General features: G+C 70.3%; 100 protein-coding genes, 2 tRNA genes and 2 pseudogenes (1 of these 104 only partly in view). 41 read left to right on the top strand and 63 right to left on the bottom strand.

Annotation, left to right across the window (positions count from 1 at the left end; genetic code table 11):
• Positions 1-114 precede the first annotated feature (114 nt).
• Positions 115-963 carry an RNA polymerase sigma factor SigF gene (locus NMK44_RS08075; protein ID WP_254740164.1) on the bottom strand — a complete coding sequence of 283 codons (849 nt, stop codon included), beginning with the start codon at positions 961-963 and terminating at the stop codon, positions 115-117.
• A gap of 186 nt (positions 964-1,149) precedes the next feature.
• Positions 1,150-4,557: an AfsR/SARP family transcriptional regulator gene (locus tag NMK44_RS08085; RefSeq protein ID WP_302887921.1), complete on the bottom strand. Its 3,408-nt coding sequence runs from the start codon at positions 4,555-4,557 to the stop codon at positions 1,150-1,152.
• A gap of 214 nt (positions 4,558-4,771) precedes the next feature.
• On the opposite strand from NMK44_RS08085, the gene NMK44_RS08090 reads away from it, so the two are divergent.
• The 10 genes from NMK44_RS08090 to NMK44_RS08135 all read left to right on the top strand — a co-directional run bounded on the left by NMK44_RS08090 (position 4,772) and on the right by NMK44_RS08135 (position 17,914).
• Positions 4,772-5,104: a hypothetical protein gene (locus NMK44_RS08090; RefSeq protein ID WP_254739873.1), complete on the top strand. Its 333-nt coding sequence runs from the start codon at positions 4,772-4,774 to the stop codon at positions 5,102-5,104.
• Positions 5,105-5,154: 50 nt separating this feature from the next.
• Positions 5,155-5,466 (top strand): pore-forming ESAT-6 family protein, encoded by a 312-nt coding sequence (locus NMK44_RS08095; RefSeq protein ID WP_254739875.1) that lies wholly within the window; start codon positions 5,155-5,157, stop codon positions 5,464-5,466.
• Between the two features lie 60 nt (positions 5,467-5,526).
• On the top strand, positions 5,527-5,922 hold the full coding sequence (locus tag NMK44_RS08100; RefSeq protein WP_254739877.1) for a DUF6507 family protein: 396 nt from the start codon (positions 5,527-5,529) through the stop codon (positions 5,920-5,922).
• Positions 5,919-8,558, top strand: a complete 2,640-nt coding sequence (locus NMK44_RS08105) for a hypothetical protein (protein WP_254739879.1) — start codon at positions 5,919-5,921, stop codon at positions 8,556-8,558. The genes NMK44_RS08100 and NMK44_RS08105 overlap by 4 nt, the downstream gene beginning before the upstream one ends.
• The gene (locus tag NMK44_RS08110) at positions 8,555-9,325 is read left to right on the top strand and encodes a hypothetical protein (protein WP_254739881.1); all 771 of its coding nucleotides are present in this window, start codon (positions 8,555-8,557) and stop codon (positions 9,323-9,325) included. The genes NMK44_RS08105 and NMK44_RS08110 overlap by 4 nt, the downstream gene beginning before the upstream one ends.
• Before the next feature lie 145 nt (positions 9,326-9,470).
• Positions 9,471-9,797: a hypothetical protein gene (locus NMK44_RS08115; protein ID WP_254739883.1), complete on the top strand. Its 327-nt coding sequence runs from the start codon at positions 9,471-9,473 to the stop codon at positions 9,795-9,797.
• A gap of 52 nt (positions 9,798-9,849) precedes the next feature.
• Positions 9,850-11,205, top strand: coding sequence for a type VII secretion integral membrane protein EccD (eccD, locus tag NMK44_RS08120; protein WP_254739885.1), 1,356 nt, complete (start codon positions 9,850-9,852; stop codon positions 11,203-11,205).
• 50 nt (positions 11,206-11,255) lie between these two features.
• Positions 11,256-12,419 carry a MinD/ParA family ATP-binding protein gene (locus NMK44_RS08125; protein ID WP_254739887.1) on the top strand — a complete coding sequence of 388 codons (1,164 nt, stop codon included), beginning with the start codon at positions 11,256-11,258 and terminating at the stop codon, positions 12,417-12,419.
• A gap of 17 nt (positions 12,420-12,436) precedes the next feature.
• Positions 12,437-16,411: a type VII secretion protein EccCa gene (gene eccCa / locus NMK44_RS08130; RefSeq protein WP_254739889.1), complete on the top strand. Its 3,975-nt coding sequence runs from the start codon at positions 12,437-12,439 to the stop codon at positions 16,409-16,411.
• Between the two features lie 84 nt (positions 16,412-16,495).
• Entirely contained in the window at positions 16,496-17,914 is a 1,419-nt protein-coding gene (locus tag NMK44_RS08135; protein ID WP_254739891.1) for a DUF6177 family protein, read from the top strand.
• A gap of 112 nt (positions 17,915-18,026) precedes the next feature.
• Here NMK44_RS08135 and NMK44_RS08140 read toward each other — a convergent pair.
• The 11 genes from NMK44_RS08140 to bldG form a co-directional block, all read right to left on the bottom strand.
• Positions 18,027-18,100: transfer RNA gene (locus NMK44_RS08140), tRNA-Thr, on the bottom strand.
• Positions 18,101-18,207: 107 nt separating this feature from the next.
• Positions 18,208-19,743, bottom strand: coding sequence for an alpha/beta hydrolase (locus NMK44_RS08145; RefSeq protein WP_254739893.1), 1,536 nt, complete (start codon positions 19,741-19,743; stop codon positions 18,208-18,210).
• A gap of 205 nt (positions 19,744-19,948) precedes the next feature.
• Positions 19,949-21,172: a DNA polymerase III subunit delta' gene (locus tag NMK44_RS08150; protein WP_254739895.1), complete on the bottom strand. Its 1,224-nt coding sequence runs from the start codon at positions 21,170-21,172 to the stop codon at positions 19,949-19,951.
• 179 nt (positions 21,173-21,351) lie between these two features.
• Positions 21,352-24,567, bottom strand: a complete 3,216-nt coding sequence (tmk, locus tag NMK44_RS08155) for a dTMP kinase (RefSeq protein WP_254739896.1) — start codon at positions 24,565-24,567, stop codon at positions 21,352-21,354.
• Positions 24,568-24,657: 90 nt separating this feature from the next.
• A complete protein-coding gene (topA, locus tag NMK44_RS08160; protein WP_254739898.1) occupies positions 24,658-27,516 on the bottom strand; it encodes a type I DNA topoisomerase in 2,859 nt (952 codons plus the stop codon).
• Between the two features lie 211 nt (positions 27,517-27,727).
• On the bottom strand, positions 27,728-27,925 hold the full coding sequence (locus NMK44_RS08165; RefSeq protein ID WP_254739900.1) for a hypothetical protein: 198 nt from the start codon (positions 27,923-27,925) through the stop codon (positions 27,728-27,730).
• A gap of 360 nt (positions 27,926-28,285) precedes the next feature.
• Positions 28,286-29,908 carry a DUF7059 domain-containing protein gene (locus NMK44_RS08170; protein ID WP_254739902.1) on the bottom strand — a complete coding sequence of 541 codons (1,623 nt, stop codon included), beginning with the start codon at positions 29,906-29,908 and terminating at the stop codon, positions 28,286-28,288.
• A gap of 189 nt (positions 29,909-30,097) precedes the next feature.
• Positions 30,098-30,676, bottom strand: a complete 579-nt coding sequence (locus NMK44_RS08175; RefSeq protein WP_254739904.1) for a small secreted protein — start codon at positions 30,674-30,676, stop codon at positions 30,098-30,100.
• 239 nt (positions 30,677-30,915) lie between these two features.
• Positions 30,916-33,372 carry a sodium-translocating pyrophosphatase gene (locus tag NMK44_RS08180; protein WP_254739906.1) on the bottom strand — a complete coding sequence of 819 codons (2,457 nt, stop codon included), beginning with the start codon at positions 33,370-33,372 and terminating at the stop codon, positions 30,916-30,918.
• 1,134 nt (positions 33,373-34,506) lie between these two features.
• Positions 34,507-34,938, bottom strand: coding sequence for an ATP-binding protein (locus NMK44_RS08185; RefSeq protein WP_254739908.1), 432 nt, complete (start codon positions 34,936-34,938; stop codon positions 34,507-34,509).
• Positions 34,939-35,029: 91 nt separating this feature from the next.
• On the bottom strand, positions 35,030-35,371 hold the full coding sequence (bldG, locus tag NMK44_RS08190; RefSeq protein ID WP_009716787.1) for an anti-sigma factor antagonist BldG: 342 nt from the start codon (positions 35,369-35,371) through the stop codon (positions 35,030-35,032).
• Between the two features lie 54 nt (positions 35,372-35,425).
• On the opposite strand from bldG, the gene NMK44_RS08195 reads away from it, so the two are divergent.
• The gene (locus NMK44_RS08195; RefSeq protein WP_254739910.1) at positions 35,426-37,879 is read left to right on the top strand and encodes a DEAD/DEAH box helicase; all 2,454 of its coding nucleotides are present in this window, start codon (positions 35,426-35,428) and stop codon (positions 37,877-37,879) included.
• Between the two features lie 141 nt (positions 37,880-38,020).
• Here NMK44_RS08195 and NMK44_RS08200 read toward each other — a convergent pair.
• From NMK44_RS08200 to ssd, 7 genes and pseudogenes are all read right to left on the bottom strand, one after another.
• Positions 38,021-38,287 (bottom strand): annotated as a pseudogene (locus tag NMK44_RS08200) (Rv3654c family TadE-like protein); the annotation flags it as partial.
• Positions 38,284-38,757 (bottom strand): TadE family type IV pilus minor pilin, encoded by a 474-nt coding sequence (locus tag NMK44_RS08205; RefSeq protein ID WP_254739912.1) that lies wholly within the window; start codon positions 38,755-38,757, stop codon positions 38,284-38,286. The pseudogene NMK44_RS08200 and the gene NMK44_RS08205, both read right to left, overlap by 4 nt.
• Entirely contained in the window at positions 38,744-38,941 is a 198-nt protein-coding gene (locus NMK44_RS08210) for a DUF4244 domain-containing protein (RefSeq protein WP_254739914.1), read from the bottom strand. The genes NMK44_RS08205 and NMK44_RS08210 overlap by 14 nt, the downstream gene beginning before the upstream one ends.
• Before the next feature lie 200 nt (positions 38,942-39,141).
• Positions 39,142-39,957 (bottom strand): type II secretion system F family protein, encoded by an 816-nt coding sequence (locus NMK44_RS08215; protein WP_254739916.1) that lies wholly within the window; start codon positions 39,955-39,957, stop codon positions 39,142-39,144.
• On the bottom strand, positions 39,954-40,883 hold the full coding sequence (locus tag NMK44_RS08220; protein ID WP_254739918.1) for a type II secretion system F family protein: 930 nt from the start codon (positions 40,881-40,883) through the stop codon (positions 39,954-39,956). The genes NMK44_RS08215 and NMK44_RS08220 overlap by 4 nt, the downstream gene beginning before the upstream one ends.
• On the bottom strand, positions 40,880-42,046 hold the full coding sequence (locus tag NMK44_RS08225; protein WP_254739920.1) for a TadA family conjugal transfer-associated ATPase: 1,167 nt from the start codon (positions 42,044-42,046) through the stop codon (positions 40,880-40,882). Before NMK44_RS08225 ends, NMK44_RS08220 begins: the two co-directional genes overlap by 4 nt.
• Complete coding sequence (gene ssd / locus NMK44_RS08230; RefSeq protein WP_254739922.1) at positions 42,043-43,152, bottom strand: septum site-determining protein Ssd; 1,110 nt, start codon at positions 43,150-43,152, stop codon at positions 42,043-42,045. The genes NMK44_RS08225 and ssd overlap by 4 nt, the downstream gene beginning before the upstream one ends.
• A 456-nt stretch (positions 43,153-43,608) precedes the next feature.
• Here ssd and NMK44_RS08235 point away from each other — a divergent pair, with 456 nt between their 5' ends.
• A complete protein-coding gene (locus NMK44_RS08235) occupies positions 43,609-44,445 on the top strand; it encodes an HAD family hydrolase (protein WP_254739924.1) in 837 nt (278 codons plus the stop codon).
• Positions 44,446-44,876: 431 nt separating this feature from the next.
• On the opposite strand, the gene NMK44_RS08240 is transcribed toward NMK44_RS08235, so the two are convergent.
• Positions 44,877-45,695 carry a Fic family protein gene (locus tag NMK44_RS08240; protein ID WP_254739926.1) on the bottom strand — a complete coding sequence of 273 codons (819 nt, stop codon included), beginning with the start codon at positions 45,693-45,695 and terminating at the stop codon, positions 44,877-44,879.
• A gap of 102 nt (positions 45,696-45,797) precedes the next feature.
• On the opposite strand from NMK44_RS08240, the gene NMK44_RS08245 reads away from it, so the two are divergent.
• A complete protein-coding gene (locus NMK44_RS08245) occupies positions 45,798-46,799 on the top strand; it encodes an ATP-binding protein (protein WP_254739928.1) in 1,002 nt (333 codons plus the stop codon).
• On the opposite strand, the gene NMK44_RS08250 is transcribed toward NMK44_RS08245, so the two are convergent.
• Positions 46,780-48,555, bottom strand: a complete 1,776-nt coding sequence (locus NMK44_RS08250) for a hypothetical protein (RefSeq protein WP_374215249.1) — start codon at positions 48,553-48,555, stop codon at positions 46,780-46,782. The genes NMK44_RS08245 and NMK44_RS08250 overlap by 20 nt on opposite strands.
• A gap of 570 nt (positions 48,556-49,125) precedes the next feature.
• Between NMK44_RS08250 and NMK44_RS08255 the strand changes: the two are divergent.
• From NMK44_RS08255 to NMK44_RS08280, 6 genes and pseudogenes are all read left to right on the top strand, one after another.
• Positions 49,126-50,238: pseudogene (locus NMK44_RS08255) on the top strand (carbonic anhydrase); the annotation flags it as partial.
• A gap of 116 nt (positions 50,239-50,354) precedes the next feature.
• A complete protein-coding gene (gene acs, locus NMK44_RS08260) occupies positions 50,355-52,316 on the top strand; it encodes an acetate--CoA ligase (RefSeq protein WP_254739930.1) in 1,962 nt (653 codons plus the stop codon).
• A 199-nt stretch (positions 52,317-52,515) separates the two neighbouring features.
• The gene (nhaA, locus tag NMK44_RS08265) at positions 52,516-53,907 is read left to right on the top strand and encodes a Na+/H+ antiporter NhaA (RefSeq protein WP_254739932.1); all 1,392 of its coding nucleotides are present in this window, start codon (positions 52,516-52,518) and stop codon (positions 53,905-53,907) included.
• Between the two features lie 105 nt (positions 53,908-54,012).
• Positions 54,013-54,504 (top strand): phage holin family protein, encoded by a 492-nt coding sequence (locus NMK44_RS08270; RefSeq protein ID WP_254739934.1) that lies wholly within the window; start codon positions 54,013-54,015, stop codon positions 54,502-54,504.
• A complete protein-coding gene (locus tag NMK44_RS08275; protein WP_254739936.1) occupies positions 54,501-55,427 on the top strand; it encodes an alpha/beta fold hydrolase in 927 nt (308 codons plus the stop codon). Before NMK44_RS08270 ends, NMK44_RS08275 begins: the two co-directional genes overlap by 4 nt.
• Positions 55,428-55,613: 186 nt before the next feature.
• The gene (locus tag NMK44_RS08280; RefSeq protein ID WP_254739938.1) at positions 55,614-55,817 is read left to right on the top strand and encodes a hypothetical protein; all 204 of its coding nucleotides are present in this window, start codon (positions 55,614-55,616) and stop codon (positions 55,815-55,817) included.
• Positions 55,818-55,949: 132 nt separating this feature from the next.
• Here the strand turns inward: NMK44_RS08280 and NMK44_RS08285 are convergent, their stop codons facing one another.
• The 3 genes from NMK44_RS08285 to nth are packed head-to-tail and all read right to left on the bottom strand — an operon-like array spanning position 55,950 to position 58,795.
• Entirely contained in the window at positions 55,950-57,149 is a 1,200-nt protein-coding gene (locus tag NMK44_RS08285; RefSeq protein ID WP_254739940.1) for a MarP family serine protease, read from the bottom strand.
• A 12-nt stretch (positions 57,150-57,161) separates the two neighbouring features.
• Positions 57,162-57,845: an NUDIX hydrolase gene (locus NMK44_RS08290; protein ID WP_254739942.1), complete on the bottom strand. Its 684-nt coding sequence runs from the start codon at positions 57,843-57,845 to the stop codon at positions 57,162-57,164.
• Complete coding sequence (nth, locus tag NMK44_RS08295) at positions 57,842-58,795, bottom strand: endonuclease III (RefSeq protein WP_254739944.1); 954 nt, start codon at positions 58,793-58,795, stop codon at positions 57,842-57,844. Before nth ends, NMK44_RS08290 begins: the two co-directional genes overlap by 4 nt.
• 249 nt (positions 58,796-59,044) lie before the next feature.
• Between nth and NMK44_RS08300 the strand changes: the two genes are divergently transcribed.
• Complete coding sequence (locus tag NMK44_RS08300; RefSeq protein WP_014061749.1) at positions 59,045-59,719, top strand: Crp/Fnr family transcriptional regulator; 675 nt, start codon at positions 59,045-59,047, stop codon at positions 59,717-59,719.
• A 351-nt stretch (positions 59,720-60,070) separates the two neighbouring features.
• Here NMK44_RS08300 and NMK44_RS08305 read toward each other — a convergent pair whose 3' ends face one another.
• The 4 genes from NMK44_RS08305 to sp36 all read right to left on the bottom strand — a co-directional run bounded on the left by NMK44_RS08305 (position 60,071) and on the right by sp36 (position 62,917).
• Positions 60,071-60,901 (bottom strand): MBL fold metallo-hydrolase, encoded by an 831-nt coding sequence (locus NMK44_RS08305; RefSeq protein ID WP_254739946.1) that lies wholly within the window; start codon positions 60,899-60,901, stop codon positions 60,071-60,073.
• Entirely contained in the window at positions 60,898-61,986 is a 1,089-nt protein-coding gene (locus NMK44_RS08310; protein ID WP_254739948.1) for an NUDIX hydrolase, read from the bottom strand. Before NMK44_RS08310 ends, NMK44_RS08305 begins: the two co-directional genes overlap by 4 nt.
• Positions 61,987-62,297: 311 nt before the next feature.
• A complete protein-coding gene (locus tag NMK44_RS08315; RefSeq protein WP_254739950.1) occupies positions 62,298-62,762 on the bottom strand; it encodes a RidA family protein in 465 nt (154 codons plus the stop codon).
• The gene (sp36, locus tag NMK44_RS08320; protein WP_020129281.1) at positions 62,759-62,917 is read right to left on the bottom strand and encodes a Sp36 family protein; all 159 of its coding nucleotides are present in this window, start codon (positions 62,915-62,917) and stop codon (positions 62,759-62,761) included. Before sp36 ends, NMK44_RS08315 begins: the two co-directional genes overlap by 4 nt.
• Before the next feature lie 72 nt (positions 62,918-62,989).
• On the opposite strand from sp36, the gene bagA reads away from it, so the two are divergent.
• Positions 62,990-63,967 (top strand): ATPase BagA, encoded by a 978-nt coding sequence (gene bagA / locus NMK44_RS08325; protein WP_254739952.1) that lies wholly within the window; start codon positions 62,990-62,992, stop codon positions 63,965-63,967.
• Positions 63,968-64,049: 82 nt separating this feature from the next.
• Positions 64,050-65,423: an ATPase BagB gene (gene bagB, locus NMK44_RS08330; RefSeq protein ID WP_254739954.1), complete on the top strand. Its 1,374-nt coding sequence runs from the start codon at positions 64,050-64,052 to the stop codon at positions 65,421-65,423.
• Between the two features lie 530 nt (positions 65,424-65,953).
• Here bagB and NMK44_RS08335 read toward each other — a convergent pair.
• Positions 65,954-66,289 (bottom strand): WhiB family transcriptional regulator, encoded by a 336-nt coding sequence (locus NMK44_RS08335; protein WP_030829787.1) that lies wholly within the window; start codon positions 66,287-66,289, stop codon positions 65,954-65,956.
• 385 nt (positions 66,290-66,674) lie between these two features.
• On the opposite strand from NMK44_RS08335, the gene NMK44_RS08340 reads away from it, so the two are divergent.
• Positions 66,675-68,909: a transglycosylase domain-containing protein gene (locus NMK44_RS08340; RefSeq protein ID WP_254739956.1), complete on the top strand. Its 2,235-nt coding sequence runs from the start codon at positions 66,675-66,677 to the stop codon at positions 68,907-68,909.
• A 133-nt stretch (positions 68,910-69,042) separates the two neighbouring features.
• On the opposite strand, the gene NMK44_RS08345 is transcribed toward NMK44_RS08340, so the two are convergent.
• Positions 69,043-69,510 (bottom strand): GatB/YqeY domain-containing protein, encoded by a 468-nt coding sequence (locus NMK44_RS08345; protein WP_254739958.1) that lies wholly within the window; start codon positions 69,508-69,510, stop codon positions 69,043-69,045.
• Positions 69,511-69,587: 77 nt separating this feature from the next.
• Here NMK44_RS08345 and NMK44_RS08350 point away from each other — a divergent pair, with 77 nt between their 5' ends.
• Together NMK44_RS08350 and NMK44_RS08355 are read left to right on the top strand one after the other, a co-directional pair.
• Entirely contained in the window at positions 69,588-70,517 is a 930-nt protein-coding gene (locus NMK44_RS08350) for a metallophosphoesterase (RefSeq protein WP_254739960.1), read from the top strand.
• 88 nt (positions 70,518-70,605) lie between these two features.
• Positions 70,606-70,679: transfer RNA gene (locus tag NMK44_RS08355), tRNA-Pro, on the top strand.
• Between the two features lie 77 nt (positions 70,680-70,756).
• Here NMK44_RS08355 and NMK44_RS08360 read toward each other — a convergent pair.
• The 12 genes from NMK44_RS08360 to NMK44_RS08415 all read right to left on the bottom strand — a co-directional run bounded on the left by NMK44_RS08360 (position 70,757) and on the right by NMK44_RS08415 (position 79,914).
• Positions 70,757-71,923 (bottom strand): site-specific integrase, encoded by a 1,167-nt coding sequence (locus NMK44_RS08360; RefSeq protein WP_254739962.1) that lies wholly within the window; start codon positions 71,921-71,923, stop codon positions 70,757-70,759.
• Complete coding sequence (locus NMK44_RS08365) at positions 71,920-72,129, bottom strand: helix-turn-helix domain-containing protein (RefSeq protein WP_254739964.1); 210 nt, start codon at positions 72,127-72,129, stop codon at positions 71,920-71,922. Before NMK44_RS08365 ends, NMK44_RS08360 begins: the two co-directional genes overlap by 4 nt.
• A 238-nt stretch (positions 72,130-72,367) precedes the next feature.
• Positions 72,368-74,173 carry a DnaB-like helicase N-terminal domain-containing protein gene (locus NMK44_RS08370; RefSeq protein ID WP_254739966.1) on the bottom strand — a complete coding sequence of 602 codons (1,806 nt, stop codon included), beginning with the start codon at positions 74,171-74,173 and terminating at the stop codon, positions 72,368-72,370.
• Positions 74,174-74,265: 92 nt separating this feature from the next.
• Positions 74,266-75,039 (bottom strand): DUF6292 family protein, encoded by a 774-nt coding sequence (locus NMK44_RS08375; protein ID WP_254739968.1) that lies wholly within the window; start codon positions 75,037-75,039, stop codon positions 74,266-74,268.
• Between the two features lie 16 nt (positions 75,040-75,055).
• Positions 75,056-75,310, bottom strand: coding sequence for a hypothetical protein (locus NMK44_RS08380; protein ID WP_254739970.1), 255 nt, complete (start codon positions 75,308-75,310; stop codon positions 75,056-75,058).
• Positions 75,307-75,507 carry a hypothetical protein gene (locus NMK44_RS08385; protein ID WP_254739972.1) on the bottom strand — a complete coding sequence of 67 codons (201 nt, stop codon included), beginning with the start codon at positions 75,505-75,507 and terminating at the stop codon, positions 75,307-75,309. Before NMK44_RS08385 ends, NMK44_RS08380 begins: the two co-directional genes overlap by 4 nt.
• A 20-nt stretch (positions 75,508-75,527) precedes the next feature.
• Complete coding sequence (locus NMK44_RS08390) at positions 75,528-75,716, bottom strand: hypothetical protein (protein WP_254739974.1); 189 nt, start codon at positions 75,714-75,716, stop codon at positions 75,528-75,530.
• 22 nt (positions 75,717-75,738) lie between these two features.
• A complete protein-coding gene (locus NMK44_RS08395; protein ID WP_254739976.1) occupies positions 75,739-75,990 on the bottom strand; it encodes a hypothetical protein in 252 nt (83 codons plus the stop codon).
• Positions 75,991-76,130: 140 nt separating this feature from the next.
• Positions 76,131-78,110 (bottom strand): cell division protein FtsK, encoded by a 1,980-nt coding sequence (locus tag NMK44_RS08400; protein WP_254739978.1) that lies wholly within the window; start codon positions 78,108-78,110, stop codon positions 76,131-76,133.
• Between the two features lie 232 nt (positions 78,111-78,342).
• Entirely contained in the window at positions 78,343-79,200 is an 858-nt protein-coding gene (locus tag NMK44_RS08405; protein WP_254739980.1) for a DUF2637 domain-containing protein, read from the bottom strand.
• Positions 79,197-79,451 carry a hypothetical protein gene (locus NMK44_RS08410; RefSeq protein ID WP_254739982.1) on the bottom strand — a complete coding sequence of 85 codons (255 nt, stop codon included), beginning with the start codon at positions 79,449-79,451 and terminating at the stop codon, positions 79,197-79,199. Before NMK44_RS08410 ends, NMK44_RS08405 begins: the two co-directional genes overlap by 4 nt.
• 94 nt (positions 79,452-79,545) lie before the next feature.
• On the bottom strand, positions 79,546-79,914 hold the full coding sequence (locus tag NMK44_RS08415) for a hypothetical protein (protein ID WP_254739984.1): 369 nt from the start codon (positions 79,912-79,914) through the stop codon (positions 79,546-79,548).
• A gap of 200 nt (positions 79,915-80,114) precedes the next feature.
• Between NMK44_RS08415 and NMK44_RS08420 the strand changes: the two genes are divergently transcribed.
• From NMK44_RS08420 to NMK44_RS08430, 3 genes are all read left to right on the top strand, one after another.
• The gene (locus NMK44_RS08420) at positions 80,115-80,900 is read left to right on the top strand and encodes a GntR family transcriptional regulator (protein ID WP_254739986.1); all 786 of its coding nucleotides are present in this window, start codon (positions 80,115-80,117) and stop codon (positions 80,898-80,900) included.
• 2 nt (positions 80,901-80,902) lie between these two features.
• A complete protein-coding gene (locus NMK44_RS08425; protein WP_254739988.1) occupies positions 80,903-81,661 on the top strand; it encodes a glycosyltransferase in 759 nt (252 codons plus the stop codon).
• 569 nt (positions 81,662-82,230) lie between these two features.
• Entirely contained in the window at positions 82,231-83,640 is a 1,410-nt protein-coding gene (locus tag NMK44_RS08430; protein ID WP_254739990.1) for a NucA/NucB deoxyribonuclease domain-containing protein, read from the top strand.
• A 663-nt stretch (positions 83,641-84,303) separates the two neighbouring features.
• Here NMK44_RS08430 and NMK44_RS08435 read toward each other — a convergent pair.
• Together NMK44_RS08435 and NMK44_RS08440 are read right to left on the bottom strand one after the other, a co-directional pair.
• On the bottom strand, positions 84,304-84,795 hold the full coding sequence (locus tag NMK44_RS08435; RefSeq protein WP_254739994.1) for a hypothetical protein: 492 nt from the start codon (positions 84,793-84,795) through the stop codon (positions 84,304-84,306).
• 139 nt (positions 84,796-84,934) lie between these two features.
• On the bottom strand, positions 84,935-85,693 hold the full coding sequence (locus NMK44_RS08440) for a GntR family transcriptional regulator (protein ID WP_254739996.1): 759 nt from the start codon (positions 85,691-85,693) through the stop codon (positions 84,935-84,937).
• 720 nt (positions 85,694-86,413) lie between these two features.
• Between NMK44_RS08440 and NMK44_RS08445 the strand changes: the two genes are divergently transcribed.
• From NMK44_RS08445 to NMK44_RS08460, 4 genes are all read left to right on the top strand, one after another.
• Positions 86,414-86,734, top strand: a complete 321-nt coding sequence (locus NMK44_RS08445) for a hypothetical protein (RefSeq protein ID WP_254739998.1) — start codon at positions 86,414-86,416, stop codon at positions 86,732-86,734.
• Positions 86,735-86,789: 55 nt separating this feature from the next.
• Positions 86,790-87,050: a hypothetical protein gene (locus NMK44_RS08450; RefSeq protein ID WP_254740000.1), complete on the top strand. Its 261-nt coding sequence runs from the start codon at positions 86,790-86,792 to the stop codon at positions 87,048-87,050.
• A 6-nt stretch (positions 87,051-87,056) separates the two neighbouring features.
• Positions 87,057-87,803 (top strand): GntR family transcriptional regulator, encoded by a 747-nt coding sequence (locus NMK44_RS42410; protein ID WP_254740002.1) that lies wholly within the window; start codon positions 87,057-87,059, stop codon positions 87,801-87,803.
• A 770-nt stretch (positions 87,804-88,573) separates the two neighbouring features.
• Positions 88,574-89,620 (top strand): DNA cytosine methyltransferase, encoded by a 1,047-nt coding sequence (locus NMK44_RS08460; RefSeq protein WP_254740004.1) that lies wholly within the window; start codon positions 88,574-88,576, stop codon positions 89,618-89,620.
• On the opposite strand, the gene NMK44_RS08465 is transcribed toward NMK44_RS08460, so the two are convergent.
• Positions 89,594-90,265: a hypothetical protein gene (locus NMK44_RS08465; protein ID WP_254740006.1), complete on the bottom strand. Its 672-nt coding sequence runs from the start codon at positions 90,263-90,265 to the stop codon at positions 89,594-89,596. The two genes, NMK44_RS08460 and NMK44_RS08465, sit on opposite strands and share 27 nt — an antisense overlap.
• A 331-nt stretch (positions 90,266-90,596) precedes the next feature.
• Here NMK44_RS08465 and NMK44_RS08470 point away from each other — a divergent pair, with 331 nt between their 5' ends.
• Entirely contained in the window at positions 90,597-91,019 is a 423-nt protein-coding gene (locus NMK44_RS08470) for a helix-turn-helix domain-containing protein (RefSeq protein WP_254740008.1), read from the top strand.
• Positions 91,020-91,031: 12 nt separating this feature from the next.
• Here the strand turns inward: NMK44_RS08470 and NMK44_RS08475 are convergent, their stop codons facing one another.
• Together NMK44_RS08475 and NMK44_RS08480 are read right to left on the bottom strand one after the other, a co-directional pair.
• Positions 91,032-91,433, bottom strand: coding sequence for a hypothetical protein (locus NMK44_RS08475; RefSeq protein WP_254740010.1), 402 nt, complete (start codon positions 91,431-91,433; stop codon positions 91,032-91,034).
• A gap of 994 nt (positions 91,434-92,427) precedes the next feature.
• Positions 92,428-92,841 carry a hypothetical protein gene (locus tag NMK44_RS08480; RefSeq protein WP_254740012.1) on the bottom strand — a complete coding sequence of 138 codons (414 nt, stop codon included), beginning with the start codon at positions 92,839-92,841 and terminating at the stop codon, positions 92,428-92,430.
• A gap of 264 nt (positions 92,842-93,105) precedes the next feature.
• On the opposite strand from NMK44_RS08480, the gene NMK44_RS08485 reads away from it, so the two are divergent.
• The gene (locus tag NMK44_RS08485) at positions 93,106-93,471 is read left to right on the top strand and encodes a hypothetical protein (protein ID WP_254740014.1); all 366 of its coding nucleotides are present in this window, start codon (positions 93,106-93,108) and stop codon (positions 93,469-93,471) included.
• An 11-nt stretch (positions 93,472-93,482) separates the two neighbouring features.
• Here the strand turns inward: NMK44_RS08485 and NMK44_RS08490 are convergent, their stop codons facing one another.
• The 3 genes from NMK44_RS08490 to NMK44_RS08500 form a co-directional block, all read right to left on the bottom strand.
• Positions 93,483-93,887 carry a pyrophosphohydrolase domain-containing protein gene (locus NMK44_RS08490; protein WP_254740016.1) on the bottom strand — a complete coding sequence of 135 codons (405 nt, stop codon included), beginning with the start codon at positions 93,885-93,887 and terminating at the stop codon, positions 93,483-93,485.
• An 83-nt stretch (positions 93,888-93,970) separates the two neighbouring features.
• Complete coding sequence (locus NMK44_RS08495; RefSeq protein WP_254740018.1) at positions 93,971-95,233, bottom strand: cation:proton antiporter; 1,263 nt, start codon at positions 95,231-95,233, stop codon at positions 93,971-93,973.
• Between the two features lie 3 nt (positions 95,234-95,236).
• Positions 95,237-95,707, bottom strand: coding sequence for a cation:proton antiporter regulatory subunit (locus NMK44_RS08500; protein WP_254740020.1), 471 nt, complete (start codon positions 95,705-95,707; stop codon positions 95,237-95,239).
• 283 nt (positions 95,708-95,990) lie between these two features.
• Here NMK44_RS08500 and NMK44_RS08505 point away from each other — a divergent pair, with 283 nt between their 5' ends.
• The 3 genes from NMK44_RS08505 to NMK44_RS08515 all read left to right on the top strand — a co-directional run bounded on the left by NMK44_RS08505 (position 95,991) and on the right by NMK44_RS08515 (position 97,625).
• Entirely contained in the window at positions 95,991-96,413 is a 423-nt protein-coding gene (locus NMK44_RS08505; protein ID WP_254740022.1) for a hypothetical protein, read from the top strand.
• 297 nt (positions 96,414-96,710) lie between these two features.
• Positions 96,711-97,133 carry a TOBE domain-containing protein gene (locus tag NMK44_RS08510; RefSeq protein WP_254740024.1) on the top strand — a complete coding sequence of 141 codons (423 nt, stop codon included), beginning with the start codon at positions 96,711-96,713 and terminating at the stop codon, positions 97,131-97,133.
• Between the two features lie 66 nt (positions 97,134-97,199).
• Positions 97,200-97,625 (top strand): DnaJ family domain-containing protein, encoded by a 426-nt coding sequence (locus NMK44_RS08515; protein WP_254740026.1) that lies wholly within the window; start codon positions 97,200-97,202, stop codon positions 97,623-97,625.
• A 39-nt stretch (positions 97,626-97,664) separates the two neighbouring features.
• Here the strand turns inward: NMK44_RS08515 and NMK44_RS08520 are convergent, their stop codons facing one another.
• Positions 97,665-98,051 carry a VOC family protein gene (locus tag NMK44_RS08520; protein WP_254740028.1) on the bottom strand — a complete coding sequence of 129 codons (387 nt, stop codon included), beginning with the start codon at positions 98,049-98,051 and terminating at the stop codon, positions 97,665-97,667.
• 282 nt (positions 98,052-98,333) lie between these two features.
• On the opposite strand from NMK44_RS08520, the gene NMK44_RS08525 reads away from it, so the two are divergent.
• Both NMK44_RS08525 and NMK44_RS08530 read left to right on the top strand, forming a co-directional pair.
• On the top strand, positions 98,334-99,311 hold the full coding sequence (locus NMK44_RS08525; protein WP_254740030.1) for an ATP-binding cassette domain-containing protein: 978 nt from the start codon (positions 98,334-98,336) through the stop codon (positions 99,309-99,311).
• The gene (locus tag NMK44_RS08530) at positions 99,308-100,207 is read left to right on the top strand and encodes an ABC transporter permease (protein WP_254740032.1); all 900 of its coding nucleotides are present in this window, start codon (positions 99,308-99,310) and stop codon (positions 100,205-100,207) included. Before NMK44_RS08525 ends, NMK44_RS08530 begins: the two co-directional genes overlap by 4 nt.
• Before the next feature lie 46 nt (positions 100,208-100,253).
• Here NMK44_RS08530 and NMK44_RS08535 read toward each other — a convergent pair whose 3' ends face one another.
• Positions 100,254-101,000, bottom strand: coding sequence for a VOC family protein (locus tag NMK44_RS08535; RefSeq protein ID WP_254740034.1), 747 nt, complete (start codon positions 100,998-101,000; stop codon positions 100,254-100,256).
• A gap of 295 nt (positions 101,001-101,295) precedes the next feature.
• Between NMK44_RS08535 and NMK44_RS08540 the strand changes: the two genes are divergently transcribed.
• Positions 101,296-102,573, top strand: a complete 1,278-nt coding sequence (locus tag NMK44_RS08540) for a cytochrome P450 (RefSeq protein ID WP_254740036.1) — start codon at positions 101,296-101,298, stop codon at positions 102,571-102,573.
• A gap of 82 nt (positions 102,574-102,655) precedes the next feature.
• On the opposite strand, the gene NMK44_RS08545 is transcribed toward NMK44_RS08540, so the two are convergent.
• On the bottom strand, positions 102,656-103,030 hold the full coding sequence (locus NMK44_RS08545; protein ID WP_254740038.1) for a nuclear transport factor 2 family protein: 375 nt from the start codon (positions 103,028-103,030) through the stop codon (positions 102,656-102,658).
• A gap of 97 nt (positions 103,031-103,127) precedes the next feature.
• Between NMK44_RS08545 and NMK44_RS08550 the strand changes: the two genes are divergently transcribed.
• On the top strand, positions 103,128-105,044 hold the full coding sequence (locus NMK44_RS08550) for a S9 family peptidase (RefSeq protein ID WP_254740040.1): 1,917 nt from the start codon (positions 103,128-103,130) through the stop codon (positions 105,042-105,044).
• Here NMK44_RS08550 and NMK44_RS08555 read toward each other — a convergent pair.
• The 9 genes from NMK44_RS08555 to NMK44_RS08595 form a co-directional block, all read right to left on the bottom strand.
• Positions 104,962-105,807: an SURF1 family protein gene (locus tag NMK44_RS08555; protein WP_254740042.1), complete on the bottom strand. Its 846-nt coding sequence runs from the start codon at positions 105,805-105,807 to the stop codon at positions 104,962-104,964. The two genes, NMK44_RS08550 and NMK44_RS08555, sit on opposite strands and share 83 nt — an antisense overlap.
• A gap of 71 nt (positions 105,808-105,878) precedes the next feature.
• Entirely contained in the window at positions 105,879-107,129 is a 1,251-nt protein-coding gene (locus NMK44_RS08560; protein ID WP_254740044.1) for a hypothetical protein, read from the bottom strand.
• The gene (locus NMK44_RS08565) at positions 107,126-107,701 is read right to left on the bottom strand and encodes a SigE family RNA polymerase sigma factor (protein WP_254740046.1); all 576 of its coding nucleotides are present in this window, start codon (positions 107,699-107,701) and stop codon (positions 107,126-107,128) included. The genes NMK44_RS08560 and NMK44_RS08565 overlap by 4 nt, the downstream gene beginning before the upstream one ends.
• A gap of 457 nt (positions 107,702-108,158) precedes the next feature.
• A complete protein-coding gene (locus tag NMK44_RS08570; protein WP_254740048.1) occupies positions 108,159-109,238 on the bottom strand; it encodes an aspartate-semialdehyde dehydrogenase in 1,080 nt (359 codons plus the stop codon).
• Complete coding sequence (locus tag NMK44_RS08575; protein WP_254740050.1) at positions 109,235-110,512, bottom strand: aspartate kinase; 1,278 nt, start codon at positions 110,510-110,512, stop codon at positions 109,235-109,237. The genes NMK44_RS08570 and NMK44_RS08575 overlap by 4 nt, the downstream gene beginning before the upstream one ends.
• A gap of 377 nt (positions 110,513-110,889) precedes the next feature.
• Positions 110,890-111,558, bottom strand: a complete 669-nt coding sequence (locus tag NMK44_RS08580; protein WP_254740052.1) for a DUF5063 domain-containing protein — start codon at positions 111,556-111,558, stop codon at positions 110,890-110,892.
• Positions 111,551-112,150: a recombination mediator RecR gene (gene recR / locus NMK44_RS08585; RefSeq protein WP_254740054.1), complete on the bottom strand. Its 600-nt coding sequence runs from the start codon at positions 112,148-112,150 to the stop codon at positions 111,551-111,553. Before recR ends, NMK44_RS08580 begins: the two co-directional genes overlap by 8 nt.
• A 199-nt stretch (positions 112,151-112,349) precedes the next feature.
• On the bottom strand, positions 112,350-112,685 hold the full coding sequence (locus NMK44_RS08590; protein WP_254740056.1) for a YbaB/EbfC family nucleoid-associated protein: 336 nt from the start codon (positions 112,683-112,685) through the stop codon (positions 112,350-112,352).
• A gap of 422 nt (positions 112,686-113,107) precedes the next feature.
• On the bottom strand, positions 113,108-115,033 hold the 3' portion of the coding sequence (locus tag NMK44_RS08595) for a DNA polymerase III subunit gamma and tau (protein WP_308358446.1). 468 nt of this gene lie beyond the right edge of the window; 1,926 of the gene's 2,394 nt are visible here — the last part of the coding sequence; the start codon falls outside the window, past its right edge — the gene reads right to left on this strand; it ends in the stop codon at positions 113,108-113,110.

A 115,033-nucleotide genomic window follows, 5' to 3' on the forward strand; every position in this document is an offset into this window, starting at 1 on the left:
CCCCGGCCGGGCGCCCCCCCCGCCCCGCCGGGGGCCCCCGCCGGCATCCCCGGCCGGGCCCCCACGACATTCCCACCACACAACCGACAGTGGCTTCGGTGCCGCTCCTGGCGGCTATTCGGCGAGCATCCCGCGGCGCAGTCGGGTGAGCGCCTTGGTGAGCAGACGGGACACATGCATCTGGGAGACACCGAGCTCGGCGCCGATCTCCGACTGGGTCATCTCGTCCCCGAACCGCATCTGGAGGATCCGCCGGTCCCGCTCCCCGAGCTGCTCCACCAGCGGCTTCAGGGCGTGCAGATTCTCGACGACCTCCATGGCGGGATCGAGTTCGCCGATGCGGTCGGCGAAGGTGGTCACCCGGGTGGTGCCGTTCTCGTGGTCGGCCGGGGCGTCCAGCGAGGTGGTCAGATAGCCGTTGCTGGCCACCAGACCGTCGAGGATCTCCTCTTCACTGAGCTTCAGATGCTCGGCCAGCTCGGCGGTGGTCGGCGACCGGTCCAGCCGCTGGAAGAGCTCCTCGTTCGCCTTGGCCAGGTCGATCCGCAGCTCCTGGAGACGGCGCGGCACATGGACCGCCCAGCTGGTGTCCCGGAAGAAGCGCTTGATCTCCCCCACGATGTAGGGGACCGCGAAGGTGGTGAACTCCACCTCGCGCGTCAGGTCGAACCGGTCGATCGCCTTGATCAGGCCGATCGTGCCGACCTGGACGACGTCCTCCATCTCCACCGAGCGGTTGCGGAACCGCCGGGCGGCATATCGGACCAACGACAGATTCAGCTCAATAAGGGTGTTCCGCACATATTGGTATTCGTGCGTCCCCTCTTCGAGCTCCGTCAGCCGATCCAGGAACGTTTTGGTCAGCGCCCTGGCGTCCTTCGGCGCGACCTTCGACGGGTCCGTCACCGAGGGAAGACCAGTGAGCTCAACTCCACTGTCCTGCTCAGCTTCGGCTGCCGTCATGTCTGACGAGACCACGGGTGCCGTGCCGTTCACGTCGCACTCCCTGTATCGGCTGCATGCATAGGCTGATTGAAGACGCGTGTACCCACCCTCTACACCTTCATTCCTAAAAATCTCAGAGACTCGCCGGACCGGTGCGGATCCCCGCCGCCCGGCCCGCCCCGGACGGGCCGGGCTGACAGGCCGTCAGCGCGGAGAGTCCTCCACCGCCCTGGCGGCCCGCGGACACGGCAGCCCGATGGCCTCGAACAGCTCCCGCGCGGACCGCCGCGCCGCCTCGGCGTCCCCGGTCTCGTCCGCGCGGTCGTACGCGTCCCCGAGGGCGAGCAGGGCACGGGCCCGAGTCAGCCGCTGGCCGCTCTCCTCCGCCAGCAGCAGCGCCCGCCGCGCCTCGGCCAGCGCCCCCGCCGCGTCACCGAGTCCGAGCAGGACCCGCGCCAGGACCACCCGGGCCTGGCCGAGCGACGCCCGGTGTCCCTCATCCCCCAGGGCGACCGCGGTGCGGGCGTGGTGCGCGGCCGCCTCCGGCCGCTCCGCGCGGCGGTGCGCCTCGGCCGCCGCGACATGGACGTCCACCAGCCCGGTGCGATGGCCGGTGCGGCCGACGAGGTACAGCGCCAGCTCCGCGTGCCGGACCGCCTCCTCCGTACGCCCCAGACACGCCTCGGCGTACGCGAGCCCCGAGAGGGCGTCGACCTGGCCGCTGGTGTTCTCGGCCGCCCGGGTCATCAGCAGCGCCTCGATATGCGCGCCGATCGCGTCCTCATAGGCGCCCCGGTCGCTGTGCAGCCGGCCGAGCGCCTCATGGGCCATCGCTTCCGCACAGCGGAAGCCGCCCTTCATCGCACCGATCCGGGCGCGCTCCAACAGGGCCGCCGCGGTGTCGAAGCGGGCCCGCTTCAACTGGACGCGCGCCAGAGCCACCAGCGCTATCGACTCCAGGTTGACGTTCCCAGTCGCCGCGGTCAGCGGCAGGGCGCGGGTCAGACACTCCTCGGCCGCGTCCGGCTCCCCGAGCGCCAGCAGCGCCGACGCCTCGTCGACCAGCCCCACCGACTCCCCGCGCCGGTCGCCCCGCTCCCGGTCGATCGCGAGCGAGGCGCGGTGCCGGAGCAGGGCCGTGGCGGGCTCGCCGAGCTGCCGGAGCGTGACGCCCACGCCGCGCAGCGCGTGTGCCTCCCCGGTCCGCCAGTCCGCCGACCGGGCCAGGGCCTCCGCCTGTTCGTAGTGGTGCCTGGCCTCCTCCAGCCGCCCCATCCGCCAGCAGGCGTGTCCCAGCGACAGCTCCATGGCGGCCTGGCCCGGCGCGTTGTGGTGGGCGCGGGCGGCGCCGAGGGCCAGTTCGGCCAGCCGCACCCACTCCGTGAGCGGCCTGCCGTGGTGCAGCAGATCGGTCAGGGCGTCCATCAGAAGCCAGGCCATACACGGCGGCCCATTCTCCGCCGCATGGGCGACGGCCGCCGCGATGTCGTCCCACACGGTGTCCACCCAGGTCAGCGCCTCCGAGGGGCTGTCGAAGGTCTCCGCGACCACTCCGGTGGACACCTGTTCGTACGGCAGCGAGAGCTCATGGAGCCCGTTGGCCCGGGCCGCGTTCCCCACCGAGCGCAGGTAGTACTCAAACAGCCGCATGACCGCCGCATGGCGGTCCTCCGCACCGTCCTCCTCCGCCGAACGCTCGACCGCGAACTCCGTCAGCAGGTCATGGCAGACGAACCGGTGCGCGGCGGTCTCGTGGACGAGGTGCACCCGGGCGATGGCGTCCAGCAGGTCCCGGGCCACCCGGCGCGGGACGTCCGCCAGGGTCGCGGCGACGGCCGTGGTCAGCCCGCCGCTCGGCGCCAGCCCCAGCAGCCGGAACATCCGCCGCGCCGCGGGCGCCAGCGCCCGGTAGGTGAGCGCGAACGCGGCCCGGACCGCCGCGTGCTCGTCCCCGGGGATGGACAGCCGGTCCAGCCGTCCGCGTTCGGTCAGCTCCCTGACGTAGTCGCCCACGGTGTGGTGCGGCTGGTCGGCGAGTTGTGCCCCCGCCACCGTCAGGGCGAGCGGCAGCCGGCCGCACAGCTCCACCAGCCCGGCCGCGGCCTCGGGCTCGGCCCGCAGCCGCGCCTCCCCGACCCGCTGGGCGACCAGCTCCAGGGCCTCCTGGTTCCCCAGCGAGTCCAGCGAGAGCCGGCTCGCCCCGTTCACCGCCACCAGCCCCGGGAGCCGGTCCCGGCTGGTCATCACCACCAGACAGCCCGGATCACCCGGCAGCAGCGGGCGCACCTGGTCGGGACAGGCCACATCGTCCAGCACCACCAGGGCCCGGCGGCCCGCCAGCAGCGAGCGGTAGAGCTGGATCTGCGCGTCCAACTGGTGCGGGATGTGCTCGGGCGCCCGCCCCAGCGCGCCCAGCAGCAGCGGCAGCGCCTCCCCGGGCGACATCGGCTCGCTCCGGTCGAACCCCCGCAGATCCAGATGGAGCTGACCGCCGGGAAACCGGTCGGCCGCCCGCTGCGCCCAGTGCACGGCCAGCGACGACTTCCCCGTCCCGGCCGGACCGACGACCAGCACCACCCGGCTGGGCTCCGCGCTCAGCCGATCCAGCGCGTCCAGTTCGCGCGTCCGGCCGATGAACCGCCCGGTGCTGGGCGGGAGCTGCCGCGGCACCGGCAGCGGTACCTCCGGCGGGGGCGTCGCGGACACCGCGGAGGTGATGTCCCGGACGGCACCCTCGGCGCGCCGAGCCCCCTCAACACGGACCGCGCCCTCCGCCCGGACCGCGCCCTCGGCCGGCACCCCGCTCCCGGTCCGGCGCTCCACCGGCGCCGCTCCCGCGGCCATCTCGCCGCGGAGGATCCGCTGGTGCACCTCCCGCAGCGCCTCTCCGGGCTCCACGCCGAGCTCGCCGACGAGCTGTCCGCGGAAGCTCCGGTACGCCTCCAGCGCCTCCGCCCGACGGCCGCTGTGGTGCAGCGCCCGCATCAACTGGGCGCGCGGGTGCTCCCGCTGCGGCTCCTCCGCGATCAGTCCGTTCAGATCGGCGATGACCTCCTGGTACCGCCCCAGCGCCAGCTTCGCCTCGGCCTGCCCCTCGAGGGCGTCCAGCCGCTGTCCGGCCAGCCGCCGCGCCTCCGCGGAGACCAGGGGCCCGCCCCGCACATCGGCGAGCGGACCGCCGCGCCACAGCGCGAGGCCGTCCCGGTACGAGGCCACCGCCTCCGTGAAGTCCCCGCGCCCGGCCGCCCGCTTCGCCCGGTCCACCGACTCCGTGAACTCCTGTGTGTCCAGCGCACCCGGTTCGACCCGCACCAGATAGCCGGGGCTCCGGGTGATCACGACCTCCGCCCCGGCCGGTCCGCACGCCCGCCGCAACTCCGCCACCAGCGCCCGTACCCGGGCGTCCGCCGAGGCGGGCGGCTCCTCACCCCAGATCCCGTCCTTGAGGCGCTCCACCGACACCGGCCGGTCGGCCTGGACCAGCAGCAGGGACAGCAGCGTGCGTTGCTTCCCGGTCAGCCCGACGGGTCGGCCGCGCACCACCAGTTCGACGGGCCCGAGCAGGCGGAACCGCACCCCGCACTCCGGCACGCTCCGGGCACCTCCTGCCATCCGACCCATCCGTCCCGTTCCGACACCCTAGGGCGCACCCACCACCGGGCCACAGGGCCGGACCCCGGCCGGATGCGACACACCTGCTCCTGAGAGGTTCGACACACCTGTCACGCCTGTGTCACAGCCTGTTGTTTCTCCATTGCGACGATTTCCCGTAGTTGGAAGGATGGCACTGGAAACGACCTTCTTATAGATCGGCAAGGGGAGTCGGATGAAGTTCGACATGGGGGCCCAGACGCTGTCGACCCTTCAGTCGAAGTCGCGCGGGTCGAGTGACGATCTCGGAGCGTTGATTCGTCAACTGGTCCTGGCGGCCGAGCCGTTGGAAGGAAAGTTCAACGGCTCGGGCAAGGCGGCCTTCGACTCGTTCAAGGCGCGTTCGGACGAGATCTCGCAGTCCCTGCACAGCGCGCTGTCCTCGATCCTGGGCGGCCAGTCGGGGATGGACTCGGCCTTCGGCACGGGTGACCAGGAGCAGGGTGACAACGCGCGGACGCAGATGGGCGCGGCCAATTTCGACGCGGCCCGTTTCTCCGGCCGCTGATCCGCGGCACCGACCGCGATTCCTACGAGCTCAACGGGGAGTGAGCATTCATGGCTGCCGGCAATGACCGCCGCTCGTACGACACGGGCGCGTCCGCGGACGCGCAGGGCAACATCCAGGCGGTGATCGCACGCCTGGAAGAGGTGATCACCGCGCGCGACGCCCAGGTGAAGGCGGCGATGGCCGACTTCAGGGCGGATGGCGTGGCGGATGAGTACCACGGCAAGGAGCTGCGCTGGACACGGTCCTCGCAGGAGGTCAAGAACATCATCCAGCTACTGAAGACGACGCTGGAGAAGAACGACGGCACCGCGCAGCACACGCTGTCGCGCGCGAAGGCCGCGGTCGACAACATCGGCTGACCGCGGCCATCGGCCGAGCCGCCCGACCGTGGGCGGCGCTGACGTGTCCTGGGGGGACTCATGACGGGCTGGGATCTGAAGCCACAGGGTATTTCCGGCGTGCTGAAGACGACGGGCGAGTTCGCCGCGAAGATCGAGAAGCATGCGAAGTCGTACGGGACGCATCTGCAGTCGGCCGCGGAGCACGCGGGCACCATCAGTGCCGATGGCGGCGGCGGCGAAGGGGGCGAGAAGGCCAAGGGGGGTCTGGTCGCCCTGGCCCTCTCCCAGTTCTCCTCCCATGCCACTCCCGATCTGAAGTTCATGGCCGCGCGGGCGGGCAAGTCGCTCAAGGGCGCCATGAACGCCACGACGGAGTACCTCAACGGTGATCTTCAGATGGCCGCGCAGGTCCAGCACAAGGCCCTGCGCGACCCCGATCTGGACCCGAAGAAGCCGGGGATACAGACCAAATGATCAAGCCTGAGGAGATCCCGCAGTACACCGGCGATCTCGAGCTCCTCGAAAAAGCCTGCAGTGGGCTGAAGAAGGACGCGGGCCATATCCGTTCCGTCGGTGCCGATGTCCACACCCATTTCCAGGGGCTGTCCGCCTATTACAAGGCGCCCGAGGCCGAGCAGCTCTTCGCGACGACGAAGCCGGTCAAGGAGCGTGCCCACGACTTCGCCGAGGATCTGGGGAAGGTCTCCACGGCCCTGTCCGAGTACGCCACCGAGATCCGTCCGCTGGTGAAGAAGCTGGATGACCTCAAGGCCACTGCCACCACGTTCGTGGCCGACCACAAGGACGACGACGACTGGCAGTACGACGAGGACAAGGTCGACGAGCACAACGAGCTGCGCGACGAGATCACCCGGACCGTCGCCGCGTTCTGGGCCGCCGAGCGCACCTGCCACAACAAGATCACCGCGCTGTTCAACGGCGACCAGATGGTCGCCGGGGACGGCTCGGACCGCAAGAACCAGTACGGGTTCAACGCGGACGACATGGAGAAGGCCAAGCTCCCCTGGGGTGACCCGGTCGAGGAGAAGCACCACGCCTGGGAGATCGGCCACTGGGTCAAGTCCTTCGTATGGGACGGCCTGATCGTCGACGGTGTATGGGGCACCCTCAAGGGTCTTGGCACCCTCGTCGGCTTCGGCGGCTGGGACGCCATGGGCCAGGCGTGGAAGGGACTGGCCCAGCTCGCCACGGGGCTTGCGATCACCTCCATCCCCGGCGCGGGCACCCTCTTCTGGGCCCTCCCCGACGACAAGCTCCCCTCCTGGCTGCGGGATTCCCGTACGGCCATGAAGGAGACGGGCAAGGCGCTGGTCGCCTGGGACGAATGGGGCAAGAACCCCGGCCGCGCGGCCGGAGCGGTCACCTTCAACGTCGTCACCACCGTCTTCACCGGCGGCGCGGGCGGCGCGGCTTCGGGGGCGGGCAAGGCGGGCGCCGTCGCCAAGACCCTCGCAGCCGCCGGCAAGGCGGGCAGGGTCATCGACCCGATGACCTACATCACCAAGGGCGCGGGCGCGGGTCTGTCGAAGATCGGCGACATCGCCAAGGGGCTGAAGGGGATCGAGTCCATCGACATCCCCAAACTGCCCGACGGCACGGTCCACATCCCCGAGGGCTCCTACCTCACCCCCGACGGCAAGGTCCACCTGCCCGACGGTTCCGGTACGCCCATCCCGGACGACGCGGTCAAGATCCCCAAGGACAGCGTCGCCCTGCCCGACGGCGGCCTCCTGCCCCCGGGCAGCGTCAAACTCCCGGGCGAGGGCGCCCCGCGCTTCATGGACACCGACGGCAACATCTACAAGTCCGACGGCTCCCTCGCCCACGACGCCGCGCACGCCCCCACCGACATCGTGGACCGCCCCGCCGCGGGCTCCGACGTCCCACGGGTCGACTCCCCCACCCGCCAACCCGACCTCGTCGCCGCCGGCGCCCGCCCCCTCGACAACGCGACCCACGTCAACCTGGGCAGCGGCCTCGACGACCTCGGCCGCACCGGCGACAACCTCCCGGGCGGCCGTGTCGGTGACGACGTCCCCGGGGGCCACGCCGGCGACAACCTCCCCGGCGGCAGGGCGGGCGACAACCTGCCGGGCGGCCATGTCGGCGACAACCTCCCAGGAGGCCACGCCCACGACCACGGCCCGGGCCCGTCGGCCAGCCACGAACCGCCGTCCGGCGGCCACAGCGACGGGCCGAACAACGGTGGCCACCACGACGCGGCCGCTGCAGGAGGCGATGCACACGGCGTGGGCGACGCGACGCCCCCGCTCGGTAGAGAACTCGACTCAGCCGCCGACCGTCTTGACGCAACGGGGGACGGCGTCGGGGATCTCGGACATGACGTCGGGGATGTGGCTCACGATGCCGGACATGCGGCTCACGATGCCGGACATGCGGCTGATGACGCCGGGGACCTCGGTGACAACTTGGTCGATGACGCTGGTGAAGGAGACGTCCCGTACATCCACGACTCCAACGGCAGTTGGAGCGGCGCTGGCTGGGTAGAGCAGCCCTCGGAGTACGCGGGGAGGGTGTATGAGTCCCTTCGAGCTACGCCCAACCACGTCGACGTGCCTCAGATGGCGAAGCACACCGGCATCGACGAGTCCGTGATCCGCGAGGTGAAGACCCACATGATCCGGACGCAACACGATGTGGCGGTCCGCCCCGGAGTGTGGAAGCGCGGCCTCTTCACCCCGAGGGACGACATTGCGGCCCTGTGGGACGGTGCACGCAAGGGGACCCTGGACGCAGACCAGGTCATGGAATTCAAGCACCTCATGACCCACGAGTACGTAGAGAGTCATCTGATGAAGCGGGGCTTGCCGTATGTGCACGACCAGACTGGTCTGTGGCGCGTGGCGTCCGACGGGACCTTCGAGGGGAGGAGATCGCCCAAGAGTCTGAGCGCGGCGGGCGCACACGACCTGGCGCCAAATCCGGCTAGGGGCGGCTTCGGGATGGGGTGGCAGAAGCTCGGCCTCAAGCACCCGAGTACAGTACTAGCTGACGATTTGTCCAATATCGATGGTTTCGTAAACGATATTGTCAAGGAGCTGAAAGCGAAGGGGTTGGACCTGAAGTGACCGGTGATCACTCATGCGTAACGCTGGAGCGGCTGCGCGCCATCGACTGGAGCGACGATTCCGCAGCGTTTGATCACGCGAACTCCCGTGCGCTACTGATGCGTGAGTATTTGCGTCGCACCGCCCTGTGGGCTCAAGCCTACGACGTCGAGGACACATGGCCGTTTTTCGACGTCGCGGAGCACGTTGCACCCCAGGTCCAGCTCGCACCCGAACTCACTGCCGAATTGGACGAAGTCCTCACCGGGGTGATGCCGTCCTCGCTGAAGCGGATGTGTCGCGCAGCCGTGCGGTGGGCGGTGGTCCGGCAGTCGGGCATTGACTTGCCCAAGGGACTGCCCGATGAGCCGTATGAGCCACTGCTGCTCATGTGTGAACGCGGCGGAGGGTACTTCGTCGAGGAGTTCGTGGACCTCAACGGGGCCATGATCCAGCTCGGGAGCGTTGAGCGAAATCTCGCTGCCACTCCCTTTATCGCGCTTGCTCACACGACCCTCGACGCCCTGGATGCCGAGGGCGAGATCACGTACTACGCGAAGGTCAGCGACGACTATCCACGTGTCAGCCCGCTTGGTGTTGTCCGGCGCCGGATCGACGACACCGAAACATATGACGAAGCCTTCACTGCCGACCTTCGCTGGGAGCCAACGGAATACCTCCGGCTACGTGACCTTGGACGTGAGAACATCGAGCACGTTGTGATCACGGAGGCCGAGGCTGCTGCGTTTATTGAATCAACTACGAAGAGGGGGGGTACCCTCGAGTAAGCTGTCGCCTGATGTCGCCATGGTGACTTCACTTGCCCTTGGCTAAACGTGATCGCCAGCATCAGGCACACTGCCCCGGTCTGTACGGCCCGCGCACGATGGCTTACGTTGCACAGAGGCAGTGAGGAGAGGAATCCCCAGACCAGTGGCACGGGATTACGACAGCCAGCTCCTGGAGTCGGTCGCGGTGCGCCGCCGAAGGATGCGGGACGCGCTGTTGTTCGGGGCTCTGCGGGTGCGGCGTACGGCGGATGAGCGGATCGGGAAGATGTTCGCCGGAATCGCGATCGCCGCCGTCCTGTGCGCGGGGTGTGTCGGGTGGTCGTTTCTCCAGCACACCCTGCAGAAACAGAAGGACGAGCAGGAGAAGCGGCAGCGCCAGGAACAGCAGTACCAGCAGCCGCCCCGGACATCACACCCGAAGAATTCAGAGAAGTCCGAGAAGTCCGAGAAAACCGACAAGAGTTCATGATGACGGACACCCGGTTCCATGCCCTCGACGTCGCGACGATAGGTTCCCTTCAGTGGTGAACACAGCATCGACTTCCCGGGCGCGGCTCAGCAGGGTGACGCTGATCGGCGAGCGCCGCCGGGCGGATATCGTGCTGCCCTCGGACGCTCCGATCGGGCAGTTGCTGCCGGACATCCTCCAGTTGCTGGACGACCGGGCCGCGGCGCGGCCGATGACACGGCAGTTGATCACCGCGGACGGTTCCGCGCTCCCGCATGACGCCACGCTCTCCTCGGCGGAGGTCACGGACGGAGCCGTCCTGCGGCTGGTGCGGGCGCATACGGCGCCGCCCGCGCCCGTGGTGCACGATGTCACCGATCTCGTCGCGGACGACCTCGACCTCCGGACCTGGCGCTGGCGTCCGGCCGCGCGCCGGATCAGCGCGGGGGTGGGGACCGTGGTGTTCGCGGTGCTCGCCGGACTGCTCGCCCGCCGCGAGATCGCGCTCGACGCGCTCGCGGGGGCTCTCGCCGTCATCGCGCTCGTCCTCGCCGCGGCCGGTGCGGCCGCGGCCACCGCCGGGCGGGGCAACCGCGGGCTCGCCACGGCGCTGTTGCTCACCTCCGGCGGACTCGGCGTCCTCGCCGCGTGGACCGCCGCCGACGCCCACGACTGGTCGGGGACCACCCGGCTCGCCGCCGTCGCGGGCGCGGGCGTCGTGACGCTGGCGCTGCTCGGCCGTTTCTCACCGCTGGGCCGTGGCGGCCTCGTCGGAGCCGGGGCCACCGCCGCGCTCGCCGTCGTGTGGCAGGCCGTCGCCGCCGTGCAGGACGACACGGCCCGGCTCGGCGCCGTGATGGCGGTGTTCTCCGTGGTGCTGCTCGGACTGCTGCCCCGGCTCGCGCTGATGGCCTCCGGCCTCACCGCGCTCGACGACCGCCGCTCCGCCGGAGCGTCCGTCAGCCGCCACCAGGTGGGCAACGCGCTCGCGGCCACCCACCGCGGTCTCGCCCTCGCGACGATGGTCACCGCGTCCTCCGCGACGGCCGGTGGCTGGCTGCTGACCCTGGCCGACGAGCCGACCGTGTGGACGGTGGCGCTCTCCTCCGTGGTGGCCCTGGTGCTGCTCTCCCGGGCGCGCGCCTTCCCGCTGGTCGCCGAGGTGGTCACGCTGTTCGCCGCCGCCGCGGTCCTCGTCGTACGTCTGGTGGTCGTGTGGCTGGACCACACCGGCGGCGCGGGACCGCTCGCGGTGCTGGCCGCGGCAGCCGTGCTGCCGCTGCTGGCCCTGGCGGTGCAGCCGCCCGAGCACGTACGGGTCCGGCTGCGGCGGGTGGCCGATCTGACCGAATCCATCGGGGTCGTGGGGCTCTTCCCGCTCGCCGTCGGTGTGTTCGGCGTCTACGGACAGCTCCTCAACAAGTTCTGAGTCGACGCGCAGCCCTCCGGGCGGGGTGGCAGGTGGGAAAGAGGGCCTACATGGCGAACGCGGACAACTGGCAGGGCGATCTGCTCCGATCCCTGCGTGCCGACGGCGGCGGCAACAGCGATGGCGGCAACAGCGATGGCCCTCCTGGGACGGAGGCCCCCGCGGGCAATCTCACCGGGAGCCCCGCGGACACCCCCGTCGAGGCCCCGCCCCCGAACCCGGCACCACCGCACGCGCCCCCGCAAACCCCGCCCCACCCGGCACCGCCCCACCCGGCCCCCTCTCCCCCGCGCACCCCCGACTCCCGCCCCGTGGCCGACCCCTCCCTCGCCGCCGCCACCCACCGGCCGCGCCACGGCGAGCACATCGCCGCGCGCACCGCGCGCACCCTGCGCCGTACCGTCTCCTCCTCGGCCGCGCGCGAGGTCGCCGCGACCACCGCCACCGCCGAGACCCTCCAGCAGCCGGTGACCACCGGCCGCCAGATCGCCGTCACCTCCATCCGGGGCGGCGCCGGGAAGTCGACCGTGGCCGCGCTGCTGGGCATGGCCTACGCGCACTACCGGCAGGACCCGGTCCTCCTCGTCGAGGCCGATCCGGCGCTCGGTTCGCTGCCGTCGCGGCTCGGCGCCGAGTCGGTGCGCTGGACCACCGGCGACCTGGCCGGGATCGTCGAACCGCAGATGTCCCTGCTCGACGTCACCGGATACCTCGTCCAACTCCCCGGCAACGCCTGGCTGCTCCCCGGCAGCCAGGGCCAGATCGGCGCGATGCTGGACACCGCGGCGTACGAGCGGGTCATGGTCTCGCTGCGCCGCTACTTCGGCGTGACCGTCGTCGATTGCGAGACGCTGCCCGCCGAGGTCGCCCGTGTCGCGCTGTCCGCATCCCAGGCCCGGGTGCTGACCGCGCCCGCCACCCTGGAGGGCCTCACCAGCACCCGCGCGGTGCTCGAGTGGATGCGGGGGCTGCCCCGCCACATGATCACCGGGACCGTCGTCGCGCTCACCGAACTCGTCCCGCACTCCGGTATCGACCTCGACAAGGCGGCCGGACGGCTCGCCGACACCGGGGCGACCGTCCGGGTGCTGCCCTACGACCGGCACCTGGCGGCCGGCGGCCCGATCCGCACCGACCGTCTCGCCCACGCGACCAGGGAAGCCGCCGCCCTCCTCGCCGCGGACGCCTTCCGGCTCTCCCAGCAGCGCCGCTGACCCGAGGACGGACGCCGATGAGTACCCGACTGATCCACCGCCCGGCCCGGACCACCCGCCCGCCGGCCCCGTCCGAGGCCCGCACCATCGAGGCCCCGCCCAACCTCCCCGAGGGGAAGTCGGGCAACGTCGCGATGTCGCTGCTGCCCGTGGCCGGTGTGCTGTCGTCCGTGGTGATGATGACGGTCGTCCGCAACAGCCAGTTCGCCGGACTCGGCGCGATCATCGTCGTGGTCACGATCATCGGCTCACTCGCGCTCCTCTTCTCGCAGCGCGGCAAGGCCCAGCGCACCCGCCGCACCCAGCGCGAGGCGTATCTGACCTATCTGGAGGACCTCCGCGAGGAACTGGCCGGTGAGGAACGCGAACGCAGGGAGCGCGCCGATGTGCTCAACCCGCCGCCGGACGCGCTGTACGACATCGTGCGCGACCCGGCCCGGCTGTGGGAGCGCCGCCGTCTCGACGGTGACTTCCTGCGCGTGCGCGTGGGCACCGGTGAGATGCCGGTGCGCGACCTCACCCTCGGCCAGCAGGGCTCGTCCGTCCTCACCCCGCCCGACCGCTTCATGCTCAACGAGGCGTCGGCGCTCATGGCCCGCTTCCGCACCGGTACCGAACTCCCGCTCACCGTACCGCTGGACCGGGTCGGCAACATCAGCGTCGTCGGTCCGCGCGAGGACTGCCTGCGCCTCGTGCGCGCGCTGCTCGTACAGACCGCCGCCACCCACGCGCCGGATGACGCGGCCATGGCGCTCGCCGTGCCCGGTGAGCGGATGGCCGACTGGGAATGGGCGAAGTGGCTGCCGCATCTGCTCGACACCGAGCAGTTCGACGGCCCCGTCGCCGCCCGCCGTATCGCCCCCTCACCGCCGCAGCTCGCCCGGCAGATCGGACCCGAGCTGCGCCGCCGCGCCGGTTACGCGGCCGAGGTGCGGCGGGGGCTGTCCGGTGCGGACGCGCTGGCCATGACCTCGCGCCTGGTGGTGGTGGCCGACGGGCACGGCGCGGACGCCGTGGACCTGCCGCGCCCCGACGACGCCGTGGCTCTGCGGGAGATGGGCGTCACCGTGCTCCATCTGCTGGAGCGGCGGGTCCAGGAGCCGGGGCAGGTCAGTGTGCGGATCACGGTCGACGGCGACCAGGTCGTCATCGAGGATCTGCGCGAGCGGGAGCCGATCAGCGCCCACGGCACGGTGGACGAGGTGGGCATCCCGTTCGCCGAGGGGCTCGCCCGCATGATCGCGCCGCTGCGGCTGTCCGCGGAATCGCTCGTCGACGCCCCGCTGTCCGGCCCCGTCGACTTCGCCGAACTGCTCGGGATCGACGACGTGGCCCGGCTGGACGTGGACCGGCTGTGGGCGGCGCGCGGTGAACGCGCCTTCCTGCGCGTGTCGATCGGCATCAGCGACTCCCGGGAACCGGTCCTGCTCGACCTCAAGGAGTCCTCCGAACTGGGCATGGGTCCGCACGGACTGTGCGTGGGCGCGACCGGCTCCGGCAAGTCGGAGCTGCTGCGCACCCTCGTGCTCGCCCTGGTCGCCACCCATCCCCCCGAGGATCTCGCACTGGTCCTCGTCGACTACAAGGGCGGCGCGACCTTCGCCCCGTTCGCCGGACTGCCGCATGTCGCGGGCGTCATCACCAACCTGGAGAACCAGGCCGGGCTGGTCGAGCGCGTCCACGCCTCGCTCGCGGGCGAGGTCAAGCGGCGCCAGCAGGTCCTCAAGGACGCGGGCAACGTGGCCGACATCGGTGACTACGCGGCACTGCGCGCCACCAAGCGGCCCGATCTCGATCCGCTGCCGCACCTCTTCGTGGTCATCGACGAGTTCGGCGAACTGCTCACCGCCAAGCCCGACTTCATCGATCTGTTCCTGTCCATCGGCCGGATCGGCCGCTCCATCGGGGTCCATCTGCTGCTGTCCAGCCAGCGCATCGAGAGCGGGAAGCTCAAGGGCCTGGACACCTATCTCTCCTACCGTCTCGGGCTGCGCACCTTCTCCGCCGACGAGTCCCGTACGGTCCTGGACACCACCGACGCCTTCCACCTCCCACCGCTGCCCGGCTTCGGTTTCCTCAAAGTGGACACCAGCCACTACGAACGCTTCAAGGCGAGTTATGTCTCCGGGGGCTACCGCGGTCCGGTGCGGCGCGACGAGGAGGAGCAGTCCGGACCGCTCGCGCTGGAGTACCCGGCGTACAACACCCTGGCCGGACCGGAGGATCCCGGCGGGCGGGAACCGGCGACCCGGCGCCGGGAGACCGGGCCGACCGAGCTGGGTGTGATGGTGGCCCAACTCGCCGACGCCGCCGCCCCGGTGCGCCGTATCTGGCTCCCCCCGCTGCCCGGCGCCATCGCGCTGGACACGGTCGCGGGGCCGCTGGAGGTCGGTGCGCGCGGTACGCAGCTCGCGGGGCGCGGCGGCCCGTTGCGGATCCCGCTGGGACTGCTCGACGATCCGACCAAGCAGTGGCAGGGCCGGTGGTACCTGGACCTCACGGTGGCGGGCGGCCACGCCGCCGTCATCGGCGGTCCGCAGTCCGGCAAGACGACGCTACTGCGCACACTCGCCCTCTCGCTCGCGCTGACCCACACCCCGCAGGAGGCCGGCGTCTACGCGCTCGACCTGGTGGGCGGAGGGCTCCAGGCACTCTCCGGACTGCCGCACGTCGGCGGGGTCGCCGGGCGCGCCGACCGCGAACGCGCCGGGCGCACCGTCGAAGAGGTGCGGACCATGCTGGAGATCCGCGAGGAGCTCTTCCGGCGGCACGGCATCGACTCCGTCGAGCAGTTGCGCACCCTGCACGCGGCCGGTCAGCTGCCCGAACTGGCCTCCGCCGAGATCGTGTTGATGATCGACGGCTTCGGGGCGCTGCGCGACGACTTCGAGGAGCTGGACGACGCGGTCGTCGACATCCTCAAGCGGGGCGGCGGTTACGGGATCCACGTCGTGGCGGCCATGCTGCGCTGGAACGACGTCCGGATCGCCACCCAGTCCACCTTCGGCACCCGCATCGAGCTGCGGCTGAACGATCCGAGCGAGTCCAGCATCGACCGGAAGCTGGCGCAGACGCTGGCGCCCGACGAACCCGGCCGCGTGCTCACCGACGGCAAGCTCTTCGCGCAGGTGGCGCTGGCCCGCACCGACGGGCTCGCCGACACCGCCGACCTGGGCGCCGTCCTGGAGCGCACCGCCCGCTCGGTGCGCGCCACCTGGAGCGGTGAGGTGGCCCAGCCGGTGCGGGTGCTGCCGCACGTCCTGGAACCGCGGCTGCTGCCGGGCCTGGCCGCCGAGCCCACGCGCGTGCCCATCGGCCTGGACCAGTCGGCGCTGGCGCCCGTGACCCTCGACCTCTTCGCGCACGATCAGCACCTCCTGGTGCTGGGCGACAGCGAATGCGGCAAGACCAATCTCCTCAAGACCATCGCGCACGGTCTCATCGAGCGCCACGGCGAGGACGACCTGGTGTTCGCGGTGATGGACCCGCGGCGCGGGCTGCGCGGCGCCATCCCGGAGGAGTTCCGCGGCGGGTACGCGTACAACGCACGGATGTGCGGAGGGCTGGCCGCGGGAATCGCCGGCGAGCTGGAGAAGCGGCTCCCCGACGACACCGCGGACACCGGGGACCTGGAGCCCGGCAGTTGGGGCAGCGGTCCGCGGATCGTGGTCCTGGTCGACGACTACGACGTGCTGACCACGGCGGGGCAGGCGCCGCTCGCGCCGTTCCTGCCGTACGTCCCGTCCGCGGTCGACATCGGCCTCCACTTCGTCCTGACCCGCCGGGTCGCGGGCGCCTCGCGCGGAATGTACGAACCGCTGGTGCTGGGCCTGCGCGAATCGGGCGCCTCGGCGCTCGTCATGGCGGGCGACCGGAGCGAGGGGCAGCTGTTCCCTGGGGTGTACGCCGCGCAGCGGCCCGCGGGGCGCGGCGTGCTGATCCAGCGGGGGCGGCCGGACCGGCTGATCCAGACGGTGCACACCGACGGCTGACACCACACCCGCGGTGCCTCTGGCGCCCCACGCGCCCTGGGCGTCACGGATATTCACGACCGAGGAAGGACCGGACAGGACCCCATGACCAAGGACGTCATCACCCTGACGCAGCAGATGCCCGCCCCGCTGAGCGTGCTCGCGGGGCTGCTCTCCGGAGGCCCCGACAAGCTGGTCGGGACGACGGGCGAGGACGCCGTCGTCCAGCTCTGCGACCCGCAGGGGCGTCCCCTGGTCTCCGTGGAGTCACCGGTGCTCGTCCAGGTGGCGGGAGAGGCCGAGCGGCTGCTCGGGGCCACCGCACCCCCGGTGCCGTTCTGGTGGACCGAGGCACGCGCCACCACCGGGGTCGAGGAGGCCGAACGGCTCGCGGGCACCTTCGCCGCCCGGCTCGCGTCCCTGTCCGGCGGTTCGGTCTGGCCGCCGGAGGCCGCCGGTTCCCTGGCCGTGGTGGCGTCGGATGAGGTGGGCGTGGCACCGGCGCCCGCGGCGGCACAGCCCGCGGTCGACGTGCTCACCGACAAGGTCGCCGTCGTCATCCAGGACCGGCCGGTGATCGCGATGACGGCCTGGCTCTCGGACGCGCTGCGCGCCACCGCCCGCGCCGAACTCGGCCTCCAGATCGTCACCCCGCCCGGGGCCCGGCTCTCCCCCGCGGTCCGCACCAGCCTCGGCGGGTGGCCCTCGCGCTGGGTCGTCCAGGACGAGAAGGAGGGCTACTACGACGGGCTCTCCGGTGCCGTACTGCGCTGGCAGAACGGCCTGTTCGCCCCGGTCGCCCCGGAGGACGCCACCCCCGAGGACCCGGACACCCCGGTGGCCGACGCCTACCGGGCGTTCGCCGACACCGGCGAGCGCCAGCTCGCCGTCACCTTCCGCACCGTCCACCCCGCCGACGACCGTCTGGTCCTGGGCGGTGCCCTGGAGTCGGTCTGGCGCGAACTGACCGGGGAACCCCCGGCGGGCTGGGGCACCGCGGAACCGGCCAACCTCCCGTGGTCCGTACGCCAGTTGACGGACCTCGCCCACGACCGGGCGCCCGAACCCACCTGGCTCGTGGTCGTCGGCAGCCCCGACCGCCCGGCTCTGGCCACGGTCCGCGTCAGCCGTACGACGGGGGGCGTGGAGGAGGACGTCACACTCGCCTTCGGCTACGGGCCCGATGAGGAGCCCCCGCTGGAGGCCCTCCCCCGGGTCGCGGAGATCCTGGCAACCCGTCACCACCTCCAGTCGATGCTGCTCCAGCTCCGCAAGGCGCGCCGGGACCTGATGGTCCCGCCACGCTTCGAAGGCCCCGGCGTCCCGCTGGCGTTCGTACTCGGACCGGAAGAGGTCCGCGAGCTGCCGGCCGACCGCGCCCGCCGCACCCCCCTCGCCGACCCCCCGCTCCCCCTCGGCCCGGCATCCCGCCCCGCCCTCTACTACCCGCTCCCGGGCGATCCGGGCGACCTGTCGGGCTGGCAGGACTTCGAACGCCTCATGCGCCATCTGAAAGGCGCGTAAGGACGGCGGGCGCGGGGGCCGCCATAGGGCCCCCGCGCCGCGGGCGGACCAGGGGGAATATCGAGATACGCAAAAGCCCAGGTCACCGATGAGGTGACCTGGGCTTCAGATGAGCCGCCTAAGGGAATCGAACCCTTGACCTACGCATTACGAGTGCGTCGCTCTGGCCGACTGAGCTAAGGCGGCATGCTGCGTGGCCAGACTGGCATCAGCAGCGCGGCCAAGTCTACACAGTTTCGAGGGGTGCTCCGTACGGGGCCGGGTGGGGGCCCCGCAAGGGGCGTTCGGGCTGGTCAGCGGCAGCGCTTCTGGGGGGCGGGAGGGCGGCCGGAGACGAGGTAGGTGTTGATCGCGTCGTCGATGCAGCGGCTGCCGCGGCCGTAGGCGGTGTGGCCGTCGCCCTCGTAGGTGAGCAGGGTGGCGGAGGAGAGCTGGCGGGCCAGTGAGCGGGCCCAGGCGTAGGGAGTGGCCGGGTCACGGGTGGTGCCGACGACCAGGATGGGGGCCGCCCCCTTGGCGTCGAGGACCTGGGGGCGGCCGGTCGCGGGGACGGGCCAGTAGGCGCAGTTCAGGGCGGACCAGGCCAGGGCGCGACCGAAGGCGGGGGACGCTTTCTCGAAGGCGTCGAGGGACTTCTCGACCTCCGCCGGGGTGCGGAACGCGGCGGGCAGATCAAGGCAGTTGACGGCGGGGTTGGCGTACATGAGGTTGGCGTAGGAGCCGTCGGTGTCGCGCTCGTAGTAGAGGTCGGCGAGGTTCAGCAGACCGCCGCCCTCACCGCGCAGGGCGGCGCGGAGTGCGGTGCGCAGCTGGGGCCAGGAGCTTTCGTCGTACATCGCGGCCATCACGCCGGTGGTGGCCAGGGACTCGCCCAGGCGGCGGGAGCCGCCGGTGGACACGGGGTGGGAGTCAAGGCGGGTGAAGAAGGCGCCGAGGCGGTCTCGGGCGTCCGCGACCGAGCGGGTGCCGAGGGGGCAGCGCTCGCGCCGGACGCAGTCCTCGGCGAAGGCGGTGAAGGCGGTCTCGAACCCGGCGGTCTGGTCGAGGTTCATCCGCCGGGAGGGGAGCGAGGGGTCGAGGGCGCCGTCGAGGACGAGACGGCCGACGCGGGAGGGGAAGAGATCGGCGTAGGTGGCGCCGAGGAATGTGCCGTAGGAGGCGCCCACGTAGGTCAGGCGCCGGTCGCCGAGGGCCGCGCGCAGCAGGTCCATGTCGCGGGCCGCCTCGACCGTGGAGACATGGGCGAGGATCTTGCCGGAGCGGTCGGCGCAGCCGCGGGCGAACTTCTTGTAGGCGGCGACCAGTCGGCTGGTCTCGGCGGGCGCGTCGGGCGTCTGGTCGGTCTGGGTGTAGGCGTCCATCTGCCGGTCGCTCAGACAGCGGACGGGCTCGCTGCCGGCGACGCCGCGCGGATCCATCGCCACCATGTCGTACCGGTCGCGCACCCGCTGCGGATAGCCGATCGCGGCGTAGCTCTGGAGATAGCCGATGGCGGAGCCGCCGGGACCGCCCGGGTTGACCAGCAGCGAGCCCAGCCGCTCCGCGGAGCCGGTGGCCTTCTTGCGGGAGACCGCCAGCTTCAGATCGTGGCCCCGGCCCGGCCGGGCGTAGTCCAGCGGGGCTCTGAGCGTGGCGCATTCGAAGCCCGCGCCACCGCAGGTGCGCCATCGCAGGTCCTGTTCGTAATACGGCTTGAGGGCGGCCGGGACGCTGGGCGGCGGCTGGGCGGCGGCGCTCGACGACGGACCGGAGGAACAGCCGGAGAACAGCAGGGCAGCGGCTGCGAACGCGGTGCCGAGTGTGCGGAGCGTGCGGCGGCTGATGTCCATCGGCTGGTCCCTCGGTTCGCGGTCGCGGACACGGGGATCACGGGCGGCCGTCACCGAGCGCGTCGCGCCCGGGCCGGACCGGGAGGCCCCTCACGGAGCGTATCCATTTGACTACGCTCCATGCGCGCGGCGTCGAACCCGTACGAGTGACACGACCGCGGACGTCCGCACGGCCGCAGATGTCCACACGGCGTCCGGACGCGGCTCAGCCCGCGCGCAGCGCCATGGTCATCGCCTCGACCGCCAGCAGCGGCGCCACATTGCGGTCCAGGGCCTGACGGCACGCGGTGACCGCCTCGATGCGGCGCAGCGTCCGCTCCGGCTTCGAACCCGACGCGACCCTCTCCAGCGCGTCCCGCACATCGGTGTTGGCCAGCGCGACCTGGGAGCCCAACTGGAGCGCCAGCACATCCCGGTAGAAGCCGATGAGATCGGTCAGCGCCTGGTCGAGGCTGTCGCGCTGGGTACGGGTGGCCCGGCGCTTCTGGCGGTCCTGGAGATCCTTCATGGCCCCGGCCGTACCGCGCGGCAGCCGTCCGCCCGTACCGGCGGCGGCGCCCAGGGCGGCGCGCAGCTCCTCGGTCTCCTTGGTGTCGACCTCCTCGGCGACCTGCTTGGCGTCCTCGGCCGCGGCGTCGATCAGCTCCTGCGCCGCCTTGAGGCAGGCGCCCACGTCGTCCACGCGCAGCGGCAGCCGCAGGACCGCGGCGCGGCGGGTGCGGGCCCGCTCGTCGGTGGCCAGGCGGTGGGCGCGGTCGATATGACCCTGGGTCGCGCGGGCGGCGGAGGCGGCCCGCTCGGGGTCGATGCCGTCACGGCGGACGAGGACGTCGGCGACGGCGTCCACCGGAGGTGTGCGGAGGGTCAGCAGACGGCAGCGGGAGCGGATCGTGGGCAGCACATCCTCCAGCGAGGGCGCGCACAGCAGCCACACGGTGCGTGGCGCGGGCTCCTCGATCGCCTTGAGCAGCACATTGCCCGCGCCCTCGGTGAGCCGGTCGGCGTCCTCCAGGACGATCACCTGCCACCGGCCGCCCGCGGGCGAAAGCTGGGCCCGCCGGACCAGTTCGCGGGTCTCCTTGACGCCGATGGTGAGCTGATCCGTGCGCACCACCTCCACATCGGCATGGGTGCCGACCAGGGCGGTGTGGCAGCCGTCGCAGAATCCGCAGCCCGGCTCGCCGCCCAGCGCCCGGTCGGGACCGACGCACTGGAGCGCGGCGGCGAAGGCGCGCGCGGCGGTGGCCCGGCCGGAGCCGGGCGGGCCGGTGAACAGCCAGGCGTGGGTCATCCTCGACGCCCCGCCCGGCCCGGCGGCCGCGTCAGCGTGCCCCGCCGCCGCGGTGACCAGGGCGTCCGCGTCCCGCGCGGCAGCCGAGAGCTGGACCGCCACCCGGTCCTGCCCGACCAGGTCGTCCCACACCGCCATGGCTGCCTCCGCCCCTCGTGCTCAACGCATCCCACTGACCGCATCCCATTGTGGGCCACCCCTCGGACACCCGGATCCACGGCCGGGCAGGAACGCGGGAGGCCCGCGGGGCGGCCGGAGCCGCGCCACGGGCCTCCCGACAGGGCTTCCCGCCCCGCCGTCCGGCGGTCCGGCCGCCGTCAGCGGCGGCGCCTGCCGTCCTCGTCGTCGTGCGGGCCGAGCAGTTCGTCGGCCAGCGTCGGCAGATCGTCCAGCGGGGTCTCCTCCGCCCACTCCGGGCGGCGGCGCTTGCGGCGCGAAGCCGAGGAGGCGTCCTGGTCCTCCGACGGGGCGTGGCTCTCGCCGTGGCCCTGTCCGTACTGCGGCATCTCGCGGGTGCGCTCGTTCCCGTGGGTCTGCCCGTCCTCGTCGCGGAACATCCACGGCGGGACCCGGTCCGCCGGATCGGCGGACCGCTCGTCCCCTACGGACGGCAGCACGGCCGTCTCATCGGCCGCGCCCGACGGCTCCGGCGCGCCGGACGCCTTCGGCAGGACGGTCGTCTCGTCGGCGTCCGGGCCCTGCTGCGGGCGGACCGGCGGCAGCACCGCCGTCTCGTCCGCGTCCCGGGCCGGGGCACCGTGGCCGGTGACCGCGGTCCGCGGGTCCACGCGCGGCGTCTGGACGGTCTCGGTCGAGTCCGGTCCGGCCGCGGACTCCGCGGCGCCCGGCGCGTCATCGCCGCCGTCGCGCTCCGGGCGGGCCGGGGGCGCGGGCGGGACCGGCGGTGCGGCCGGAGTCTGGGTCTCCACGGTCGGCGCGTCGGCCGGGGCGGCGCTCGCGGCGTCCGCCGCCATCCGGGCCTGCTCCGCCCGGAGCAGCGCCTCCTCCGCCTTGCGCTGCTCCTCGCGGCGGCGGGCCTCCGTCTCGGCCCGCTGCTGGGCCTCCGCCTCGGCCTGGGCGCGGCGGCGCTCCTCCTCGGCGGCCCGGGCACGGTCCTCGGCCTCGATGCGCTTGCGGTCCTCCTCGGCCCGCCGGCGCGCGTCCTCGGCACGCTTGCGAGCCGCCTCCGCCTGCCGTTCGGCCTCGCGCTGCCGCGCCTCCTCCAGCTCGCGGCGCTTGCGCTCCTCCTCCTCGGCGCGCGCCTTGGCCAGCGCCTCCTGGCGCTCGCGCTCCAGCCGCTCCTCCTCCGCCTTGCGGGCGGCCTCTTCCTCGGCCTTGCGGCGGGCCTCCTCCTCGGCGGCCTTGCGCGCCTCCTCCTGGGCCTTCACCTCCGCCTCGGACAGCGGCAGCATCTGGTCCAGCCGGTGGCGCACCACGGAGGTGACCGCCTCGGGCTGCTGCCCGGCGTCCACCACGAGGTAGCGGGCGGGGTCGGCGGCGGCCAGGGCCAGGAAGCCGGACCGCACCCGCTGGTGGAACTCGGCAGGCTCGGACTCCAGCCGGTCCGGGGCCTCGGTGAAGCGCTCGCGCGCGGTCTCCGGCGAGACGTCCAGCAGCACCGTCAGATGCGGCACCAGACCGTCGGTCGCCCACCGCGAGATCCGGGCGATCTCGGTCGCGGAGAGGTCGCGGCCCGCGCCCTGGTAGGCGACGGACGAGTCGATGTAGCGGTCGGAGATGACGACCGCGCCGCGCTCCAGGGCCGGACGGACCACCGAGTCGACGTGTTCCGCGCGGTCCGCCGCGTACAGCAGCGCCTCCGCGCGGTGGGAGATCCCGGCGGACGAGACGTCGAGCAGGATCGAGCGGAGCCGCTTGCCGATGGCGGTCGCGCCCGGCTCACGGGTGACCACGACCTCGTGGCCCTTGGCCCTGACCCACTCGGCCAGCGCCTCCACCTGCGTGGACTTACCCGCTCCGTCACCGCCCTCGACGGCGATGAAGAAGCCGGTGGCGGCCGGGGCCTCGGCCTGGCTCCTGCCGCGCAGCGCGTCCCGCAGATCGCGCCGCAGCGGAACGCCCTGCCGGTCGTCGGTGCGGCCGAGGACGAGCGCGGCGACGGGCAGCAGCAGCGCGCCGACGAGCATCAGGGTGAACGCCGCGCCGCCGTGGGCGAAGACCCACTCGCCCTCGCCGAGCCGGTGCGGCCCGATGACGGCGGCGAGCAGCGGGGCGATGACCGCGCCGAGTCCGACGAAGACGCGGACCACCGCGTGCAGGTGCTCGGTCATCCGGGGGCGGCGGGCCTCCTCGGACTCCTGGTCCAGGAGGGCGTGGCCGGTGTACGCGGCGACCCCGGCCGCCAGTCCGGCGATCAGCGTGATCATCAGGACCGTGGTGGCGTCGTGCACCAGGCCCGCGGCGAGCAGCGCCAGTCCGGTCAGCGCGATCGACAGCGCCAGCAGCCGGCGCCGGGAGAGCCCCGGGAGGACGTGCGGCGCCCAGCGGATGCCGAGCGCGGGACCACCGCTGAGGACCAGGACGAGCAGCGAGTAGCCGACCGGGCCGCCGCCGAGGTCGACCGCCTGGAGCGCGGCGACGCCGACGGCCGCGGCGATCGCGGCCGCCACTCCGGCGCAGGACAGCACCAGCAGCGGCACGGCGCCGGTGCGGCCCTTGTCGGCGCCGCTGCCGGACGCGGCACGCGGACGGCGCAGCCCCTCGAGGGGCGAGCGGGTGCGCGGCGTCTGTGCGGCGGGCAGCTCGACGAAGTAGAGGATCGAGATGGACGCGGCGAAGAGTCCGGCGCCGACGTACGAGCCCAGCGCGGCCTGGTGGTCGTGGAACCACTCCACGCCGGTGCCCAGCAGCCGTCCGAAGAGCGTGACGACGAGCAGTCCGGCCGCGGCCAGCGGCAGCGTCAGGAAGGTGGTGCGCAGTGAGAGCCTGCGCAGCGCGTCGAGGTGGTCGGGCAGCGGACGCACGGCCGCGCCCTCGGCGGGCGGCGCCGGGAGCAGCGCGGGGGCCGCGTCGTCCTTGGCGACGGTCCACAAGCGTTCGGCGACGCCCACGACGAAGCCGGTGACGAGCAGCCAGGCGATGGCGTCGCCCGGCGTCCACTCGATCCACAGCGGCGCGATGAGCAGCAGGACCAGCCGCACCCCATCCGCACCGATCATGGTCCAGCGGCGGTCCAACGGGCCGGCGGGCGCGAGCAGCGAGGAGACGGGGCCGAGCAGGACCGCGCCGAAGAGCACGGTCGCCAGCATCCGCACGCCCAGGATCGCGGCGACGGCCAGGGCCGCGCCGCGGTAGCCGCCGCCGAAGGAGCCCGCCGAGACGGACGCCTGCAGCGACAGCAGGACGAGCACCAGCACGGCGAGCGCGTCTCCGGCGCCGCCGACGAGTTGCGCACTCCACAGCCGCCGCAGCGGCGGATAGCGCAGCAGTGCCCGTACGGCACGCTCGCGGGAGTCCGCGGCCAGTGCGCCGGATGTGGTGGGGGTCACGTCCGTTGGCTGCTCTCGCGTCATCCCGCCAGCCTATCCGGATCGCGTAAAGCCACGCGCCCCCGCCCGAACAAACGGGCGGGGGCGCGTGGCTTGCGGCGAAATGAGCCGGGACTATTCGGCGTTGGCCGCCGAGTTCTTGGCCGCCGTGGTCTTCTTCGCGGCGGTCTTCTTGGCCGTGGTCGTGGTCTTCTTCGCGGCCGTCTTCTTGGCGGCGGTCTTCTTCGCCGTCGTCTTCTTGGCCGCCGTGGTCTTCTTCGCGGCCGTCTTCTTCGCCGTCGTCTTCTTGGCGGTCTTCTTCGCCGGGCCCTTGGCGCGCTTCTCCGCGAGCAGCTCGAAGCCGCGCTCGGGCGTGATGGTCTCGACGTCGTCGTCGCGGCGCAGCGTCGCGTTGGTCTCGCCGTCGGTGACGTACGGGCCGAACCGGCCGTCCTTCACCACCACCGGCTTCTCGCTGACCGGGTCGGTGCCCAGCTCCTTCAGCGGCGGCTTGGCGGCGGCCCGGCCGCGCTGCTTGGGCTGGGCGTAGATCGCCAGCGCCTCGTCGAGGGTGATGTTGAAGATCTGGTCCTCGGTCTCGAGCGACCGCGAGTCCGTGCCCTTCTTCAGGTACGGGCCGTAGCGGCCGTTCTGCGCGGTGATCTCGGTGCCCTCGGGGTCGGCGCCGACCACGCGCGGCAGCGACATCAGCTTGAGCGCGTCCGCCAGGGTGACGGTGTCCAGGGCCATCGATTTGAAGAGCGACGCGGTACGCGGCTTGACCGCGTTCTTGCCGGTCTTCGGGGTGTCCTCGGGCAGCACCTCGGTGACGTACGGGCCGTAGCGGCCGTCCTTGGCCACGATCATGCGGCCGGTCTCCGGGTCGGGACCCAGTTCGAAGTCACCGCTCGGCTTGGCGAGCAGTTCCTCGGCGAACGCCACGGTCAGCTCGTCCGGCGGCAGGTCGTCGGGGACGTCCGCGCGGTGGCCGGTCTGGCCCTCGGTCTCGGAGGGCCGCTCCACGTAGGGGCCGTAGCGGCCGACGCGCAGCACGATGCCCTCGCCGACCGGGAACGAGGAGACCTCGCGGGCGTCGATCGCGCCCAGGTCGGTGACCAGCTCCTTGAGGCCGCCGAGGTGGTCGCCGTCGCCGTTCCCGGCTTCGGCGGCGGCACCCGCGCGGCCTTCGGCGGTCTCGCCGAAGTAGAAGCGCTTGAGCCACGGCACGGCCTGGGCCTCACCGCGGGCGATGCGGTCGAGGTCGTCCTCCATCTTGGCGGTGAAGTCGTAGTCGACCAGCCGGCCGAAGTGCTTCTCCAGCAGGTTGACCACGGCGAAGCTCAGGAAGGACGGCACCAGCGCGGTGCCCTTCTTGAAGACGTAGCCGCGGTCGAGGATCGTGCCGATGATCGACGCGTAGGTCGAGGGGCGGCCGATCTCGCGCTCTTCGAGCTCCTTGACCAGCGACGCCTCGGTGTAGCGGGCCGGGGGCTTGGTGGCGTGGCCGTCGGCGGTGATCTCCTCGGCGGCGAGCCGGTCGCCCTCGGCGACCTGCGGCAGCCGCCGCTCGCGGTCGTCAAGCTCGGCGTTCGGGTCGTCCGCGCCCTCCACATAGGCCTTCATGAAGCCGTGGAAGGTGATCGTCTTGCCGGAGGCGGAGAATTCCGCGTCCCGGCCGTCGCTCGCCCGCCCGCCGATCTTGACGGTGACGGACTGGCCGACCGCGTCCTTCATCTGGGAGGCGACGGTCCGCTTCCAGATCAGCTCGTAGAGCCGGAACTGGTCGCCGGACAGACCGGTCTCCGCCGGAGTGCGGAAGCGGTCCCCCGAGGGACGGATGGCCTCGTGCGCCTCCTGGGCGTTCTTGACCTTGCCCGCGTAGGAGCGCGGCTTGTCCGGCAGGTAGTCCGCCCCGTAGAGCTGGGTGACCTGCGCCCGCGCCGCCGCCACCGCCGTGTCCGACAGGGTGGTGGAGTCGGTACGCATATAGGTGATGAAGCCGTTCTCGTACAGCTTCTGCGCCACCTGCATGGTGGCCTTCGCACCGAAGCCCAGCTTCCGGCTGGCCTCCTGCTGGAGGGTGGTGGTGCGGAACGGGGCGTACGGCGAGCGGCGGTACGGCTTGGACTCGACGGACCGCACCGTGAAGGCGGTGTCGGCGAGGGCCGCGGCCAGGGAGCGCGCGTTCTCCTCGTCCAGGTGGAGGACGTTCGAGCCGTCCTTGAGCTGCCCGGTCGAGGTGAAGTCGCGGCCCTGGGCGACCCGGCGGCCGTCGACGGTGCTCAGGCGGGCGCCGAAGGTGCCCGGATCGGTGGCGTCACCGGTGCGGCCGGTGGCGAAAGTGCCGGTCAGGTCCCAGTACTCGGCGGAGCGGAAGGCGATGCGCTCGCGCTCGCGCTCGACGACGAGGCGGGTGGCCACGGACTGCACACGGCCCGCGGACAGACCACGCATGACCTTCTTCCACAGGACCGGCGAGACCTCGTAGCCGTAGAGGCGGTCGAGGATCCGGCGGGTCTCCTGGGCGTCGACCAGGCGCTGGTTCAGCTCGCGCGGATTGGCCACGGCCTCGCGGATCGCGTCCTTGGTGATCTCGTGGAAGACCATCCGGCGGACCGGGACCTTGGGCTTGAGGACCTCCTGGAGGTGCCATGCGATGGCCTCGCCCTCGCGGTCCTCATCGGTGGCGAGGAAGAGCTCGTCGGATTCGGCGAGCAGCTCCTTGAGCTTCTTGACCTGGCTCTTCTTATCCGCGTTGACGACATAGACCGGCTGGAAGTCATGGTCGACGTCCACACCGAGCCGCCGGACCTCGCCGGTGTACTTGTCGGGGACCTCGGCCGCGCCGTTCGGCAGGTCCCGGATGTGCCCGACGCTGGCCTCGACCACGTATCCCGGGCCGAGATAGCCCTTGATCGTCTTCGCCTTGGCGGGCGACTCGACGATGACGAGTCGGCGGCCGCCCTGCGCGGTCTCGCTGGTGGTCGGGGACAACTTCGCTCTTCTCTCCGGTCGACGCCTCGGTGAACGGGCACTGCAGCGCGGGTAACGCGTACACGGTCACCTCTTCGGTGACGCTGCGGAGTGTGACGGTACCTCCCGCCCCCGTGTCAAACGGAAAAAGCCCGCAACGCCACTCGAACGGTAACCCGACAAGCGTCCTGTCTGCCGCCCGGACCGGCACAAGCCACCGCGGAAGGCCCTGTCAGGCGTAACCCAGGCACCAGATCCCGCCGCCGAGCGCGGCGATGCCGAAGAGAAGGGAGAGCGCCGTGGAAGCGACAGGGCTCACACCGTGCGCGACCGGCTGTCGCAGCCGCATTCGCGCCACCACCCACAGCAGCAGCGCGGCGCCGAACAACACGAATGCCGTTCCGGCGAAGATCGCAGGTCCGCTCTCCATGGGCGGATCGTGGCACGCGCGGAAGGCGTCCACGCGAACCCCGGGTGAACAGCGCGCGACCGGCCTTTTCGGCCATGTTCAGCGGCCTCCGCCGGGGCATTCGCACGGAGTGTTCCGCTCCGGGCCCGGCGGGCCGGCGGGACGGTCCGGGGGCGCCGTGGGGACGGGCCCCGGCGGTCACCCATCGCGGTACATCCCGTACAGGCCGTACACCGGGGGCCGTCCGGGTGTCCCGTACGCCCCGGCCCGGCAGGTTCCTGCCAGACGGGGCGGGGGTGCGCGGTGGGCGCCCCGGCGCACGCCCCGCCCGGGCGCGCCCCCGGGGCGCCTCCGGCGGGCCCGCCGGGCCGTACGCCCCGGTCAGACCGCCGGCTCCCCGGCGCCCGCGCCGCCGGTGCCGTCCGCGGAGCCACCGGGGCCGTCGGTGTCCTCGGGCCCGACCGGCTCCAGGAAGCCCTGTCCGACCAGGAGCCGGATGGACTCCGGGGTGCGGTCACGCAGCACCACCGGGTCCTCCCCGAGCAGCTGGGCGATGGCGTCCAGGATCCGGCCCGCGCTGAGCGTGCCGTCGCAGACCCCGGCGAAACCCGCGCCGACCGTGTCGACCTTCGTGGCCCGCCGCATCCCGCGGTTCTGCCGCAGCACCACGTGCTCCGGGTCCTCCGCCCCGGGCAGTCCCACCTGCTCCTGGACCACCTCGTCCGCCAGCCGGAAGCGACCGGCCAGCAGCGCGGCGTCGTCGGTCGCGCGCAGGAAGTCCTGCCGGGCGAAGTGGGCGGCGACCGCATCGCCGAGCGGCTGCTCGACCGGGTGCGGCCACTCCTCCACGGTCACCGACGGCCGGTCGGCGCCGGATTTGCGCAGAGTGATCCAGCCGAAGCCGACGCCCTTGGTGCCGCGCGCCTCGAACTCGTCCAGCCAGGCGTCGTACCGTGCCGCGTACGCCTCCGGCCCGGCCAGGTGCTCACCCGCGTCACGCAGCCACAGCTCGGTGTACTGGGTGATGTCCTGCACCTCGCGCTGCACGATCCAGGCGTCACAGCCGCCCGGCACCCAGGAGGCCAGCCGCTCGCGCCAGTCCTCGCCCTCGATGTGCTGCCAGTTGGCCAGCAGCTGGCACCAGCCGCCGTCGGTGAGGTGGTCCGCGGACTGCCGGACCAGGGTGCGGCACAGCTCGTCCCCGGCCATCCCGCCGTCCCGGTAGACCAGCCGGGAGTCCTCCGGGGAGCGCGGGGAGATCACGAACGGCGGATTGGACACGATCAGGTCGTACCGCTCACCGTCCACCGGCTCGAAGAGCGAGCCCTCGCGCAGATCGGGCTCCGGCGCGCCGGAGAGGGCGAGGGTCAGCCGGGCGATGGCCAGGGCGCGCGGATTGGGGTCGGTGGCGGTCACCCGGGTGGCGTGACCGCTCGCGTGCAGCGCCTGGATCCCGGAGCCGGTGCCGAGGTCGAGGGCGCGGCCGACCGGGGTGCGCAGGGTGAGCCCGGCGAGTGTGGTGGAGGCGCCGCCGACTCCGAGCACGAGCTGGGAGCGGTCCACGGCGCTCCGCTCACCGCCGGGTCCGCCGATACCGCCCGCGCCGCCGACCGCGCAGCCGAGGTCGGAGACGATCCACCAGTCCTGGCCCTCCGGCCCGCCGTACGGCCGTACGTCGACGGTGGCACGCACCTCGTCGCCGTCCCGCATCAGCCAGCCGTCGGCGAGGCAGTCCTCGACGGGCAGGGCCGCGGACGCCCTCGGATACGGCGCCGGGCGCTGGAGGAGGAAGAGGCGCACCAGCGTCTCGAGCGAGGAGTCACCGCGGGTGGCGCGGAGCGCCGGGACGGTCTCGCTGCGGGCCAGGGCGGCGTAGGCGGACGCGCCGAGCAGATCCAGCAGACCGTCGGCGGTGAAGGAGGCGGCCGACAGCGCGTCGCGGAGACGCGCGGTGCGCGCGGGGTCGGCGGCGGGGAGGCGGAACGGAGGCTGCTGCGTACTCACGCCCCCATTGTCGGGGCAATCACCGACAGCCCGCGACGACCGACGACGACGCGCGCCACGACGGCCGGTGTCACCAGCGGGGCCGACGGCACTGACGGGCCGACAGCGATGGCGTGGTGCCGGGGATTTCCTCCCGGGCACCACGCCACGGCGAACGCCCCTGGTGGAAGGTCAGGTGCCGGATCGCGGTCAGGACTGGGTGGCCGTACCGCCCGGCGCCTTCGGCTTCTGGCAGCCGGGCTGCTTGGCCATCGCCGTGCCGACGTCGCCCTCCTGGAGCTTCTGGAGGGCCTTGTCACCGGACTTGCTGAGCTTGTCGAGCTCGTCGGCGACGCCCTTGAGCCCCTCGGCGAACTTCGACTTGTCCGAGGTGTCGAGCTTGTCGACGCTCGTCTGGAGCTCCTTGTAGGCCACGGAGGTGGAGTTGAGCTCCTTGACGGCCTGCTTCTGGGTGGTCTCACCGTTGTCGACCGGCGGCGGACCCGCCTTCTGCACGGCCTTGGCCAGCGACGCGTACGACTCGGAGATCTGCTGGAACGCCTTGGAGTCCGTCTGCTGGAGCTTCTTGGAGTCCTGCTCGTCGGCGGCCGCCTGGATCGAGGCGTTGGCCCCCTGAATCTTCTTCAGCTGCGGCTGCACCTCGTCGCAGACCGACTTGGCCCAGTCGTTGACCTTCTTGTCGCCCTCATCGTCGTTGCCGCCGCAACCAGTCAGCGCCACGACGAGTGCCGCACCGCCGGACAGCGCCGCCACTAGCTTCTTGTTCACCGGATTGGTCCCTTCCATGGCTCTCGGCCCCGGAACATACACGGCGATCCGGCGGAGACCGCCGGGCGAGCATCCTGTATGAACCTTTTTGAAGCCATTTGCATCAAGCCATGTGTGCTGTCTGCCTCACTCCACGGAGCGACCTCGGACGGACATGCGTGCGGGCGGACGGTGTGCCGGTGCACACCACCCGCCCGCACGTCGTGGGGACTCTCAGAGCCCCGTGGCCGACCCCGGGGTCAGGAAACCACCGCCGCGTCGGCCGACTTGGCCACGCGCTCGGAGTTGCCTTCATCACCCACGGCGATTCCGCGCCGCTTGGAGATGTAGACCGCTCCGACGATGATCATGACGGCGGCCACCGCGATGACCGCGCGCAGTCCCGGACTGGCGTCATCGCCGTACGAGAACTTCACCACCGCCGGGGCGATCAGCAGCGCCACCAGGTTCATCACCTTCAGCAGCGGGTTGATCGCCGGGCCCGCGGTGTCCTTGAACGGGTCGCCGACCGTGTCGCCGATCACCGTGGCGGCATGGGCCTCGCTGCCCTTTCCGCCGTGGTGCCCGTCCTCGACCAGCTTCTTCGCGTTGTCCCAGGCCCCGCCGGAGTTCGCGAGGAAGACGGCCATCAGGGTGCCGGTGCCGATCGCCCCGGCCAGGAAGGAGCCGAGCGCGCCGACCCCGAAGGTGAAGCCGACGGCGATGGGCGCGAGGACCGCGAGCAGACCCGGAGTGGCCAGTTCGCGCAGCGCGTCCTTGGTGCAGATGTCGACGACCCGTCCGTACTCCGGGGTCTCGCTGTAGTCCATGATCCCGGGCTTCTCACGGAACTGCCGGCGCACCTCGAAGACCACCGCACCGGCCGACCGCGACACCGCGTTGATCGCCAGCCCCGAGAAGAGGAAGACGACGGCGGCGCCGAGGACGAGCCCGACCAGGTTGTTGGGCTGCGAGATGTCCAGGCTGAGATTCATCTCACCGGCCACGCTCACATGTACATCGTCGATGGCCTCGGCGATGGCATCACGGTACGAGCCGAAGAGCGCGGCCGCGGCGAGCACCGCCGTCGCGATCGCGATGCCCTTGGTGATCGCCTTGGTGGTGTTGCCGACCGCGTCCAGGTCGGTGAGCACCTGGGCGCCCGCGCCCTGGACATCACCGGACATCTCGGCGATGCCCTGCGCGTTGTCGGAGACCGGACCGAAGGTGTCCATCGCGACGATGACGCCGACGGTGGTCAGCAGACCGGTACCGGCCAGCGCGACCGCGAACAGCGCCAGCATGATCGAGCTGCCGCCGAGCAGGAACGCGCCGTAGACGCTGAGCCCGATCAGCACCGCCGAGTAGACGGCGGACTCCAGACCGATCGAGATTCCGGAGAGCACCACGGTAGCCGGGCCGGTCAGCGAGGTCTTGCCGATGTCCCGGACGGGACGCCGGGTGGTCTCGGTGAAGTAGCCGGTGAGCTGCTGGATGAGCGCGGCCAGCACGATGCCGATCGCGACGGCGACCAGCGCGAGGACCCGCGGGTCCCCGCTGTGGCCGAGGATCTCGCGGTCGGTGACCCCGTCGAGATCGGCGTAGCTGGACGGCAGGTACACGAAGACCGCGACCGCCACCAGCACCATCGAGATCACCGCGGAGATGAAGAAGCCGCGGTTGATGGCGGTCATCCCGCTGCGGTCCGAGCGGCGCGGAGCCACCGCGAAGATCCCGATCATGGCGGTGATCACACCGATGGCCGGGACGAGCAGCGGGAAGGCCAGTCCGGAGTCACCGAACGCGGCCTTGCCGAGGATCAGCGCGGCCACCAGGGTCACGGCGTAGGACTCGAAGAGGTCCGCGGCCATGCCCGCGCAGTCGCCGACGTTGTCGCCCACGTTGTCCGCGATGGTCGCGGCGTTGCGCGGGTCGTCCTCGGGGATGCCCTGCTCGACCTTGCCGACGAGGTCGGCGCCGACATCGGCGGCCTTGGTGAAGATGCCGCCGCCGACCCTCATGAACATCGCGATCAGGGCGGCACCGAGACCGAAGCCCTCCAGCACCTTGGGTGCGTCGGCTGCGTAGACGAGCACCACGCAGGAGGCGCCCAGCAGGCCGAGGCCGACGGTGAACATGCCGACCACGCCACCCGTCCGGAAGGCGATCTTCATCGCCTTGTGCGAGACGGCCGTCAGATCCACGGCCGGCTGGCCGGGCGAGGAGGAAGCGGAGTCCCCATTGACGGATGAGCCGGATGAGCCGGGTGAGGCGGAAGCGGCGGGAGTGGCTTCACGGGCCGCCGCGGCGACACGCACATTGCTGCGCACCGCGAGCCACATCCCGATATAGCCGGTGGCCGCCGAGAATCCCGCGCCGATCAGAAAGAACACCGAACGCCCGATGCGCTGCGCCCAGTCGTCCGCAGGCAACAGCATGAGCAGGAAGAACACCACCACGGCGAATCCACCGAGGGTGCGCAGCTGCCGGGCGAGATAGGCATTCGCGCCTTCCTGCACGGCCGCGGCGATCTTCTTCATGCTGTCCGTGCCCTCGCCGGCGGCGAGGACTTGTCGTACCAGCACCACCGCGACCGCCAGTGCCGCGATCGCGACGGCGGCGATCACCAGCACGATCACACGATTGTCATCGGTCAGCTCTGCGGCGGCCAGGGTTGGGGTGAGGTCCAGCTGATGAGGGGTGAGAGGCCCCGCCATTCGTCCTCCTTGACGTTTGGCACATGGGCGCGCAGCAGTTCTGCGACCGCAGAAGAGCCGCCACGCTCAGGCGTCCTGAGCTCGAGATGTGGACGGATTGTAGGGAGCGTCACACGATCAAAACAGGGCGCCGGAATGGGAATTCGCCTGCATCAGCGAAGATCAATAGGTTTGAGGCCCGAGAATTCGCCCGGAAGGGGGACGGTTGACAATTCGCTGACGGGTGTCGAATGATCTCCATAAATGATCTCGGCGCGCTATGAAAAGTGCTGATCAGGGCATTAACGAGGGAGATCACTCAGCCCGCCGGGAGACCGAAGCGGAAGATCGCGGAGAGGGGTCACGAGACCCCGCGGAGGGTCATGACGGCCCAAGGCCGGAATCAGCGGAACGAGCGACCGGAACCCACCCCGATCCCGTCCCCCGGGACGAGGGACGGGGACGGGGGACGGCGGGGCGAGTCGGCCCGCAGGACGGCGGGGCCCGGCGGCTGCGGGGTCGTGGGAGGGCGGCAGGGCGGCAAGGCCGACAGGGCCGGAAGGCGGCGGGGCCACAGGAGGACGGCCGGGCGGCAGGGCTGGCAGGCTGCGGGACGGCGGGGCCCGGCGGCTGCGGGGTCGCGAGAGGGCGGCGGGTGGCGGGGCCCGGCGGGCGGCTGGCCCGCGCGGTGGCCTGGCCACTGGCCAGGGGCGAGGCCCGGCGGGGCCGCAGGGTTGGCAAGACGCGGCAGCGGGGCGACGAGGCCTGGGCCAGCGAGGCGGGGCGGGGCGCTACGGCGCCGGGTGGTGGGACTCGACGGTGATGTTCTGGGGCCGGTTCAGGCCGATCTGGGTCCGAAGGAAGGGAAAGCGGTAAGCGGGAACGCTGCAGAGGCGGCAACCGGTATCGCCGATCGTCGATCGCCGGAGCATTCATGATGCCGAGCCATGGACGACGGCCCTCGCCGTCACGGCACAGCCAAGAGCCCGGTGGGGCTAATCAGACGGCCGGACCGACCAGACCACCGATAGGGCACGGACGGACGGGCGCGCGGGCGCACCTCAGCGCGGTACGGCGCAGCCGCCGTACTCACGACGCCGCCGCCGACCCGACACCTTGCCGGGGTGATGGCGACAGAAAGCCGAGTCAGACGCCCTACGGCACCAGGGAGTCGGGGGAAGTCGGCCAGCTCATCCGGATCACTCCACCGGTCTCGCTGGTCGTCACCTCGACATCGTCGACAAGCCCCTTGATCACGGCCAGGCCCATCTCGTCCTCGCCCTCGGGCTCGGACTCCTCCTCGCCACCGGTGGCGCCGGGGGCCAGAGCGGCCGAGGTCGGGGACTCATCGCCGATCTCGATGGAGAACTTCTTCTCCTCCTCGGTCAGCGCCACCCGCACCGGGGCGTCCACCCCATTGCTCAGGTGGAGCCCCACCGCACGGGTGCATGCCTCGCCGACCGCGAGTCGCACCTCGTCGAGCACGGCCTCATCCACTCCGGCCCGGCGCGCCACGGCCGCAGCGACCAGACGGGCGGTCCTGACGTGCTCGGGCAGCGCGCTGAAGCGGAGTTCGACGGTGGCCATGCCATCCCCCTCGGGCGTATGGGCGTGCGTGTCGGGGGGGCCGGGCGATGACGCCCGGTTCCCCCTTCGGTGTCTTCCTGCGACGACCGGATCAGTCGGTCGCCGCGACAGCGTCCTCGACCGAGGTGTGAATCGGGAACACCTTGGTCAGGCCGGTGATACGGAAGATCTTGAGAATGCGCTCCTGGTTGCACACCAGGCGCAGTGAGCCCTCATGGGCTCGTACGCGCTTCAGCCCGCCGACGAGCACGCCGAGCCCGGTGGAGTCGAGAAAGTCGACGCCCTCCATGTCGACGACCAGGTGGTAGCTACCGTCGTTGACAAGCTCGACCAGCTGCTCGCGCAGCTTGGGCGCGGTGTATACATCAATCTCGCCACCGACCTCGACGACCGTGCGGTCGCCAACGGTCCGAGTCGACAGGGACAGGTCCACGGATCCTCCAGCACCTTGCATCGAGCGGTCGCCCCCCATGGATCGGCAGCCGCGATGGCATTCAATCACTTACCAGCAGGCGTGCACGACGCCTTGAGCCCATTGTCCGTCAGACCAGTGACAGACTCGGTGTCGATGGCCCACAACCAACTCCCGCGGCAGACGGGCATACGCCCCTCACCGCGGGCTGTCCTCGGTCGGCTCGGCACGGGTGCGGGTCGAGGCGCGCGCATCACTCATACGGAGCACTTGCCCCCGCGTCTCGGGACCCATGCCGACTGGCCTTCGCCGATCCGCCCGGAAGTGATCGAGGCCATCCGGGCCGCCGGAATCGACCGCCCCTGGGGTCACCAGGCGCGTACGGCCGAGTACGCGCTGCGCGGGGAATCGGTGGTGGTCGCCACTGGAACCGCCTCCGGAAAATCCCTGGCCTACCAGGCCCCCGTCCTCAGCACCCTGCTGGACGGATCCGAGGAACCCAGCGGGCGGGGCACGACCGCGCTGTACCTCTCGCCCACCAAGGCGCTGGCCGCCGATCAGCGCCGCACGGTGGCCGATCTCGCCGCCCCGCTGGGCACCGCTGTCCGCCCCGCGGTCTACGACGGCGACACGCCGGTCGAGGAACGCGAATGGGTGCGTCAGTACGCGAACTACGTCCTCACCAACCCGGACATGCTGCACGGGGGCATCCTGCCGGGGCACCCCCGGTGGTCCTCCTTCCTGCGCTCGCTGCGCTACGTCGTCATCGACGAGTGCCACACCTACCGGGGGGTCTTCGGCTCCCACGTCGCCCAGGTGCTGCGTCGGCTCCGGCGTGTCTGCGCCCGCTACGGCTCCTCGCCGGTCTTCCTGCTCGCCTCCGCCACGGCAGCCGACCCCGCCGTGGCGGCGGCCAGGCTGACCGGTGTGCCGGTCGCGGAGATCACCGAGGACTCCTCGCCCCGCGGTGAGGTCGTCTTCGCCCTCTGGGAGCCGCCCCTGACCGAGCTGCACGGTGAACAGGGCGCCCCGGTCCGCCGCACCGCCACCGCAGAATCCGCGGATCTGCTCACCGATCTGGCCGTCCAGGGCGTCCGCACGGTGACCTTCGTACGCTCCCGGCGGGGCGCGGAGCTGATCGCCCTGATCGCCCAGGAACGGCTGGCCGAGTTGGACCGCTCGCTGACGGACCGGGTGGCCGCCTACCGGGGCGGCTATCTGCCCGAGGAGCGCCGGGCCCTGGAGCGCGCCCTGCACTCCGGCGAACTCCTGGGGCTCGCCGCCACCACCGCCCTGGAGCTCGGTATGGATGTGGCCGGTCTGGACGCCGTCGTCCTGGCGGGCTATCCCGGCACCCGCGCGTCGGTGTGGCAGCAGGCGGGACGGGCCGGGCGCAGCGGGCAGGGGGCCCTCGCGATCCTCGTGGCCCGGGACGATCCGCTGGACACCTATCTCGTCCACCACCCGGACGCCCTCTTCCGCCAGCCGGTGGAGTCCACCGTGCTCGACCCGGACAACCCCTACGTTCTGGCGCCGCATCTGTGCGCGGCCGCGGCCGAGCTGCCGCTCACCCCGGCGGACCTGGAGCTGTTCGGCCCCGCCACCGAGGAGCTGGTGCCGCAGCTGGAGCGGCGCAAGCTGCTGCGCCGCCGGGCGACCGCCTGGCACTGGACCCGCCGCGAGCGGGCCGCGGACCTCACCGACATCCGCGGGGAGGGCGGCAGCCCGGTCCAGGTCGTGGAGGCGGCGACCGGGCGGCTGCTGGGCACCGTGGATGCCTCCGCCGCCCACAGCACCGTGCACGAGGGCGCCGTCCACCTGCACCAGGGCCGGAGCTATCTGGTGAAACACCTCGACCTCGACGACTCCGTCGCCCTGGTGGAGGAGGCCAGTCCGCCGTACTCCACCACCGCCCGCGACACCACGGCCGTCTCCATCCTGGAGACCACCACCGAGATCCCCTGGGGAGACGCCCGGCTGTGCTTCGGCTCGGTCGAGGTCACCAACCAGGTCGTGTCCTTCCTCCGCCGCAAGCTGATCACCGGCGAGGTGCTCGGCGAGTCCAAGCTCGACCTCCCGCCACGCACACTGCGCACCCGCGCCGTGTGGTGGACGGTCACCGAGGACCAGCTGGAGGACGCACGGGTGCATCCCCAGGCGCTCGGTGGTGCCCTGCACGCCGCCGAACACGCCTCCATCGGCATCCTGCCGCTCTTCGCGACCTGTGACCGCTGGGACATCGGCGGAGTCTCGGTGCCGCTCCACCCGGACACCCTGCTGCCGACGGTCTTCGTCTATGACGGGCACCCCGGCGGTGTGGGCTTCGCCGAGCGTGCCTTCCACACGGCGGCCCGCTGGCTGACCGCCACCCGCGAGGCCATCGCCGCCTGTGAGTGCGAGGCGGGGTGCCCGTCCTGCATCCAGTCCCCCAAGTGCGGCAACGGCAATGACCCGCTGGACAAGAGGGCGGCGATCCGCCTGCTGACGACCCTGCTCGCCGGAGCCCCGGAGCAGCCCCCCGCCGGATGACGCGCTCGGTCGCCCCATCACGGACCGCACCCCGCGCGTCGGCCCCGGCTGCCCGGCGCCGTCGGTGACGGGTGCGGTCGCGGGCCCGGCCCGTGCCCTGGACCGCAGAGTGAACGGCCCGGTGCGCACTTCCGCCGTGAGATCGGCGATCTCCCCGCTCAGGGCGCAGCGCACCACCCGGGCGCCCTGGGCGGAGGCGACCCGCCGGGCGAGTCGGCACGCCACCCCCTTGCCCTCCAGACCATGATCGGCGGCCGCCAGAGCGGCCAGATCGGCGGCGGCGCCCGCACGGTGGCGGGCCACCATGGCCTGCCCGGCGGCCAGCACGGCCGCGAACACCACGCACACGGCCGTGGCGGCCACCACGACCCAGACCGTCGCCGATCCGCGGTCGTCCGTCGTCCTCACGGCACCGTCCCCCGTACGGCGGCCGAACCCGGCGGGGCGCCGACGGCGTCCTCGGCGAGGGCGACCGCTTCACCCCGCAGCCCCACCGCGAGTGGGCCGGGACCGGCCGAGCGGGCCTCGACCCGCACCCGCACCAGATCGCCGTCCCGCCACACCTCGACCCGGGCTCCGTGCGGGGCGGCCGATTGGGCGGCGGCCACCGCGGCGTCCCCCGGCTCCGAGCGCGCCGCCGCCCTGGCTCCGGCCCGGGCCGCGTCCACGCACTGCAACTGCGCCGCCGCGGCCATCAGGCCCCAGATGAGCATCAGCGTGAACAGCGCCAGCACCGGCAGGGCGATGGCGGCCTCCGCGGTGACATAGCCGCCGTCCCGGCTCCCGCGGGGCGCGCCGGGGGTGCCCCGCGCGCCGCTCCCGGCGCGCGGGACCCTCCGGCCGTCCGCCCCTCGTCGCGGCTCCTCAGAACCGCGCATCGAGCGCCTGGCCGATCACCGACTCGAGCGCGCCGCTGACGCCTCCGCTCGTCACCACCTTGTAGAGCACCGCGGCGAAGGCGCATGCCGCGATCGTCCCCATCGCATACTCGGCGGTGGTCATCCCCGCCTCACCCTTGGTGCACATCGCCACATACCGCCGCGTCCACCACTGCTTCACCATGTCCGTCCCCTTCACGTTCGTCCGCTGTCGCCGGTCGTTGCCGTCGTTGCTGTCGTTGTTTGGTGTCGTGGTCGTTGTTCGGTGTCGTCGTTGCGTTGCCCTCAGCGCGTTGTCGTCGTGGTCGTGTGTGTGGTCGCCGTCGGATTCCGTGGCGCCCCGAGCGCCTTCCGGCGCCCCCGGGCCGCCGTCCGGAACCGGACTCAGCCGCGGCCCATCAGCCCGCCGGCCAGCCCGACCATCACCGGGGCCAGGCCGATCAGCAGATATGCGGGCAGAAAACAGACCGTGAGGGGCGCGGTGGCCCGTACAGCGGTGCGGTCGGCCCGTTTCAGCGCCTCCCGGGTCTGTTCGGCGCGGCATTCGGCGGCTACCCGGGAGACCGGCTCCACGGCCGGTGCGCCCGTGGTCCCGGCACGTTCCAAGGCGCGGGCGAGCCCCTGCGCTCCGGGCAGGGCGCCCATCCGGCCCCAGGCGGCGGCCGGTTCACCTCCCAGCCGCAGCTCCGCCGCGGTCCGGGCCAGCCGCTCACCGACCGGCCCGCCCAGTGAGGTGCCCACCGCCTCCGCCGCCCGGCGCGGCCCCGCTCCGGCCGCCAGACAGGCGGTCAGCAGATCGGCCGCCAGGGGAATCTGCCGTGCCGCGGCGGTCTCGGCGCATCGGTCGCGGCAGGATGAGGCGCCCATGGCCCGGCGGCGCCGCTGCCAGCGCCGGACGCCATACGCGGCGGCGATCCCCAGCACCCATCCCGTGGGTCCCCCGACCATGACCGGTCCGGCCAGCAGTGCCCCGAAGGAGGCCGCCCAGGCAAGGCCCGCCCCCTCACCCACCGCGGCGCGCAGGCGCTCCCACGGCCGGGGCCGCTTCGGCGGTCCGGCATCGCAGCCCGGCAGCAGGGCCGCCAGCCGCCGCCGGACGGCACGCGCCCGGCGGGATTCGAGCGCGGCCATCACCGTGCACAGGACGGCCGCCACGACGGACAGCGCCATCCCCAGCCTGTGGACAACATCCGCGCTCATCGGCCACGGCTCCCGGAAGAGGCCAGCGCCGAACGCACCAGCCGACCGGTCCAGAACAGCCCCGCCCACTCCAGCAGCCCGCCCAGCACCAGACAGCCGAGGCCTGCCGGGGTGTGCAGCAGGACGTACAGCGGATCGGCGCCCAGCGCGCTGCCCAGGACCAACCCGACGAGGGGCAGCCCGGCCAGGGCCATCGCGGTGGCTCTGGGCCCGGCCAACTTGGCGCGCAGATCATCGCGCTGGTCGCGCTCGGCGCGCAGCGCCGCCGCCACCCGGTCGAGCCCGGCCGCCAGGCCCGCCCCCTCGTCGACCGCCACCTGCCAGCAGGCGGCCACTCCGGTCAGTCCCTCGGCCCCCGGTGTGCGGGCGGCTCTGCGCAGCGCGTCGGGCACATCACCACCGAACCGGGCGGCGGCTGCCACCAGCCCCCACCGCTCCCCGAGATCGCTCGGTGCCACGGCGAGCAGCGCCTCCCCGGGCTGCCGCCCGGCGCGCAGCTCGCCCGCCACCGCCGAACACAGCTCGATCACCCCGGCGGCATGCCGCTCGCAATCCCGGCTGTGCTCGCGGCGGCGCAGCCACCGGCCGACGACCGGTACGGCCGCCGCCGCGAGGAGCAGGGGCAGAACCGACGCGCCCAGCAGTGCGACCACGCCCCCGGCGGGCAGGCACAGGAGCTCACGGCCCATCCGTCCGCCGTAGCGGACCCGCCATCGCTCCCGCACCCCGGCCGCGGCCTCGGTCAGCCTCCGCGCCGGATCCGGTGCGGCGGGAATCGCGGATGCGGCGGCGCCGCCACCCGCGAACAGCAGCCTGGCGCGGCGCAGCTCCCGGTCCCGTCTGGCGAACAGCCACACCGCCGCTCCGGCGCACAGCAGCGCGACGGACAGGGCCATCGCCCCGCGGTCCGCTCCCGCGCCCGTCATACGGCACCTCCGCCCCGTTCACAGCGGCTCCGGAGCCGCTGCCAGCCTTCGGTCCGTTCGAAGCCGTGCGGGCCCCACAGGGCCGCGGGCACGGTCGTGACGTAGCCCGCCCGGTCCCGGTCGAGCACATGCAGCTCGGCGATCCTGCGCCGCCCGCCCCGGTCCCGCACCAGATGGACCACGACCGACAGGGCCGCGGCGAGCTGGCTGTGCAGCGCGGCCCGGTCCAGGCCCGCGCTCGAACCGAGCGCCTCCAGCCGCGCCGGAACGTCCCCGGCGGTATTGGCGTGGACGGTGCCGCAGCCGCCCTCGTGGCCCGTGTTCAGGGCGCCGAGGAGATCGGTCACCTCGGGGCCCCGCACCTCCCCCACCACCAGCCGGTCCGGGCGCATCCGCAGGGCCTGGCGCACCAGGTCCCGCAGGGTGACCTGGCCGCGGCCCTCCTGATTGGCGGGCCGGGTCTCCAGCCGGACCACATGCGGATGGTCGGGCCTCAGCTCGGCCGAGTCCTCGGCGAGAACGATCCGCTCGTTCGGCGCGACCAGTCCCAGCAGGGTGGAAAGCAAGGTGGTCTTGCCCGACCCGGTGCCACCGCTGACCAGGAAGGACAGCCGGGCGTCCAGCATCGCCCGCAGCAGACCGGCGCCGCCGGGCGGCACCGTCCGGGCGGCCACCAGCTCATCGAGGGAGAACGCCCGCGGACGCACCACCCGCAGCGAGAGACAGGTCGAACCGACGGCCACCGGCGGCAGCACGGCGTGCAGCCGCGTCCCGTCCGGCAGCCGGGCGTCCACCCAGGGCCGGGCGTCGTCCAGCCGCCGCCCGGCCACCGCGGCGAGCCGCTGGGCCAGTCTGCGCACGGCGGCCGCGTCGGCGAAGGTCACCGCCGTGCGCTCCAGCCCCGAACCCCGGTCCACCCAGACCTCGTCGGGCGCGGTGACGAGGACATCGGTGACGTCGGGCGCGGCGAGCAGCGGCTCCAGCGGGCCGGTGCCGACCAGTTCGGAGCGTAGGGCCGCGACCACTCCGAGCACCTCGGTGTCCCCGAGCAGCCGCCCCTCCTCGCGCAGGGCCGCCGCCACCCGGGCGGGTGTGGGGTCGGCTCCGCTTTCGGCGAGCCGCAGCCGCACGGCGTCCAGCAGCCCCGTCGACGCGGCGCTCATGCGGGCACACCCCCTTCACCGGCCAGCGCACGCTCCCAGAATTCGGTGCAGAACCGGCTCAACGGTCCCCGCGCGCTGCCTCCCGGAGGCTCCCCGTCGTCCAGGGCTGCCGACAGCCCCGGCTCCGGCGGGAGTTGACCGGCCAGCGGCAGCCCGAGCAGCCCCGCGATCTCCTCGTCGTCGAGCTCGGGTCCGCACGGGCCACGCACCACCGCGCGCAGATCGCGCAGCACCATCCCGACCGTGGACGCCACCCGGTGGGAGGCCGCCACGGCGCGCAGCTCCGAGGGGACCACCAGCAGCCCGAGGTCGATCTGGGCCAGCGCCTCCGCCGTGGCGTCGTCGATCCTGCGGGGCAGGTCCACCACCACGACTCCGCCCCGTCGCCTGGCCGCGGCCAGCACGGCACGCATCGCGGAGGCGGGGATGACGACCGCGTCCCCGCGGTCCCAGCTGAGCACCCGTAAGGAGTGCAGCTCGGGCAGTGACTCCTCCAGCGCGCCGCCTGCGACCCGGCCCCTCGATTCGGCGAAGGCGGGCCATCGCAGACCCTCGGCGCCCTCACCGCCCAGCAGCACATCCAGCCCGCCACCCAGCGGATCACCGTCGATGAGCATGGTGCGGCGCCCCGCGCGGGCGGCGGTGACCGCCAGCGCGCAGGCGAGGGTCGAGGCACCCGCGCCACCGCGCCCGCCGATGACCCCGACGGTCAGTGCCTGCCGCCCCACTCCCTCGGCGACATCGGCGATCCGGTCCACCAGCCAGGTCTCGGCATCGGGCAGGAACGCGACGTGGTCCGCGCCGAGATCGACGGCCCTCCGCCAGATGCCGTGGTCGTCGAGGTCTCGCCCGATGAGGAGGACTCCCTCCCGGCGGGTGCGGCCCCGCAGCCGGGCGGCGGCGTCGTCCCCGACGAGGATCAGCGGCGCGCCCTCCCAACTGCCACTGCGCGTGGGCGCCCCGTGCGCCACTTCCGGTTCGGCTCCCGCCGCCGCGCACAACCGCAGCAGATCGTCGAGAAGTTCCTCGTCCTCGGTGACGATCAGCGGTCCGTTGCGCTGTTCTTCAGTCTCCGCCGGTCGTTCCGGTGTGATGGATGCAGCCACGATCCCCTCCGCATATCCGTTACGCGCTCTCACTGCCGCTAACGGCGAGCGCGAACTTCTCGGAGAATCACGATGCGGCGATCCAGAAAATCTTGGGGATCTTGGTCCAAAACTGTGGACAACTCAGCAGTTGTGAATATCCCAGTCACCTAAACCAGTGACTTCCAGAGAGCAGCCTAGCGATTACGCACGGTTACCGTTCAGGCTGGTGGGGAGGACGGGTCACCAGGAGCCACAGGAGAGGGCGCGATCTGATGAGAACACCCGAAAAAGCGTCCGGACATGCGACGACCCCCGCCGGGGGGGAGAGCGGGGGTCGTCCCCACGGCCGACTCGGGGGGGGGAGGAGTCGGGCCGGGTTAGCACGGTCGCGAACGATCCGTGACTTCCATGGTGTACCCGAGAGCCTTCTCAGGCAAACCCACGCGCCTCAGCTTACGCCGAATGGTGGGCCCTATGCTCGGCGTCGTGGAAAACCACTCCTTGCCTCGGACAGCCGCCTTCTTTGACCTGGACAAGACGGTCATTGCGAAGTCGAGCACGCTCACCTTCAGCAAGTCCTTCTACAAGGGTGGTCTGATCAGCCGCCGGGCCGCACTGCGCACCGCCTATACGCAGTTCGTCTTCCTCGCCGGCGGGGCCGATCACGAGCAGATGGAGCGGACGCGCGAGTACCTCTCGGCGATGTGCCGCGGCTGGAATGTCCAGCAGGTGAAGGAGATCGTCGCGGAGACCCTGCACGATCTGATCGACCCCATCATCTACGACGAGGCCGCCTCGCTGATCGAGGCCCATCACACCGCCGGGCGCGATGTGGTGATCGTCAGCACCTCGGGGGCCGAGGTCGTGGAGCCGATCGGCGAGCTGCTCGGTGCGGACCGCGTGGTGGCCACCCGTATGGTCGTCGAGGACGGGGTGTTCACCGGCGAAGTGGAGTACTACGCCTACGGTCCGACCAAGGCCGAGGCAATCGCCGGGCTCGCCGAGTCCGAGGGATACGACCTCTCGCGCTGCTACGCCTACAGCGATTCGGCCACCGATCTGCCGATGCTGGAATCGGTAGGCCACCCCCACGCGGTGAACCCGGACCGCGCCCTGCGCCGCGAGGCGGCGGCCCGCGGCTGGCCGGTGCTCTCCTTCAACCGCCCCGTCCGGCTGAAGCAGCGGCTCCCCTCACTCTCGATGCCACCGCGCCCGGTGCTGGCCGTGGTCGCCGCGGTGGGCGCGGCCGCCGCCACCGCGGGCCTGGTCTGGTACGCCAACCGGCGCCGCGCACTGTATGCCCGGATTTGAGAGCAATAGCAAAGATCTGCGGCAGGGGGTTCCACTTGGCCGCTCGCAGGAGTAAAAAGGAATCGACGGCCCGCGAGACCAGGGGATCCGGGAGGAAACCCCCAGACGCACCAAGGCCCCACGGACCGAGCACGAATGTCGGGCACCCACGCGACGCCGACCCGTCGATTACGGGCCAGCCGCACCAGGTAACGGGCAAAGATCCCGGCCTGATGGGCAAATATTTGTGCACGCATGGTAACCCGGCGGACGTGCCAGCGGCGGTACCCTCGTGGTACCGCCGCAACTCTGTGTCGGGGCCCAACTCCACCCCGGTCCCGCGCCGTTCGGGCGCCACCCGACCCCGTCACCGGAGGCTCCCGCAGAGCGGTCGTCAGACCACCGTGGCCTCCGCAGCCCGGCCGCCGGAGGCTCGCCGCCAGGCCGCACCGTCAGGCCGCGCCGCGCTGAAGCGCCTCGCACACCGCCGTGCTCTCCCGCACCCCGAGTTCAACCGCCCGCCCGCAGTGCGCGATCCACGCCGCCATCCCCTCCGGCGTCCCGGACACATAGCCCTCCAGCGCCGCCACATACGACGCGGCCCCCTGCTCGGCGTGCCCCACCTCGGCGGGGCAGATCGACTTCGGATCCAGCCCACTGCCGACCAGCACGATCCGCTCGGCCGCTCGCGCCACCAGACCGTTGCAGGAGACGAAGGGCCGCAGCGCGAGCAGTTCACCGTGCACCACGGCCGCCGTGACCAGCGCCGGGGCCTCGGTCCCCGCGAGCACCAGCCGCGCCAGCCCGTCGAGCCGCCCCGCGACCTCGTCCGCGCCCGGCGGCTCGGGACCGATCAGCGGCTCGTCCACCCGCTCACCCGCCTGACGCGGGCGGCCCACCGTGTCATCGGTGCCGGTCCCCCCTGCAGCGACCAGGTGCAGCCGCGCCAGCACCCGCAGCGGCGACTGGCGCCACACGCTCAGCAGCTGCCCCGCCTCGGCGGTCAGCCGCAGGGCCGCGCCCACCAGGTGCGGTTCACCCGCGTCGCCGAAGTCGGTGCGGCGGCGCACCTCTTCCAGCGCCCAGTCCGCTCCGGCCAGCGCCGCGGAGCCACGCGCTCCGCGCAGTGCGGCCTCGGAGGTGACCTCGTTGCTGCGGCGGCGCATCACACGATGGCCGTAGACCCGGTCCACGGCCGTACGCACGGCGTCCACGGACTCGGCCACGCCGGGCAGCGCGGCCAGGGCGGCGAGCGGATCTGTCGTACTCATGAGTACGACCCTACGCACCCACCGCCGGACGCCCCTCGTTGGAGTGGTCTTCTTCACGTAAATCCCTCATCGAAGAGGATCACTCACCTACGCTAGGTGAACATGAAGATCGCTTTCGTAGGCAAGGGTGGCAGCGGGAAGACCACGCTGTCGTCGCTGTTCATCCGCCATCTCGCCGCCACCCGTGCCCCTGTCGTCGCCGTCGATGCCGATATCAACCAGCACCTGGGCGCGGCGCTCGGCCTCGACGAGACGGAGGCCGCCGCACTGCCCGCCATGGGCGCCCATCTACCTCTGATCAAGGACTACTTGCGCGGCGAGAATCCCCGGATCACCTCTGCCGACACCATGATCAAGACAACACCGCCCGGTGAGGGATCGCGGTTACTGCGGATCGACGAGGACAATCCGGTCTATGACGCATGCGCCCGGACCGTCCGGCTCGGCGACGGGGCGGTGCGGCTGATGGCGACCGGCCCCTTCACCGAGTCCGACCTCGGTGTCGCCTGCTACCACTCCAAGGTCGGCGCGGTCGAGCTGTGCCTCAACCATCTCGTCGACGGCAGGGGGGAGTTCGTCGTGGTCGACATGACCGCGGGCAGCGACTCCTTCGCCTCCGGTCTGTTCACCCGCTTCGACATGACGTTCCTGGTCGCCGAGCCCACCCGCAAGGGCATCGCCGTCTACCGCCAGTACAAGGAGTACGCCCGGGACTTCGACGTGGCGCTGCGCGTGGTGGGCAACAAGGTGCAGGGTCCCGAAGACCTCGCCTTCCTGCGCGCCGAAGTGGGCGATGACCTGCTGGTGACCGTAGGCCACTCCGACTGGGTCCGGGCGATGGAGAAGGGCCGCCCGGCCCGCTTCGAGGAGTTGGAGGAGCCGAACCGCGTGGCGCTGCGGACGCTCCATGCTGCGGTGGACGCCTCCTACGGCCGGCGCGACTGGCAGCGGTACACCCGTCAGATGGTCCACTTCCATCTGAAGAACGCGCAGAGTTGGGGCAACGCGAAGACGGGGGCCGACCTGGCCGCCCAGGTGGACCCCGCCTTCGCGCTCGATGAGTTCGCCAGGGGCGCGGCCGCGGCTACTCCTGCTCCCGCCTAGCCGATTCGTCCTCGTCATACCCCAGTGCGCGGTCCGATTCCTGGCCGTCGGAGTCATCGGCGCCGTCGGAATCGCCGTAGCGCTCGGACTCCTGGTATCCGTCCGGCTCCTGGTATCCGTCCGGCTCCTCGTAGCGGTCGGAATCCTGGTAGTGGTCGGATTCCCGGTAGGCCCCAGGCTCTTCGTCACGCTCGGACGGGCCCTCCCGGTCGGGAGCCTGGCTCCGCTCGGAGCCGTCCTCCCGGCCGGAGCCGTACTCCCGCTCCGTGTCCTCCCGCTCGCCTCCGCCGGAGTTCCGGCGGGGGCTGTCGTCCCGGTCGCGCCCCCCTTCCCCGTCGGAACCCTCCCGCCGGTCGGAGTCCTCCTCCCGGCGGGGGCTGTCCTCGCGGCCCGGCCGGTCGTTGCGCCTGGGTTCGTCCTCGCGGTCCCGGTGGCCCTTGCGCCCGTGATCGTCGTCCCGTTCCCGCTCGGCCGGGGCGGCCGAGCGCGGGAAGGTCGGCTCGGCGGCCAGGTAGCTCTTCCAGCCACCCTCCGGCCGCTGTCCGACGTCCACCTGTCGCAACTTCTCCAGGACCATGGGGTTCTGCGCGTCCAGCCAGTCGGCCAGCTGCTTGAACGACACGCAGTAGACGCCTTCGCGCGGGCAGACCTCCTTGATGACCTCCTCGACGGCGCGCATGTAGGTCCCGCCGTTCCAGGACTCGAAGTGGTTGCCGATGAAGAGCGGTGCGCGATTGCCCTCGTAGGCCCGGTCGAAGGCGGCGAGCAGACCGTCGCGCATCTGGCGGCCCCAGCCGGCGCGCTTGGACTTCTTGCCGTTGGTCGAGGAACCCGACTGGTTGGCCAGGAAGTTGTAGTCCATCGAAAGGGTCTCGAACGAGCGGCCCGGAACCGGGATCTGCTGGAGCGGGAAGTCCCAGATTCCATCGATCTTGCGCGGCCACACCTGGAGACCGCCGACGGAGCTCGCGTCGTAGCGCCAGCCCATCTCCTTCGCGGCCCGCAGGAGGTTCTTCTGTCCCTCCAGGCACGGGGCGCGGCCACCGACGAGCTCCTTCTCATAGTCGAAGGGCAGCGGTTCCTCGTCCTCCAGGCCGGTGTTGGTCTTCCAGTTCTTCACGAACAGCTCGGCCTGCCGGGTCTCGCTCATCCACTCGTCCGGCGTCCAGGTCCCGACACCGTCGTCGGGACCGCAGAAGTGGCCGTTGAAGTGGGTGCCGATCTCGTTGCCGTCCAGCCAGGCGCCCCGCAGCTGCTCCACGGTGTCCCGGATGCCCTCGACGTCGTTGAAGCCGATGGACGAGGTGCCGCGAGGATGCCTCGGCGGATCGTAGAGGTCCCGCTTCTCGTTGGGCAGCATGTAGACGCCGCTGAGGAAGTAGGTCATCGTCGCGCCGTACTTCTTCCCGACCTCGCGGAAGTGGGAGAACAGCTTCTGCTCGTCCTGACCCGCACCGTCCCACGAGAAGACGACGAACTGCGGTGGCTTCTTGCCGGGCTGGAGCGTCTCGGTCTTGAACCGGTTCGGCTGCGGGCCGGTGTAGGCGGTCGAGCCGTCGCCGATGAGGCGGAGCACCTTTCCGGCGTGGTCCGGGTGCTCCGGCACGGCGGGGCCCTTCTGCGGGCGTTCCCGATCGTTGGGCCCTCCGCTGCCCGCGGCGTTCTCCCCGTCTCCGGAGTCCCCCGAGCAGTTGGCCAGCGCCGCGAGCGCCGCCATGACGGCGAGCCATGCAGTGACGTTTCTCCTGACCCTCATACCGCCACCTCGTCCCTCTTGTCTCCCTTGCCCCGGGAGCTCCGGCCGGATGGGAGCCAACCTCGCACGGACCGAGAAAAAGACAGAGCATGACAAGGCATTTCAAATGACTATTCACCCGATAGATGGAATATCGGCACAGTCGACCGCAAAATGCTTCCCGCCGACTTTACTCAGCATTACCATTCATTTACCAACGCTTGGGATTTGAAGAAGCGCCTCGGCGCTGTGCCCTCGACGCCGCGTTGCCTCCGCGACCACACAGCCCGGCGAGAACCGGAGAGGACGGGAATGGTGAAGTTCTTGGACCGGCGCGACCGGGACGACTGGAGCGACCGGGACGACCGGGGCGCTCGGAGAGACCGGGGCGCACGCCACAAGGCGTTCGCCGTCTCGATCGCCGTCTTCCTGATCGCCGTTCCTCTCGCTTCGGGTATCGCACTGGCCGCCGGAGCCCCGCTCGAGGCCGGGCTGATGGCCTCCGTCGGCGGCGGCGCTGTCGCCGTGCTGCTCGGCGGCCTTCCCCTGCGCCGGGGGCGGGACGGCGGCACACACCGCGACACCGCCGGTCATCGGCAGACCGTCCGTGATGGCCAGCCCCTCCCTGACGGCGGGGCGGGGCGGGCTCGCGCGGAGCCGTCGGGCACCCATGGCTGTCGGCCATGGGTGCCGTGGCGGCACCACCGGTGCACCCACCCCGGTGCGACGGAAGGCCCGGGTGGCAGACATGGCGGCGGCCAACTGCTCGGCGGGGTGAGCGCGTTCCAGCGCAACACCGCACCGCTGGTGCGCGACGAGCTGGCTCGGCTGGCGCGGGAGGGACAGCGGCCCGGTCAGCTCTTCCTCACCTGCGCCGACTCCCGTCTGGTGACCAGCATGATCACCTCCAGTGGGCCCGGCGATCTGTTCACCGTGCGCAATGTCGGCAATCTGGTGCCGCCACCGGGCACCGATGGCTCCTGCGATTCGGTGGGCGCGGCGATCGAGTACGCGGTGGAGGTGCTGAAAGTCAGCAGCATCACGGTGTGCGGCCACTCCGGATGCGGGGCGATGCAGGCGCTGCTGGACGCGTCCGCGTCACCCCAGGAACCGGCACTGGCGCCGGGGCCGACACCGGAAGCGACACCGGAAGCGACACCGGCACCGGCACCGAGAGCGGCAGCGGCTCCGGCACGATCGTCGGCACCGGCTCCTGACCGACCCGAGGCCGCCGACGCGTCCACACCCGCCACCGCCCCCGAGGAGCCAGCCGCGGCGCGGATCTCAGGGGGTGCGGCCGACGGCTCCCCCGGGCAGACTCCACTGGTGCGCTGGCTGCGCCACGCTCGTCCCGGGCTGGCCCGGATGGCGCGGATCGGACGGCTGGGCCGTGGCGAGGTCGCCCTGGCCGACCGGCCGGTCGCCGATGACCTGGAGCGGCTCGCGCTGATCAATGTGATGCAGCAACTCGACCATCTCCGGTCGCACCCATGTGTCGCCCGGCGGGCGGCTGAGGGCGGGCTGACCCTGCACGGGATGTACTTCCATGTGGCAGAGGCCCAGGCGTATGTACTGGACGGCGGGTCAGGACGGTTCCGTGCGGTCCGGCCGGTCGACGGCGCGCCGGTGGCCACCGCCTGTATGGAGACGGACACCGACGGCGCCCCTCGCGAGGCCGTCCCCGACGCGTTGGGCGTGAAGTGATCAACAACGCACTATAGGTCTAAACCAATTTTGGTCAACAACCCTTGTCAGGGTGCACCGCGGGCTGATGAGCTAAGGCCCTGGACACAACGGACACCCTGGGAATGGGAGATGTCGTGAGTAACGAAAGCCTGGCCAACCTTCTTCGGGAGGAGCGTCGCTTCGCGCCGCCCGCCGAGCTTGCCGCCAACGCCAATGTCACCGCTGAGGCGTATGAGCGGGCGAAGGCGGACCGCCTGGGCTTCTGGGCCGAGCAGGCCCGTCGGCTGACCTGGGCGACCGAGCCGAACGAGACACTCGACTGGTCCAACCCGCCGTTCGCGAAGTGGTTCGCCGACGGCAAGCTCAACGTCGCGTACAACTGCGTGGACCGCCATGTCGAGAACGGCCTGGGCGACCGCGTCGCGCTCCACTTCGAGGGGGAGCCCGGCGACACCCGTTCCCTGACCTACGCGGACCTCCAGCGCGAGGTCTCCCAAGCGGCACACGCCCTCACCGAGTTGGGGGTCCAGACGGGCGACCGGGTCGCCATCTACATGCCGATGATCCCCGAGACCGTCGTCGCGATGCTCGCCTGCGCCCGTATCGGCGCCCCGCACTCGGTGGTCTTCGGCGGCTTCTCGGCCGACGCCCTCGCCACCCGGATCAAGGACGCCGACGCCCGCGTCGTCATCACCTCCGACGGCGGCTACCGCCGCGGCAAGCCCTCCGCGCTCAAGCCCGCCGTCGACGAGGCGCTGACCCGTCCCGGCACCGAGGACGTGCGCAGTGTGCTGGTCGTCCGGCGCACCGGCCAGGACATGGAGTGGCACGAGGGCCGCGATGTGTGGTGGCACGAGATCGTGGACCGCCAGCCGGAGCAGCACACTCCCGAGGCGTTCGACGCCGAGCACCCGCTCTTCATCCTCTACACCTCGGGCACGACCGGTAAGCCGAAGGGCATCCTGCACACCACCGGCGGCTATCTCACCCAGATCTCCTACACCCACCACGCCGTCTTCGACCTCAAGCCGGAGTCGGACGTCTACTGGTGCACGGCGGACGTCGGCTGGGTCACCGGCCACTCGTACATCGTCTACGGCCCGCTCTCCAACGGCGCCACCGAAGTGCTCTACGAGGGCACCCCGGACACCCCGCACCAGGGCCGCTGGTGGGAGATCGTCCAGAAGTACGGGGTCAGCATCCTGTACACCGCCCCGACCGCGATCCGCGCCTGTATGAAGTGGGGCGACGACATCCCGGCCAAGTTCGACCTGTCGTCACTGCGGATCCTCGGCTCGGTCGGCGAGCCGATCAACCCCGAGGCATGGGTCTGGTACCGCAAGCACATCGGCGGGGACCGGACGCCCGTGGTGGACACCTGGTGGCAGACCGAGACCGGCGGCATGATGATCACACCCCTGCCGGGCGTCACCACCACCAAACCCGGTTCGGCGCAGATCCCGCTCCCGGGCATCTCCGCCACCGTCGTCGACGACGAGGCCAACGAGGTGCCGAACGGGGCGGGCGGCTATCTGGTGCTCACCGAGCCGTGGCCGTCCATGCTCCGCACGATCTGGGGCGACGACCAGCGCTACCTGGACACCTACTGGGCCCGCTTCGAGAACCGCTACTTCGCGGGCGACGGTGCCAAGAAGGACGACGACGGCGACATCTGGCTGCTCGGCCGGGTCGACGACGTGATGCTGGTGTCCGGCCACAACATCTCCACCACCGAGGTCGAGTCGGCGCTCGTCTCCCACCCGAAGGTCGCCGAGGCCGCGGTGGTTGGCGCGACGGACCCGCAGACCACCCAGGCCATCTGCGCCTTCGTCATCCTGCGCGGTGGCGCGGCCGAGGACGAGGGTCTGGTCGAGGAGTTGCGGGCGCATGTCGCCAAGCAGCTCGGCCCGATCGCCAAGCCCAAGCGGATCCTCCCGGTGGCCGAGCTGCCCAAGACCCGCTCCGGCAAGATCATGCGCCGTCTGCTGCGCGATGTCGCCGAGAACCGTGCCCTGGGCGATGTCACCACGCTCACCGACTCCTCCGTCATGGAGTTGATCCAGAGCAAGCTGCCGTCCGCGCCCAGCGAGGACTGAGCGGCCGGATCCGCGCACCGGCTCCAGACCGGCGCACTCTCCAGGGGCGTCCCCGGCCGACGGGGGCGCCCCTCGCGCATCCGGGTTAAAGTTGGGGTCGGTCGCGTCAAGAACGCGACAAGATGAAGAGGCGCGCCGGGAAGTCTGGTCGGCACACAGGACCTGTGTATCCGTTCCACCGACCCCAGGAGGCTCCCCCGTGGCCGCGCCCTCCCGCCGCACCTTCCTCGGACGCCAGTCACTGCCCGAGCGGACGTTCGTCACGGACGCGCTGCGCACCGAGACCGTCGGCGGCGTCATCCTCCTCGTCGCCGCGATCGCCGCGCTGATCCTCGCGAACACCCCGCTCAGCGGCTTCTACACCGACGTCAAGGACTTCTCCTTCGGTCCCGGGGCGCTGCATCTGCATCTGTCGGTCGCCTCCTGGGCCACCGACGGGCTGTTGACCATCTTCTTCTTCGTGGCGGGCATCGAGCTCAAGCGGGAGCTGGTCGCCGGAGAGCTGCGCGACCCCAGGGCGGCCGCCCTGCCCGTGGTCGCCGCTGTCTGCGGAATGGCCATCCCCGCGCTGGTCTACGTAGCCGTCGACGCGGCCGGGGGCGGCAGTCTCCAGGGCTGGGCCGTGCCGACCGCCACCGACATCGCCTTCGCACTCGCCGTCCTGGCCGTCATCGGCACCGCACTGCCCGCCGCCCTGCGTGCGTTCCTGCTCACCCTCGCCGTCGTCGACGACCTCGGCGCGATCCTGATCATCGCGGTCTTCTTCACCAAGAGCATCCACATCCTGCCCCTGGTGCTGTCCTTCGCCGGGCTCGCCGTCTTCTGGCTGCTGCACCGCAAGGGTGTGCGCGGCGCCTACATCTACGTACCGCTCGCCGTGGTGATCTGGGCCCTGATGCACGCCAGCGGGGTGCACGCGACGGTCGCGGGCGTCGCGATGGGCCTGATGCTGCGCTGCACCGTGCGCGAGGGTGAGGAGCGCTCCCCCGCCGAGCGCATCGAGCACCGGGTGCGTCCGCTGTCGGCCGGGCTGGCCGTACCGCTGTTCGCCCTGTTCGCGGCCGGGGTGCCCCTCTCCAGCGGTGCGGTCGCGGACGTCTTCACCCGCCCCGAGACGCTCGGCGTCGTCCTCGGCCTGGTCGTGGGCAAGACCATCGGTGTCTTCGGCGGCTCCTGGCTCGCCGCCCGCTTCACCAAGGCCGAGCTCAACGAGGATCTGGCCTGGGCGGATGTGCTCGCCATCGCCTCGCTCGCCGGAATCGGATTCACCGTCTCGCTCCTCATCGGCGAACTCGCCTTCTCCGAGGACGTGGTGCTCGCCGAGGAGATCAAGGCGGCGGTGCTCATCGGCTCGCTCTGTGCCGCCCTGCTCGCGGGCGTCCTCCTCAAGCTGCGCAACAACACGTACCAGCGACTGTGGCAGGAGGAGAACCGGGACGACGACATGGACGGCATCCCGGACATCTATGAACTCGACAGTCCGGAGTACCACCTTCGGATGGCGGCGATCCACGAGGCGAAGGCGGCCGAACACCGGCGGCTTGCCGAAGTGGCTGCCGCTGGGGACTCCGGCGACGATGGTCCGGCATGATCTGAGAGGCTTGACATCCGCGGAACGGCGCAGAAGAGGCAGTAGGCGCGCACGACGCGGCGCATCGCAGGAGCGGAAGACGCACAAGAGCAGAGGGAGATGGCGATGAGCGCAGCCGATGACAGCGGCAACCGCGGCCTCGGCCAGGACGACGGCGGCAACCGCAGCCTCGGCCAGCTGATGGCCTCGGCGACCACCGAGCTGTCCGCGCTGGTGCACGATGAGATCGCGCTGGCCAAGGCCGAGCTCCGGGTGGGGGCCAAGCGCGCCGCGGTCGGCAGCGGTGCCGGGATGGCGGCCGGTGTGCTGCTGCTGTTCTCCCTGCCGGTGCTCAGCTTCGCCCTCGCCTACGGTCTGCGCTCCTGGACCGGCCTCGGTCTCGCCTGGTGCTTCCTGATCGTGGGCGGTATCTACTGGCTGATCGCGGGCATCCTGGGCTTGCTGGCGATGGTGAAGTTCAAGAAGGTCAAGCCGCCGAAGCGGTCCATCGCCTCGTCCAAGGAGACGGCCGCGGTCCTGGGCAGCGTCAAGCCGCATCCGCGCGCCTCGAGCAACGGCGGACGCTCCGTACGGGATGTGACACGCTCATCGGCATGACCGTCCCTGATACCTCCGCGTCGGTCGTCCGGCCCGACGGCCCCTGGACCCACCGGGACGTCGCGGCCAACGGCGCGCGCTTCCACATCGCCGAGCTGGGTGACGGCCCGCTGGTGATGCTGCTCCACGGCTTTCCGCAGTTCTGGTGGACCTGGCGGCACCAGCTGACCGCCCTCGCCGACGCCGGTTTCCGCGCGGTCGCCATGGACCTGCGCGGGGTGGGCGGCAGCGACCGCACCCCCCGTGGTTACGACCCGGCCAACCTCGCGCTCGACATCACCGGGGTGGTGCGCTCGCTCGGTGAGCCGGACGCCGCGCTCGTCGGCCATGACCTGGGCGGATACCTGGCGTGGACGGCCGCGGTGATGCGGCCGAAGCTGGTCCGGCGGCTCGCGGTGTCCTCGATGCCGCATCCGCGCCGCTGGCGTTCGGCCATGCTCGCCGATATGCGGCAGAGCGCCGCCAGCTCCCATATCTGGGGCTTCCAGCGGCCGTGGCTGCCCGAGCGCCGGCTGGTCGCGGAGGACGCGGCAGCCGTGGGAGAGCTGATCCGCGACTGGTCCGGCCCCCAGCTGCCCGACGACGAAGCGGTGGAGATCTACCGGCGGGCGATGTGCATCCCGTCCACCGCGCACTGCTCGATCGAGCCGTACCGCTGGATGGTGCGTTCGCTGGCCCGGCCCGACGGCTTCCAGTTCAACCGGCGGATGAAGCGCCCGGTGCGGGTGCCGACGCTGCATCTGCACGGATCGCTCGACCCGGTGATGCGCACCCGCAGCGCGGCGGGCTCCGGGGAGTACGTGGAAGCGCCCTACCGCTGGCGGCTCTTCGACGGCCTCGGGCACTTCCCCCATGAGGAGGACCCCGCTGCCTTCTCCACCGAGCTGATCAGCTGGCTGAAAGATCCGGAACCGGACCGCTGAGCGTCCGCCGGTGTCCGTGTCGGGCCTGGTCGAGCACCGCTCAGTGGGGTCCGGTGTGCGGATAGCGACCACCCCATGGCCGCCGTACGAACAGGTGTCTTACGAACAGCCAATTGCCCGGCGCATAGGCCAATTGCCGCAGCCAGTGGCGATTACGGACCTTGGGCCAGGGGCAGACTCCGGCGTATGGGCTGGACTCACGACTACCGTGACGCACCAAGCGGCCGCGGCTCCGAAGCCGCCGCTGCTGCCAATGCCGCGCTGACCGTTTCCGAGCGGGGCGGCTCCGGGCCTGTCCAAGGCCATGACCCCGATATCGGGATTCCCCGCATCATCCGCCGCCGCGCCCGCTGGGTGTCGGCCCGGCTGCGCCATCCACGCAGCCGCTAGCACCACCGGCACCGCCACCACCAGTACTCTCACCGTCACCGACGGCAGCTTCGGCATGCCCGGCATGCCCGGCAGCATGAGGGCACGCCGCTGGGGGGCGCGCCCCGTGCTCCGCCGGCGGCGGGAGGCTCGCTAGAGGGCGCACCCCTGGCTGTCCACCGGCTGCTCGGCCGTGCGCCCTTCCTCGGCGTCCTTGGCCACCTCGTCCGCGGTCAGCGCGTACCCGGTGTCCGCGTCGTCGAGGGACTTGGCGAAGACCACGCCGTAGACCCGGCCTTCCGGGGTGAGCAGCGGGCCGCCGGAGTTGCCCTGGCGCACGGTCGCGTACAGCGAGTACACATCGCGGTTGACGGTGCCCCGGTGGTAGATGTCCGGGCCATTGGCGTCGATGCGGTCACGGACCCGTGCCGCGCGGACGTCGAAGGCGCCGTTCTCCGGGAAACCGGCGACGATCGCGTCATCGCCGCTGATCGCGTCCTCCTGGTTGAACTGGAGCGCCGGCGCGCGCAGCGACGGCACGTCGAGGACCGCGATATCGCGCTTCCAGTCGTAGAGCACGACCTTCGCGTCGTAGAGCCGGCCCTCGCCGCCTATCTGCACGGTCGGCTCGTCGACCCCGCCGACGACATGCGCGTTGGTCATGACCCGGTTCGGGGCGTAGACGAAGCCACTGCCCTCCAGCACCTTGCCGCAGCTGGCGGCGGTGCCGACCACCTTCACGATGCTCTCCTGCGCGCGGCCGGCCACCGGGGACCGGGCGAGCGCGGGGTCCGGCTGCGGCACCGAGGTGATGCGCTCATTGGCGAAGGGCGAGAAGACCTGCGGGAAGCCGTTCTGGGCGAGCACCGAGGAGAAGTCGGTGAACCAGGGCTTCGCCCCCTTCGGGACGACGTGGTCGACCCCGAGCAGCACCTTCGAGTTCCGGACCTCCTTGCCGACGGTGGGCATCGAGGTCCCGGCCACCAGGGAGCCGATCAGCCAGGCGACCATGAGCATCGCCAGCACGTTCACCAGAGCGCCGCCCGTGGCGTCCAGGGCGCGCGCCGGTGACCAGGTGATGTACCGGCGCAGCTTGTTTCCCAGGTGGGTGGTGGCGGCCTGGCCGACCGAGGCGCACACGATCACCAGGGCCACGGCCATGACGGCGCCGAACGTGCCGGGGGACGCTCTGTCCGTCGCGCCGTCCCAGATGACCGGGAGCAGATAGACCGCGACCAGCCCACCGCCGATGAACCCCGTCACCGACAGCACACCGACGACGAAGCCCTGGCGATAGCCGATGATCGCGAACCAAACGGCGGCGAGCAGCAGCAGGAAGTCCAGCACGTTCACCGAGACACCGTCTCATGCACGCCAGTCGAGTGGGACGCGCTTGGCGCGGTCCCAGGACTGCTCCCAGCCCGCGAAGTGCAGAATGCGATCGATCACTCCGGCGGTGAAACCCCAGACCAAGGCGCCCCCGACCAGGAACGCGGGCCCTGTGTGACCGCGCGGATGCACAGCGGTCGCCCGATTCGTCGGATCCGTGAGATCCGCCACGGGAACGGTGAAGACGCGGGCCGTCTCGGCCGGATCCACCGGGCCGACCGGGCTTGGACGGTGCCACCAGCCCAGTACCGGGGTGACCACGAAGCCGCTCACCGGGATGTAGAGCCGGGGCAGCACGCTGAAGATCTGCACCCCGGCGGGATCGAGACCGGTCTCCTCCTCGGCCTCGCGCAGGGCGGCGCGCAGCGGCCCCGTCCCGTCCGGATCGCCGTCCTCCGGGTCGAGCGCACCCCCGGGGAACGAGGGCTGGCCCGCATGGGAGCGCAGCGAACCGGACCGCTCCATCAGCAGCAGCTCGGGTCCGCGCGCGCCCTCCCCGAAGAGCACCAGCACGGCGGACGGACGGCCTCCGGCTCGCGGCGGCAGAAACCGGCTGAGCTGGGTCGGCTCGATCGTCTCGGCCGCGCGGGCCAGGGGCAGCAGCCATTCGGGGAGCCCCTGGGCGCTGACCCGCGCCTCTCCGCCGTAGGTGCTCGTCACTCGGCGGCTCCCAGCGGTGCCGCCGGACGGCCCGGGTAGTCGGCCGGAGGGCGCAGCCGCTGACCGGGCTGGCCGCCCATCTCGTACTTCAGCAGCTTCTTCGCCTTGTCCGGGTCGGTCTCGCCCTCGCCGTAGGACGGGCAGAGCGGGGCGATGGGGCAGGCGCCGCAGGCGGGCTTACGGGCGTGGCAGACGCGGCGGCCGTGGAAGATGATGCGGTGCGAGAGCATCGTCCAGTCGCTCTTGGGGAAGAGCGAGGCGATCTCCGCCTCGACCTTCTCCGGGTCCTCCTGGTCGGTCCACTTCCAGCGCCGCACCAGCCGCCCGAAGTGGGTGTCCACGGTCAGCCCCGGCACCCCGAAGGCATTGCCGAGCACCACATTGGCCGTCTTGCGGCCGACGCCGGGCAGCGTCACCAGGTCCTTCAGCCGACCCGGCACCTCGCCGCCGAAGTTGTCCCGCAGTGCGGCGGACAGCCCCAGCAGCGATCGGGCCTTCGCGCGGAAGAAGCCGGTCGGCCGGATGAGCTGCTCCAGGGCCTCCGGGTCGGCGGCTGCCATGTCCTCGGGGGTCGGATAGGCGGCGAAGAGCGCGGGGGTGGTCTGGTTGACCCGCAGATCTGTGGTCTGGGCGGACAGCACCGTGGCGACCAGGAGCTGGAACGAGTTCTCGAAGTCCAGCTCGGGGTGGGCGTACGGGTACACCTCGGCGAGCTCGCGGTTGATCCGGCGGGCCCGGCGGACGAGGGCGGTCCGGGACTCGGGCTTGGTGCCCCCGGACGACGAGGCGGTCTTGTGCCGGGACGGGGAGGCGGGGGCGGCCTTGGACGCGGCGGTGGAGGTGCGCGCGGCGCCCTTGGACGTGGCGGCCTTGGAGGCGGCGGTCTTGGACGTGGTGGATTTGCGCGGCTTCGCCGCTTTCGTCGACTGCCTGGGGCCTTGTTCGCCCACAGCGGAATTGCGAGGTGCGGTCACCCGTCCGGCCCCCTTGCCCTGTGCTCTCACCGGCGTATTGGACACCCGGCCAGCCTAAGCCCAGCCACCGACATCCGGCCCGGCCAGAGCGGAGAGGGCGCCCAATCGGACCCCTGCCGTTCGGTCCGGAAGACCGGTGCGTCAAACTTGTGATTGATCGCACTGTTTTACCGTCCGGCATCATGGGGACGACGGTCCCCTGTGCATGTCGACAAGGAGAGACTCGTGGACGACGTTCTGCGGCGCGCCCCGCTCTTCGCGGCGCTCGATGACGAGCAGGCCGCTGAGCTGCGCGCCTCCATGGGAGAGGTCACCCTCGCGCGGGGTGACGCACTCTTCCACGAAGGGGACCCCGGCGACCGGCTGTACGTGGTCACCGAGGGCAAGGTGAAGCTCCACCGCACCTCTCCCGACGGCCGCGAGAACATGCTGGCCGTACTCGGCCCCGGCGAGCTGATCGGCGAGCTGTCGCTGTTCGACCCCGGCCCGCGCACCGCGACCGCCACCGCCCTCACCGAGGTCAAGCTGCTCGGCCTCGGGCACGGGGACCTCCAGCCGTGGCTGAACGCCCGGCCCGAGGTCGCCTCCGCGCTGCTGCGTGCCGTGGCCCGGCGACTGCGCAAGACCAATGACCAGATGTCCGACCTGGTCTTCTCCGATGTCCCCGGTCGCGTCGCACGCGCCCTGCTGGACCTCTCGCGCCGGTTCGGCGTGCAGTCGGAGGAGGGCATCCATGTCGTCCACGACCTGACCCAGGAGGAGCTGGCCCAGCTGGTCGGCGCCTCCCGCGAGACCGTCAACAAGGCGCTCGCGGACTTCGCAGGCCGCGGCTGGCTGCGGCTGGAGGCCCGTGCGGTGATCCTGCTCGACGTCGAGCGCCTGGCGAAGCGTTCCCGCTGACGGAAGTCGCTTCCCGCACCGCGGAAGACATCGCCGAAGGGCCCTGCCGGATCTCCCGGCGGGGCCCTTCGGCTGTTCGGTTCGATCCGACGCGCGTTCATTCCGACGCGGCTTGCGCCGGTTCATTCACGGACCGGGCTCGGGACGCGCCCAGGGGCGCCCGGAACCCTCCCGGGCGGCCGGGAGCCCGACCCGAGCCCGCGGCCGCGCCCAGCGCGCCTCCGGACACCTTCACGCGGGCGCACGCACCATCGCAGGGGGCGCGCGTTCATCCAACCCGCGCCCGCACCGCCCCATACGCCCCGCACCATCCGCTCAGCACCCGCCCAGCGCCCGCGCAGCGCCCACCGCTCAGATCAGCCCGTGCTCCCGGAGGTACTCCAGCTGGGCCCGGACCGACAGCTCCGCCGCGGGCCAGAGCGACCGGTCCACCTCCGCGTACACATGCGCCACGACCTCGGAGGGCGTGCGGTAGCCGTCCTCGACGGCCGTCTCCACCTGCGCCAGCCGGTTCGCCCGGTGCGCGAGGTAGTACTCCACCGCGCCCCGCGCGTCGTTCAGCACCGGTCCGTGGCCCGGCAGCACCGTGGACACCCCGTCGTCCACCGTCAGCGAGCGCAGCCGGCGCAGTGAGTCCAGATAGTCGCCGAGCCGTCCGTCCGGGTGCGCGACCATGGTCGTACCGCGCCCGAGCACCGTGTCCCCGGTGAGCACGGCCCCGTCCGCCGGGAGGTGGAAGGAGAGCGAGTCGGCCGTATGGCCTGGCGTGGGCACCACCCGCAGCTCCAGTCCGCCGGTGGTTATGACGTCCCCGAGCTCCAGCCCCTCGTCGCCGAGCCGCAGCGCCGGGTCCAGGGCGCGCACCCGCGTCCGCGTCAGCTCGGCGAACCGCGCCGCGCCCTCCGCGTGGTCCGCGTGGCCGTGGGTGAGCAGCGTCAGCGCGACCCGCTTGCCCGCGCGCTCCGCCGTGGCGATGACCTCGGTGAGGTGGCCGTCGTCCAGCGGCCCCGGATCGATGACCACGGCGAGGTCCGAGTCCGGTTCGGCGACGATCCAGGTGTTGGTGCCGTCCAGCGTCATGGGCGAGGGGTTCGGAGCCAGGACGCAGACGGCCCGGTCGGTGGCCGGGCCGCCGATCACGCCTCCGCGCGGCTGGCCGGGCAGGGCGGCTGCGTCGGTCATGCGGAGGACCCTCCCGTGGTGCCCGTCCGGATGTGCTTGGTGAACTCGTCGTGTCCCGGCCAGCTCAACACCAGCTCGCCGTTCTCCAGCCGCGCCTGTGCGAGGACCGGGGTCAGATCGCGGTCGGCGGCTGCGGCCAGCGCCTCGCCGACCGTGCCGTACGGCCGCAGCTGGCGCAGGGTGGCGATGGTCGGCGGCATCATCAGCAACTCGCCGCGGTCATAGCCGTCGGCCGCCTGGCCCGGCCGGATCCACACCGTCCGGTCCGCTTCCGTGGAGGCGTTGCGGGTGCGCTGCCCCCGCGGCAGCGCAGCCACGAAGAACCAGGTGTCGTAGCGGCGCGGTTCGAACTCGGGGGTGATCCAGCGGGCCCAGCCGCCCAGCAGGTCGGAGCGGAGCACCAGCCCGCGGCGGTCGAGGAACTCGGCGAACGACAGGTCCCGGGCCACCAGGGCCGCACGGTCGGCCTCCCAGTCGTCGCCCGTGGTGTCCGCGACGACCGTGTGCGGGGTGGGCCCGGCGAGCAGCACCCCCGCTTCCTCGAACGTCTCGCGGACCGCCGCGCACACGATGGCCTGCGCCTGTGTCGCGTCGTTCGCGTCGAGCCCCAGCCGCTGCGCCCACTGGGCGCGCGAGGGCCCGGCCCAGGCGACCATCCGCTCGTCGCGCGGATCGACCGAGCCGCCCGGATAGGCGTACGCGCCTCCGGCGAAAGCCATGGAGGCGCGTCTGCGCAGCATGTAGACGGCCGGGCCGTCAGGTGCGTCCTGCTCGTCGGACGCGGGTCGCCCGGGGTCCGCGGACGCGCCGCGCTCCCCGGAGTCACCGGCCTCGCCGGTCATCCCGGTCCGCCGGGTCTCCCCGGTCGCTTCGTCGGTTCCCCCGTCGTTCCCGTCGCCGCGCGCGGCACTACCGGTCCGCTCGGGCGCGTACACGCCGTCCCCGTCCCGCCCGTCCTGTCCGTCCCGCAGCAGCAGCACGGTGGCGGCCCGGCGCGGCGTCACCGGTGTGAGTTCCCCGGCGGACAACAGCCGGATCCGCTCTGGCCACTCGGGCGGGTACCACTGGCCATTCGTAGTGGACATGGCCGGATGCTATGCGTTTGCGGGCGGATGTTCGAGGGGCCCCCGCCGCACCGGGCCCGGCCCGGCGGCCGGATCCGGGTGACGCACCGGCCGGACTAGGCCGTGTCGTGTGGATCAGCTCGGGTCAGCCCGCGGCGTCTGGTGCAGGGGGCACCTCCCAGCGTTAGCTGGGGGCGGATCGCAAGGCGGAGGAGCGTCCTCGTAGTGGGCCTACTCGGATGCTCCGACAACGCAGCCGGGGGCACCTCCCAGCGGTAGCTGGGGGCGCCGTGCCAGGCGTCGCGGGCCCGAGGTGATCCACAAGACACGGCCTAGTCCGCGACCTCGACCTGGATCTCGACCTCGACCGGCGCGTCGAGCGGCAGCACCGCCACGCCGACCGCGCTGCGCGCATGCACACCCGCGTCGCCCAGCACCTGGCCCAGCAGCTCGCTCGTGCCGTTGACGACGCCCGGCTGGCCGGTGAAGTCCGCCGCCGAGGCGACGAAGCCCACGACCTTCACCACGCGCACGACCTTGTCGAGATCGCCGATGACCGACTTCACGGCGGCCAGGGCGTTCAGCGCGCAGATCCGCGCCAGCTCCTTGGCCTCCTCCGGGGTCACCTCGGCGCCGACCTTGCCGGTCACCCCCAGCGTGCCCTCGACCAGCGGCAGCTGACCCGCCGTGTAGATGTACGAACCGGTGCGGATCGCGGGGACGTACGAGGCGAGGGGAGCCGCGACCTCCGGCAGCGTCAGACCGAGCCCGGCGAGCTTGTCCTCGACGGCGCTCATGCCTTCGCCCGCTTCAGGTAGGCCACCAGCTGCTCGGGGTTGTTCGGCCCCGGCACGACCTGGACGAGCTCCCAGCCGTCCTCGCCCCAGGTGTCCAGAATCTGCTTCGTGGCGTGTACCAGCAGCGGCACGGTCGCGTATTCCCACTTCGTCATGAGCCGACTGTATATCGCTCTCCACCGGGCCCTGGTGCGTAGGCCGCGGGGCGACTGGTTAGGCTCCCCAGTGTGAGCAGGCTCCATGTCGTCAGTGGCAAGGGCGGAACCGGCAAGACCACGGTCGCCGCGGCACTCGCGCTGGCCCTCGCGGCCGAAGGCAGGCGAACGCTGCTGGTCGAAGTCGAAGGCCGCCAGGGCATCGCGCAGCTCTTCGAGACGGAAGCGCTGCCCTACGAAGAGCGGAAGATCGCGACCGCGCCGGGCGGTGGTGAGGTGCACGCCCTCGCGATCGATCCGGAATTCGCCCTCCTCGACTACCTCCATATGTTCTACAAACTGGGCTCGGCCGGACGGGCCCTCAAGAAGCTGGGCGCGATCGACTTCGCGACCACCATCGCCCCCGGGCTGCGCGATGTGCTGCTGACCGGCAAGGCGTGCGAGGCGGTGCGCCGCAAGGGCAAGGACGGGCGCTTCGTCTACGACTCGGTGGTCATGGACGCCCCGCCCACCGGGCGGATCACCCGCTTCCTGAACGTCAACCACGAGGTCGCCGGGCTGGCCAGGACCGGCCCGATACACAACCAGGCACAGGCCGTGATGCGCGTCCTGAAGTCCCCCCAGACAGCGGTCCACCTGGTGACGCTGCTGGAGGAGATGCCGGTCCAGGAGACCGCGGACGGGATCGCGGAGCTGCGCGCCGACGACCTTCCGGCGGGCGCGGTCATCATCAACATGGTGCGGCCCGCGATCCTCGACCACGACGCGGTCGAGATCGCGGCGAACGGGCAGCGCGCGGCGGTCGCGAAGGCGCTCTCCAAGGCGGGTCTGGGCGGCGCGCGCCGTGGCGGCCTCGCCGAGCGCCTGGTCGACCCGCTGCTGGAGCAGGCGCGCGAGCACGCCGAGCGGGTCGCGCTGGAGCGCAGCCAACGGGCCGAACTGTCGGACCTGGGGCTCCCGCTGCACGAGCTGGAGCTGCTCACCGACGGTGTCGACCTGGCCGGGCTCTACCGGCTGGCCGCGGACCTGCGCAAGCAGTGGCCCTCATGAGCGCGGCCCGGGACAGGGGCCGGGCGGACGAGACGGTCGGCAGGGGCTCGACGGACGGTACGAGCCGTACGCAGGAGGCGGCATGAGCATGGACGTGGCACCCCGGCTGGAGACCGACGCGCTCCTGGACGATCCGCAGACCCGCATCGTGGTGTGCTGCGGCTCGGGGGGCGTCGGCAAGACCACCACGGCGGCCGCCCTGGGCGTACGGGCCGCGGAGCGCGGCCGCAAGGTCGTGGTCCTCACCATCGACCCGGCACGCCGGCTCGCCCAGTCGATGGGCATCGACGCGCTCGACAACATCCCGCGGAAGGTGGCGGGCGTCGGCGACGGGAACGGCGGCGAACTGCACGCCATGATGCTGGACATGAAGCGGACGTTCGACGAGTTCGTCGAGGCGCACGCCGATCCGGAGCGCGCCCGGGCGATCCTGGCGAACCCGTTCTACCAGTCGCTCTCGGCCGGTTTCGCGGGCACGCAGGAGTACATGGCCATGGAGAAGCTCGGCCAGCTGCGCGCCCGCGAGGAGTGGGACCTGATCATCGTCGACACCCCGCCGAGCCGCTCGGCGCTGGACTTCCTCGACGCGCCGAAACGTCTCGGCTCTTTCCTGGACGGGAAGTTCATCCGGGTCCTGATGGCCCCAGCGAAGGTCGGCGGCCGGGCCGGGATGAAGTTCCTCAACGTGGGCGTCTCGATGATGACGGGCACGGTCAGCAAGGTGCTCGGCGGACAGCTGATGCGCGATGTGCAGACGTTCGCTGCCGCAATGGACACGATGTTCGGCGGGTTCCGCACCCGGGCCGAGGCCACCTACCGGCTGCTCCAGGCCCCCGGTACGGCCTTCCTGGTGGTGGCCGCGCCGGAGCGGGACGCGCTGCGCGAGGCCGCGTACTTCGTCGAACGGCTGGCGGCGGACCGGATGCCGCTGGCCGGGCTGGTGCTGAACCGGGTGCACGGCAGCGGGGCCGAACAGCTCTCCGCCGAACGGGCGCTGGCGGCCGCGGAGACCCTCTTCCTGGAGGACAACGCCGCCGACCCGGTGACGGACATCGCCCCGGCGACCCTCGATCCCGCGACGGATCCGGAACCGGATGCGAGCGATCCGGCCAACCCCGGGGACGGTGCGGAAAATCTTGCCGACGGCGGATTTGTCGATCGTGACTCAGGGAATGCTCAAGCGCGGAACCCCTCGGCAGCGGACCCCGACGTCTCCCCCACGTCGGCGGACACGTCGGCGGAGCGGCTCGCCGCGGGACTGCTTCGGCTGCACGCGGAGCGTATGCAGGTGCTCGGACGCGAGCAGCGGACGCACGACCGCTTCACGGCACTCCACCCCGAGGTTCCGGTGGCCCAAGTGGCCGCACTCCCCGGAGATGTACACGATCTGGCAGGGCTGCGGGCGATCGGCGAGCGCCTGGCGGACCCGCAGGAGCACACCCAGCGCGCGGGCTGACGCCTCGCTCTGACGCTGGTCGTCGGCCGACGGGCCGGCACCCGGCACGGACGGTGCGTACGGCATGGTCGCGCGCGCTCGGGCGTACGCAAGCAGGCAGGCGCGCGGGCGAAGTGCGCCCGCGCGCACAACACCGCACCGGCTCACGCCTGATGCGTGGGCGCGTTCTGTGAGTGGTGCGCGTTCCACGAGTGATGCGCTTGGTGTGCTGAGGTCGGGGCCGAGGCCGAGGGCGCCCCCCATGGCGCCCTCGCGGGCTCATAGCGTCAGCGTCGCACTCGGACGCCCGGACGCTCAGACCTCGGCGTCGCGCTCAGAAGCGGGCAGACCCCCCATAGGCCGCGGGCCGTACCGTCCGTCCTTCGGGAAACGCCTCATGGCCATCCGGCCGACGCGGTCCATGACCGCATCCGCCCATGCCCATATCGGCTCCTGGCTGACCACGACCGTTCATGGCCGCGGCCGTGCCCGTCCCGGACAGATCCGCACGCACCCGTGCCCGTCCCTGAGACCGACCGACACCGCCACCGCTATCCGACGGCGGCGAAGCGCTCGTACTCCTCGTCGTCGAAGGGCAGAATGCCCGCGCTGCGCTCGTACTCGGTGCGCGCGGTCTCCAGCAGCCTGCGCCATGAGGTCACGGTCGGCCGGCGGCGCAGCAGCGCCCGCCGCTCGCGCTCGGTCATCCCTCCCCACACGCCGAACTCGACGCGGTTGTCCAGGGCGTCCGCAAGGCACTCGGTGCGCACCGGGCATCCGGTGCAGACCGCTTTGGCCCTGTTCTGTGCCGCACCCTGGACGAACAGTTCATCTGGATCAGTAGTGCGGCAGGCGGCCTGCGCACTCCAGTCGGTTACCCAGCCCATGCTGGCGCCGTCCTCTCCCGAATCGGAGCTCCCCCACGGCGACAAACGGCATATTCACCGTCGCCAGTTGAGGACGTTACGGAAGGCGAGCAGGGCGCAACACCCCCTGCGGGCCCAATCTTGGATGGCCCGAACGGACTATGGGTACGCGGCAGATCACCCAACGGAGTGAGCTGACGACATTTGCGATTACTAGTGCAAATACGGGCAGTTCACCCAGGAAACAAAGGGCAGCTCAGGACAGGGGCCGCATTCCGGGCAGGTCTCATCACTCACTGGAGTGAGGGTGGGGGTGTGGCACAGCCGTGCATCTGTGGCTGGCGTGAAACAGCTTATGCGAACACGCGGTCCCCTGTCCGGCGATTCGACACGTAGGCTGCCCCCTATGGGTAACACGCGCTCGGGCGGGGGACTCTCCACTGCTCAACAGGCCGCCAAGTTCCTCGGCGTCAGCGTGCTGGCCGGTGCGGTCATGGCCGGGCTCGCGCTGCCCGCGGTCGGGGCGTTCGGCCTGGCCGCCAAGGGGACGGTCGAGGAGTTCGACGAGATTCCGGCCAATCTCAAGACTCCGCCGCTCAGCGAGCGGACCACCATCCTGGACGCCAAGGGCGGTGAGATCGCGAAGGTCTACTCGCGCGACCGCACCATCGTGAAGCTCAAGGACATCTCCCCCTACATGCGCCAGGCGATCGTCGCGATCGAGGACGCGCGCTTCTACGAGCACGGGGCGATCGACCTCAAGGGCGTGCTGCGCGCCGCGAACAGGAACGCCCAGAACGGCGGAGTCTCGCAGGGCGCCTCCACCCTCACCCAGCAGTACGTGAAGAACGTCTTCGTCGAGGAAGCGGGCAACGACGAGAAGAAGGTCGCCCAGGCCACCGAGCAGTCCATAGGCCGCAAGATCAAGGAACTGAAGTACGCGATCCAGGTCGAGAAGGAACTGGGCAAGAAGCGGATCCTCGAGAACTACCTGAACATCACCTTCTTCGGGCAGCAGGCGTACGGCATCGAGGCCGCCTCCCAGCGCTACTTCAGCAAGCCCGCCAAGGACCTCGAGGTGGAGCAGGCGGCGCTGCTGGCCGGTCTGGTCCAGTCGCCCAGCCGCTATGACCCGGTGGCCAACCCCGACACGGCCAAGACGCGGCGCGACACCGTGCTCCAGCGCATGGCCGAGGTGAAGGACATCAGCCAGGCCAAGGCCGACGCGGCCAAGAAGAAGCCGCTCGGGCTGAAGGTCAGCATGCCCCGCAGCGGCTGCATCACGGCCGTCCACGGCGCGGGCTTCTTCTGTGACTACGTCCGCGAGGTCTTCCTCAACGACCCGGTCTTCGGCAAGACCCGCGCGGCGCGCGCCAAGCGCTGGACCCAGGGCGGGCTGACCATCCGTACGACACTGGACCCGAAGGCGCAGGAGTCGGTCCAGAAGTCGATCAAGTCGCACGTCTACCAGTCCGACCGGGTCGCCACCGCCGTCTCGCTCGTCGAGCCGGGCACCGGCAAGGTGCTGGGCATGGGCCAGTCCCGGCCGTACGGCTTCGGCAAGGACGAGACGCAGATCAACCTCTCCGCGGACAAGTCCATGGGCGGCTCGAACTACGGCTTCCAGGTCGGCTCGACGTTCAAGCCGATCACCGCCGCGGCCGCCATCGAACGGGGGACGAAGCCCTACAAGCGCTACTCCTCGCCCTACAAGATGGAGTACCCGAGCCCGGTGAGCACCTGCAAGGGCTCCTGGAGCAACAGCGAGGGCGCGACCGTCGAGAACGAGAACGAGAGCGAGATCGGCCCGTACGGGATGAAGGAGGCGACCGCGAAGTCGGTCAACACCTACTTCGTCCAGCTGATCAGCGACATCGGGGTCTGCCCGGTGACCCAGCTGGCCGACAAGATGGGCATGCAGCGGGCTGACGGCAACGAGCACAACCAGGTGCCGTCGCTGACCCTCGGCACCGAAGGCTTCTCCCCGCTCACCATGGCCAACGCCTACGCGACCTTCGCCAACCGCGGCATCCACTGCTCCCCGGTCTTCATCGAGTCGATCACCGGCCCCGGCGGCAAGGAACTGAAGGTCCCGAAGTCCACGTGCAAGCGCGCCATGTCGCAGAAGACCGCGGACACCATCAACACCCTGCTGCGCGGTGTGGTCGAGGACGGCACCGGTAAGCAGGCCGGGCTCCAGAACCGCGCGAGCGCCGGAAAGACGGGTACGACCGACGAGCGGAAGGCCGCGTGGTTCGTCGGCTACACCCCGAACCTCGCGGGCGCCGTCTGGGTCGGCGGCCCGGGCGCGGAGGGCGTCAAGATGGAGAACATCTCCATCGGCGGTGTCTTCCACGACAAGGTCTACGGCGCGGACACCCCGGGTCCGATCTGGAAGGACGCGATGAGCGGCGCGCTGGAGGGCAAGCCCGCGCCGGGCTTCGTCACCGTCCCGATCAAGGACCCGAGCGCCCATAAGCCGGACCGCCCGCGCAGGCCGGGCCATGACAAGCCGGGCCGGGGCGGCGACGACCCCTGGCCGGACATCTCCCTCCCCCCGGACCTGATCGGCGGGGGCAACGGGAACGGCGGCGGCGGAAATGGCGGCAAAGGGAACGGCGGCTGGCACTGGCCGCAGTAACGATCACTGAACGCCGAAGGGGGCCGGGCATCCACTGCCCGGCCCCCTTCCGCATCCCCGCCCAGCGCGTCTGACCTGCGAAAGCCGCAGGGACACCGCACCGGGAAGCGGTCGTGTCGCTGGGAAAGCGGTGTCAGCCCGCGAGCTGGCGCTTCACCGCGGCGGAGACACGGCCGCCGTCGGCGCGCCCCGCGACCTTGGGGTTCACGATCTTCATTACGGCGCCCATGGCCCGCGGCCCCTCGGCACCGGCCGCCGCGGCCTCCCGCACGGCCTCGGCCACCAGCGCGTTCAGCTCGTCGTCCGTCAGCGGCTTCGGCAGGTACTCGGCGAGCACCTTGCCCTCGGCCTGCTCCCGCTCGGCCTGCTCGGTCCGGCCGCCCTTGGTGAAGGCGTCGGCCGCCTCGCGGCGCTTCTTCGCCTCCCGCGCAACGATCTTCTCCACCTCGGCATCGGACAGCTCACGGGCGCTCTCCCCCGCGACCTCTTCCTTCTGGATGGCGGTGAGGGTCAGCCGGAGAGTGGAGGAGCGCAGCTCGTCGCGCGCCTTGATCGCTGTGGTGAGGTCGTCCTTCAGCCTGGACTTGAGCGTGGTGGTCATGGCCATGAGTCTGCCAGTACTGGCCGGGAATCACCCGAAGATTTCTCCCCCACCGACGTTCTGCGACCATGGTGACCATGCGCGCGCGATACGGAGTACCCCTGGGAATCACGGCGGTCGGCGCCGCCGGCCTCGCCTACTCGGTCGGCTTCGAGGTCCGGTCCTTCCGGCTCCGGCGGATCACGGTCCCGGTGCTCCCGAGCGGGATGCGACCGCTGCGCGTCCTCCAGGTCTCCGACATCCACATGGTGAGCGGCCAGCGCAAGAAGCAGCGCTGGCTCCAGTCCCTCGCCGGGCTCCGCCCCGATTTCGTCGTCAACACCGGCGACAACCTCTCGGACCCCGAGGGCGTCCCGGAGGTCCTGGACGCGCTGGGCCCGCTGATGGAGTTCCCCGGCGCCTATGTCTTCGGCTCCAATGACTACTACGGACCGAAACTGCGCAATCCCGCCCGCTACCTGTTGGAGAAGGCCAGCGGCCGCCACGGCCTCAACGGCAACGCCCCGGTCGTCGGCGCGATCCACAACCCCTGGTACGAGCTGCGCGACGCCTTCGACGCGGCGGGCTGGGTCGGGCTGTCGAACACCCGGGGACGGCTGAAGCTCAACGACGTCGAGATCGCCCTCACCGGCCTCGACGACCCCCACATCAAGCGCGACCACTACGCCGAGGTGGCCGGTGGCCCCGAAACGGACGCGGACCTGTCCCTGGCCGTGGTCCACGCCCCCTACCTCCGCGTCCTGGACGCCTTCACCGCCGACCGCTACCCCCTGATCCTCGCGGGCCACACCCACGGCGGTCAGCTGTGCATCCCCTTCTACGGCGCCCTGGTCACCAACTGCGACCTGGACACCCGGCGGGTCAAGGGCCTCTCCAGCCACCAGGCCGGGGGCCACACCTCCTACCTCCACGTCTCCGCAGGCTGCGGCACCAACCGCTACACCCCCATCCGCTTCGCCTGCCCCCCGGAGGCCACCCTCCTCACCCTCACCCCCCAGACCCCCTGAAACCGGACACCCCGGCCCCGACCTGCGAGAGCCCCGAAACCGGATTTCGTCTCTGGCCAGCGGTCCGCTAAAGTAGAGCTCGTTGCTTCGGGGTGTAGCGCAGCTTGGCAGCGCGCTTCGTTCGGGACGAAGAGGTCGTGGGTTCAAATCCCGCCACCCCGACTGAAGGAACAAAGGTCAGGCCCGGTGCTGAGAGATCAGCACCGGGCCTGATGCGTTGTGCGTGACTAACTGCGTGACTATCGCTTCGGATCGGCCTTGAAGATGCCATCCATCGCCACCGCACCCGTCTGGATCACAGGGCGGATCTGCTTCCGGTAGACCTCTTCGGTGACGGCGGTTCCGGAGTGCCCCACGAGTCGAGAGATCTCTTCGAGCGGGACACCGCTGTCCGACAGCAGCGAGACGAAGCTATGTCGTAGCTCACGAGGAGTCCATTCCTTGGCGTCCACGCTCTCCGCGTCTTTGATGGCTTGCCGGAAGGCTCGCCGCACGTTCGTGGAATCCAGCTCCTTGCCGACGGCCGACGAGAACACGAGCCCATGCTCTTCCCAGTCGTCACCAGCGGCCAACCGGTCCCACCCCTGGCTCTCCCAGTGCTGCCAGAGCACGTCCACGCACCGGGCCGGGAGCGCGAGCGTGCGCCGTGACTTCCGCGTCTTGGTGTCCCCGCCAGCACGGACCGACCGCCACACCGCTATATAGGGCGGGACCGGCGGACTCGCGTCCGGCTCTCCCTTGAGGAAGACGTGATCCCAAGTGAGTGCCCGCAGCTCTTCCGTACGGGCACCGGTGAGCAGTGCCAGCACTATGTACGCATGCATGGACGTGCCCGCAGCAGCGCTGAGCACTGCTTCAGCCTGAGCGAACGTCAGTGCCTTCGATGGCCGCCCCGCTTGCCCTCTGGGGATGGAACACAGCTCCACCACGTTGCGCTTCACCTTGTCCCGCGCCATGGCTCGCTTGACCGCGCGGTTCAGGCACGAATGGATCCCCTGCAAGGTGCGGGTACTGAGTGACATGGCCTTGGCTGCGAGCCACTTGTCCACATCCTCCGCACTCAGATCGCGCAGCTTCCGGGCACCGAGTGACGAGATCACGTGCTTGCGGCTGAGGGTGGTGCAGGCATCCAAGGTGGCCTTGTCCCGTCCGGACAAGCCATAGAGCAGCCAATCGTTCACCGCGTTCTCCACCGTGTAGCCGGTGGGCGCGATGGCGAGGCCGTCCTCATGATCGCGCAGGACTTCCTTCAGCTTGTTCTTGGCCTCGGTCTTGGTCTTGCCGCTGCCTCGCTTCACGATCCGCTTGCCGCTTGGGTCGTATCCGAGGCTGGCCGTGGCAATCCAGCGTTGGCGCTTGTCGTCCCAGTGAAGACCACCGTCTCCCCTGCTGCGGCGCTTGGTCATCGGGCCTCTCCTGCCTCACGCTCCAAGAGCGCGACGTACTCGGTGATTGCGGACGCGGGGACAAGCCGGGTACGCCCTTCCTTGACCGTGCGCAGCCTCCCCCTGCGGATCTGGTCGTAGATGACACTCCGGCTCAGGCTCAGAACACGCATGGCATCGGACATCCGGTAGAGAAGTGGCTCGGTGAGCAGCGCGTTGTAGCTCAAGACTCGGCTCCTCTTGTTTCAGGAAGTTCCCGTGGGGTCGATTGGGGCGGGCGCAAAGGGCGCTAAGGGCGGAAAGCCGCTTGAGCTGGGGCTTTGCCGGGCGCGAAGTGGGGTGGAAAGGCGGGCGCTAAGTCCGTTGCTTGCCTGCCGTCTTGGTTCGCGCCTGCTTAGCGGCGGGCTTAGTGGACTGCCGTTTCCGCAGGTCACCGGGCTTTCCGCCCTTAGTGCCCTTCGCGCCTCAGCCGGTGTAGGTGAGGACCGTGGTCGGACGGCCGCCGGTCGCCCGCTGGCAGCGGGTGTAGCCGGGGTGGTCGAGGAGGGCGGCGGTGAGGCGATCCCGTTCCGCCTTGCCCGCGTTCTTGAACAGCCTGTGGATTTCCTTGCCGGTGAGTCCGTCGGGTCCGGCCGTGCGGACGGCGGCGGCGAGTTTGTCGAGCTTGGGGTCGCCGGTGACGTTGCCGAGGAGGTGGATGGCGGAGGCGCGGGCGTAGTCCAGGAGGTGCCAGGCGGCGCGCATGTGGTGCTCGGCGATGGTGTCGGTGTGGTCGCACAGGGCGTAGACCATGGCGACCCGTTGGACGTACGGGGCGGCGCGGGCGGTGAACTGGGCGATCACTCCGCCCGCCGAGTCGTCCTCGCTGAGGGCCGGGTACACCTCGTCGCAGTACAGGGTCCAGGCGTCCGGGCTGAACTTCACCTCGTCCACATGGGCCGCGTCGGCGAGGACCGTGCGCCAGCCAGCGGCGAGGTTGGCGACCAGTTCCGGGCTGGCGCCGCGTGAGCCGGGCAGGATGAGGTTGCGGTGGCAGAAGATCGGCAGGAAGCGGTTGTAGGTGCCGCCCGCCATCTCGGAGTCCTGCATCTTGGCCCGGAACTCCTCCGGCGTGATGTGGCCGAGGATCGCGATATGCGGATCGGTGGCCTTGAGCGAGTCGCGGACCATCGAACCGAGGGAGTCCCCGTCCCATGCCTGCCGGAGCACGCCCGGAAGGCTGCTGCCCTCACGGCGCCCGCGGCTCATGGTCACGGCGTACTCCGACTCCAGGACCCACAGCCGCTTGTCGACGCTGGCGGGGTTGGCGTCCTCGCTGTCGTCGTCCTTGACGTACTCGATCAGCCCTTCCCCGGAGTTCAGACCACGCGGGGTGTGTTCGGGGCCGAAGAAGTCCGGGAGGGCCTCGGCGAGTACGCGACGGGCGGTCGATGTTGCCGAGCCCTTCCGGCCGGAGGAGGTGGGCCCGATGGTCAGGGCCCAGATCAGGCAGGGGTGCCGGTCGTTGCCCACCATCAGGTGCGGGCGCCGGCCGATGACGGCCCCGGCCGCCGACAGCAGGTTGGCGAGGACGGCCACCGGGTCCGCCTCCGTGGTGGGGTCCAGCTCGCGCACGGTCTCGCCGATCCAGCCGCAGAACACGTCCGGATGCGGGGTCGGGCCCGGACGGTGCGGGCGGCGGACGCCGGTGTGCGGGTCATAGAAGGGGTTGGTGGGCCCGGTGGGGGTGTCCTCAACGCCCGCGTCGTCCAGGGCGGCGCGGCGGGCGGTGAGTTCGGTGACCTCGGCGAGGACGGCGGTGCGGATGTCCTCGGAGTCCATACCGGGCTCGGCTGCCATCAGCGCCAGACGAGTACCGACTTCGACCAGGCGACGACGCTCCGCCTTGTCCCGCACGATCTCCGCGTAGTACTCGGCGTTGGCCGTGGTCGGCACGGCCTGGACGAGGACGTGGAGGTAGCTCGCGCCGCCGACGCGGGCAAGGTCACCCCGCTTGCCGAGGTGGTCGGCCAGGGTGATGGGGTCCACGGGCTGACCGTCGTGGTGCAGGTCGCGGATCGCGCGGTGGATGGTCTCGTGCGCGGGCCGGTAGTGGTCGGCCGGGTCCATGACCCCGGCCACCTCGTCAATGACCTCGGCCGAGAGCATCATGGCCCCGAGGACGCTCTGTTCCGCGTCGATGTCCTGCGGTGGGATCCGCTCGACGTGGGGCTCCGGGCCGCGGTGGAGCTGCCGCACGTTGTGGTGCGGTGGCGCGGCCTCTGCTGACATGATGGGGCTCTCCTGTTTCGTCTTCGGATGGGCAGGGAGACCGGGGCGGCGGCGATGTCCTTGCACGGGAGCGCCGCCGCCTCGGGCGTTTCTCAGAAGGTCGTGGGCAGCCAGGCGGCGTATTCCTGGCGGACGTACGGCCTGAGTCCGGCCGCGGGACCATGGGCCCCGGCAGTGGCGCCATGGGCGCGGTCGTAGTCGACCAAGCGCATCGCCGCGGTGTTGGCGGCGCGGTTCGCCTCGGCGGAGACATCGGGGGCGTACAGGGCGCTCTCCTGGAGCGCTATGCGGTCGGCGAGTACGGCCTTGCGCAGCCAGTACTCACGGCCGGGATCCTCACCCACGGGGACGGCGGTGGCCATGGCGAGGACAGTGCTCATCTCGCGCAGAACGGTCGGCACGTCGGCGTATGCCTCGGACGGCGCGGTCATGCTGGCGTCGAGCTGGACGCGGTAGGCGGCGAGCTGGTCATCGAAGCCGTCCTTGTCGCCGCACTCGCGGTAGCGGGATGCGGGGAATCCGTGGTCCGGGCCGGGGAGCTCGGTGACGATCTCGCGTGCGGCGGCCACCATCACGTCCACCGTGGGCAGGACGCCGTTGTACAGGCGGACGGTCCGCTCAAGGCGGCCACGGCCGTTCGCATCACCCCAGCCGACCGACCAGCCCTGCTCCTCGTTCCACAGCAGGGCGACCTCGTCCCGCCCATAGGCACGGACGGTCGTCTTCAGGGCGAACTCGATCCATCCGGCGCGCGGGTCGCCCTCTTCGGCCCTCCACTCCGCCACGCTCATTCCGGCGCGATCGACGGCATCGGCGACGGCGGTGATGTACGGCTCATGTGCGGGCCGGAGGAGGTTCTCAGTCATGGGTGGGCTGGTCCTTTCAGGCGGCGTTGCGGCGGTGGGAAGGGAAGTCGATGACGGTGGCCAGCCGCTCGTGCGGGCGCTGTGGGGTGGCCTTCATCCGGCCCTTCGGGGGCGGCTCGGGGTCCGGGGCCCCGGTGGGGCGGAAGGCGGCGCAGACAGCGGCTTCGGCCTGGTCCCGGATCCGTGCCCGCCGGTGCCCGGCGAGGCAGACCGGTCCGAGGAGACCGCCAGGAGCCAGGAGCACGGCAATGGCGATCAGGTCCGGGCTCATGCCACGTCGCCTCGTACGGCGGTGAGGAGTTGCGGCAGGTCGCCGCCGAGGGCGACGAGCCGGGTCTCGATCGCCTGCCAGGACTCCGGGTCGATGTTCATCAGGGCGTTGACGGCGGCGGGGAGGTCGCCGCGCTCACGGGCCGCGAGTGCGTCGCGCAGTTCGCCGGCGGCCATGAGGCTGATGTGTCCGTTCACAATGCGTCCTTCCGAGAGAGTCAGAGGTTGGCGAGCGCCTGGACCATGGCGGCGCTGAACTCGTTGATGGGCTGGGCCGCTCCGGTGCTGGCGAGGTAGAAGCCGAAGCCGGTGGCGACGAAGGCGCTGCCGACGCCGACGGCCCTGAACTTGAGCAGGAAGCCAAGGACGGCGCCGAAGACGAGGACGAGGGAGATGGTCACGGCCACAGTGGTGCCTCCTGGGGCGTGGTCAGCGGGTTCCGTCGCGGTGCATGCGGCGAGCAAGGTTGTAGAGGTGACGGCCGACGCGTATGCACTTCCGCTCGCCGTGGCAGCGGGCGCAGGTCTTGCCGGGCCTGAGACGTCCGCGCCGGTCCGTGATGAGCTGGAAGCCGAAGCCACGGCACTTGCGGCAGGTGCCGAACGGGCTCACGGCGCAGAGAACGGCGTAACCGAATGTGACGATCGCAAGGATCGCGTTAGCGGCCAGAGCAGGGGTCACAGCAAGCCTCCAGGGCCGGTTTCAGGGTGTGCGAGGGGACGGCCACTAGGCACTAGTGGCCTGGTGGAGGCGAAATGTGGCTGCTAGCGGGGCCGCTAGACCTAGCGGGGCGGGGTGCTAGGTCTAGCGACGTCGCACGGCTAGCCGGCCTTCCGCCATCGGTCACGCTCCGCGACAGCGTTGTGAACCTTGGAGCGTTCGATTCCACGGCGGTTGGCGCCCTTGCCGTCGGCGGTCTTGCCCCACACCTGGCCGGTGGGGACGCCGTACGGCTTCAGCGCGGCCGTGAGCTGTTCTGCCTCCCAGCCGTCGTAGACCCCGGGCCGCAGTTCGGCGAGGCGGGCCACGACCGTCTCGTTCCACACCTTCGGCTCGTCGGCCGCGACGACGGCCAGGACATCGGCGAGCAGGTCGAACGCGGCCGTCCGGTCGGTCTCGGGCTCCTCGCCGAGCGCGTGGCCGGTGAGAGTGCCGAGACCCTGGCGGAGTGCTCGGGCGCGGATGGAGATCGTCTCGGCCGCCGGGGCGTCGACATAGACCGAGCGGACGATACGGGCGTCTTCGCCCTCGCCGACGAAGTAGCAGATGCCCTTGTCGGCCCAGGCGAACATGTTGGCCCGGACGCCACGCTTGTAGGAGCCGGTGCCAAGGACCATGTCGTTCTCGATCTGGCCCATGACCTTCAGGCACCACCGCATTCCGGCGTTGGCACTGATCCCGGTGGGCAGCGACTTGGAGTCCGGCCGCTGGGTGGCCAGCAGCAGCACGATGCCGGTCGCGGGTCCACGCTTCACCAGGTCGGTGCAGATCTCCTCGAACTCCTTGCCGTACGTGGGGTGCTCGAACCAGACCTGGCACTCGTCCACCCCGACGACGATCGGATGCAGCCCCAGCGACTTCTTCGACGCAAGGTCGCTGGTCACCTTCGACTCCGGGCACACATCCCGGGGGAGGGAACGGATCATCTTCGCCCGCCGCCGCAGCTCCTCGCGCAGCGCGCGCATGTCCTGGATGGCGTACTCGATGTCCTCCAGGTCCTCGCCCGCCCGGTGCCGGTGGGCCACCTGGTCACCGATCGGGTCGAGATCACCGGTGCCCTTGAGGTCGTAGGTGTGGAGCTCCGCGCGCGGATCCAACGCGGCGATCAGCAGGAGCAGCCGGAGGAGGAACGTCTTGCCCATGCGCGGGACGGATCCGATGATCCCGGCGATGTACATGAGCGTCAGCCGGATCCAACGGCCGCGCTGGTCGGTGGCGAATTCCACCGGCTCGAACAAATCCACCTCACCGGACGTGGCCAGCGGCCACGCCGGCTGCTGGGCCTTGTTCATGTCCTGGTCGCCGACCCACAGCACCATGCGTCCGGTGTGCTCCTCCGGCACAGCCTCGGGCCAGACACAGCCCAGCGGGCGACGCAGACCGGAGGCGAGCCGGTCGCGACGGTCCATCACATCGGCCACGGTCACGCCGTACGGAAGGTCGCCTTCGGCGCGCCAGCCGGGGCCGTCGCGGGTGATCGGGGCGGTGAACGCGAACCCGTCATGGCCCTTGGCCATCGCCTGGTTGATCTGGCTGATGCTGAGGGCGGCCAACGCACGGAGCACCATGTCACTCGTCAGCTTCCGCGCCTTCGGCACCTCGACCGCGCGGGTGGCAACTGGCTGGTCGGCCTCGGTGCCCACGAAGCCCAGTGCCAGCACCAGGGCCGACAGGGACACGGCCTGCAGCCAGCCGGGGGCGAGGACGTACAGAGCGAAGGCGGCGGTGACCCCGACCAGGGAAGCGAGCGTCACGGCCAAGGTGCGGAGGCGCACCCGGCCGTCCCGCTGCCGGGACAGCTTCAGATACTCGGCGGCGTCTTCGCGCCGCACCGCGGCCAGCCGGACGGGCTCACCCTCTTTGTCGGCGACCCATCGCATGGTGCCGCCGAGGAACCGCGCCGTACCGCGCGGCGCCTGGACGGCAAGCCGCGCCGCGTAGACCGGCGAACGCCACGCGTGGTACGCGGCCACATGGCCGTAGTGCGTGGCCACCCACTTCGCGGCAGTGGTCAACTCGTCGCGGGACGTGAGCCACGTGGGGATGATGTCGCGGCGCTTCGCGTCCCTGATGCGGGTCATGAAGCGGAGGCCGGTGGATTGCGGGCCATCCACCATCACCGGGCCCTCGACATGGGAAAGTTGATCCTGCGCAACGTCCTCGTGCCCGGAAGCCTGTCGCTGCTCCGTGGTGGCGAGGTAAGACACCATGTGTCCTGCTCCTTCTGGGGAGTGGCGGGGCCCGGTGCATCGCTTTGGTCGGTTGAGGACCGGGCCCCGCTCAGACGGGCTCGTTCGTCCGCGCGGGCGGGGGCTACTGTTCGCTGGCGGTCGCACCCACCAGGTGAGTGAAATGGCTGGCAGAGCGAGTGCGGCGACTGTCCACGGCCTTGATGCGCTTGCGGCCCCAGCCCTCGCTGAACCCGAACTCCCTGCCGAGCGCGGCCGGGCCGATCGGGCTTCCAGCGTCGAGCGAGTCCGCGTACACCTGCTCCGCACGCTGCCGCGTACGCTCCAACTCGGCCTCGTCGAAGACCTTGCTGCGGGTGTCGCGTACGGGCGTACGGGCGGGCCGTACGGGGGCCGTGCGCTCAGGATGCCGAACGGCGGGTGTACGGCGGCCCACCTGCGCGTACGGGGACTGCTGGCTGCTTGGTGTACGCACCGGCGTGCGGACCTCCTCAGCCGGGCCGGGACCCGGAGCGACCGCCGTACGGTCCCACTTCGGCGTGCTGCCGCGTACGCTCTGCGGCCGATGGTGGAGGACCTTCGCCACGAGATCCGAGCCGAAGAAGATCGCGCCGACCGGCAGCGAGGTGGCCAGCAGCACCAGGGCCCAGTTGGCGGGGTCCCACTCCGCGATCCGCATGCGCTCGCCGCCGCCGTGCAGCTCGGGAACCAGGCCATGCGTGTAGTTGAGTACCAGCGAGGCGAGCGTGTAAGTCGCCAGGACGCGCAGAGCGAACCTGCGGTCCTCGCCGGTGAGCGCCAGCGTGGCGACCAGGGCGAGGGCCATCAATCCGTCCACCACGAACGGGTAGAGCCGCGCTGCCACGGCGTCCGCACCTACCGTCGCGGCCACATCCCGCAGCGCGTTCCACGAGACGCGGAACGCCATGGCGACGACCGCGACCAGGGCGGTGACGAGAAGAGTCTTGGCGACGCGGTTCACCGGTCACCGTCCACCGGGCAACGCAGAAGGTCCGTCGCCTCGGTCTCGATCGCCGCCACGGTGATCCGGACCACGAAGCCCATCAGATCCGGGTAATCGGCGAGGATGTCCCGGGCGGCTTCCAACCTGGCCGCGCGGTCTTCCTCACTCTCTCCCTCCACACCGAGCCACAGGTCAAGCGGTGTGCCGTGGGCCAGTTCCAGGCATTCGGCGTCCGGGGCAGCCGGGTAGGCGGTGATGAAGTGGTTCATGAAGTTCATCTCCTGATCTCGAATCGGGCGGGGAGACCAGAGCGGCGGCGATGTCCTTTGCACGGGAGGGCCACCACCCCGGCGCGGGTGTTCGTCAGACGCGGATCCGGCGCGGCCGGTGGAAGAGGTTGATAAGACCGCTGGTGACCGTGGTCAGCGAGGTGAAGGCGACGAAGAGGGTCAAGAGGATGTCGCCGCCCTCGTTGAAGACCGCGAAGCCCGTCACCACCGCGGCGACGAGGCCGACGAACACGAAGAGCAGGATCGACAGGTCCTGACCTGCGGACTGCTGGGTGCAGCCCCGCGCGACGAGCTCCAGCTCGTGTGGCTGCACGGCCCGGATCTCATTGCGCGCCACTTCGAGGCAGACGAGGTTGCCGTGGCTGTGGCTGGCGACGCCGGTCACGGTGCCAAGCGCCTGGTCGTTGCGGACGCGGACGACGTCGCCAATGGCGAGAAGCATGGGTGATCTCCGTTTCGTCAGGGCCAAGCGGCACGCGGAAGCACGCGGGCAAGGCACGCCGAGATGACCTCCTTAAGAGGTCTTGTCCTCAAGACCTCTTAAGGACTTGCGAAGACCATAGAGATGGAGACCTCAGGTCGTCAACACCTCTTAAGGACTTATGCTGAGACCGTCCGAACAACCGAGGACGGTGAGCACGCATGGCCAAGTACGAGCAGATCGCTGACGCGCTGCGGCAGAGCATTCGCGCAGGTCAGCTCCAACCGGGAGAGAGGCTTCCGGCGGAGGACAAGCTCGCGGCGCAGTACCGGACCAGCGTGCCGACACTCCAGCGAGCGCTGTCGGAGCTGGCGGCCGAGGGGCTGATCGACAAGCGGCACGGGGTGGGGACCTTCGTCCGCAAGCCGCGACAGCGCGTCGAGCGGAACAACGCGCGGCACCAGTGGGAGAAGGACCGCGCGCGCCAGCCCGAGGCCGAGCGGCAGAAGACCGGATCCACGGAGCACGACACCGGGCTTGAGGTGACCGACCTCGCGTTCCGCGCCGAGTACCGCGACGCCGAGGCGAACGAGGACCTGGCGTCGGTCTTCGGGGTCCCGGTGGGCACGCGCCTACTGGAACGGATCTACCGCACCAACTCCGTTGATGAGGAAGCCCCGTTCGCGCTGGTGCATTCCTACCTCGTCCACGAAGTAGTGGCCGGTAACCCGGACCTGCTCAACGCCGCCAACGAGCCCTGGCCGGGAGGCACACAGAATCAACTCCACACGGTTGGCATCGAGCTGGACCGTATCGAGGAACGCATTACCGCCCGCCCGCCGACGGTGGAGGAGGCCGAAGAGCTCGGCATCAAGAAGGGCGTGTCCGTCTTCCTCCTCCGGAAGATCTCCACGGACATCGACGACCGGGTGGTCGAGGTCTCGGATGTCACGCTGTCCGGAGACCGCACGGAGCTCGTCTTCACCACTCCGCTGAAGAGGTGGTGACCATGCCGAACGTCATCACCGTCATCACCGCGGTGCATGCCCCAGGGGCGCAGTACCTTCCAGACGCCTACAAGTCCTTGCAGGAACAGGAGTTGCCGGACGGCTGGGAGTGGCAGTGGGTCATCCAGGAGGACGGCGAAACCGACGCGGTCCGCCCCTACGTCCCCGATGACGCCCGCATCAGCTTCGGCCAGGGCCGGCACGGCCGGGCCGCGATGGCCCGCACGATGGGCCTCTCCCGGGCCGAGGGCGAGTACGTCAAGGTACTGGACGCCGATGACATGCTCACCCCAGGCTCCCTGGCCCGTGATCTGCACGCGCTGAGGGAGAACCCGGACGTCGGCTGGACCACGTCACGTGTGCTCGACCTCCTGCCCGATGGCTCCACCGTCGGCTTTGAGGGCGACCCACCGCCAGGACCACTCGCCCGCGGCGCCGTCCTCGACTTCTGGAAGTCCCACAACTACCGCGCCCAGGTCCACCCGGCGACACTCGCCATGCGCCACGACCTGCTCCTGGCCCTCGGCGGCTGGATGGCCCTGCCCGCGTCCGAGGACACCGGCCTCCTCTTGGCCCTCAGCGCCGTAAGCCGTGGCTGGTTCACCCCCGAGACCGGCCTGCTCTACCGCAAGTGGCCAGGCCAGGTCACCAGCCAGGCTGCGCACGCCGACGAGAGCGAGCGGAAGGCACGTTTCGCTGTCGTCGAGGCGAGAGCCCGTGTCTTGGCGGCGATGGATGGCTGGCGGTACTGGACTGGCTGACTCCCCACACGGCAGCCAGCCGCCTGACCCCATACACGCATCCCCGGCAAGGCCCTGAACCGGAACCCGCTTATGGCCGCGATGAAGGGCATCGAGACCGGAATCCAAGGCTGACGAGGCGTTTGTCAGCAGACGAGCGCTGACATCATGAATGCTGGCCGCTTGATGCAGCCGGTACAACTCAGCACATGTGCCGTCAAGGCGAAGTGGATGGTGGCCGCCCGCGGTCGCGTCGGCTTGCTTACTGTCCAAGGCATGCTCCGCGCGGCACAGACCTGCTTGGGAAGCTAGTCAAGACCCCGGGACGCGTTGATCGCCCTAGTGGACAGCGGATACGTGGAATAGTTCAATCTCTACCTTTCTCGATACGTCAACTCACAAGGACATTTACTGATGCATGAGTGAAGTATCGGCCAAATTCTGGCTGGTTCACTTTCCGAGAACGCAGGATTTCCATGAAGACGATAATATGACAAATCGTCTGAACTGCCCTGCACTTGGCTGGGCGACATCCCTGCGGATTGGAAACCATGAGACCGGACCGCCGACCTGCCTTATTCTCCACAAGAGTGATTGCTACGCTCGCCGCCGCGGCACTCATACCCGTGATGTCACCTGCCGCTAAAGCAGAGGGTAGTGAACTCACCGTCGAATCATATGCACTCCCCATCGGGGCAAAGATTCCAACCCTGGAGGAACTGCAAAACCCGGAAGTCAGGTCCAAGCTCGCTCGTGATTCAAAGGTGGCCGAATCCCCTGCCGTCCCTCAGGAGATGCTCGGCTCCGCTACGGCTGGCCTCCCCAGGGCAACTGAACCATCAGCGCACCCGCCGGCCACTGCAGATACATCCGAGGGCATAGCGGCCGCTGGCTCACTGTACCCCGATCCGTCTCGGAAGATGTCGCGAACGGAATGCAGGAACGAACTCGACGGACATCTGTTCTACGCCAAATCACGCTTCGCCATGTGCGGCGGCATTCAGATGGTCCAGACGTGGTTCGAGCGTCGCAGGCCGGTGGGGCAAACTGCATTTACCGCTTGGGTGATAGGAACCATACCGAACCCCAAAGATCGTTCGGTTCAGTTTGATTACTACTACTCGAACTTCCATGATAGCGGAAGGAATCTATCGGAGGGCCTGAGAGTGGACACCACTCTCAAGATGGACATGCTGCATGCCCCGAGGGCAAGGAAGACGCAATCAGGCTCGCCTCCCCCTTCCAGGACGTTCGACAGACTCAAGCGTGAGAACCGTACCTATATGCATGATGTGGCATTCGATGCAGGGCAAGGTGTGGGCCCTGACGATCTCATCACCATGGCGTACCAGCCCACAGTGAAAGTTACCTTCCCTCTGGCGTGGCCGGGAACTCCCAAGCCCACGGACAGTCAGCGAATAACTTTTGCTGGCATGAATTGGGATGCGGCCGGATACTTGCCAAACAGTGACGTTGCCGATACCAAGAAGCGGGGTGGCGCCGCATTTGCCTACATCGCCGAACTGCCCTACAGCATGAAGGCTGGGGCACCTGAAAGGGCCGTCGCGCAGCATCTAAACCAGGCTCACAAGAAGCCGGGTGAGACATATCCGAAACTCTCCACCAAGGACGTGCCTGGCTTCGATGCGGACCATAGGCTCCATCGCTTGTTCCACGACGCCGCGCGCAAGAAGAAGAACCGGGCGGATGCAAGGAAGGTATGTGTCGAGGTTTGGGGAGCGGACTACGCGACGAATGACCCGGCGGGCCCGCGGGAGTGTGATGAGTACCCATTCGCCTCAACCTATGAGGGCGCTGCCCAGCCAACAACCGAGCCGGGTGCCCGCAAGAATAATTGGTCGGCGAAGGCACTCGCTAAGAACGACAACAGCAAGGCTGGCACAATCTTGGGCGAGTTCTACGACAAGAACAGAATGATCGATGGTCGAAATTCTCGCGGCGAAGAGGTGGACGGGTACATAGTGAGAATAACCAACTAGCTACTCGCCTTGTTCGGGGAACCGTGTCCTCACGGTTCCCCGAACAGTTCGTCACATAGGCCAAAACTGCATCAGGTAGTTCTCAATGCCTTCGGGTACTTCGACTTGCGCTTGACGGAAAACCTCGTCTCTGCCCGCGCAGTAGACCCTTACCTTCCAAGTTGTTTCAGGGCGGCCCAACGCAATCCTATCTAGCTGTTTGGTCGTTGTGACGCACACGGCCAATCTTCCAGTCCGCGAGATAATACTTCCCTCTTCTCGGATATCCCACATAGCGTCTGAGTCAATAGGCGGCTCGGCGTCCCACACCTCAGCAATCAGATTAGCTGTATGAGTGTGCCCGGCGCTCAAAATATCCAGTCGCCCTTCCCGAGGAGTCATGACTTGGCCCTCGTTGTCCTCTCGACCTGAGGGATATCTCTCGGGGATCAGTGAATCGTCTGCTTCTTGTAGAGCCCATCCGTAGAAGTCCACCTCGACTTCTATTTCTGCTCGACTCACTTGCTTGGCCACCATGAACTCCTAGTCGGTCATCCCTTTGGGCGCGCCGCTTGCGCCTTGGCGCCGTCGCTATGGGCTGAGAAGCTGAATCGATCGATTACACCTGGAGTGGCGGACGCGCTCATGGCCTGTCCGAGTACAGGTATGCACGGAACCCACTGGTCAGGTGGTGTCACGTTCACCCTCGCGCCGCACTTCGGGAAGTAGCAAACCTCGCTCAGCGTGCTCCTGGCCGTCGAAGTCACCGTTCACTCCGAGGTCCTGCCGGGCCCGCTCGTGGAAGCGATTGATTGCTTCGAACGCGATGACATGGAGCGCCCGCCACTCGGCCAAGGTGCCTTCCACCACACCGCGCGCCTGCCACCCAATTGCGGCTGTCGCCTCCTGCACTGCGTGGGCAACCTCGATCACCCGGTGGTCAGCCAGCAGCATCACTCGCTCGAACGCTAACGACTGAGCGATGCCAAGTTCGGTGAGGTCTTCGGCCAGCTCTCGTTCGCTGCGCCCAAGCGTCCGCATCTCCTCGCGAACCTCGTACAGCAGCACCGCTCCGTGGATGGCGGCTCGCACGCGGCCGATGAAATCGGCATAGGCATCGAGTTTGCTGCTGTCCCAGCGAGTGCGGCGCTCTGCCTTCCGCTTGCTGCGCTCCATGAGCTCATTCGTAGCGTATGACGTCAGCGCGCCGAGTACGACGGCCGCGATCGTCACGATCTGAGTGATCGTGTCCAAACGTCCCCCTCAACCTGACCAGCACTGATGCACGATGTGCGCCCGATGGCTGCTGGTCGGCCTACGACTTGTCGATGGGGACCTCGTAGACGATCTCGCAGTGCGCCGCCGGGATGACGATGTCCGCCGTCTCCACGGGGCGGCCGTCCTCGCTGAAGTACGTCCGACGGATGTGCGTGACCAGGGCGCCCTTCGGCACTCCAAGAAGATGTGCTTCCTCGGCCGTGGCCTGGCGCGGCTCCGGCTGCTCGACCGCATGGGTGACCCGTACGTCGATAGCGGCCATGCGCTCGACCACTCCGCGGCCGGCATGTGGACCGCCCTCGGGCAGGACCACGATGGTGCCGCCCGTGATGCTGTACGGCTCCCAACTCGTCGACAGCTGAACAGGCTTGCCGTCGGCCAAGTACTCGTACGCGGTGCGAACGCACAGGTCACCCTCGGCGATACCCAGACGCCCAGCAATCTCTGTTGGCGCCGGAACCTTCGCTTCGGTGCGGTGCTCCCACGAGCCGTGCCGGTTGAGCCCAGCCATGTCCGAGCGGAAAGGCGATCCGCCGCTCTCCTCGCGCATGGACGACCGGACCATGCGCAGCCGCTCCCGCGGCTCTGCGACATAGGTACCGGATCCGGCGCGGCCTTCCAGCAACCCCTGTGCGATGAGCAGTTCTTGCGCGCGGCGCACAACGTTGTCCCCGACGTCGTACTCCTCGGCGAGCCGGGCCCGGGAGGGCAACCGGTCTCCGGGTGACCACTCGCCGTCGGCAATGCGCTGCCGGAACCGCTCGGCGACGACGAGATAGGGCGGCTGCTCAGGCATGTGGAAAATCTAGTGCACCAGCCCTAAGCTAGTTAACTAGCCTCACTGTCTGTGATTCGACCGTATCGGAGGGCGCTGTGGTCCCACCTGCCTTGCGGGCGCAGGACATCGCGGCGAGCCTCACCGCCGCCGCGTGCAGACCACAGGTGACGTGGCACTCCGACCACATCCGCATCGAGACCGATGTCCCGGAATCGCTCTCCTTACACAGGTGGCAGGCGCTTCTCGCCGCCTTGGAGCGCGGAGACAGGTTCGGTTTGCGACGCGATGCGGAGGGCTGCCTCGCCTGGGCCGCGGTCTTCACCGGCACCTCGCACCGCGCAGACGACGTGAGCCGACTACGCCGTGACACAGACAGCTCTCAAAGGACCCCCGCGACGGCCCCACCGCCCGGGGGTATGGCCAACAGCTTGGAGGAGCTGCCGACGTGAAAGACATTATCGAGCGGGCCCTCGCATGGGTGGCGCGGCTATTCGCCCCACCACCTGGTCGCCACCGCGCCCTCACACCAGTCGCACGGCCTGCCCTTGTGCCTCTGGTGGCGGCGACCGTCCCCGGCTCCCGGAAGCCGACGCACCATGCCGGCCTGTTGCGCGGGGAGGACGTCTGCCTGGTGCGCCCTTACCTGTTGGCGCACGAGGAACGGGTGCGGCGACGGTCTCGGTCCCCCCAGCGAGTACTGCTGATCTGCGAACACCTCGACATGATGCAGGTGCGCCGATGAATCCTTCGTTCACCACGGCCGCCTCCGCATGTGCTTTGTGTGCCCGCCCGGGAGACTTCGGCCGTCTCGACCCCAGCGACCCGCACGCCGGACTGTGCCCGGACTGCATTGCCGCCGGCCAGCCCACCCGCGACGCCCTCGAACGGTCCGTCGCCATCGTTGCCAAACAGCACCTCGCCGCAGCGGAGGCCCTGGTGCTGACCGTGGCGACGCCCGAGGAGATGACGTACCACCTGGGCACCTTGAGGGTGAGCCTGCGTGGCGTCCTCCAGCTCATCGCCCGCGAAGACTGTCGGGGAGAGGGGCGCGATGACTGACTCAACACGTCCCACCTCCGTCCGCGGGTGGCAGGTTGAACCTGTCGAGGGCCCCATGGTGCGACGTGCCGCCGATGGGCGCATCGCCCTGCCGATGCGGATCCGGCAGGACAGTGCGCCCGTCGCGGAAACCCTGGTGCCTCTCTCACCCGTCGAGGCAGAGCTGCTGCACGCCCAGCTCTGCCATGCCCTCGACGGCGAACCGATCCCCGAGGGCTCCCCGAACTGCCGCTATTCGGTCCAGGGCGACCCCCGTCGTCCCACTCCCCGGCGCCCGAAGTCGGGGCTCGACTCTCCATGGGCAACAGAAAGGTGATCTCGGGTGCCCAAACGCTACGAGTCCATCGCTGAAAAACTCCGCCAGAAGATCCACGCGGGCGACCTGGCGACTGGCGCTCGGCTCCCGGCAGAGACAGCGCTGGCCGCGGAGTATCGGACGAGCATGCCCACGATGCGGATGGCCCTCGGCCTCCTCCAGGCGGAGGGGCTGATCGAGAAGCGCCACGGAAGCGGGAACTACGTCCGGAAGGCGGTGAGCCTTGTCGAATACGGCAGCGACCAGGACATCGGAGGAGCGCCCACCACGGCGTGGAGCAAGACTGATGCCCCCGTCGAGACCATGGTCAGCATGCGCGAAGTCGACGCGGCCGATGACGTAGCCGCACTCATGAAGGTGCCACCTGGCACACGCCTGGTCGAGTACGTCCACCGACGCCAGCGCCACAGCGAACCCAGCCCACACGGCCTCTCACGTTCGTACGTGCTTCGCGAGCTCATGCAGAGCACCCCACAACTACCCTCCGCCAGCCAAGCTCCGTGGAGCGTTCTTCTCCACAGGCAACTCGGCGCCGCGAGTATCACTCTGGACCGCATCGAGCAACGTCTGTCAGCCCGCCCGCCGACCATCGAAGAGGCGCGAGACCTGGGCATCGTTGGCGTCGGAGTCTCTGTGCTGGCAATCCAGCGCGCATCCATCGACACCGAGGGACGAACGGTCGAGGCATCCCTCGTCGTCCTGTCAGGTAACCGAGCGGTGGCTGTCGTCACCACCCCAGCGGCCTCACGCTGACAGCCGAGGTTAAGGCGGTCCTGTCAGTAGAGGACTTACTGATTGGACCGCCTTCTCTGTGCTCTGACCGCCGCCATCCGGCTCAGTTGGTGGCTGTTGAGTTACCACCTGCTCTGCGACATCAAGGCGGCTCGCCGTGCTCGCCGCGCGCACAGCAGGCAGCCACCTGAGGCCAGAGAAGGAGTACGTCGTGGCTAAGGCGGTCGGCTCCACGGCTTTAGGCAGCCACTTTGGGGCGAGCCTCTAAGATCATGGCCCCAACGTCGTGCTTTGCCGGGCAGGTCCACTACCTGCCCGACGCGCCGCAAGCTTACGGGACCATGATCACTCGCCCCAAAGCAGCTCCACCGACCTCGGGCATACGCCATGCGGTTCAAGCGGACTAGCTACATAAGAGACTTCGAGAATCCGTTTGCCAGGCAAGCATCAGCTTCCCCATGCAGTGCGCAACATCACATCTCCGCAATCAGCACATCCGCGCCACCCGCAACCATCCAAGACACGAGCATCTGCGCAGGTCAGAGCCTTGTATAGCCACGCAGCTGACAAACTACCCCTGGTCTCGTAGGATGCACGCCATGCCTGAGCGTCCCAGTCAGCCACATAGCCTCTTCGACCCTTCTGCACAGTCCGACGAGGCAGAGGGACCAGTCGTACCGAGCAGAATCCGCACCGTCTATGCCCATCACCAGCCTCGCGACCTGACAGAAGCGCAAAGAGAAAAGTTTCGCAAGATGTCACGCGATTCTCGCGAAGCACGACGCTCCGCTATGGCTGGCGAGGGCCCTGAACCCATTCACGAGATCAACGTGCCTAAATATCGGCCGCTGGATCTCATGCCTCTGCGAGAGGGAAACAACCTAAGCGCTCTTTCGCTCTTCAGCGGCGGTGGCGGACTTGACCTCGGAGTGGAACGCGCTGGCTTCAATCACACAGCGTCATTCGAGCTCATGCCAGAAGCCGGCGACACTCTGCGGAAAGCTCGCGACCATTGGGCCGTCTTCAGCGGGAACGAAGAGGGCGACGTCCGAGGCGTCGACTTCAAGCAGTGGCGTGGGAGCGTCGATCTACTGCATGGCGGCCCTCCATGTCAGCCGTTCTCGAACGCAGGCAGGCAGCAGGGCCACCTAGACGAGCGAGACATGTGGCCCCAATTCGTCAGGGCGGTGAAAGAAACACGCCCAGCGGCGTTCATCGGGGAGAATGTACCAGCTCTTGCGAGTCTGAAATTCTCGGAATACGTTTCCGAGAACATTCTGACGCCACTCTCGGGTAGCTACCGCATTCAAAAGATCATTCTGCAAGCGAGTGACTTCGGCGTACCCCAGGTAAGGCGTCGGGTGTTCTTCGTCGGCTTTCGGACGAAGAAGATGGCCGACTCCTGGAAAGCGCCGGAGCCCACCCACTACTGGGGCGACGCGTCCATCATGAGGGGACAGCGCTGCATGGGGCTTCGCGAAGCACTTGGACTTCCGGATATCGGAGTCGACGACCTGTCGCCAACTATCCGGAGCAGCTTGACAGGCCCGCGCCACACAACTTCGATCCTTAACAGTGTGGCCGCTCAGCGAAAGTTTGCGAGTCTAGAAATCTGGCCTAACGGAGTGGCCGCCGACCGGGCCGCGGCGCGAGCCTTTGTAGCCAAAAACGGCCACTTCCGCCTCTCTGTTCCAGACGTGGCCCTTATCCAAGGGTTCCCCGAGGACTGGCCATTCGTAGGAGCCACCTATATGGCTTTGGGCCAAATCGGCAATGCCGTACCTCCACCCCTCGCCTACGCAGTTGCTTCGTCAGTGCTGAAGGTACTCTCGCACTAGGCGTCGCAATTGAATCGCTGGCTCCGTGGTGATTTTCGGGAGCTTCTCAATGTACGAAAGTGGGATGTGAGGGTTGTTGAGTGTCGCACCACGCGACATCACGTAGTAACAACGCTCGCGCATCAATTCCACCATGCGATCCAACGAGTAGCGGATCTCTCGCCCGACGGAAAGGTCCGCTTCGTCGATGTAGCGCGCGGCCGACCATTGCTTCTTCATGATCCACTTGGCTTCATCTTGGGTGTAAAATTCTTTCTCGCCAAGCAATCGCACGACCGAATCGGTTGAGATGCCTCGTACCGCATGCTCCGCCACCTCTACATCGGGCCGTACATAACGTTCCTTGCTAGAGATCCAGGGAGCCATATCATCCGGCGACGCGTAGTAGCTGTACAGCAGCTTAGTCCCTGTGGGGTTGTAGAAGCCAAAAATCCAGTGCATATTCTGCCACTTGGCAAAGTGATTCGACCCCAGGTCGCGGACCGTCGACACGCCCTTACTCGTCGCAGACTTAAGCTCGAACGCCACCGTATGTCCGTCGACGGTCAAGTAGGCGTCGACGTCCGATCTTTTGCGGTCCTCAGACACCTCAAGGTTGAATCGGTCAACCATCTGGTTCTCGCGCTGGTCATCCTGGACACTCATGATCGCATCATGGCACCAGGCGAGAGCCGATGTGGCACCAGTTGGCATTCGCACCCTATGACCGCTTCATCCATTAATAAGGGCCAGGGATGCGTGGTTGAAGACTCAGTGGCGCCGTTCCAATCGGGCGCCTCCAAGGCCAAGTCGGCGCGCGACGACGATGAGTCGAGTCGGCGATCCGCAGCCGGGCGCCGCCTGACATCTCGGCCCACTCCACACAGCGCCTCGATGCGCTGTCGCGACAAGACAGGTACGCATGGACGGCCAGAGAGGCCTGGCGCATGTGTAACTTATTTGATACGCTTCCCAGCGAAGAAGGAAGGAGAGGTCCATGGCAACCGAGCACGGAGCCTTCTGGGACGATCTTGCAGAGGACTTGCAAGACCCCGAGTTCCTACGGCAGTACGTGGTCGAGTCGATCCGTATCGCCACGATCGACCAGATCGTCAACACGCTCGACGAGGCTCGAGATGCAGCCGACCTCTCCAAGGCTGCGCTAGCTCGTGCGATCAGTGCCGAGCCGGCCGTCGTGCGGAGACTCTTCTCAGCGAAGCATGTCAATCCCACCCTCGGCACTCTTGCTGAGGTCGCAGCCGCTCTTGGAATGCGGATCACCCTAGAACCGCTACCGCAGGCCGAACGGCAGTCGATGACCGACCCCCTCCTGGAGGGGCGGTCGGCAGACACTCGTGCGCTCGCGAAGCACCTCAAAGAGCTTCGCAGCTCCAAAAAGCGCTCACAGGTAGCCGCATAGCAGCATGTCGCGTCACTGAATGGAGCGGGGGTTCCGCTTCAGGTACTCGACCCCAAGGTCTCGGACAGTCCGGTAGTCGCGCACCGACAGAGCCGTACGGAACGGCTTATCTAAACCAGTGACTACAACCAGCAAGGGCTTCTCGACCTGCTCCGCTTCGTAGTCGAGCAAGCAAAACAGACGGTAGTGGTGTCGCCGGGGGCCATCAACCCGCACCTCGTACCAGCTGGCCATATCGCCCCTCATGGCTTCCCAGTACCCTCCCCCAGCGAAGCTCTTCGGGGGTGCTGCCGCCACGGCCGCGAGCACCGCGCGCATTTTCACGCGCACATTGGTCGGGCACTCACGCAAAAACGCGCGGCCCGGTGAAGCCTGCTGAGGATCCTCCTCCACATGGCGCTGGAAGTACACCACGTCATGCTCATCGTCACTGGAAGGTCCGGTCCGTATCTGCGATTTCGCCGCACCTCTCGGCGAGGACCGGCGACGGCTACGTGGATCAGGAGTCACAGGACAATGATCTCTTAACAGTCAATCACTTGTGAAGGTCTCGTGCACTTTCAGTAAACTTCACAAGTGATCAATTAACGCATAGCCCATGGATCTGCACATTTCTGCAGTCGTCTGAGGTTGCGAAAAGTGTATGAAGTGCCTAAGGACAGGCTCGAGCGCCACGGACAGTGTGTGGACTGGCCGAGGGATTCGACCGAAGAGTGTTGCTCCCACCAGCGAAGATGGCTCTAGCCGCCACGACCTCCGGAGCCGCGTGCGCCACAAGCTGACGCTGATGAACTATGCGACGGCTCCGGCGACGTGGATGGGGTGGGCAAACCGCCCGTGGGACTGCACTGATACGTGCCAATCCCGCACCCGGAACGGCACCTGATGAGTGTCTAACTGCGTGACAACGACGACGGACAACCACGCACAACCATGGACATCAGCGGACCATCAGCACAGGTGAAGAGCACAGCAGTCTAAGGACAGCCTCCATCCCTAGTTGCTTCGGGACGAAGAGGTCGTGGGTTCAAATCCCGCCACCCCGACTGAAGGAACAAATCAGGGCCCCTCTCATACGAGAGGGGCCCTGATGCGTTGTACGAGAACGACGATCCCGGGCGGCCTGGGACCGCCGCCGCTCATCACCACCCCGCGAAGACTTCCTCACCGAGCCCGAACGCGTCCCCGAACCGTGACATCCGCGACGGACAGCCGACCGAACGGCGACCGGCCGATGACCGCTCCGGGTGAGGCTTCGGCATGACGTCGCGACCGCCCTGGCTATGTGCTGCTGAAGGAGCGAGGGATGCCCGCCCTCGATCGGGGCGGCTTTCCTGAGTCAACCGCCGCCCGGAGGATGAGGGATGAGGCCCCGGCCCGGGAGGGGGCCGGGGCTGCTGTCCAAGGGTTACGCGGTGGGCAGCTTGCCGGCGCGGGTGTGGACCTCGCCCATGAAGTCCGAGTCACGGGAGTTGAGCCGGTAGACGTTGATCCGGACCTTGTGGCCGTCCTTCACGTTCACCTCGCAGGCCTTGTACGAGCTGGTCTCGCAGGTGCCCTTCTTGCCGCCCGAGGTGGCGTCGTAGACCTCCGCGTAGATGTAGTGGCCGTCCTTGCTGCGGTCGTCCACGGTGACGATCTCGGGGCCACCGGAGGAGTTCCGGGGCTCGAAGATCACCATGGCGCGCTCCTTCCCGCCCGACGAGAAGTAGTCGACCGTGTTGCCCCCGGCGTGGGCGGTGCCGACGCCTGTGACGAGTGCGAGGCCGATGGCCACCGCCGCGGTGCCGCCGATGCGGGCGAACGAGGGAAGGTGCTTCATTTCTCTCCTGGTGCCGTGTTCCGCCAAATGCGGGCGTCACTCGATCACATGGGCATCACTGCCATCAATCTCAATTCGCTGAATCCGAGTTGGGGAGCCGACGCTCCTGTTGCAGAACCGGACCAGAGAGAGAGCCGTTCCATGAACCACACGTCCGAAAGGTGGCTGTCCCCGGCCCGAGCGCGCCGGATAGGAAAGGCGCAGCGCCTGGCCGGATGCCGACGACCGTCGGCGCGGACACCGGCGCCGACAAGGAGACCCGACGTGATCCGTACGCGCATCGCCAGTCTCGCCCTCCTGACCGCCGCGGTCACCGCCTTCGGGATGGGGACCGCGAGCGCCGCCCCCGGTGACACCTTCACCATGTGCGGCAGCCAGCTCACTCCCAGCGGCCATGTGGACACCCAGTGGTGGAACAGCGCGGGCTGCGGCTCGGGCAGCTTCAATCCCAACACCAAGCAGGTCAAGCAGCTCACCGGCTACCCGATCGGTACGCAGGTGAGCGCGTGCGCCTCCACCTGGCCGCCGGCGGGTTGGACGATCACCAACACCTACTACAGCGGCGGCTGCCGCTATTCGGCCGTGCCCAGCTTCGACCCCAACACCTGGACGCTCCGCAAGACGTCCTGAGCGCGGGTGGATCAGTCCTCCGCGGCCCGCCAGCCCTGTTGGCGCAGTACCGCCGAGACGTCCGGGGCCCGGTAGTTGTCGCCCTTGAGGACCTTGCCGTCGGCCCGGAGGGTGGGACGCCCGTCGGGGCCCAGTTTGGTCATATTGGCTTGGTGGATCTCGGCGATCACCGCGTCGAGGTCGATCCCGTGCACCAGGGCCGTGCCGTACGCGACGTAGACCACGTCGGCCAGTTCATGGGCGAGGTGGGCGAGGGTGCCCTCGGCTGACGCCTCGGCGACCTCGGCGAACTCCTCCGCCAGCAGGTCCTGCCGGTGGGCGGCCACGTCGGCGGGGACCGCGGTGGGGGTCGTCCGGGCGTCGAGACCGAAAGCCAGGTGGAAGGCGCGGACCAGATCGGCGGGAGAACGATGCACCCGCCGATCGTACGCGGCGGGGCCGGAACGGGGTCTGGATCAGCTCCCGTTCCGGCCCCGGCTCGTTCAGGCCCCGGCCCCGTTCAGGGGCGGCCGAGCGAGTCGTACTCGTCCGCTGCCGCCTCCCGGGGCTCCTCCGCCGCGGCCATGGCACCGCCCTCGGGTGTCACCGCCGCGCGTCGCGCCGTGCGGCGGGCGCTCAGATAGGAGACCAGGGGTTCGGTGCCACGGGCGGTGATCGGGCCGAGCACCACCAGGATCAGCACATATGCCGTGGCCAGCGGGCCGAGCGACGGCTCGATCCCCGCGGTGACCGCGAGTCCGGCGATCACGATGGAGAACTCACCACGGGCGACCAGCGTGCCGCCGGCCCGCCAACGGCCGCGGGAGGAGATCCCGGCCCGCCGGGCCGCCCAGTACCCGGTGGCGATCTTCGTGCAGGCGGTGACGACGGCCAGCAGCAGTGCGGGCAGCAGCACCGGCGGAATGCTGGCGGGGTCGGTGTGCAGACCGAAGAAGACGAAGAAGACCGCGGCGAACAGATCCCGCAACGGACTGAGCAGATTATGTGCCCCTTCGGCCACCTCTCCGGAGAGCGCGATACCGACCAGGAACGCTCCCACGGCCGCCGACACCTGGAGCTGCTGGGCGATTCCGGCCACCAGCAAGGTCAGGCCCAGCACCACCAGCAGCAGCTTCTCGGGGTCGTCACTGGAGACGAAGCGGGAGATGACCCGGCCGTACCGGACGGCCAGGAAGAGCACCAGTCCGGCGACGCCGAGGGCGACGGCCAGGGTCGCGCTGCCCGCGGCCAGGCCCGCCCCGGCCAGCAGGGCGGTGACGATCGGCAGGTAGACGGCCATGGCCAGGTCCTCGAGGACCAGGATGCTGAGGATCACCGGGGTTTCGCGGTTGCCGAGACGGCCCAGGTCCCCGAGGACCTTGGCGATCACGCCCGAGGACGAGATCCAGGTGACTCCGGCCAGCACCACCGCGGCCACCGGCCCCCAGCCCAGCAGCAGGGCCATTGCGGCACCGGGCAGTGCGTTGAGCGCGGCGTCGACCAGCCCGGCCGGGTACTGCGTCTTGAGGTTGCTGACCAGATCACTGGCGGTGTACTCGAGTCCGAGCATCAGCAGGAGCAGGATGACGCCGATCTCGGCGCCGATCGCGACGAACTCCTCGCTCGCGCCGAGCGGCAGCAGTCCGCCCTTGCCGAAGGCCAGACCGGCGAGCAGATAGAGCGGGATCGGGGAGAACTGGAGCCGTCCGGCCAGCCGTCCCAGCAGGCCGAGGCCCAGGATGACCGCACCGAACTCGATGAGGAAGACGGCGGAGGAATGCATGGATCACTCCCGTCCGAGTATCGCCGCGGCCGTCTCCACGCCTTCGCGGGTGCCGATCACGATCAGGATGTCCCCGCCCGCCAGCCGGAAGTCGGGGGTGGGGGACGGGATGGCGCCGGAGCGGCGCAGCACGGCGACGATCGAGGCGCCGGTCTCGGTCCGCATTCGGGTCTCGCCGAGCACCCGGCCGTTCCAGTGCGAGGCCGAGGCCAGCTCGATCCGCTCGGCCACCAGGCCCAGTTCGGTGGTGGAGAGCAGGTTCGGACTGTGATGGGTCGGCATCAGGGCATCGACGAGCGATTCCGCTTCCTCGGCCGTCAGTCGGGTGGACAGTGCGCAGGCGTCCGGGTCCTCCTTCCGGTACGCGCTGAGCGTGCGTCCGCCGTCACGATGCGCGATCACCGACAGACGCTGGCGTTCTCGCGTCGTCAGGTCGTAGCGCACACCGATCCCCGGCAACGGCGTACTGCTCATCCGCGGAGCGCCCACAGCTGATCCTCCTCCTTGCCGCGCCCTCGGCGCGGAGCCGTTTCTGCCATCCTGGTGAATGGTAAAGAATACGTAATGGCGCGGCGGTGGCCAGGTCCGATGACAGCGCTCCGGCGCGGCCGGGTCACGGCAGTGGTCGGATTCCGGGCACGTCCGCGCCGCGGGAGTGGTTGGCTGTCGAGAGCGGCCAGGGACGGGCGCGGCGGTGACGGGTGCGGCTGCCCGGCGGCAAGCCATCAGGCGGCGAGCCATGAGGAGGACGGCGACCATGATCGAGTGGAGGCATCTCAGCTCCGGTGTACGGCCCGTCCCCCAGCCCGTCGCCACCCCGGTGATCTGGGTCGCCGCGTTCGTCGGAGCGCTGCTGCTGGTGGCGGTGGTCAACTTCCTGGGCGGCCACGGCCGCCCCGGTTTCGCGCTGATCGCGCTGTCGCTGCTGGCCGCGCTGCTGGGGCTGTGCGCGCGGTTCGTGGCGGCACCCGGTACGGCGGCTCTGTGCTGGCTCTTCCTCAACGCCTTCGCCATCCCGCCGTCGGGGGAGCTGACCTGGGCCCAGGGCCGCGATACCGGCTGGCTCGCCTGTCTGTTCGCCGCGGCCGTCGCCGGAACGGCCCTCGCCCGGATCGTCAACGCCCGCGCCGGGTACCGCCGGATCACTCCCTACGGGCACGGCACCTGGCCGTCGGACTGACGCCGCGTCCGGCCGCGGGACGGTCCGAGGACACCCCCGGTCCGCGTACACCCACCTCCCGGTCCGAGCGCACCTCCCCGTCCGAGCACCCCTCCCGCCGCACCGAGCGCACCTCCCCGTCCGCGTAGACCTCCCGCCGGGCCGGGCACCTGCCTCGCGCCGCCCCGGCGCGCGCTTTCCGCCGGGTGGGCGTCGCCTCCCTCGGGATGCGCGGAGGGATGTCTAGGGTGGGGCCGTCAGCGGAGATCGCCACGGAGGCTCTCCCGGCCTTCGACTCCGCTTCCGGAGTGGTGACCCATGAGCCTCAGCATCCGCAATCAACTCCCCGCCACCGTCATCGCCGTGACCTCCGGCGAGGCCATGGCCACGGTCCAGAGCCGACTGGACGGTGGCCGGGTCGTGACGGCCGCGGTGACCCTGGGCGCCGTCGAGGAACTCGGTATCGCCGAAGGGTCCCGGGTCACGGCGCTGGCCAAGGCCACCGAGGTCGCGCTGGCCACCGGCGAGGTGTCGGGGCTCAGCATCCGCAACCGGCTGCCCGGCACGGTCGCCCGGCTCGTGCTCGGGGCGGCCATGGCCACCGTGGTGATCACGCTCGACGGGGGCGGGGAGCTGACGGCCGCCATTACCCAGGACGCGGTGCGGGACCTCGGTCTCGCCGAAGGCACCCGGGTCACCGCGCTGATCAAGTCGACCGAGCTGTCGCTCGCCACCGCGTAGCGCGGCTGTTCACCGTCTCGCCCCGACCGTGGCGCACGGCCGCCGGCGCGAGGGACACTGGGCCATATGACCGAGCGCAAGCCACCAGGCGTCAGCTTCGAGACATGGGCGGACCGGCAGATCCGCGAGGCGGAGGAGCGCGGTGACTTCTCCGATCTGCCGGGATTCGGAAAGCCGCTCCCCAACCTCGACCGCCCGTATGACGAGTTGTGGTGGGTCAAGGAGAAGATGCACCGCGAGAACCTCTCCTTCTTGCCGCCGACGCTCGTGCTGCGCAAGGAGGCCGAGGACGCGCTCGCGGCGGCGGCCGAGGCCCCGTCGGAGCGTGCGGTGCGGGAGTTGCTCGCGGGGGTCAACGAGAAGATCCGCGAGGCGATCCGCCGGCCGCCACCGGGCCCACCGCTCAATCTGGCGCCCATCGACATCGATGAGGTCGTCAGGGAGTGGCGGGAACGGCGCACGGCCGGCGGAAACGGCGATCCGGCCGACTAGTCAGCCGGCGGGACGGCTGCGCCGCCCCTTTCCGTTCCCCTACGCCTCGGTGTCGTACGGCTGGGTGATGATCTCCATCCCATGACCGGACGGGTCCATGAAGTACAGCCCGCGCCCGCCGTAATGGCGGTTGATCTCGCCCGGCTGCTTCTGGCGCGGATCGGCGTAGTAGGTGATGCCCTGCTCCCGGATCCGGGCGAACGCCGCGTCGAACTCCGCCTCGGAGATGAGGAACGCGTAGTGCTGCATGGTGATGGACTCGGCCGGAACGGTCGCGAAGTCCAGGGTGACGCTGTTGCTGGTCTGCACCGGGATGAACGGGCCCCATTCGGCACCGACCTCGAGGCCCAGGATGTTCGCCAGGAATTCGGCGGATTCCCGCTTGTCGCGGGCGTGGATGATCGTGTGGTTCAGCTCGACTGGCACGGTGGAATGCCTCCGTAAGGCAATCTCACGGGCACCTCCATGCCTCACCCGGCCGGTGATCGACACGCGATGCCGTGCCTTCGATACTAGGCGGCAACGATCTCCCGCGTCGAGGCCATGACCAACGGTGACCGATTCCCGCGCTCCGTAGTCCTGCCGCATTCGTATGACCCTCCCGGCGCGTGAGCGCGTCGCGCCCGGGTACTCCCGAAGAGTCCGCTTCTTCCCCCAATACCCCGCACCGCGTACCCCTCACCGCCCGTCCGCACCATCGGGAGCACCATGGCGACGATCGAGAACACCCGTCGCCCCGAGACGGTCATCCACACCGCCGGGCTGACCAAGATCTATCCCCATACGGACTTCGCCGCCGTGGACGGGCTGGATCTGGAGGTGTACCACGGCGAGATCTTCGGACTGCTCGGCCCCAATGGAGCGGGCAAGACCACCACGGTCGGAATGCTCACCACACGGGTCGTCCCCACGGCCGGTTCGGCGTTCATCGGCGACATCGACGTGATCGCGCATCCCGCGCTGGCCAAGCAGGTCATCGCCGTCGTGACCCAGCAGAACACCCTGGACCGCTCGCTCACCGTCTGGGAGAACCTCTACTTCCACGGGCTGCTGTTCGGGATGTCCGGCAAGCGGTCGCGTCAGGTGGCCGACCGGCTGCTGGAGCAGTTCCGGCTGTCGAGATGGGCCTCGTCCTCGGTGTACGCGCTGTCCGGCGGGATGGCGCAACGGCTGATGGTGGCCCGCGCGATCTTCCACCGCCCGGCCGTGCTCTTCCTCGACGAGCCGAGCGCGGGTCTCGATCCCCAGAGCAGGCTGGCGCTGTGGGAGATCCTGGACCGGTTGATCGCCGACGGTCAGACCATCCTGCTGACCACGCACAACATGGACGAGGCCGATCAGCTCTGTGACCGGGTGGCCATCATCGATCACGGCCGGGTACTCGCCCTGGGCACCCCCGCGGCACTCAGGCAGAGCGTGGACATCGACACCGTGGTGACCGTCCTGGCACACGGTGACACGGACGCGCTCGGTGAGCTGCTGACCCGCGACATCGCCGAGGTGGTCCGGGTCCGGCCGGTGGAGGGCGGGGTCGAACTCCAGGTCAAGGGCAATGACCGGCTGCTGCCCCGCATCGTCAACTCCGCGGAGAACGGCGGCTTCCGGCTGATCGACCTGTCCGTCAGCGCGTCCTCGCTGGAGACCGTGTTCATCTCGCTGACCGGAAAGGAGCTGAGGGACGAATGACCCCGGCGGGCGGGCGCCCCCTCTCCACCGCCGGTCCGCCGGAGGGCCCCATCGCCGTACGTCCCGGCCGGTCCGCGGCGGCGGCCAGCCGTTCCGCCCTGGCCGCGCTCATCCGGCGGGACCTCACCGTCCTGATGAAGAACTTCGGCGAATTCGTCGGCCGCACGCTGATGCAGCCGTTCCTGCTCGTCTTCGTCTTCCTCTATGTCTTTCCCACCATCGGACAGGGCGTCGGCGCCGGCGGCGGCCGTGCCGGGGAATCCGCGTTCGCCACCGTGCTCGTGCCGGGGGTGGTCTCGATCGCCATCATGTTCCAGGGAATCCAGTCGGTGGCGATCCAGATGTCGCAGGAATTCGGCTTCACCCGGGAGATAGAGGACCGGGTCCAGGCCCCCTGTCCGATCTGGCTGGTGGCGGTCGCGCGGGTGCTGTCCGGGGCGGCCCAGGGGCTGATCTCGGCGATCCTCGTCTTCCCGATCGCGGCGGTGGTGCACGCGCCCGGGGTCCACGCCGACCTGGAGGTCCACTGGTGGGTCGTGGTCACCCTGATCCCGCTGGCCTGTATCGCGATGACCTCGCTGGGGCTACTGCTCGGCACCTCGTTCGAGCCGCAGAACATCGGGGTCATGTTCGGGTTCATCGTGCTGCCGCTGGTGTTCCTCGGGGGCACCTACTACCAGTGGACCAAGCTGTCCCTCGTCCACGTCGGCGGATTCCACTGGCTCCAGATCCTGGTGCTGGTGAATCCGCTGATCTACATCACCGAGGGAATGCGCGCGGGACTCACCCACGCGTCCCATATGCCGCTCTACGTGGTCTATCCGGTCCTGGTGGGATTCTGTATCGCTTTCCTCGGCTTCGGTCTCCGGAATTTCCGGCGCCGGGTGCTCTCGTGATCACGCGCGCCGCCCACGGCCGAACGCACCCGCGCGGGCGCCCGTGTCAGCCGCGCGGGAGGGCCGCCACGCTGAAGAGCCCGCCCTCCGCATCCCGCAGCGCCGCGATCCGCCCGTAGGGGCTGTCGGCCGGCGGGGAGATCACCCCGCCGCCGAGCTCCAGCGTGCGGGCGGCCACCGCATCGACGTCCGCCACCTGGAAGTAGATGTGCCAGCGCGGCCGGACGTTCGGATCGGGAGCGGCCTCCAGGGCACCGCCGCGCAGCCCCGCCACCGCCTTGCCGTCGATGTGCAGCACCACCCGGTCGTGCTCGAACCGCACATCGACCCGCTCCCGCTGCTGTGCGTCCCAGCCGAAGACCTGGCCGTAGAAGAGCGCGGCGTCGAACGCGTCCCGGGTGCGCAGTTCCAGCCATACGGGCGCCCCCGGACGGCGCTCGCCCCACCAGGCGGAGGTGAGGTCGCCCTCCCAGATGCCGAAGACCGCGCCCGCCGGGTCGGCCGCCCAGGCCACCCGGCCGCTGCCGAACTCCAGCGGCCCGACCGCGACCGTACCGCCGCGCTCCTGGGCGCGCCGGGCCACCTCATCCGCACTGTCGGCGGCGAAGTACGTGGTCCAGGTGACCGGGAGGGTCATTCCCCCGGACGGTGACGACGCCGCGATGCCGACGGTCGGTACGCCGCCCTCGGTGTAGGCGATGGTGTAACGGCCGTGGCCCTGCCGGGTCGGCCGGAAGCCCCAGCCGAAGAGATCGCCGTAGAAGGCGTGCGCGCGGTCCGGATCGGCCGCCATGAGACTGACCCAGCACGGTGCCCCCTGGACAGCGCGGAATCTCTCCCGCAAGGCCGCTCACCTCACTCCGCCGTTCGCCGTGCTCCACCGTCGACGTCATCCGCGCACGCTGCATCGCACGGGCACCACGCCCGCTATCTCCACTTTCCTCCGGATCGGCGGACCTCGCCACCGCGCGGCCGGGAAGCGGGGCACCAGGGCCGGACGGGTCCTGGTGGCGTTGTGGCGTATCCCACCGGTACGGGCTGGGCGCCGGGGGACAGTCGCCCAGCGGCGGCAGGGCAGTATTGCGCCCATGTCGAATCTCCGCTCAAACATCGTCGCCTGGCTGGGTCGCCAGTATTTTTCGAGGATTCACAGGAACGGCTTCGATCTGTCCAAGATGTCGTTTCTCCCGGACGCCACCCTGGCCCCGCTGAGGCGCGATGGACTCGACCCCGTTGCCGATCTGGCCCGGACCAGGGCGAAGGAGCCCATCAGCAAGCTCCCTCTGCCTTTTGGGATAAATGCCTGGCTTGTCACCGGATATGACGAGACCAAGGCCGTCCTGGGAAAGGCGAAGGGGTTCAGCTCCGATTTCACCAACCTCGCCGAACGGAACATCGGGGTCGCTCCCCAGCAGAATCCGGGAGGTCTCGGCTTCAGCGATCCACCGGTGCATACGAGACTGCGACGCCTGCTGACGCCGGAGTTCACCATGCGGCGGCTCAGCAGGCTCACCCCGCGCATCCACGCGATCGTGGAGGAGCGCCTGGACGAGATGGCCGCCGCGGAGGGGCCCGTGGACCTGGTGGAGGCATTCGCGCTGCCCATCCCGGCCCTGGTCATATGCGAGTTGCTGGGTGTTCCGTACGAGGACCGGGAAGACTTCCAGCGGCACAGCACCGCACGGTTCGACCTGTTCGGCGGGGCGAACGCCTCCTTCGGCGCGATGTCCGACCAGCTCTCGTACCTGCACGGCATCGTCCGCAAGCAGCGCGAGACGCCGGGCGACGGACTGCTCGGCATGCTGGTGAAGGAGCACGGTGACGAGCTGGACGACCAGGAGCTCGCCGGCCTGGCGGACGGTGTGCTGACCGGCGGTCTGGAGACGACCGCGAGCATGCTGGCGCTCGGCACACTCATCCTGCTCCAGGCGCCCGACCAGTTCGCCGCGATGCGCGACCAGGACGAGATGGTCGACCGGTTCGTGGAGGAGCTGCTGCGCTATCTCACCGTGGTGCAGGTGGCGTTCCCGCGCTTCGCCCGCGAGGACATGGAGATCGGAGGCACCAGGATTGCCGCCGGTGACCTGGTGCTGTGCTCGCTCAGCGGCGCCAACCGTGACGAGCAGCTCGGCCCGGACATGGAACGGGTCGATCCGCACCGGCAGACCTCGTCCCACCTGGCCTTCGGCTACGGCATCCACCGCTGCATAGGCGCCGAGCTGGCCCGGATGGAACTCCGCGCGGCCTACCCCGCGTTGGTGCGGCGCTTCCCGGAGATGCGGCTGGCGGTCCCGGCGGAGCAGCTCTCGTTCCGGAAGCTGTCCATCGTCTACGGCGTGGACGAACTGCCGGTCGTGCTGCGGTAATCACCGTGGCGGGACACCGCAGACGCCCGGAGGCGGGGGAACGAGAGGGGGCGGAGGGGAACGGGAGGGCCGGGGACGGGAGTCAGAAGCGCTCGGCCATCTGCTCGCGCTCCAGCGGGGGTTCGTAGGGCACGGCCCAGAAGTCGGTGACGGTCTGGATCCGGCCGTCCGGCGCGGTGGTGAAGAAGCTGATCCCCTGCGTCTCCTCCTCGTCCACCGAGAAGCGGACCCAGGAGACCGCCTGGGTGCTGTCGGCGACGACGCGCTCGACCTCCAGGCTCCACTCCCCCAGGTGCTCGGCGTTGAAGCGGACGACGCCGTCGCGGCCGACCACGCGCTCGCGGGTCTGCGGCAGCTCGTAGCGGACGTCGTCGGCGAGCGTGGCCCCGAACGCCCGCCAGTCCCTGGCCTGGGCCGTTGCCCAGTACGTCTCCACGGTCGCGCTTATGTCGCCCATCGATCCCCCTCCATGGTGGTGCTGCCGTGCGTCCCCGTCGCGAACGTTATCCACAGGCGCGGGGGGATGCCAGCGCGGATCCCCCGGGCGGCGCAGAATGGGGGGCATGACTGAGAGCACGGAGTCCATGCCGGACTGGGAGAAGCGCTTCCGGGCGCCGCGAGTGAGCCTGCCCGACTGGGCCGAGGACGCCCCGGACCGCTCGCTGTTCATCTCGAACGCCACGGGGACGTACGAGCTGTACGCATGGGACCGGGCCACCGGCGCCCAGCGGCAGGTGACGGACCGGCCGAACGGGACGACGGACGGGGTGCTGACCCCGGACGGGCAGTGGATCTGGTGGTTCTCGGACACCGACGGCGATGAGTTCGGCGTATGGCTGCGGCAGCCGTTCGGCGGCGGCGCGGACGGGGAGCGGGCCGATGAGCCCGCGGCGCCCGGCCTCGAGCCCTCCTATCCGGCCGGGCTGGTGCTGGGCCGGGACGGCACGGCGGTCATCGGCCGGTCCACCGACGAGGAGGGCTCCACGGTCCATGTGGTGCGGCCGGGTGCGGCGCCGGAGGAGATCTACCGCCACCGGGAGTCCGCCGGGGTGGGCGACCTCTCCCACGACGGTTCGCTGATCGCGATCGAGCACACCGAGCACGGTGACGCGATGCACTCGGCGGTCCGGGTCGTGCGGCGGGACGGCACGGCGGTGGCCGAGCTGGACGACACCAAGGGCGGCACCGAGGAGCTGGGGCTGTCGGTGATGGGCTTCGCGCCGGTCGCGGGCGACACCCGGCTGCTGATCGGCCACCAGCGGCGCGGCCGCTGGGAGCCCATGGTGTGGGACCCGCTGACCGGCCGGGAGACGGCGCTGGCGATCGATCTGCCGGGCGATGTCGGGGCGGACTGGTTCCCGGACGGTTCGGCGCTGCTGATCGACCACAGCCACCAGGCGCGCGGCGAGCTGTGGCGGTACGACCTCGGCTCCGGTGAGCTGACCCGGATCGAGACACCGGCGGGCACGATCTCGGGCGCCTCGGCGCGGCCGGACGGCGCGGTGGAGTTCCTGTGGTCCTCGGCCGAGCAGCCGCCGCGGGTGCGCTCCACGAGCGGGCGGACCGTGCTGGACCCGCCGGGGTTCACGGCCCCGGTCTCGGTGGCGGTCGGCGACGCATGGGTGGACGGACCGGGCGGGCGGGTGCACGCGCTGGTGCAGAAGCCCGCGGGCGAGGGTCCCTTCCCCACCGTCTTCGACATCCACGGCGGGCCCACCTGGCACGACAGCGACGCGTTCGCGGCCGGTCCGGCGGCCTGGGTGGACCACGGCTTCGCCGTGGTCCGGGTCAACTACCGCGGTTCCACGGGGTACGGACGGGCGTGGACGGACGCCCTCAAGCACCGGGTCGGGCTGATCGAGCTGGAGGACATCGCGGCGGTCCGCGAGTGGGCGGTGGCCTCCGGGCTCGCCGACCCCGAGCGGCTGGTGCTGGCGGGCGGCTCCTGGGGCGGCTATCTCACCCTGCTCGGGCTGGGCACCCAGCCCGAGGCGTGGGCGGTGGGGCTGGCCGCGGTCCCGGTCGCCGACTACGTCACGGCCTACCACGACGAGATGGAGGCCCTGAAGGCGATGGACCGCACCCTGCTCGGCGGCACCCCGGAGGAGGTGCCGGAGCGGTTCCGGGCGTCCTCCCCACTGACCTATGTCGACGAGGTGCGGGCGCCGGTCTACATCTCCGCGGGGGTCAACGACCCGCGCTGCCCGATACGGCAGATCGACAACTATGTGGAGCGGCTGGAGCGGCGCGGCGCCCCGCACGAGGTGTACCGCTATGACGCGGGACACGGCTCGCTGGTCGTCGAGGAGCGGATCAAGCAGCTGCGGCTGGAGATCGAGTTCGCCGAGCGCCATCTGGCGCCCCGGCCGGGCTCCCCGAACGGCACAGCTAGCGCGTCGGCTTCTCCGCGGGGGTCCGCTCCGGCGGCGGTGCCGGGGACGGCATCGGCTCCGACGGCTCCGAGGGGATGAGGCCGAGCGCGAGGTCGCGGGCGGTCTCGGCCTCGCGCCGGAACAGCCGGAACCACATGAAGACCACGAAGCCCGCGAAGACGAACCACTCACCGGTGTAGCCCAGGTTCTGGAACGCCTTGAGGTCCAGTCCGGTGCCCGCCGCCACGACGGGGGGCACCGGCTCCAGGGCCCCGGGCGCCTCGGTGGCGGTGATCCAGGCGTCGTACACCCCGTACGGCACCAGATTCACCAGGGAGGCCGCGCTGATCATGCCGAGCTGGCCCTTCGGGAGCCCGCCGGAGCCCGTTCCGCCGGAGCCCTGGTGCTCGGTGGCCTGGAGCGCCCCGGTGACCGTCACCTCACCGGCCGGGGGCGCGGGCACCTTCGCCGTGGCCGCCTTGCTGTCGGCGTCCCCGGGAAGCCAGCCGCGGACCACGGGCAGCGCCCTGCCCCCATCGGTGCGCAGCAGGGTCAGTACATAGAAGCCGTCGCGGTCGTCCAGCCGCCGGTCGGGCACGAGGAGTTGGTGCTCGGTGTCATACCGTCCGGTGGCGGTCGCCCGCCGCCCCGCGGTGTCCTGGCTGACGGGCAGCAGTTCGCCCAGCGGCCGGGGCGCGGCGTGCTCGGCGCCGGACGCCCGGTCCTCCTGCTGCTCATGGGTGTCGACACGCGCCTCGAAGCGGCTGAGCTGCCAGCTGCCCATGAACAGGCAGAACGGGATAGCCAGCACGGTGAAGACGTTGATCACCCACCAGCGGGGCGTCAGCAGAAACCGATACACACCACCACGGTACGGGCCCCCGGGTACGGGTCCGGCGCCGCCCCCGGCTCCGGGGGCGGCCCTCGGTGCCGCTACGAGGCGGCCAGCAGACCGGTGCTGTAGACGGTCCCCGCGCAGGCACCGCTGACGGTCACCGATCCGGCCGCCGGTTCGCCCGCCTCCGGCGTATAGCTGACCAGCACACTCGCGGCCGGTGGTTCACCGTCGCCCGGGGTGCCGCCGGGCTCTCCCGTGCCGGGGTCGTCCTGGGGCGAGCCCTCCGGGTCGGAGCTCGGCTCGGGGGCCGAGGGGTCGCCGCTGGAACAGCCGCTGGTCCCCCCGCCGGACGCCGGGATCCAGGCGAACCGCACCTCGTACGCCTGGCCCGGCTGGAGGATCAGGGTGCCCGGCTGGGTGGCGGGGTCGGGCAGCTCGGAGGCCGCGTCGCCCGCCGTGTGGGCGACCTGGAAGACACGCGCCTGGTCGGCGCCGCCCTGCGCGCTCGGGGTGACGGTGCCGCCGCCCTCGACCGTGCACGCCCCGTCCGAGACGTTCGAGACGCGGAACGAGCCGTAGACCCGGCCCTCGGCGTCCGCGGTCCCGGCCGTCCCCGCGCCGCTGCTGAGCTGGGTGCGGGTGCAGGTGGGCGAGGTGGCGTTCAGCGTGCCCGAGGGGTCGGGCGCGGTACCGCCCGAGTCGCCCTCCGGGTCCTTGGTCGGCTTGTCCTTCTTGTCGCCGTGGCGCCGGTCGTGCTTGTCCGTCTCGACGCTGTCGGACGGCTTGTCGGGGTCCTGGCCGCCGCTGCCGCCGCCACGCTGGCCCCCGGCGGTCCCCGGGGTGCGGTGGCTGCTGGACGCGTTGGCCGGGCGGTCGTCGGTGCCGCCGCCGGTGGTCGCGACGTGGACCAGCGCCGGAATGGCGGCACCGCCGAGCACCACCGCCGCCACGGCCCCCACGAGGGCCTGACGGCGCCGGGTGCGGCGGACGGGCACGGCGCGCCGCAGATGCTCCAGGGAGTCGCGCGAGGGCGCGAGGTCGTCGACCGCGCGGTGCATCAGCAGTCGCAGCGCGACTTCGTCCATGTCGTCGGAGTGGGAGTCGGAGTCCGAGTCCGAGTCGGTACCGCCGAGCGGGGATCCACCGGCCTCCGGGTCACCTGTGCCACCCGCGCCGTCCACACCGCTCGCGGCGTCCGCACCGTCGGCGTCGGGCATATCGCCGCCCGGCGCGTCGGCGCGCGGCGCGGTCCCGTCCGCCGTCACCTCATCGGGTTCGGGCTCGGGCCCGTGTCCGTCCCGCCGGTCGGGGTTCCCCGGGTCCGGCTTCCGTGTGCTGTCGTTCATGCCGGAGCCTCCATGGCGACGCGAAGCGCCGCGATGCCACGCGAACCGTACGCCTTGACCGAGCCGAGAGATATCCCCAGCGTCTCGGCCACCTGGGCCTCGGTCATATCGGCGAAGTAGCGCAGCACGAGGACCTCGCGCTGGCGGCGCTGCAGTCCTCTCATCGCCTTGATCAGTTGGTCGCGCTCAAGCTGTTCGTACGCCCCTTCCTCGGCACTGGCCATATCGGGCATCGGCTTCGAGAGCAGCTTCAGCCCGAGGATGCGGCGGCGCAGCGCGGAGCGGGAGAGATTGACGACCGTCTGCCGCAGATAGGCGAGGGTCTTCTCGGGGTCCCGGACTCTCTTGCGCGCCGAGTGAACACGGATGAACGCCTCCTGCACGACGTCCTCGCAGGACGCGGTGTCGTCGAGCAGGAGCGCGGCGAGACCCAGCAGCGACCGGTAGTGGGCGCGGTAGGTCTCGGTGAGGTGATCGACTGTGGTGCCCGCTGCCATCGCGTCGTCAGTGTCCTCGCGCCCCGTCGTGATGTGCGCGGGGCGAGCAGCCGGCCATGGCGCGATCACCGGCATACCGCCCGGCGAGCGCCGCCGCGGGGGTTGAACCGCCGCGCCGCCGCGCCCAGGAACCGTTGCGATGCCGAATACCTCTGCCACGCCTGTTGGACACGCTGCCCCCTGTCAGGGTTGTACGCGAGAGGCACTGCGTTTGATGATGCATTGAATGCCCCCATACGCACCAACTCTTCCCCTATGCCCTGGTTTTCCACAGCGCCCCGCCAAAGGGCGGCTGGAAAGACGCTCCCCGCACGCCGCGGGTTGCGGCGTGCGGGGAACGAATTCGCCTGTCATGTCATCGGCCCAGGTCATCGGAGCCCGGCCGGTCACATGCGCACAGGATATTCACAAGCCGCCATGAGGTGCGCCGCGGAAACGTCACTTTACGCCGTCGTCCCGCGACGGTGAGCGGCGGCCCAGCCGGGCGGCGGCCCCAAAGAGGGGAGGAGGAATGAGGGAAAGGGGCGGGACCTCAGGCCCCGGTGAACTCCGCGGCCACGACCTCCGCGATCTGCGCGGTGTTGAGCGCGGCGCCCTTCCGCAGGTTGTCCCCGCAGACGAACAGCTCCAGCGCCTTCGGGTCGTCCAGCGAACGCCGCACCCGGCCCACCCATGTCGGATCGGTGCCCACGACATCGGCCGGGGTGGGGAATTCGCCCTCCGCCGGGTTGTCGCACAGCACCACACCCGGCGCGGCCGCCAGGATCTCGTGCGCCGCCGCCACCGTCACCTCGTTCTCGAACCGCGCGTGCACGGCGAGCGAATGCGTGGTGATGACGGGAACGCGGACGCAGGTCGCGGTGACCCGCAGCTCGGGCAGGCCCAGGATCTTGCGCGACTCGTTGCGCACCTTCAGCTCCTCGGAGGACCAGCCGTCCTCCTTGAGCGAGCCCGCGAACGGCACCACGTTGAGCGCCATCGGCGCGGGGAACGGGCCCATCTCGCCGACCGCGCGCCGTACGTCACCGGGATGTGTGCCCAGGTCCGTACCGGCGACCAGCGCCAGCTGCTCGCGCAGGGTGTCGACGCCTTCCTTGCCCGCGCCGGAAACCGCCTGGTACGAGGAGACGATCAGCTCACTCAGCCCGAACTCGGCGTGCAGCGCGCCCAGCGCGACGATCATCGACAGGGTGGTGCAGTTGGGGTTGGAGATGATGCCGCGCGGGCGGACCCGTGCCGCGTGCGCGTTCACCTCCGGGACGACCAGGGGGACGTCCGGGTCCATCCGGAAGGCACCGGAGTTGTCGACGGCGACCGCGCCCTTGCTGGCCGCGATCGGCGCCCACTGCGCCGAGACCTCGTCCGGCACGTCGAACATCGCGACGTCGACGCCGTCGAACGCCTCCTCGCTCAGTGCGACGACCTCGACCTGCTCTCCCCGGACGGTCAGCTTCCGTCCGGCGGAACGCGGTGAGGCGATCAGCCGGATCTCGCCCCAGATGTCCGCGCGCTCGGAGAGGATCGAGAGCATGACGGTGCCGACGGCGCCGGTCGCGCCGACGACAGCAAGCGTCGGCTTCCGGCCACCGGCGGCACCGCCAGCACGTGTCATCGGCCGGTCCCTCCGTACACGACGGCCTCGACGCTGTCACTGTCCAGGCCGAACGCGCTGTGCACGGCGACGACCGCGTCCTTCACATCATCGGCGCGGGTGACCACCGAGATACGGATCTCGGAGGTCGAGATCAGCTCGATGTTGACCCCGGCGTTCGACAGCGCCTCGAAGAAGGTCGCGGTGACGCCCGGGTTGGTGCGCATACCGGCACCGACCAGCGAGATCTTGGCGACCTGGTCGTCGTAGCGCAGCGAGTCGAAGCCGATCACGGCCTTCGCCTTGGTCAGCGCCTCCATCGCCTTGTGGCCGTCCGTCTTGGGCAGCGTGAAGGAGATGTCGGTCAGACCGGTCGACGCGGCGGAGACGTTCTGCACCACCATGTCGATGTTGATCTCCGCGTCGGAGATGGTGCGGAAGATGGCCGCGGCCTCACCCGGCTTGTCCGGCACGCCGACGACCGTGACCTTCGCCTCGGACGTGTCGTGCGCGACCCCGGAGATGATCGCCTGCTCCATGCCTTCTTCTCCTTCTGGCGCTTCCGGCCTGCGCACCCAGGTGCCGACATGACCGGAGAAAGACGACCGCACGTGGATCGGGATGTCGTAACGGCGCGCGTACTCGACGCAGCGCAGATGCAACACCTTGGAGCCGCTCGCCGCGAGCTCCAGCATGTCCTCGTACGGAATCTCGTTGATCTTGCGAGCCTTCTTCACCACACGCGGATCGGCGGTGAACACGCCGTCCACGTCGGTGTAGATCTCGCACACCTCGGCCTCCAGGGCCGCGGCAAGGGCCACCGCGGTGGTGTCCGAGCCGCCCCGGCCGAGCGTGGTGATGTCCTTGCTCTCCTGGGACACGCCCTGGAAGCCCGCGACGATCGCGACGGCGCCCTGCTCGACCGCATCACGGATGCGGCCGGGGGTGACGTCGATGATCCGCGCTTTGTTGTGAACCGCGTCGGTGATGACTCCCGCCTGGCTGCCGGTGAACGACAGCGCCTCGTGACCCAGGTTTTTGATCGCCATCGCCAGCAGGGCCATGGAGATCCGCTCACCCGCGGTCAGCAGCATGTCGAACTCGCGGCCGGTGGGGATCGGGGATACCTGCTCGGCGAGATCGATCAGCTCGTCCGTCGTGTCGCCCATGGCGGAAACCACGACAACGACCTGGTGGCCGTTCTTCTTGGCTTCCACGATTCGCTTGGCGACCCGCTTGATGCCCTCGGCATCGGCAACGGAGGAGCCTCCGTACTTCTGCACGACAAGGCCCACGTGCGCTCCTCGCAGCTCTCAATAATGCGGTCGGCTCATTTTAACGAGCGGCCGGAATTTGCCGTCCCAAATGTCACATGGCGAGACACACGCCTCACTCAGTGATCAGCTGGACCAGGGGGACCAGGAGGATCAGGCGGTACATCGTCCAGGTACCGGCGTCTCTCCCCGCATCCCACACCACTCGCTCAGCGACGAACCCTGCCCGCTTCCGGGCGATGCATACAGGAACGTAATTCAGCTCACAGAGGGGGACGGGGGGTGGACAGGCGGTGGACGATCACTGAGACGGCCCTGCGCACAGGCTTGCGCGCCGTGGCGGGGCCGGTCCAGGGACCGTTTTCGGACCCTCTCCGGGCCGAGGGCTGGTGCCCGCCTCAGCGCTGGACGGAGCGGATGCCGAGCGGTGCCGCGATCTCGGCCGCCATGACCCGTCCCGCCGCCTCGGCGAGCTCCTCGTCACCGCCGGAGGCGCCGGTGTCCGTGTCCAGCCCGTCCAGCTCGTCCAGCGGGCTGTCCAGCCGGACGTGCGCGACGAGCGACTGGAGGGCGCGCAGCGCGGCGGAGGCCATCGTTCCCCAGTTGGACAGGTAGGAGAACTGCCACCACCACAGGGCCTCGTTGATCCGGCCCTCGCGGTAGTGGGCCATCCCGTGCCGCAGATCGGTGATGATCCCGGCCAGGTCGTCGGAGATCCGGCTGGCGACGGGCTCGGCGCGCGGTACGTAGGGGTCGAAGACCTCCGAGTACACATCGACCGGCTCCAGCAGCAGGGCGAACCGCTCCCGCAGCTCGTCGACGTCCGGCTCGGGGCCGGTGTCGGGCTCGTACCGCTCCTCCGGGACGAAGTCCTCGTGCGCCCCGAGCCGCCCGCCCGCCAGCAGCAGCTGGGACAGTTCGAGCAGCAGGAACGGCACAGCGCTGTCCGGTTCGTCGCCCTTGGCGACTTCGGTGACCGCGACGATGAAACTCTCGATCTGGTCGGCGATCTGGACCGCGAAGTCGTCCGGATCCGGATGGGCGTCGTGCAGCGTTGCGTCAGACATCGAGAAGTCTTCTCCCTTCGAAGGCACGACCCAGCGTGACCTCGTCGGCGTACTCCAGGTCCCCCCCGACTGGGAGACCACTGGCCAGGCGTGTGACCTTCAAACCCATGGGTTTGACCATGCGCGCGAGGTACGTGGCGGTGGCTTCGCCCTCCAGGTTCGGATCGGTGGCCAGGATGAGTTCGGTGACCGTCCCGTCCGCGAGCCGGGCCAACAGCTCCCTGATCCGCAGATCGTCCGGTCCCACACCCTCGATCGGGCTGATCGCTCCGCCGAGCACGTGGTAGCGGCCGCGGAACTCGCGAGTCCGCTCGATCGCCACCACATCCTTCGGCTCCTCGACCACGCAGATGACCGCCGGGTCGCGGCGCGGGTCCTGGCAGACCCGGCACTGCTCGGACTCGGCGACGTTCCCGCACACCGCGCAGAACCGCACCTTGTCCTTGACCTCGGTCAGCGCGTGAGCGAGGCGGCGGACGTCGGTCGGCTCGGACTGGAGGATGTGGAAGGCGATCCGCTGAGCGCTCTTGGGACCGACGCCGGGCAGCCTGCCCAACTCGTCGATCAGGTCCTGGACCACGCCCTCGTACACGCCCTCATCCAATCTCGCGCCGCCGCGCGGTGGCTGTACTTCATATGAATATTCGAAATATTCAGTTTCTTCGCCCGGTTCTCCGCCCGGACGGAGCCGTGAGGCTCCGGTGGAGCACCCCGAGCCGACCCCCGTCCCCCGTTGCGCGGCCTCAGGCCCTCGGGCGTTCAGACCCTCGGTACCTCGATGCCTGGGTGCCTCAGAAGGGGAGGCCCGGCATTCCGCCCAGCCCCTGGGCGAGCGGGCCGAGCTTCTGCTGCTGGAGCTCCTGCGCGGCGTGGTTCGCGTCGCGGACGGCCGCGACGACGAGATCCGCGAGGGTCTCCGTGTCCTCAGGATCCACGGCCTTGGGATCGATGACCAGGCCCTGGAGCTCACCGGCGCCGGTCACCGTCGCCTTCACCAGACCACCGCCCGAGGAACCCTCGACAGGGGTCCGGCCCAGCTCCTCCTGGGCCGCGGCGAGGTCCTGCTGCATCTTCTGAGCCTGCTGCAGCAACTGCTGCATGTTCGGCTGCCCACCACCGGGGATCACGGCTTCGCTCCTGGCTGTCGACGGTCGTTCTGTCGTTCCTTCGATAGCCCGAGCCTACGTGCTCGGAGGGCACCTCGCTCTACGCCGTACGGAGGAGAGCCGGGGGTGGGGGTCATACGGAATGGCGAGGCGGCGCGGGGCCCCGGACGGGGCCGCGGCAAGGGCCTCCCGGGCCCGTGGCACGGGGCCCGGCGGCCCCTTCGGAGGGGCGTACGGGGGACCGCGGCGGCGCCCCGGGGCGGGGTTTGGTCGCGGGGGTGCGCGGAGCCTCCGACGGAGGCTCGCGAGGGGGTTCCGCCGCGGACTCCCGGTGGCGGCGGCGGGGGAACCGCGGTAGGGGCCGCCACCTGTCGCGTCCGGGGCCGCGGGGCCGGATCCGGAGGGAACGGGGCCAGAGGGAACGGGGTCGGGCCGGGGCGGGCCTACTCGTTCACGATCTCGTCGATGACCGTGGCGCCCAGCTCACGCACGATGAGGTCGTGCCCGCTCAGCGCGGTGTCGTCGAGATCCGGATCGTCCTCGGCCGGGACGTCGTCCTCCGGCGAGATGGGCGGCGGTTCGGGCTCCCGGTACGTCGATGACTCGGCGGGCGGGCCCCCTCCCCCGGGCCGGGGGGCGGGCTCGGGCGCCGTGGGCGCGGGAGCACTCGGCCGGGGCGCGGACTGCTGCGGCGCCGCGGGCTGACCACCGTCGAAGCCACCGCCCGCGGGACCCGCACCGCCTCCGCCGAAGCCACCGCCGTTGCCGGAACCGCCGCCATAACCGCCGGAACCTCCCGGACCGCTCGCACCACCGGCACCGCCACCCCCACCACCGGAAGGATCGACGATGGCCTCGATCCGCCACTGCACACCGATGGCATCGCTGAGAGCCTGCCGCAGCACGTCCTCGCTGCCGCCGCTGACGAAGCTGTCGCGCGCACCGGCGTTGGAGAAGCCGATCTGGAGGGTGGTGCCGTCGAACCCGGACACCGAGGCGTTCTGACTCAGCAGGATCCAGGTGAAACGACGGCGGTTCTTGACCGCCTCCAGGATGTCCGGCCACATCTGGCGGACCTGGACCGCGCCTTGAGCCATGTTCGGCGCGTTCTGCGCCGGGGCCGCGGGAGCGGCTGGGCCGGTGGACTGCTGGGGAGGCGCCGGGGCGGAAGGCTGGGCGGGCGGGGCGCCGCCACCGGCCGGGGCGGCCGTGGGCCAGCCGCCGGGCTGTCGGCCCGAGCCCGCGCCGTCCGCACCGGGGCGGGCACCGCCGGAACCGGGCGCCGAGGCGGTGGGCCAGGCACCGGGCCGGCCCGCGGCGGGGGCAGGGGCGGAAGGCGTCGCGGGTGCCGCGGGCGCCGGGGACTGCTGGGCTCCCGAAGGCCATGTGCCGGGGGCAGGCGCGGACGGCTCCTCCGGACCTTCCTCCGGTCCGGGAGAAGCGGGGGCCTCGGGGGCAGGCGCCTGAGCCGCTGGAGGCGCCGGGGGCTGAGCCGGGGCCGGACCCCGGCCACCCATCGCCGCACGCGCGGCGGCCGGCCCGGCTCCCGGATCGACCGGAACATGGGCGTCGGGTCCGGGGACGTAGCCCATCGCCGGCGAAGCGGCGGCCGTCGCACCACCGGCGGCAGCCATCCCGCCGCCACCGCCGAGACCGCCACCGCCGAGACCGCCCGCCAGGGCGCCCCGCTCAAGCCGCTCGAGCCGCGACTGCACCGACCGCTCGTCGTCGAAGGCGGCGGGCAGCAGCACCCGCGCACAGATCAACTCCAGCTGGAGCCGCGGTGAGGTGGCGCCCCGCATCTCCGTGAGCCCCTCGTTGACGAGGTCGGCCGCACGGCTCAGCTCGGCACCGCCGAAGACCGACGCCTGCGCCTGCATCCGCTCGACCACATCGGCCGGAGCGTCGATAAGCCCCTTCTCCGCCGCGTCCGGCACGGCCGCGAGGATCACCAGATCGCGCAGCCGCTCCAGCAGATCGGCGACGAAGCGCCGCGGGTCGTTGCCGCCCTCGATCACACGGTTGACGACCTCGAAGGCGGCGGCGCCGTCCGTCGCCGCGAACGCGTCGACGATCGAGTCCAGCAGCGAGCCGTCCGTATAACCGAGCAGCGAGGTGGCCATGGCGTACGTCACACCGTCGTCGGCCGCGCCCGCGAGCAACTGGTCCATGACCGACATCGAGTCACGGACGGACCCCGCACCGGCTCGCACCACCAGCGGCAGCACGCCCTCCTCGACCGGAATGGCCTCCCGACCGCAGACCTCGCCGAGGTACTCGCGGAGCGTCCCGGGCGGCACGAGCCGGAAGGGGTAGTGGTGGGTGCGCGACCGGATGGTGCCGATGACCTTCTCGGGCTCGGTGGTCGC

Origin of the sequence: Streptomyces cucumeris (assembly GCF_024295805.1) — a bacterium.
GTDB classification, from domain to species: domain Bacteria; phylum Actinomycetota; class Actinomycetes; order Streptomycetales; family Streptomycetaceae; genus Streptomyces; species Streptomyces cucumeris.

What these genes read in the sequence shown, in the direction of transcription:
- NMK44_RS08580 (WP_254740052.1), bottom strand. Translation starts at nt 111,558, where the DNA reads ATGTCTGACGCAACGCTGCACGACGCCCATCCGGATCCGGACGACTTC.
- bagB (WP_254739954.1), top strand. Translation starts at nt 64,050, where the DNA reads ATGAGCATGGACGTGGCACCCCGGCTGGAGACCGACGCGCTCCTGGAC.
- NMK44_RS08440 (WP_254739996.1), bottom strand. Translation starts at nt 85,693, where the DNA reads ATGCCTGAGCAGCCGCCCTATCTCGTCGTCGCCGAGCGGTTCCGGCAG.
- NMK44_RS08280 (WP_254739938.1), top strand. Translation starts at nt 55,614, where the DNA reads ATGGGCTGGACTCACGACTACCGTGACGCACCAAGCGGCCGCGGCTCC.
- NMK44_RS08125 (WP_254739887.1), top strand. Translation starts at nt 11,256, where the DNA reads ATGGCGAACGCGGACAACTGGCAGGGCGATCTGCTCCGATCCCTGCGT.
- NMK44_RS08095 (WP_254739875.1), top strand. Translation starts at nt 5,155, where the DNA reads ATGGCTGCCGGCAATGACCGCCGCTCGTACGACACGGGCGCGTCCGCG.
- NMK44_RS08445 (WP_254739998.1), top strand. Translation starts at nt 86,414, where the DNA reads ATGAATCCTTCGTTCACCACGGCCGCCTCCGCATGTGCTTTGTGTGCC.
- NMK44_RS08565 (WP_254740046.1), bottom strand. Translation starts at nt 107,701, where the DNA reads ATGCCGGTGATCGCGCCATGGCCGGCTGCTCGCCCCGCGCACATCACG.
- NMK44_RS08435 (WP_254739994.1), bottom strand. Translation starts at nt 84,795, where the DNA reads ATGGAGCGCAGCAAGCGGAAGGCAGAGCGCCGCACTCGCTGGGACAGC.
- NMK44_RS08090 (WP_254739873.1), top strand. Translation starts at nt 4,772, where the DNA reads ATGAAGTTCGACATGGGGGCCCAGACGCTGTCGACCCTTCAGTCGAAG.
- NMK44_RS08245 (WP_254739928.1), top strand. Translation starts at nt 45,798, where the DNA reads ATGAAGATCGCTTTCGTAGGCAAGGGTGGCAGCGGGAAGACCACGCTG.
- NMK44_RS08205 (WP_254739912.1), bottom strand. Translation starts at nt 38,757, where the DNA reads ATGCGCGGTTCTGAGGAGCCGCGACGAGGGGCGGACGGCCGGAGGGTC.
- eccCa (WP_254739889.1), top strand. Translation starts at nt 12,437, where the DNA reads ATGAGTACCCGACTGATCCACCGCCCGGCCCGGACCACCCGCCCGCCG.
- NMK44_RS08550 (WP_254740040.1), top strand. Translation starts at nt 103,128, where the DNA reads ATGGGGGGCATGACTGAGAGCACGGAGTCCATGCCGGACTGGGAGAAG.
- NMK44_RS08370 (WP_254739966.1), bottom strand. Translation starts at nt 74,173, where the DNA reads ATGTCAGCAGAGGCCGCGCCACCGCACCACAACGTGCGGCAGCTCCAC.
- NMK44_RS08495 (WP_254740018.1), bottom strand. Translation starts at nt 95,233, where the DNA reads ATGCATTCCTCCGCCGTCTTCCTCATCGAGTTCGGTGCGGTCATCCTG.
- NMK44_RS08210 (WP_254739914.1), bottom strand. Translation starts at nt 38,941, where the DNA reads ATGGTGAAGCAGTGGTGGACGCGGCGGTATGTGGCGATGTGCACCAAG.
- NMK44_RS08240 (WP_254739926.1), bottom strand. Translation starts at nt 45,695, where the DNA reads ATGAGTACGACAGATCCGCTCGCCGCCCTGGCCGCGCTGCCCGGCGTG.
- NMK44_RS08335 (WP_030829787.1), bottom strand. Translation starts at nt 66,289, where the DNA reads ATGGGCTGGGTAACCGACTGGAGTGCGCAGGCCGCCTGCCGCACTACT.
- NMK44_RS08540 (WP_254740036.1), top strand. Translation starts at nt 101,296, where the DNA reads ATGTCGAATCTCCGCTCAAACATCGTCGCCTGGCTGGGTCGCCAGTAT.
- NMK44_RS08195 (WP_254739910.1), top strand. Translation starts at nt 35,426, where the DNA reads ATGGCATTCAATCACTTACCAGCAGGCGTGCACGACGCCTTGAGCCCA.
- NMK44_RS08075 (WP_254740164.1), bottom strand. Translation starts at nt 963, where the DNA reads ATGACGGCAGCCGAAGCTGAGCAGGACAGTGGAGTTGAGCTCACTGGT.
- NMK44_RS08545 (WP_254740038.1), bottom strand. Translation starts at nt 103,030, where the DNA reads ATGGGCGACATAAGCGCGACCGTGGAGACGTACTGGGCAACGGCCCAG.
- NMK44_RS08515 (WP_254740026.1), top strand. Translation starts at nt 97,200, where the DNA reads ATGACCGAGCGCAAGCCACCAGGCGTCAGCTTCGAGACATGGGCGGAC.
- NMK44_RS08570 (WP_254740048.1), bottom strand. Translation starts at nt 109,238, where the DNA reads ATGACACGTGCTGGCGGTGCCGCCGGTGGCCGGAAGCCGACGCTTGCT.
- NMK44_RS08560 (WP_254740044.1), bottom strand. Translation starts at nt 107,129, where the DNA reads ATGAACGACAGCACACGGAAGCCGGACCCGGGGAACCCCGACCGGCGG.
- NMK44_RS08500 (WP_254740020.1), bottom strand. Translation starts at nt 95,707, where the DNA reads ATGAGCAGTACGCCGTTGCCGGGGATCGGTGTGCGCTACGACCTGACG.
- NMK44_RS08235 (WP_254739924.1), top strand. Translation starts at nt 43,609, where the DNA reads ATGCTCGGCGTCGTGGAAAACCACTCCTTGCCTCGGACAGCCGCCTTC.
- NMK44_RS08135 (WP_254739891.1), top strand. Translation starts at nt 16,496, where the DNA reads ATGACCAAGGACGTCATCACCCTGACGCAGCAGATGCCCGCCCCGCTG.
- NMK44_RS08180 (WP_254739906.1), bottom strand. Translation starts at nt 33,372, where the DNA reads ATGGCGGGGCCTCTCACCCCTCATCAGCTGGACCTCACCCCAACCCTG.
- NMK44_RS08360 (WP_254739962.1), bottom strand. Translation starts at nt 71,923, where the DNA reads ATGACCAAGCGCCGCAGCAGGGGAGACGGTGGTCTTCACTGGGACGAC.
- NMK44_RS08425 (WP_254739988.1), top strand. Translation starts at nt 80,903, where the DNA reads ATGCCGAACGTCATCACCGTCATCACCGCGGTGCATGCCCCAGGGGCG.
- NMK44_RS08480 (WP_254740012.1), bottom strand. Translation starts at nt 92,841, where the DNA reads ATGAAGCACCTTCCCTCGTTCGCCCGCATCGGCGGCACCGCGGCGGTG.
- NMK44_RS08270 (WP_254739934.1), top strand. Translation starts at nt 54,013, where the DNA reads ATGAGCGCAGCCGATGACAGCGGCAACCGCGGCCTCGGCCAGGACGAC.
- NMK44_RS08505 (WP_254740022.1), top strand. Translation starts at nt 95,991, where the DNA reads ATGATCGAGTGGAGGCATCTCAGCTCCGGTGTACGGCCCGTCCCCCAG.
- NMK44_RS08305 (WP_254739946.1), bottom strand. Translation starts at nt 60,901, where the DNA reads ATGACCGACGCAGCCGCCCTGCCCGGCCAGCCGCGCGGAGGCGTGATC.
- NMK44_RS08100 (WP_254739877.1), top strand. Translation starts at nt 5,527, where the DNA reads ATGACGGGCTGGGATCTGAAGCCACAGGGTATTTCCGGCGTGCTGAAG.
- NMK44_RS08165 (WP_254739900.1), bottom strand. Translation starts at nt 27,925, where the DNA reads ATGGAGAGCGGACCTGCGATCTTCGCCGGAACGGCATTCGTGTTGTTC.
- NMK44_RS08225 (WP_254739920.1), bottom strand. Translation starts at nt 42,046, where the DNA reads ATGAGCGCCGCGTCGACGGGGCTGCTGGACGCCGTGCGGCTGCGGCTC.
- NMK44_RS08150 (WP_254739895.1), bottom strand. Translation starts at nt 21,172, where the DNA reads ATGGCGGTGTGGGACGACCTGGTCGGGCAGGACCGGGTGGCGGTCCAG.
- NMK44_RS08315 (WP_254739950.1), bottom strand. Translation starts at nt 62,762, where the DNA reads ATGAGCGCCGTCGAGGACAAGCTCGCCGGGCTCGGTCTGACGCTGCCG.
- NMK44_RS08525 (WP_254740030.1), top strand. Translation starts at nt 98,334, where the DNA reads ATGGCGACGATCGAGAACACCCGTCGCCCCGAGACGGTCATCCACACC.
- NMK44_RS08450 (WP_254740000.1), top strand. Translation starts at nt 86,790, where the DNA reads ATGGTGCGACGTGCCGCCGATGGGCGCATCGCCCTGCCGATGCGGATC.
- NMK44_RS08375 (WP_254739968.1), bottom strand. Translation starts at nt 75,039, where the DNA reads ATGACTGAGAACCTCCTCCGGCCCGCACATGAGCCGTACATCACCGCC.
- sp36 (WP_020129281.1), bottom strand. Translation starts at nt 62,917, where the DNA reads ATGACGAAGTGGGAATACGCGACCGTGCCGCTGCTGGTACACGCCACG.
- tmk (WP_254739896.1), bottom strand. Translation starts at nt 24,567, where the DNA reads ATGACGCGAGAGCAGCCAACGGACGTGACCCCCACCACATCCGGCGCA.
- NMK44_RS08510 (WP_254740024.1), top strand. Translation starts at nt 96,711, where the DNA reads ATGAGCCTCAGCATCCGCAATCAACTCCCCGCCACCGTCATCGCCGTG.
- NMK44_RS08535 (WP_254740034.1), bottom strand. Translation starts at nt 101,000, where the DNA reads ATGGCGGCCGATCCGGACCGCGCGCACGCCTTCTACGGCGATCTCTTC.
- NMK44_RS08185 (WP_254739908.1), bottom strand. Translation starts at nt 34,938, where the DNA reads ATGGCCACCGTCGAACTCCGCTTCAGCGCGCTGCCCGAGCACGTCAGG.
- NMK44_RS08465 (WP_254740006.1), bottom strand. Translation starts at nt 90,265, where the DNA reads ATGAGTGTCCAGGATGACCAGCGCGAGAACCAGATGGTTGACCGATTC.
- NMK44_RS08400 (WP_254739978.1), bottom strand. Translation starts at nt 78,110, where the DNA reads ATGACCCGCATCAGGGACGCGAAGCGCCGCGACATCATCCCCACGTGG.
- NMK44_RS08085 (WP_302887921.1), bottom strand. Translation starts at nt 4,557, where the DNA reads ATGGCAGGAGGTGCCCGGAGCGTGCCGGAGTGCGGGGTGCGGTTCCGC.
- NMK44_RS08250 (WP_374215249.1), bottom strand. Translation starts at nt 48,555, where the DNA reads ATGAGGGTCAGGAGAAACGTCACTGCATGGCTCGCCGTCATGGCGGCG.
- NMK44_RS08410 (WP_254739982.1), bottom strand. Translation starts at nt 79,451, where the DNA reads ATGAACCACTTCATCACCGCCTACCCGGCTGCCCCGGACGCCGAATGC.
- NMK44_RS08350 (WP_254739960.1), top strand. Translation starts at nt 69,588, where the DNA reads ATGCGCGCGCGATACGGAGTACCCCTGGGAATCACGGCGGTCGGCGCC.
- NMK44_RS08215 (WP_254739916.1), bottom strand. Translation starts at nt 39,957, where the DNA reads ATGAGCGCGGATGTTGTCCACAGGCTGGGGATGGCGCTGTCCGTCGTG.
- NMK44_RS08530 (WP_254740032.1), top strand. Translation starts at nt 99,308, where the DNA reads ATGACCCCGGCGGGCGGGCGCCCCCTCTCCACCGCCGGTCCGCCGGAG.
- NMK44_RS08145 (WP_254739893.1), bottom strand. Translation starts at nt 19,743, where the DNA reads ATGGACATCAGCCGCCGCACGCTCCGCACACTCGGCACCGCGTTCGCA.
- NMK44_RS08345 (WP_254739958.1), bottom strand. Translation starts at nt 69,510, where the DNA reads ATGACCACCACGCTCAAGTCCAGGCTGAAGGACGACCTCACCACAGCG.
- NMK44_RS08380 (WP_254739970.1), bottom strand. Translation starts at nt 75,310, where the DNA reads ATGAGCCCGGACCTGATCGCCATTGCCGTGCTCCTGGCTCCTGGCGGT.
- NMK44_RS08340 (WP_254739956.1), top strand. Translation starts at nt 66,675, where the DNA reads ATGGGTAACACGCGCTCGGGCGGGGGACTCTCCACTGCTCAACAGGCC.
- NMK44_RS08470 (WP_254740008.1), top strand. Translation starts at nt 90,597, where the DNA reads ATGGCAACCGAGCACGGAGCCTTCTGGGACGATCTTGCAGAGGACTTG.
- NMK44_RS08275 (WP_254739936.1), top strand. Translation starts at nt 54,501, where the DNA reads ATGACCGTCCCTGATACCTCCGCGTCGGTCGTCCGGCCCGACGGCCCC.
- NMK44_RS08420 (WP_254739986.1), top strand. Translation starts at nt 80,115, where the DNA reads ATGGCCAAGTACGAGCAGATCGCTGACGCGCTGCGGCAGAGCATTCGC.
- NMK44_RS08415 (WP_254739984.1), bottom strand. Translation starts at nt 79,914, where the DNA reads ATGCTTCTCGCCATTGGCGACGTCGTCCGCGTCCGCAACGACCAGGCG.
- NMK44_RS08310 (WP_254739948.1), bottom strand. Translation starts at nt 61,986, where the DNA reads ATGTCCACTACGAATGGCCAGTGGTACCCGCCCGAGTGGCCAGAGCGG.
- NMK44_RS08220 (WP_254739918.1), bottom strand. Translation starts at nt 40,883, where the DNA reads ATGACGGGCGCGGGAGCGGACCGCGGGGCGATGGCCCTGTCCGTCGCG.
- NMK44_RS08105 (WP_254739879.1), top strand. Translation starts at nt 5,919, where the DNA reads ATGATCAAGCCTGAGGAGATCCCGCAGTACACCGGCGATCTCGAGCTC.
- NMK44_RS08460 (WP_254740004.1), top strand. Translation starts at nt 88,574, where the DNA reads ATGGCTGGCGAGGGCCCTGAACCCATTCACGAGATCAACGTGCCTAAA.